Origin of the sequence: Streptomyces sp. NPDC050703 (genome assembly GCF_040654435.1) — a bacterium.
Taxonomy (GTDB): domain Bacteria; phylum Actinomycetota; class Actinomycetes; order Streptomycetales; family Streptomycetaceae; genus Streptomyces.
Map to the genome: position 1 here is coordinate 1 of NZ_JBFAHX010000002.1, position 115,343 is coordinate 115,343.

A 115,343-nucleotide genomic window follows, 5' to 3' on the forward strand; every position below is an offset into this window, starting at 1 on the left:
AAACGCCCGGTTACATTCCGAACCCGGAAGCTAAGCCTCATAGCGCCGATGGTACTGCAGGGGGGACCCTGTGGGAGAGTAGGACGCCGCCGAACTCCTTTTGATGAAGAGCTGGTCCCTGAACTTCGGTTCAGGGACCAGCTCTTTTTTGTTTTGCGTCACTTGCCGTTCACGTTGCGCAGCCAACATTCGGAGGCATGAGGACTGTGGGGATGTTGCGCGCCGCCGGCATCGGTGCCGGTGACGAGGTGGTCGTGTCCGCGTACGGCGACGCCGAGACCGCCGAAGACGTGGTCCTCGCGGGAGCGGTGCCGGTCTTCGCCGACATAGATCCGGCGTCATACTGCATCGCTCCGGGCGCCGTTGCCGAGGCCGTCGGCCCGCGTACGGCCGCCGTCATCGTCGAGCACCGCTTCGGGAACCAGGCCGACGTACGACGACTGCGTGACGTAGGAGAACGGCACGGGCTGCTGGTGCTGGAGCGGAACGAGTCGGAGGCCGCGAACGACGGGCTCGCCCGGCGGCGCGCGCATGCCGCGTACCTCAGCGGACGGCTCAGCGGGGTCATGACGCCCGAGGGCGGCGCGGACCACACCTATCAGCAGTACGTCGTGCGGGTGCCGGGGAACGGACGGCCCGACCGTGACGCCTTCGCGCGTGCCGTGCGTGCCCGCGGCGTCAACTGCTGGGTGCCGGTGAAGACTCCGGTGCACCGGCTGCCGCGGTTCCGGCGGGACGTGCGCCTGCCGCAGACCGAGCGGGCCGCGGACGAGACACTGGCACTGCCGGTCGACGCCTCGATGTCGCGCAGGGACCTGCAGCGTGTCGTCTCCGCGTGCAACGCCCTCGGCGGCCTCCTGCAGCCCGCCTTCTGAGACGCCCGGACCCGCACCCCTATGACGATGGGTCAAGGGTGTGCTTCTCGAAGAACCGCCACATCATGTCAGTGGCGTTGATGCCGGCCTCCGGGTCGGACATGCTGCCGCCCGCCCCGTCCGGCCACGAGTGGCCCATCCTCGGCAGCCGGTGGACGACCACTTCAGAGCCGTCCCGGCATGTGGCCGCAGTCCTCTTGATGCCGTTCTTGAGCTGCCGCCGGTCGTCCGGCTCGCAGGACAGGCGCCTCTGCCAGGTGTTGATGCCCGCGTCCATTGCGGCGTAGTGCTCGTCCAGGCCGCCGATGAAGGTCATCACCGATACCGGTGTCCTCGGCACGTAGGTCTTCTTCTCCGCGTCCGTGCCCAGATAGCCGCCGCTCACCGGGGCGATGGCCGCGAAGGTGCCGGGGAGTTCCACCGCCAGCCTGTACGCCATGTCGCCGCCGTTGGAGATGCCCGTGGCGTAGACGCGCTCGGGGTCGGCCTTCCAGCTACGGGTCAGCGTCTTGGTGATCGTACGGATGAAGCCGACGTCGTCCTCGGTGCCGCAGCAGATCAAGGCGTTGAAGCCGCCGTTGAGGCCGTCGGGGTAGGCGACGAGGAAGTTCTCCTCGTCGGCCTTGGCGTTCAGGCCGCTGATCTCCGCCATGGCTTCGCCGTCGGCGGGATAGGGATGCAGGGCGATCACGAGGGGGAGTTCGCCGGCGCGGGTGTAGCCGGGCGGGGTGTGGACCCGGTAGACGCGTTTCTCGCCTTTCCAGAGGAGCGTGACCTTCTGGTCGCCGGGGCGGGGTGTGACGGTGGCCGTCGGTTTCTTCGTGGGCCTCGGTCCGTTGTCCGTGGTCTCCTTCGACGAGCCGCAGGCCGCCAGGGGCAGAAGCAGGACCGCTGCCGTGGCGAGAAGGGGCGCGCGGCGCGTGTGGCGTAGGGACGGCATGGGCGCAGGGTGGCAGCGAAGCAGGGGGCGGTCCAGAGGAATGGGCGGTTCGAACGGGCGTGGAATTCAGGTATGATCTATTCCGTTGCCGCGGGGAAAACCCCCGGAGCGCAGCAGGCCCCTATAGCTCAGTCGGTAGAGCGTCTCCATGGTAAGGAGAAGGTCAGCGGTTCGATTCCGCTTGGGGGCTCATCTGGTGAAGGCCCCCGTCCTGTCGGACGGGGGCCTTCAGTGCGTTCAGGGGTGGCGCGGCCGGGGCCGGGGCACCCGGCGGTGCCCCGGTGCGGCGGTCAGTCCTTCTGGAGGCCGGGGACGCGCATCGCGAGGATCGCCATGTCGTCGGACGGGGCGTCGGAGGCGAAGCGCTCCACCGCGCGCATGATGCGGGCCGCCACCGCGCCGGCCGTGAGGCCCGTGCAGGTCGTGAGGACGTCCGCGAGGCCGTCGTCGCCGAGCATGCGGGTGCCCTCGCGGCGCTCGGTGACACCGTCGGTGACGCAGAGCAGGACGTCGCCGGGGTCGAGCGTCATCGTCTGCTCGTACAGTTCGAGGTCCTCCATGACGCCGAGCAGCGGCTGCGGTTCCGCGTACGGCTCGACCGTGCCGTCCTGGCGCAGGCGGAGCGGGAGCGGGTGGCCCGCGCAGACGATCTTCAGGACCGCGGAGCCGTCCTCCTGCGGCCACAACTCGCCGTACAGGAGGGTCAGGAAGCGGCTGCGGGCGCCCTCGTCCAGGATCGCCGCGTTCAGGCGTTCGAGGACGGCGGGGCCGCCGAAGCCCTCGCGGGCGAGCAGGCGCAGCGCGTGCCGGGCCAGGCCCGTGACGGCGGCGGCCTCCGGGCCCGTGCCGCAGACGTCGCCGATCGCGAAGCCGTAGGCCCCGTCGCGGATGGGGAAGAGGTCGTAGAAGTCGCCGCCGACTTCGTTGCCCTCGCCGGCCGCGCGGTAGATGACGTCGACCTCGACGCCGGGCACCTGCGGGAGTCCCGGCGGCAGCAGGCTGCGCTGGAGGGACTGGCTGATGGCGGTGCGCTCGGAGTACAGCCGGGCGTTGTCGAGGGCGAGGGCGGCCCGGCGGGAGAGATCTTCGGCCAATTCCAGGATCTCCTGGCGGAAGTGCTCGTCCGAGGGCTTACCGAGCGTGAGCATGCCGATGACGCGGTTGCGGGCCACCAGCGGCAGGACGACCGTCTCGCCGCCCACCGCGGACGCCGTGGAGAGGGTGGTGCCGATGCCCGAGCCCACGCTCATGGGTTCGCCGAGGCCCAGGCTGCGCATGGAGGTGCGGAGCGCCGCCTGGTGCGCGGCCTCGGAGGGGGCCGCCCAGACGCGGGCGCCGGGCGTGGGGACCGGGTCGGGCGGGGCGATCTTGGACAGGAGGGCCTTGAGGCCGTCGATGCGCTCCTCGTCCTCGTGCAGGACGTACGACAGGTAGGGCTCGGCCGACTGGTCGGCGATGGTGTAGACGGCGCACCAGGTGGCGAGCGTCGGGACCGTCATCTGGGCCATGAGGGCCAGGGTCTGGTCGCGGTCCAGGGTGCCCGCGAGGAGGTCGGACGCCTCGACGAGGAAGGAGAGCGAGCCGCGGCGGAGCCGCTCCAGTTCACCGAGGCGCGCGGACTCCACGGCCAGGGCGATGCGGTCGGCGGCGAACTGGAGGCGCAGCGCCTCCTCGTTCGAGTACCGGTCGGGGGACTCGGCGGCGACGCCGAGGGAGCCGGTGAGGCGGCCCTCGACCTTGAGGGGGACGGTGACGACGGAGCGCATGCCCGTGCCGCTGAGGAGCGGGACGGCTCCGGGGACGACGGTGAGGTCCTCGTGGACGGCCGGCATGCGGGCCGAGCCGTACCGTCCCGGGCCCGCTTCGACGGGGACGCGGGCGAAGCGCTGCGTCGCGGACGGCAGGCCCGTGGAGGCACGGACCTCCAGCTCCGTCTCGTCGTCGGTGGCGAGGAGGAGGAAGGCGGCGTCGCCGTCGAGCATGTCGCGGGCTCGCTCGACGGTGCGCTGGAGCAGGCCGTCGAGGTCGTCGGGGGCGGGTGAGCCGATGAAGACCTCGAAGGGGTCCGTGGCGTTCGGCTCGTTGAGGGTGGCCTGTTCGGGGGCCGCGCCGCGCAGCGGCGTCTGCAGTACGGCGCGCTCGTCGTCCCTGACGAGGAGGCAGACCGTGGACGGTTCGCCGTCGGTGTCGCGGACCCGCAGGTGGGAGGCGTAGACGGGGATCACGCGGCCGTGGGAGCCGCGGATGCCGTAGCTGCCTTCCCAGCGTGAGAGCTGGAGGGCCTCGGCGATGCCGGTGCTGGTGCCGGGGGTGTGGGGCCAGGCCGCGAGGTCGTTCAGGGGTTTGCCGAGGATCTTGGCGGCGGCGTATCCGAAGAGCTCCTCGGCGTCCTCGTTCCAGGCGGAGACCGCGCCGGCGCTGTCGATCTGGATGACGGCGACGCGGACCCTGCCGTCGGCGACGGGGAGGAGGTCGGCGGGGAGGGCGGGGCCCGCGGTGCGGGTGCCCACGCGGCGGTGGGGGAGGTCGAGTTGGAACCAGACCTGCTTGTGCGTGGGGGTGTACTCGACGCCCCAGCGGGTGGCGAGCGCGGCGCAGAGCTGGAGGCCGCGGCCGCCCTCGCGGTCGGGGCTGCCCATGCTCAGCGAGGACTGCTGGAGCGGGATCTCGCGCTCCGGGTAGCGGTCGGAGACCTCGATGCGCGCGGCGTCCTCGGTGCGCAGGCACAGGACGTCGGCCGCGGTGCCCGCGTGGACGACGGCGTTGGTGACCAGTTCGCTGGTGAGGACGACGGCGTCGTCGACGATGTCGGTGAAGCCCCAGCCTTGCAGGGTGTCGCGGACGAAGGAGCGCGCCGTCGCGACGGAACGCCCGACGGGGTCGAAAGTCGCAGCCGCACGCGCGGTGATCACAGCACTCCTCGTACGAGTATCGACGCCCAGTTCTCCCGAACTCATGGTGCGGCCGCCCCTCCGATGCCCGCTTGTTCGTGTACCACCGCCCAGGCCGGGCAGGACCGGGGTGGTTGGACAGCCGGATGCAAGGTTACTTACCTTCGCCGTCCATGCTGATGCCGGTCGTCAGTGTTTCCGCCCGGAGGGTGTGCGGACGGTGTGCGAAGCTGCCGAACTGTTATGGCCTGGTTCGGCCATGGTGAAACACTGGGCAGGCTTCATGAAGGCAGCCCGAGCAGCTCAAGCAGTAGGTCGACCCTTGCGGGAGGGACACAGTGGAGTCTGGCGCAGCGACGCGGGGCACTGACACGCGCGCGAAAGACGGACAGTCCCTGAACAAACAGCGCAAACCGCGCAAGGGGGCACAGGCTTCCGTGGACGCGGCGGCCCTGAACAGGCTGCTCGCGGCTCTGGTGGCGATGCGGGACGGCAACTTCCGCAAGCGGCTCACGGTCTCGGGCGACGACGTCATGTCGGAGATCGCCGCGGTCTTCAACGAGGTGGCCGACCGGAATCTGCACCTGACGGGGGAGATCTCGCGGGTGCGGCGCATGGTCGGGCGTGAGGGAAAACTCACGGAACGGCTGGAGAGCGGAGCGAGCGAGGGCTCGTGGGCGACCGCCATCGACGCGTCGAACGCCCTGGTCGACGATCTCGTACGCCCTGTCTCCGAGGTCGGCCGCGTCCTGTCCGCGGTGGCGGACGGCGACCTGGAGCAGCGCATGGAGCTGCGGGCGCAGGGCAACGACGGGAACGGGCATCCGCTGCGGGGTGAGTTCCTGAAGGTCGGGCGTACGGTGAACAACCTCGTCGACCAGCTCTCCACCTTCACCGACGAGGTCACGCGCGTGGCCAGTGAGGTCGGTACGGAGGGCAAGCTCGGCGGGCAGGCCAGGGTGCGTGGCATGTCCGGTTCGTGGAAGGACCTCACGGACTCCGTCAACACGATGGCGTACCGCCTCACCGCACAGGTGCGCGACATCGCGCTCGTGACGACGGCCGTGGCGAAGGGCGACCTGTCGCGGAAGGTCACGGTCCACGTCGCGGGCGAGATGCTCGAACTGAAGAACACCGTCAACACGATGGTGGACCAGCTCTCCTCCTTCTCGTCCGAGGTGACGCGCGTGGCCCGCGAGGTGGGCACGGAGGGCGAGCTCGGCGGCCAGGCGCAGGTGCCGGGTGTGGCGGGCGTGTGGAAGGACCTCACCGATTCGGTGAACCTCATGGCCGGCAATCTCACCGCCCAGGTGCGCGGTATCGCGCAGGTCACGACGGCGGTCGCGAACGGCGACCTGTCGCAGAAGGTGACGGTCTCCGCGCGTGGAGAGGTCGCCCAGCTCGCCGAGACGATCAATCAGATGACCGAGACGCTGCGGACCTTCGCGGACGAGGTCACGCGCGTGGCCAACGAGGTCGGCGCGGAGGGGCAGCTCGGCGGCCAGGCGAACGTGCCGGGCGCGGCGGGCACCTGGAAGGACCTCACCGACTCCGTCAACACGGTCTTCCGCAACCTCACCACGCAGGTCCGTGACATCGCGCAGGTGACGACGGCGGTGGCGAACGGCGACCTGTCGCAGAAGGTCACCGTCGACGTCGCTGGCGAGATGCTCGAACTGAAGAACACCGTGAACACGATGGTGGACCAGCTGTCCGCCTTCGGCTCCGAAGTGACGCGCGTCGCGCGGGAGATCGGCGTCGAGGGCGAGCTCGGCGGCCAGGCGCAGGTGCAGGGCGCGGCCGGTACGTGGAAGGACCTCACCGACTCGGTGAACACCGCCTTCCGGAACCTCACGGGCCAGGTCCGCAACATCGCGCAGGTGACGACCGCGGTGGCCAACGGCGACCTGTCGCAGAAGGTCACCGTCGACGTCTCCGGCGAGATGCTCCAGCTGAAGAACACCGTGAACACGATGGTGGACCAGCTCTCGTCCTTCGCCGACCAGGTCACGCGGATGGCGCGGGACGTGGGCACCGAGGGCCGGCTCGGCGGCCAGGCGCGCGTGGACGGCGTCAGCGGCACCTGGAAGGACCTCACCGACTCCGTCAACTTCATGGCGGGGAACCTGACGTCCCAGGTGCGGCAGATCGCCCAGGTGACCACGGCGGTGGCGCGCGGCGACCTGTCCCAGAAGATCGAGGTCGACGCCCGGGGCGAGATCCTGGAGCTGAAGAACACCATCAACACGATGGTCGACCAGCTGTCCGCCTTCGCCGACCAGGTGACGCGGGTGGCCCGCGAGGTGGGCACGGAGGGCCGCCTCGGCGGTCAGGCGCAGGTGCCGGGCGTGGCGGGCGTCTGGCGCGACCTGACGGACTCCGTGAACGGCATGGCGGGCAACCTCACCGCCCAGGTCCGCAACATCGCGCAGGTCGCGACGGCGGTGGCGCGCGGCGACCTGTCCCAGAAGATCGACGTGGACGCCCGCGGCGAGATCCTGGAGCTGAAGAACACCCTGAACACGATGGTGGACCAGCTGTCCGCCTTCGCCGAGCAGGTCACGCGGGTCTCCCGCGAGGTGGGCACGGACGGCATCCTCGGCGGCCAGGCCGAGGTGCAGGGCGTCTCGGGCACCTGGAAGGACCTCACGCAGTCCGTCAACGGCATGGCGAACAACCTCACCCTCCAGGTGCGGAACATCGCCGAGGTCACGACGGCCGTCGCCATGGGCGACCTCTCCAAGAAGATCACGGTCGACGCCAAGGGCGAGATCCTCGAACTCGTGACGACCGTGAACACGATGGTCGACCAGCTCTCGAACTTCGCCGAGCAGGTGAACCGCGTGGCCCGCGAGGTGGGCACCGAAGGCATCCTGGGCGGTCAGGCCAGGGTGCCGGGCGTGACGGGCACCTGGAAGGACCTCAGTGACAACGTCAACCTGATGGCGAACAACCTGACCGGCCAGGTGCGCAACATCTCCCAGGTCTCGGCGGCGGTCGCCAACGGCGACCTCACCAAGAAGGTCACCGTCGAGGCGCGCGGCGAGGTCGCGCAGCTCGCCGACACCGTCAACACCATGGTGACGACCCTGAGCTCGTTCGCGGACGAGGTCACGCGCGTGGCCCGCGAGGTGGGCACGGACGGCATCCTCGGCGGCCAGGCGCGCGTCCCGGGTGTCTCGGGTACGTGGAAGGACCTGACGGAGTCCGTCAACGGCATGGCCTCCAACCTCACCGGACAGGTCCGCAACATCGCGATGGTCACCACCGCGATCGCCAAGGGTGATCTGACCAAGAAGATCGACATCGACGCCCGCGGCGAGATCCTGGAGCTCAAGACCACCATCAACACGATGGTCGACCAGCTCTCGTCCTTCGCCGAGCAGGTCACCAGGGTCGCCCGCGAGGTGGGCACCGAGGGCCAGCTCGGCGGGCAGGCACGCGTGCGTGACGTCGACGGCACATGGCGCGACCTCACCGAGTCGGTGAACGAGATGGCCGGGAACCTCACGCGTCAGGTGCGGGCCATCGCCAAGGTTGCCACCGCGGTGACCCGCGGCGACCTCAACCTGAAGATCGAGGTCGACGCGGCGGGCGAGATCCAGGTCCTCCAGGACAACATCAACACCATGATCGCGAACCTGCGCGACACCACTCTCGCCAACAAGGAGCAGGACTGGCTCAAGGGCAACCTGGCGCGGATCTCCGGTCTGATGCAGGGCCGCCGCGACCTGGAGGACGTCGCCTCGCTGATCATGAGCGAGCTGACGCCCGTGGTCTCCGCGCAGCACGGCGCGTTCTTCCTGGCGATGCCCACGGACGACGCCAAGGACCTCGGGGCCGACCAGGAGGACGCGTACGAGCTGCGCATGCTGGGCAGCTACGGCTACTCCATGGGGTCCATGCCGACGTCGTTCCGGCCCGGCGAGACCCTGATCGGCACGGCCGCGAAGGAACGGCGCACGATCCTCGTGGAGAACGCGCCCTCAGGGTACCTGCGGATCGCCTCCGGCCTCGGCGAGGCGCCGCCCGCCCAGGTCATCGTGTTGCCCGTGCTCTTCGAAGGAACGGTTCTCGGTGTGATCGAGCTGGCCGCGTTCCAGCCCTTCACGCAGATCCAGAAGGACTTCCTCAGCCAGATCGCCGAGATGATCGCGACGAGCGTCAACACCATCAGCGTCAACACCAAGACCGAGGTGCTGCTCAAGCAGTCGCAGGAGCTGACGGAACAACTGCGCGAGAGGTCGGCGGAGTTGGAGAGCCGGCAGAAGGCGCTCCAGGACTCCAACGCGGAACTGGAGGAGAAGGCCGAACTCCTCGCCCGGCAGAACCGCGACATCGAGGTCAAGAACACCGAGATCGAAGAGGCGCGGCAGGTCCTGGAGGAGCGCGCCGAGCAGCTCGCGGTCTCGATGCGCTACAAGTCCGAGTTCCTCGCGAACATGTCGCACGAGCTGCGCACGCCGCTCAACTCCCTGCTGATCCTCGCCAAGTTGCTCGCCGACAACGCGGACTCGAACCTGACCCCCAAGCAGGTGGAGTTCGCCGAGACCATCCATGGGGCGGGTTCGGACCTGCTGCAGCTCATCAACGACATCCTCGACCTGTCGAAGGTCGAGGCGGGCAAGATGGACGTCTCCCCGACGCGCATCGCCCTGGTCCAGCTCGTCGACTACGTAGAGGCCACTTTCCGGCCGCTGACCGCGGAGAAGGGGCTCGACTTCTCCGTACGGGTGTCCCCGGAGCTGTCGGCGACCCTGCACACCGACGAGCAGCGGCTGCTCCAGGTGCTGCGCAACCTCCTGTCCAACGCGGTGAAGTTCACCGACTCCGGAGGCGTCGAACTGGTCATCAGGCACGCCAACCGCGACGTGCCCGACGCGATCAGGGAGCAGCTCCTGGAGGCGGGCTCGCTGCGGGACGCGGGGGCCGACCTGATCGCCTTCTCGGTGACGGACACCGGCATCGGCATCGCGGCCAGCAAGATGCGCGTGATCTTCGAGGCGTTCAAGCAGGCCGACGGCACGACGAGCCGGAAGTACGGCGGCACGGGGCTCGGCCTCTCCATCAGCCGGGAGATCGCGCGGCTGCTCGGCGGTGAGATCTACGCACAGAGCGAACCGGGCCGCGGCTCGACCTTCACGCTGTATTTGCCCCTGCACCCCAGCGAACTGCCTCCGCAGGGCTACGCCCAGCTGGCTCCCGCGCCCACCACGTCGGAGCTCCCCGCCCTGGAGGAGGGCGCCGGGGCCGAGGCGACCGCCCAGGCCGAGGGGGTCGGGCCGCGGCGCGAGGCGCCCGCACCGCCCGCTTCGCTCTTCCGGCGGCGCAGGCGGCCCGCGCCGGCCGTGGAGCAGCAGCCGGCGGTGCCGGGCCGGACCGGGGGCGCCGCGCCGGAGCAGCGGTCGCAGGAGCCGTGGCCCGCGGTGGCCCAGGAGACGGCCGCGGGACGGCCCGGTTTCCACTTCGGCGGCGAGAAGGTGCTGATCGTCGACGACGACATCCGCAACGTCTTCGCGCTCACCAGCGTCCTGGAGCAGCACGGCCTGTCGGTGCTGTACGCGGAGAACGGCCGCGAGGGCATCGAGGTGCTCGAACAGCACGACGACGTCACGGTCGTCCTGATGGACATCATGATGCCGGAGATGGACGGGTACGCGACGACGACGGCGATCCGCAGGATGCCGCAGTTCGCCGGGCTCCCGATCATCGCGCTCACCGCGAAGGCGATGAAGGGCGACCGGGAGAAGGCGATCGACTCCGGCGCGTCCGACTACGTCACGAAGCCGGTCGATCCCGATCACCTGTTGTCGGTGATGGAACAGTGGATGCACGGGCAATGACCGAGAACCGGCTTCGTCACACGGAGTTGCTGACAGAGTGTGGCCGAGGTCGTGTAGAACGGCGGTATTCGGGGAACCTTCTGGTCTCCCACCGCGTTTCTGCTACGTACACAGTGACATCGCGGTGACAGGGTGTGGCGACAGGCGGGGTGCGGCTACGATGACCGGCACAAGGACGGGCGACGCAAGGGAGTCGTCCTCTGGGGCGGCACCCGGTGTTTCGCCGGGGCGAGGAGGGCGGGCCATGGTGCAGAAGGCCAAGATCCTCCTGGTCGATGACCGGCCGGAGAATCTGCTGGCGCTGGAGGCCATCCTCTCTGCGCTCGATCAGACACTGGTGCGGGCATCGTCCGGGGAGGAAGCGCTCAAAGCACTGCTGACGGATGACTTCGCCGTCATCCTGCTGGACGTGCAGATGCCAGGAATGGACGGTTTCGAAACCGCGGCGCACATCAAGCGGCGGGAGCGGACCCGGGACATCCCGATCATCTTCCTCACCGCCATCAACCACGGACCGCACCACACCTTCCGCGGGTACGCGGCGGGTGCGGTGGACTACATCTCCAAGCCGTTCGACCCGTGGGTGCTGCGCGCGAAGGTCTCGGTCTTCGTCGAGCTGTACATGAAGAACTGTCAACTGCGCGAGCAGGCGGCGCTGCTGCGCCTCCAGCTCGAAGGCGGCGGCAAGCCCGCGGGCGACGCGAAGGAGCCGGCCGGGCTGCTCGCCGAGCTGTCGGCGCGGCTCGCGGCCGTCGAGGAGCAGGCCGAGGCGCTCTCCAAGCAGCTCGACGACGATTCGGCCGACGCGGCGGCGGTGGCCACCGCGGCCCATCTCGAACGCAAACTGACCGGCCTGCGCCGCGCCCTCGACGCCCTGGAGCCGGGCACCGGCAGCGGCGCCCCCTCGGTCCCCTCGCAGAACTGAGGCGGCACGTCGCCCCTCGGGCGCGGTGAGCTCCCGTCAGTTCCGCGCCATCGCAGGGCGACACGGACGGGTGAAGCAGTGGGCACACGTGTCCGCAGAGGTCGACAAAGGTAACCTCACCCCCATGGCCTCACGTCAGCCCGCAGCCAAGAAGACGCCCGCGAAGAAGGCGGCCGCGCCGACGAAGGCTTTGGCGAAGAGGCCCGCCGCCAAACCGCCGGCCAAGAAGGCGCCCGCGAAGAAGGCACCGGCGAAGAAAGCCGTCGCGAAGAAGCCCGCGCCCAAGCCGGCGCCCGGCCCCACGAACGGCGTGTACCGCATGGTGCGCGCCATCTGGCTCGGCATCGCGCACGCGGTCGGGGCGATGTTCCGCGGCATAGGGCGCGGCGCGAAGGGGCTCGACCCCGCCCACCGCAAGGACGGCCTCGCGCTGCTGCTGCTCGGCATCGCGCTGATCGTCGCCGCGGGCACCTGGTCGAATCTGCGGGGCCCGGTCGGTGACCTCGTGGAGATCCTGGTGACCGGCGCCTTCGGCCGCCTCGACCTGCTCGTGCCGCTGCTGGTCGGCGCCATCGCCGTACGGCTCATCCGCCACCCGGAGAAGCCCGAGGCCAACGGCCGCATCGTGATCGGCCTCTCCGCCCTGGTCATCGGCGTCCTCGGCCAGGTCCACATCGCGTGCGGCTCGCCGGCCCGCAGCTCCGGCATGCAGGCGATAAGGGACGCGGGCGGCCTCATCGGCTGGGGCTCCGCCACGCCCCTGATCTTCACCATGGGCGAGATCCTCGCGGTGCCGCTCCTGGTGCTCCTGACCGTCTTCGGCCTGCTCGTCGTCACGGCGACCCCGGTCAACGCCATCCCGCAGCGGCTGCGGGCCCTCGGCGTGCGGCTCGGCGTGATCCAGCCGGAGCCCGAGTTCGATGCGTACGGCGACGACGACGAGCGCTACGAGGAGCAGTGGCGCGAGGCGCTCCCCGCGCGCTCCGTACGGCGCCGCGCCCCGGCGCACGACTCGTACGCCCCCGAGCAGGCCGAGGACGAGGCGCTCACCAAGAAGCGCCGCAGGCCGCGCAGGGCCCCCGTACAGCCCGACATGAACCGGCCGATGGACGCCGTGGACGTGGCCGCCGCCGCGGCCGCCTCGCTGGACGGTGCCGTGCTGCACGGGATGCCGCCCTCGCCGCTGGTCGCGGACCTCACGCAGGGCGTCTCCGGGGAGCGCGAGGACCGGGGGGACGAGCACGCGGGGTCCGGCGAACCGGAGCGCACGGCGCCCGTGCCGAGCGCGCGTGCGACGCAGGCCCCGGCGCGCGACGCGGACGCCCCGGTGCCCGGCAAGCTGAAGAAGAAGCCGCAGGACGCGCCGGAGGCGACCGGGGGCGCCGTCCCCGACCTGACCAAGTCCGCGCCGGAGACCCCCCGCGAGCTCCCGCCGCGCGCCGAGCAGCTCCAGCTCGCCGGGGACATCACGTACGCGCTGCCCTCGCTCGACCTGCTGGAGCGCGGCGGTCCCGGCAAGTCCCGCAGCGCCGCCAACGACGCCGTCGTCGCCTCGCTGTCGAACGTCTTCACGGAATTCAAGGTCGACGCGCGCGTCACCGGCTTCACCCGGGGACCGACGGTCACGCGCTACGAGATCGAGCTCGGCCCCGCCGTGAAGGTCGAGAAGATCACGGCGCTCGCCAAGAACATCGCGTACGCCGTCGCCTCCCCCGACGTGCGGATCATCTCGCCCATCCCCGGCAAGTCCGCCGTCGGCATCGAGATCCCGAACTCCGACCGCGAGATGGTCAACGTGGGCGACGTCCTGCGCCTCGCCGACGCGGCCGAGGACGACCACCCCATGCTGGTCGCGCTCGGCAAGGACGTCGAGGGCGGCTTCGTCATGGCGAACATGGCGAAGATGCCGCACATCCTGGTCGCCGGCGCCACCGGCTCCGGCAAGTCCTCGTGCATCAACTGCCTCATCACCTCGATCATGATGCGGGCGACCCCCGAGGACGTACGGATGGTCCTGGTCGACCCCAAGCGCGTCGAGCTCACCGCGTACGAGGGCATCCCGCACCTGATCACGCCCATCATCACCAACCCGAAGAAGGCCGCGGAGGCGCTCCAGTGGGTCGTGCGCGAGATGGACCTGCGCTACGACGACCTCGCGGCCTTCGGCTACCGCCACATCGACGACTTCAACCAGGCGGTGCGCGAGGGCAAGCTCAAGACGCCGGAGGGCAGCGAGCGCGAGCTGCAGGCGTACCCGTATCTGCTGGTGATCGTCGACGAGCTCGCCGACCTCATGATGGTCGCCCCGCGCGACGTCGAGGACTCCATCGTCCGCATCACCCAGCTCGCGCGCGCGGCCGGCATCCACCTGGTGCTCGCCACGCAGCGGCCCTCGGTCGACGTCGTGACCGGTCTGATCAAGGCCAACGTGCCCTCGCGCCTCGCCTTCGCGACCTCCTCGCTCGCCGACAGCCGGGTCATCCTCGACCAGCCGGGCGCGGAGAAGCTGATCGGGAAGGGCGACGGCCTCTTCCTGCCGATGGGGGCGAACAAGCCCACCCGTATGCAGGGCGCCTTCGTCACCGAGGACGAGATCCACGCGGTGGTGCAGCACTGCAAGGACCAGATGGCGCCCGTCTTCCGCGACGACGTCACCGTCGGCACCAAGCAGAAGAAGGAGATCGACGAGGACATCGGCGACGACCTCGACCTGCTCTGCCAGGCCGCCGAGCTGGTGGTCTCCACGCAGTTCGGGTCGACGTCGATGCTCCAGCGCAAGCTGCGCGTCGGATTCGCCAAGGCCGGGCGGCTGATGGACCTCATGGAGTCGCGCAGCATCGTGGGTCCGAGCGAGGGCTCCAAGGCGCGTGACGTCCTCGTGAAACCGGACGAACTGGACGGCGTGCTCGCAGTGATCCGCGGGGAGGCTCACCCGTAAGGGTGTGGCGGGCAACCGTTTCCCTTCGACACACGTCAAGTCGAGGGAGAGAAGAGCAGGATGTCGCACCATCGGTATGTCAGGCCATTCCGATGGCGTACAAAGTCCGTCCGTCCGGTTGCCCCACCCTTTCCCGGCCCCCGTAAACTGAACCTCCGGCAGGTGGCTACACGCTCGAAAGGCGCCCCCGTGTCCATCGGCAACTCCCCTGAAGACGCCCGACCTTCAGACGACGACCGCCTCGACCGCCCCGACCGCCGGGCCGACGAGCCCTCCATCGGCCACGTCCTGCGCCAGGCCCGCGTCAAGGCCGGGCTGACCGTCGACGCGGTCAGCGCGTCCACCCGGGTGCGCGTCCCGATCGTGCAAGCGATCGAACAGGACGACTTCTCCCGATGCGGCGGCGACGTGTACGCCCGCGGCCACATCAAGTCGCTCGCGCGCGCCGTCGGACTCGACCCCGCCCCGCTGATCGCCCGGTACGACGCCGGGCACGGCGGCCACCCGCCCGCGCCCACGCCGGCGGCGCCCCTCTTCGAGGCCGAGCGCATCCGCTCCGAGCCGCGCAGGCCGAACTGGACCGCGGCCATGGTCGCCGCGATCGTCGCGGTGGTCGGCTTCGTCGGCTTCACCGCGTTCAACGGCGGCGACGACGGGGGCGGCGGCACGCGGTCGATGGCCGAGGGCGCCGCGCCCGCCACGAGCAAGGCCGCCGAGAAGCCCAAGCCGAACAAGCCCGCCGACCCCAAGCCCGACCCCTCGGACAGCGCCATCGCCGGCGTCCCCCGCGACAAGGTCACGGTCAAGGCAACCGCCACGGACGGCCGGAGCTGGATCTCCGCCAAGGACCACAACGGCCGCACCCTCTTCGACGGCGTACTGGAACAGGGCCAGGCCAAGACGTTCCAGGACAAGCAGAGGATCGACCTCATCCTGGGCGACGCGGGCGCGATCGAGCTGTACGTGAACGGCAAGAAGGTCGACAACGAATTCGAGCCCGGCCAGGTGGAGCGCCTCACGTACACGAAGGGCGACCCCGAGGTCGGCTGACCGGCCCCTTCGCGGGCGGTGACCTGGGATGTCGTACGGAGCGCGGTGACGGCCCGGTGAAGTGGCGCCGACCGGGGGCCGACCGCCCGGTAACCCTGGGGGCGGGTGCCGAGGCGGGGACGAAGTAGTCTTGAAGGCATGCCCGAACGCCGCACCGTCGCCCTTGTCACTCTTGGCTGCGCCCGTAACGAGGTGGACTCGGAGGAGCTCGCAGGCCGCTTGGAGGCGGACGGCTGGCAGCTCGTCGAGGACGCCGAGGACGCGGATGTCGCCGTCGTCAACACCTGCGGCTTCGTCGAAGCCGCCAAGAAGGACTCCGTAGACGCCCTGCTCGAAGCCAATGACCTCAAGGGGCACGGCAAGACCCAGGCCGTCGTCGCCGTCGGCTGCATGGCCGAGCGGTACGGCAAGGAGCTCGCCGACGCGCTGCCCGAGGCCGACGGCGTGCTCGGCTTCGACGACTACTCCGACATCTCCAACCGCCTCCAGACCATCCTGAGCGGCGGCAGTGTCGAGGCCCACACCCCGCGTGACCGGCGCAAGCTCCTGCCGATCAGCCCTGCCGAGCGCCAGCTCGCCAAGGCCGACGTCGCGCTTCCCGGCCACGCGGACGCCGCGACGCCGGGCGACCTGCCCGAGGGCGTCGCGCCCGCCTCGGGGCCGCGCGCGCCCCTGCGCCGCAGGCTCGGCGGTGCCCAGCCCGTCGCCTCCGTGAAGCTGGCCTCCGGCTGCGACCGGCGCTGCTCCTTCTGCGCCATCCCGTCCTTCCGCGGTTCCTTCATCTCGCGGCGGCCCTCCGACGTCCTCGGCGAGACGCGCTGGCTCGCCGAGCAGGGCGTCAAGGAGGTCATGCTCGTCTCCGAGAACAACACCTCGTACGGCAAGGACCTCGGCGACATCCGGCTCCTGGAGACGCTGCTGCCCGAGCTGGCGGCCGTCGACGGCATCGAGCGGGTCCGCGTCAGCTACCTCCAGCCCGCCGAGATGCGGCCCGGCCTCATCGACGTGCTCACCTCCACGGAGAAGGTCGCGCCCTACTTCGACCTCTCCTTCCAGCACTCCGCGCCCGGCGTGCTGCGCGCCATGCGGCGCTTCGGGGACACCGACCGCTTCCTGGAGCTCCTGGAGACGATCCGCGCCAAGGCGCCGCAGGCCGGCGTCCGGTCCAACTTCATCGTCGGCTTCCCCGGCGAGAGCGAGGGCGACCTCGCCGAGCTGGAGCGTTTCCTCACCGGTGCGCGGCTGGACGCCATCGGCGTCTTCGGGTACTCCGACGAGGAGGGCACCGAAGCGGCCACGTACACCGAGAAGCTGCCCCAGGACGTCGTCGACGAGCGGCTCGCACGCATCGCGCGGCTGGCCGAGGACCTCACCTCGCAGCGCGCGGAGGAGCGCCTCGGGGAGACCGTGGAGGTCCTGGTCGAATCCCTCGACGAGGAGGAGGGGCCGCTCGGCCGCGCCGCGCACCAGGCCCCGGAGACGGACGGCCAGATCCGGCTGACCGGCGCCGCCGCCGACGGCGGGGCGGGCCTGGAGGTCGGCCGTATGGTCGTGGCGAAGGTCGTCGGCACGGAGGGCGTGGATTTGGTGGCCGAGTGTCTCGGGGAGGCCGGCAGATGACCCGAGTCCCGGCATCCGCGTCAGGCGGCTCCGGCGCCCGGGGCGCCGCGGGCGCCACGCCGGTGCGGGGCGGGAAGCTGGGCGCCGCGGCCGTCAACCAGGCCAGCCTCTGGAACGTGGCCAACCTCCTGACCATGGTCAGGCTGCTGCTCGTGCCCGGCTTCGTGATGCTGCTCCTCGGCAACGGCGGGTACGACCCGGCCTGGCGGTCGTTCGCCTGGGCGGCCTTTGCCGTCGCCATGATCACCGATCTCTTCGACGGACATCTGGCACGCACGTACAACCTGGTCACGGACTTCGGGAAGATCGCCGACCCGATCGCCGACAAGGCGATCATGGGCGCCGCGCTGATCTGCCTGTCCTGGCTCGGCGACCTGCCCTGGTGGGTCACCGGGGTGATCCTCGGCCGCGAGCTGGGCATCACACTGCTGCGCTTCTGGGTGATCCGCTACGGAGTGATCCCGGCCAGCCGCGGCGGCAAGATGAAGACGCTGGCGCAGGGCACGGCCGTCGGGATGTACGTCCTGGCGCTGACCGGTCCGCTCGCGAGCCTGCGGTTCTGGGTCATGGGCGTCGCGGTGGCGCTGACCGTCGTGACCGGCCTCGACTACGTGAAGCAGGCGGTCGTGCTGCGCAGGCAGGGCAAGGCCCAGGAGCGCCTTGCGGCGTCGACGGCGGAGCCCGGCCGGGAGGCCGCGAAGTGACGTCGGGCACCCCTCGGGCCACGGGCACCTCTCCGACCACGGGCATCGCGGATGCGGCGGACCTCGCGGGTGAGCTGGTACGGCTCCTCGCCGCGCGCGGCGAGACACTGGCCGTCGCCGAGTCGCTCACCGGGGGACTGGTCGCGGCCGAGCTGACCGGGGTTCCTGGCGCCTCCCGGGTGTTCCGGGGGTCCGTGACGGCGTACGCCACGGAGCTGAAGCGGGACGTCCTCGGTGTCGACGGCACGCTGCTCGACCGGCGCGGAGCCGTCGACCCGGAGGTCGCGCGGCAGATGGCCGAGGGCGTGCGCGGGGTCCTCGGGGCCGACTGGGGCATCGCCACGACCGGCGTCGCGGGCCCCGATCCGCAGGACGGACAGGCCGTCGGGACCGTCTTCGTGGCGGTCGCCGGCCAGGGAGCCGCCGAGGACGGCGGGCAAACGCGACCGGAATCCGCCGCCGCACGGCCGGATCAAGCCGTAGGCGGACCCGGAAACACGGGTGCGCCGGGTTACGCCCTTGGCGGACCGGACGTGAATGTGGTCGCCCTGCGGTTGAACGGTGACCGGGCGGAAATCCGTAGGGAGAGTGTACGGAGCGTGCTCAAGCTGCTTCTCCAGCGGCTCTCGGGCGAACGAGCCGGGAACGGGCGGGCACAGGATACGGAACAGAACGGGGGGAATTGATGTTTGCAGCCCTGAGTGAACACGACATCGCTCCCCGCACGGCCGCCGCGCAAGGCGGTACGGTGGGGCGTGAAGGATGCGGCTACGCGGTCCGAGGAGGGAGCCACCGATGATTCTGCTCCGTCGCCTGCTTGGTGACGTGCTGCGTCGGCAGCGCCAGCGCCAGGGCCGTACTCTGCGCGAAGTCTCCTCGTCCGCCCGAGTCTCGCTCGGCTATCTCTCCGAGGTGGAGCGGGGGCAGAAGGAGGCTTCCTCCGAGCTGCTTTCCGCGATCTGCGACGCGCTTGACGTACGGATGTCCGAGCTCATGCGTGAAGTGAGCGACGAGCTGTCGCTCGCCGAGCTGGCTGAGTCTGCTGCGGCGGAACCGGTGCGCGCGCCGGTTCGCCCGATGCTCAATTCCGTCTCCGTGGCCGGTGTGCCACCGGAACGGGTGACGATCAAAGCGCCCGCCGAGGCGGTGGACGTCGTCGCGGCATGACGCCGAGCGCACGTGCGTGTGCAGGTCCCGACCGGGTACCCGGTCGGGACCTTTTCTTTTCCCTCGGGCGAGATGGCGAAGGCGAGATGGCGAAGGTGAGATGGCGAAGGTCCTGTGTGGATTTCTTCTGAGCGGATAGGAGATACCTCGATCAGCCGAATTGGCGTACTTGTGCCATGGTTGTGACGGTTTCTCTCGATCGTTGACGCTCTCGATCGCTGATGAGTTGGAGGAGACAGATGTACGTCGCCAAGAGCCCGCTGTCCGACGCCGATCAGAAGACGGTCGCGGAGGCCCTGCAGGGCGCGCTGGTGGACCTGGTCGACCTGTCCCTGGTGGCCAAGCAGGTCCACTGGAACGTGGTCGGCCCCCGCTTCCGCTCGGTGCATCTGCAGCTCGACGAGGTCGTGGACACCGCCCGGCAGCACTCCGACACCGTGGCGGAGCGCGCCTCGACCCTCGGCATCTCGCCCGACGGGCGGGCCGCGACGGTCGCGCAGAGCAGCGGTATCGGCAAGGTCCCCGAGGGCTGGGTCAAGGACTCGGACGCCATCGGGGTGCTCGTGGACGCCCTCGGCGCGGTGATCACCCGCTTCCGCGAGCGGGTCGAGACCACGGACAAGCCCGACCCGGTCACGCAGGACATCTTCATCGCCATCACGGCCGACCTGGAGAAGCACCACTGGATGTTCCAGGCCGAGAACAGCTGAGGCCCGTGTGCGGGGGTGCCGCCGCCGGTACGGGGCGGCACCCCCGGGCCTGTGACGCCGGTGGTGCGCCGTCGTGAACACGGACCCGGCGGCGCGCCCTCGCGAGGGGTGTCCCCGGGGGCTAGCGTCGGTTCCGCGCCGAGCGGGAGGTGGCAGCCGTGATATCCGTGAGCGGGACCGTCACGCGGCGGGCGATACGTTGGGTGCCCGCCCTGGGCCTCGGTGCGCTGTGGTGGTGGGGCGTGCTGCGCCTGGCCTTCGCGCCCGACGCGGGCGCCCTTGAGGGAGTGGTCGCCGCAGGGGGATGGGGGTTGAGCATACTGCCGGTCCACTGTGTGCCGGAGGACCGGGCCGTGGGGGCGCGGGCCTGGCGACGGCGTGACCGGGGTACGGACGTGGGCGGGGTACGGACGTGAGCGGGGGCGCGGACGTGAGCGGGAGGCGCGGGGGGCTGGAATCACCACGGCATTGATCACCACGGCATGGCGACGCCGCCGTTGGGGCGGAGGATCTGGCCGGTCGTGAAGGATGAGGCGTCGGACGCCAGGTACAGGACCGCGTGCGCGATGTCCTCGGGTTCCCCCACACGGCCCAGCGGAGCCCTGCGTTTCATGATCTCTTCGGTACTCGCGCTCTTCGCGGCGCCCGGGCTCTTGGCGACGCCCTCGCTGCCGTGGTGGATGGTCATGGGGGTGCGGACCCAGCCCGGAGCCACGGCGTTGACGCGGATGCCGTACGGGCCGACTTCCGTGGCCAGGGTCCGGGTCAGCTGGACCACCGCGGCCTTGGCCGCCCCCTAGCAGAGCAGGCCGGGGGCGCCGGTGTCGACGGCGCCCGAGGCCATGGTGATGATGCTGCGGCCGACGGGGGCGCGGCCCTCGGGGGCGGCGGCTTCGAGCATGGTGCGGGCCGCTGCCTGGCAGGCGTACAGGGCGCCCTTGAAGTTGATGTCGAGCACCCGGTCGAGATCCTCGACGCGGGTCTCCAGGACCGGGCTGCTGTGCATGACGCCGGCGATGGCCGCCATGACGTCGAGCCCGCCGTGGGGTGAGGCCGCCGCGGCGCTTCCGACGGCCCGGTCGACCTGGGCCTTGTCGGAGACGTCGAGCTGGTGGGTGGGGGCGGAGCCGCCCGCGGCCTTGATGAGCGTGGCGGTCTCATGGAGTCCGTGCGGGTCGAGATCGGCGCAGTGCACCGTGGCGCCCGCCTCCGCGAGGAGCAGGGCCGAGGCCCGGCCGATGCCGCTGGCGGCGCCGGTGACGAATGCGGTGCGTCCGGTGAGGTCGTACGCCTTGACGGGCATGACGGGACGGTACGACCGGATCTGACGAGGCGTCAACTGCCGGGGCGGGCGCTCCTCCCCGGAGCCGGTCCCCGCTGGCAGGTGGGGCACCAGTACGTGGGGCGGCTGCGGGAGCCGTCGCCCTGCTCGGCCAGGCGGATGGGGGTCCCGCACCGCAGGCAGGGGCGGCGGGCGCGGCCGTAGACGTAGAGGCGGTGCCCGGGGCGCGCGCGGCCGGTGGTGGTGCGGTTCGGCTGGTTGCGGTTCGCTTCGAGGAGCTTCTTCGACAGGGCCGGGACGTGCCGCGCGGTCTCCTCCGCCAGCTCGCCCACCGTGGTCCACGGGGTGACGCCCAGGAGGAAGCAGAGCTCGCACTTGAACACATTGCCCACGCCCGCGAGGATGCGCTGGTCGAGAACCGCTTCGCCGAGGGCGCGGCCGGGGTCCGCCAGGAGGTTGGCCAGCGCCAGGTCGGGGTCCCAGTCGGGGCCGAGGAGGTCGGGCCCCAGGTGGCCCACGGCCTTCTCCTCGTCGGCGGTGCGGAGCAGTTCGAGTACGGGCAGGCGGTAGCCGACGGCCGTGTGCTCGGCGGTGCCCAGGATGGCCCGGATCTGGTACGCCGGACCCCCGTTCCACCGCTCACCCGCCGCGAAGATCCGCCAGGAGCCGTCCATGCGGAGGTGGGAGTGCAGGGTCAGCCCGCCCTCGATACGGGTCAGCAGGTGCTTGCCGCGCGGCGTCACGTCCAGGACGGCGCGCCCGGTGAGATCGACGGTCGCGAGCTTGGGCACGCGGAGGTCGGACCGCGTGATGACATGCCCGGCGAGGGCGGCGTGCAGCCGCTGGGCCGCCATGTGGACCGTATCTCCTTCGGGCATGGTCCAAGGGTGGCATGACGGGGGATGGAGAGTCTTCGGGGCCGGGCGTCCGGGGGCACCGCCTAGGGTGGCGGGCTTACGGCGCGGTGCCCCCCTTCCCCCGGGCGGGCCCCCTTACGCCCGCAGCCGCAGGCCCCGGGGCGTCGCGTGGAAACCGGCTCCTTCCAGGAGGGAGGCGAAGGGGGACGTCAGGGCGGCCTCGGCGTTGATCCGCTCCACCGTGACCGTGCCGAGGGCGCCCGCTCGGGCCGCCGATGCCAGAGCCTCCGCGGCGGCCCGCAGGCGGGGGTCCTCGGGGACCGGGTCGTCGGGGGCGGCGGGCCAGGCCAGCAGGGTCTTGCCGCCACGCTCCATGTACAGGGTCAGGTCGCCGTCGACCAGGACCACGAGGGACCCCGCCTTGCGGCCGGGCTTGTGGCTCGAACCCGTCGGGGGCTCGGGCCAGGGAAGAGCGGCCCCGTACGCGTTGGCGGGGTCGGCGGCGGCGAGGACCACGGCCGAACGGGCGTCGGAGGGGCGTGTCCCGTCCGCGCTCTCCCGGGAGTTCGCCGTGGCGCGCAGGCGGTCGACCGCGCCGTCCATCGCGAACTGGGCGGCACCGAGTCCCTCCACCACATAGCCCCGCCGGGCCTGCCCGCTGTCCTCGAACGCGGACAGGACGCGGTACGTGGCGGAGAAACCACCCTCGACGCCCTCGGCCGCCACCGCACCCCGGGTGACCACGCCGTGCCGGTCCAGAAGGGTGCGCGCCAGGGCGTGCGCGCGCAGCGTCGGGTCCGGTTCGCGCGGGGGCAGCAGCGACCAGCGGCCCGCCACGGTCGGGGGCCCGGAGCGGGAGACCGCGCGGGTGGCTCCGACGCCCCCGGAGCGGGCCGCGGCGGTGAGGCTGCCGTAGCGCCCGCGGGGGACGCTGCGCTTGGCGCGGTGAGCGGTGGCGCCCGCGGTGCGGCCCGAACCGAGCAGGGAGCGCATCGGCGTGAGCGTGTCGTTCGTGAGCCGCCCCGACCAGGCCAGCTCCCAGATCGCGTCGGCCAGGTGCGGGTCGGATGCCTCCGGATGCGTGGTGGCGCGGACCTGGTCGGCGATCTGGCGGAAGAAGAGGCCGTACCCCCCGGAGAGGGTGTCGAGGACCGACTGGTGCAGGGCGGTGAGCTCCAGCGGGTGCGGCGGCGGCAGGAGCAGCGGCGCCGCGTCGGCGAGGTAGAGCGAGACCCACCCGTCCTTGCCCGGCAGCGACCCCGCGCCGGCCCAGACGACCTCGCCGGCCGTGGTCAGTTCGTCGAGCATGGCCGCGTGGTACCCCGAGACGCGCGACGGCAGCACCAGCTTCTCGAGCGCTGACGCGGGCACGGTCGCGCCCTGCAGCTGCTCGATGGCACGGACCAGACCGTCGATGCCGCGCAGGCCGTGCCCGCCCAGGTGCTGCCACTGGGGCAGGAACTGGGCGAGCGCGGGAGGCGGCACCGGCTCCAGCTCGTGCCGCAGGGCCGCCAGGGAACGGCGGCGCAGCCGGCGCAGGACCGTGGCGTCGCACCACTCCTGGCCGATGCCCGCAGGGTGGAACTCTCCCTGGACGACACGGCCGTTCGCCGCGAGGCGTTGCAGCGCGCCCTCCGTGACCGCGGCCCCGAGGCCGAACCGGGCGGCGGCGGTCGCGGTCGTGAACGGGCCGTGCGTCCGCGCGAAACGGGCGAGCAGGTCCCCGAGCGGGTCCTTGACCGGCTCGGTGAACGCTTCGGGGACGCCCACGGGCAGGGCGGTGCCGAGGGCGTCACGCAGCCGGCCCGCGTCCTCGATCGCCGCCCAGTGGTCGGCCCCGGCGATCCGGACCCGGATGGCCCGGCGGGCGGAGGCCAGCTCCTGCGCCCACTCCGGCTCGGCGCCGCGCTCCGCCAGTTCGGCCGAGGTGAGGGGGCCGAGGAGCCGCAGCAGGTCGGCCACGCCCTCGGAGTCCTTGATCCGGCGGTCCTCCGTGCGCCACTGCAGCTCCTGCTCCAGCTCCGCGAGGACGTCCGCGTCGAGGAGCTCGCGCAGCTCCGCCTGGCCGAGGAGCTCGGCCAGGAGGTGGGAGTCGAGGGAGAGGGCCGCCGCGCGCCGCTCGGCGAGGGGGGAGTCGCCCTCGTACAGGAACTGCGCCACGTACCCGAAGAGGAGCGAGCGGGCGAAGGGGGAGGGCTCTGGCGTGGTGACCTCGACGAGGCGGACACTGCGGGACTCGATGTCGCCCATCAGCTCCGTGAGACCCGGTACGTCGAAGACGTCCTGGAGGCATTCCCTGACCGCTTCGAGGACGATCGGGAAGGACCCGAACTCGCTCGCCACCTCAAGCAACTGCGCGGCACGCTGCCGCTGCTGCCACAGCGGTGTGCGCTTGCCCGGGCTGCGGCGCGGCAGCAGCAGCGCGCGGGCGGCGCACTCACGGAAGCGCGAGGCGAACAGGGCGGAGCCGCCGACCTGGTCGGTGACGATCTGGTTGACCTCGCCCTTGTCGAAGACGACGTCGCCCGCGCCGACCGGTGCCTTCTCCGCGTCGTACTCGACGAGGGGCGCGGAGGGGTCCTGGTCGAGCAGGTCGAGGCTCATCAGGTCGGCGTCGGGCAGCCGCAGCACGATGCCGTCGTCGGCGTGCATGACCTGCGCGTCCATGCCGTACCGCTCGGTGAGGCGGGCGGCCAGGGCGAGGGCCCACGGGGCGTGCACCTGGGCGCCGAACGGGGAGTGCACGACGACCCGCCAGTCGCCCAGCTCGTCCCGGAACCGCTCGACGACGATCGTGCGGTCGTCCGGGACGTGCCCGCAGGCCTCGCGCTGCTCGGCGAGGTAGGTCAACACGTTGTCCGCGGCCCAGTCGTCCAGTCCCGCGGCGAGCAGCCGCACGCGCGCGTCCTCCTTGGAGAGGGCGCCGACCTCCCTGAGGAAGGCACCCAGTGCGCGCCCCAGCTCCAGTGGGCGGCCGAGCTGGTCGCCCTTCCAGAAGGGCAGCCGGCCGGGGACGCCGGGCGCGGGGGAGACCAGGACACGGTCCCGGGTGATGTCCTCGATGCGCCAGGAGCTGGTGCCGAGCGTGAAGACGTCGCCCACCCGGGACTCGTACACCATCTCCTCGTCGAGCTCCCCGACGCGGCCGCCGCCCTTCTTCGGGTCGGTGCCGGCGAGGAAGACGCCGAAGAGGCCGCGGTCGGGGATCGTGCCTCCGGAGGTGACCGCGAGGCGCTGCGCGCCCGGCCGCCCGGTGACGGTGCCCGCGACGCGGTCCCACACCACGCGCGGTCGCAGCTCCGCGAAGGCGTCGGAGGGATAGCGGCCCGCGAGCATGTCCAGGACGGCCGTGAACGCGGACTCCGGCAGCGAGGCGAACGACGCCGACCTGCGCACGACGGCGAGGAGGTCGTCCACCTGCCAGGTGTCCAGCGCCACCATCGCCACCAGCTGCTGCGCGAGGACGTCCAGGGGGTTGGCGGGGACGCGCAGCGACTCGATGGAGCCGGTCCGCATCCGCTCCGTGACGACGGCGGCCTGCACCAGGTCGCCCCGGTACTTCGGGAAGACGACGCCGGTGGAGACCGCGCCCACCTGGTGGCCCGCCCGGCCCACGCGCTGCAGCCCGGAGGCGACGGACGGCGGCGACTCCACCTGGACGACCAGGTCGACGGCGCCCATGTCGATGCCGAGCTCCAGACTGGAGGTGGCGACCACGGCTGGCAGCCTGCCCGCCTTCAGGTCCTCCTCGACCTGCGAGCGCTGCTCCTTGGAGACCGAGCCGTGGTGCGCGCGGGCGAGCACGGGCGGGGCCCCCTTGGCCGCGCCCGCCTCGGCCATCAGCTCCGCGGGGGAGTGGTCCTCGGGGAGGGCCTCGCCGGTCGCCCTCTCGTACGCGATCTCGTTGAGTCGGTTGCACAGGCGCTCGGCCAGTCGGCGGGAGTTGGCGAAGACGATCGTCGAACGGTGTGCCTGGACGAGGTCGGTGATGCGCTCCTCGACGTGCGGCCAGATCGACGGGCGCTCCGCCTGTCCGCTCCCTCCCGTGCCGTCGCCCGCGTCGGCGGCCGGGGAGCCGCCCAACTCGCCCAGGTCCTCGACCGGGACGACCACCGAGAGGTCGAACTCCTTGCCCGACGGCGGCTGGACGATCTCCACCTTGCGCTTGGGGGAGAGATAGCGGGCCACCTCGTCCACCGGCCGCACCGTCGCCGACAGACCGATGCGGCGCGCGGGCTTCGGCAGCAGCTCGTCGAGCCGCTCCAGGGACAGCGCCAGATGGGCGCCGCGCTTGGTGCCCGCCACCGCGTGCACCTCGTCGAGGATGATCGTCTCGATGCCGGTGAGCGCGTCCCGCGTGGCCGACGTGAGCATCAGGAAGAGCGACTCGGGCGTCGTGATCAGGATGTCCGGCGGGCGGGTCGACAGGGCCCGGCGCTCGGCGGGCGGGGTGTCGCCCGACCGGATGCCCACCCGCACCTCGGGCTCGGGCAGGCCGAGGCGCACGGACTCCTGGCGGATACCGGTCAGCGGGCTGCGCAGATTGCGCTCGACGTCGACCGCGAGCGCCTTCAGGGGGGAGACGTACAGGACGCGGCAGCGCTTCTTCGGGTCCGCGGGAGGCGGGACGGAGGCGAGCTGGTCGAGTGCGGCCAGGAACGCGGCCAGGGTCTTGCCGGAGCCCGTGGGCGCGACGACCAGCACGTCGGAGCCCTCGCCGATGGCCTTCCACGCGCCGGCCTGGGCGGAGGTGGGTGCGGAGAAGGCCCCCGTGAACCAACCGCGGGTCGCGGGGGAGAAACCGTCGAGGGCACCGCCGGCGCCGGACGCAGAACTGACCATGCCCCCCATCGTGCACCCCGCCACTGACAACGGCGCTGACCAGCGCGATCGGTGTTCCGCGTCGGTCGCCGATGCGTGGCGGCGCGGCGTGGCGGCGCCCGGCTTGCCCGGGTGGCGCGGCGCATCGGGCCTGCCGCCGCTGCCGGGGCGGGCACGGCGCCCGGCAGCGGTGGCAGCCGCCGACGGGTGGTGCGTCAGCCGCGGGCCCTGCTTCCGCCCCTGCGGGGCCCTGCTTCCGTCACCGCCGCAGGGCTCTGCGTCCACACCGCCGCAGGGCTTCGCGTCCGCGCCGCCGCAGGCGGCGGAAGCGCTCCGTCAGCCGATGTCCCGCCCGTAGGCCCGCAGCGTCAGCAGGGCCTCGATGGTCACGATCGGGCGGGACTCCAGAGCCGGGCCCGGCGCCCACTGGCGCCACCGGACGGGCCAGCCGCCGTCCGCCTGCTGCTCCTGTTCCAGGAAGTCCAGCGAGCGCCGCATCTCGGCGTCCGTGAACCATTCGCGCGCCAGCGATTCGGGTGTCCTCGCGAAGTCGTGCGCGAAGTGGTGCTCGTCCGGCGCGTAGCCCGCGGGCACCGGGTACGCGTCCAGGTCCGACGGGTCGAGCGCCGCCAGCCGCTGCTCCCGTACGAGCCGGCCGAGGCGGTCGGCGGCGGCCCGCGCGCGCGGACGGTCGGGTACGCCGTCCAGGAAGGCCACGGCGGCCTGGACCTCGTAGGGATGGGTCTTCTCCAGCGACTCGACGGCCGCCCAGCAGAAGTCCGTGGCCCTGAAGAGCCAGGCGTGCCACACGTCGTTGCGGTGCAGGAGGCCCACCACGGGCCCGGTGGCGAGCAGCTCGCCTGGCGGGTCGTCGACGACGGGCGCGAACGGCGCCGAGGGATAGCCGCGCTGGCTGGGATGGATCGCCGGGAGCGCGCCTTCGGGCGTCGACACCGAGGTGAGGTAGCGGCACACGCGGTCCGCCCGCTGCCCGCCGCAGCGCCGGATCGAGTCCAGGACACGCAGCGCGTGCCCGGCGTGCAGCGGCTGGCCGACGGGCCCGCGCAGATCGGGTTCGAGCCCGTGGCCGTACCCCCCGTCCGCGGTGCCGTACGCGGTCAGAGCCGCTTCGACGGCGTCCGCGGTCCGCCCGCTGTCGCCGCCGGACACCCCCGCGGAGAAGTGGTGCGCGAACCGCCGCTGCTCCAGGACGCGCGCGGTGAGCCAGACGAAGTGCTCGGCTCGGGCGACCGGCGGGAGCGCCGCGTCGGGGTGTGGCACTGCGTCGGGGGATGCTCCGGTTTCAGCCATGGACCGACCGTAGGGCGGAAAGCGTTCTCGGTGAGCCCCCTGCGCCGGGCTGCACTCCCAGAGCGGGATACTGGAGGCATGCGGTTGACGGTCTTCTGGCAGCGGATGGCGGATCACTTCGGAGCGGGATACGCCGATTCCTTCGCGCGCGACCACGTGATGGCGGAGCTCGGCGGCCGTACGGTCCACGAGGCGCTGGACGCGGGGTGGGACGCGAAGGACGTCTGGCGTGCCGTCTGCACGGCCATGGACGTACCGCCCGACAAGCGGTGATCACGGACAGTTCCAGGCCGTGGAGGGGCGCCACGCGCGCGTGAACCCGCACCGAGACGCGGGGGCGGCGTCGGATCGCCCACGACGTGGGCGAGACTGACCCCGTGGCAGCCACAGACGAGACCCCGCAGGTCACCAAGGACAACGCTTCCCCCGGCACGACGCCGCCCGCACAGCCCCCCGCGGCCGAGGCGGGGCCGGGCGCCCGCATGCCGCGCTGGCTGCCGCGTGCCATGGTGCTCGCCCTCGCCCTCGTCGCCTGCTTCCAGCTGGGCAGCTGGGCGTTCCACCAGCTCACCGGGCTGTTGATCAACGTACTGATCGCGTTCTTCCTGGCGCTCGCGGTCGAACCCGCCGTGAGCTGGATGGCGGCCCGCGGACTGCGCAGGGGGTTCGCGACGTTCCTCGTCTTCCTGGGCGTCGTGATCGCGGGCGCGGGCTTCATCACCTTGATGGGTTCCATGCTCGCCAGCCAGATCGTGGACATGGTGGAGGACTTCCCCGACTACCTCGACAAGGTCATCAGCTGGATCAACCAGACGTTCCACACGGACCTCTCCCGCGTCGAGGTCCAGGACAGCCTGGTCCACTCCGACTGGCTGCGTAAGTACGTCCAGAACAGTGCCAGCGGTGTCCTCGACGTCTCCGCGCAGGTCCTCGGCGGGCTCTTCCAGCTCCTGACGATCCTGCTGTTCTCGTTCTACTTCGCGGCCGACGGGCCGCGGCTGCGGCGCGCCCTGTGCTCGGTACTGCCGCCGGCCAAGCAGGCCGAGGTGCTGCGCGCCTGGGAGATCGCGGTCGACAAGACCGGTGGCTACCTCTACTCCCGTGGTCTGATGGCGCTGATCTCCGGGATCGCGCACTACATCCTGCTCCAGGCGCTGGATGTGCCCTACGCGCCCGTGCTCGCCGTGTGGGTGGGGCTCGTCTCCCAGTTCATCCCCACGATCGGCACGTATCTGGCGGGCGCCCTGCCGATGCTGATCGCCTTCACGGTCAACCCCTGGTACGCGCTCTGGGTGCTGATCTTCGTCGTGGTCTACCAGCAGTTCGAGAACTACCTGCTGCAGCCCAAGCTCACCGCCAAGAGCGTGGACATCCATCCTGCGGTCGCCTTCGGCTCGGTCATCGCGGGGACGGCGCTCCTCGGCGCGGTGGGCGCCCTCGTCGCCATCCCGGCCGTCGCGACCTTGCAGGCCTTCCTCGGGGCGTACGTGAAGAGGTACGACGTCACGGACGACCCCCGGGTGCACGGGCACCGGCGCAGGGGCGGGCCGCCCCTCGTCGAGCGCGCGCGGCGCGCCCTGCGCGGGCCGAACCACCCGGGGGCGGCGGCGGAGGCCGAGACGCGGCCGGGACCGGACGAGCGGCGGTAGGACCCTGTGTGCGGGTGGCCGCCCTTCGCGTGAGGGGCGGCGTGCCACGCTTGACACTAAAATCGAACATCCATTCTTATGGGGTGTCCGACGGCGGTTCTCGGCAGGAGCGCAGGGGGGGACCCCGGCAGGCTCCGGAGGATTTCGGTGAAGGATGGCCTTGAGTTATCCACAGGCTGGACGGGCGTCGGGGCGGATTGTCAGTGGCAGGCGTTAGCGTCTTTGACGTGAAGCGATCGACTCAAGCAAATCGGGTGGAACCCATGGCAGGAACCGACCGCGAGAAGGCGCTGGACGCCGCGCTCGCACAGATTGAACGGCAATTCGGCAAGGGCGCAGTGATGCGCATGGGCGAGCGGCCGAACGAGCCCATCGAGGTCATCCCCACCGGGTCGACCGCGCTCGACGTCGCGCTCGGCGTCGGCGGCATCCCGCGCGGCCGAGTGGTGGAGGTGTACGGCCCGGAGTCCTCCGGCAAGACGACCCTGACGCTGCACGCCGTGGCCAACGCCCAGCGGGCGGGCGGCTCGGTGGCGTTCGTGGACGCGGAGCACGCCCTCGACCCCGAGTACGCGAAGAAGCTCGGCGTCGACATCGACAACCTCATCCTGTCCCAGCCGGACAACGGCGAGCAGGCTCTAGAGATCGTCGACATGCTCGTCCGCTCCGGCGCCCTCGACCTCATCGTCATCGACTCCGTCGCCGCCCTGGTGCCGCGCGCGGAGATCGAGGGCGAGATGGGTGACTCGCACGTGGGTCTCCAGGCCCGCCTGATGAGCCAGGCGCTCCGGAAGATCACCAGCGCGCTCAACCAGTCCAAGACCACCGCGATCTTCATCAACCAGCTCCGCGAGAAGATCGGCGTCATGTTCGGCTCCCCGGAGACGACGACCGGTGGCCGGGCGCTGAAGTTCTACGCCTCGGTGCGCATGGACATCCGCCGCATCGAGACCCTGAAGGACGGCACGGACGCGGTGGGCAACCGCACGCGCGTCAAGGTCGTCAAGAACAAGGTCGCGCCGCCCTTCAAGCAGGCCGAGTTCGACATCCTCTACGGCCAGGGCATCAGCCGTGAGGGCGGCCTCATCGACATGGGCGTCGAGCACGGCTTCGTCCGCAAGGCGGGCGCCTGGTACACGTACGAGGGCGACCAGCTCGGCCAGGGCAAGGAGAACGCCCGCAACTTCCTGAAGGACAACCCCGACCTCGCCAACGAGATCGAGAAGAAGATCAAGGAGAAGCTGGGCGTCGGTGTGAAGCCCGAGGCTCCGGGCGACGAGCCGAGCGCGGACGCGGCGGGCGCGACCCCGGCCGACGACGCCAAGACGGTGCCCGCGCCGGCGGCCAAGGCCACCAAGTCCAAGACCGCGGCGGCCAAGAGCTAGGCCGTGACGCGACGAACCGACTGGGCGGACCACACCGCCCCCGAAAGCCGCCCCGGGGCCCCGGGGCGGGGCCACGGGGACGGTGTGGAGCCGGAGCGCGACGGCCGGGACGGCGACGGGACCGGCACCCGGGAGGGCGCCGGGCGCAGCGGCGGGCGCCGGCGGCGGCGCGGCGACTTCGGCGAGCACCAGGACAGCGGCCCCCCTTCCTCGTCGAGGGCCGAGAAGGGGGAGCCGCCGGCGGGGGACCCGGCTGAGCGGGCGAGGGCGATCTGCCTGCGCCTGCTCACCGGGACCCCGCGCACGCGCAAGCAGCTCGCCGACGCCCTGCGCAAGCGGGAGATCCCCGAGGAGGTGGCGGAGGACGTGCTCTCCCGCTTCGAGGAGGTCGGCCTGATCAACGACAGTGCCTTCGCCGACGCCTGGGTGGAGTCGCGGCACCACGGCCGTGGCCTGGCCCGACGGGCACTCGCGCGGGAGCTGCGCACCAAGGGTGTGGAGTCCACGCTCATCGACGAAGCGGTGGGACAGCTCGACTCGGAGCAGGAAGAGGCGACGGCGCGCGAACTCGTCGCCCGCAAGCTCCGCTCCACGCGCGGCCTCGACCGGGACAAGCGCCTGCGACGCCTCGCGGGCATGCTGGCCCGCAAGGGCTATGGCGAAGGCATGGCGCTCAGGGTGGTGCGGCAGGCACTGGAGGAAGAGGGCGAAGAGACGGAAGACCTGGGATACGAGACGTTCTGAGCGTGCCGCCCCGACGGGGGTGGGGCGGCACGCCCGGCGACTCACGTATCCCGGCCCGCGCTCCGCGGGGTGGGGTTAACCCCCCTGCGGAGACGCGGGACCACCGCAATGCACACGGCCCTGTGCACAGGCGACTGTGTACGCATGGCACAGGAACCCGGCACTTCCGTGGAGGCGCGGACCTCCGATGCCGCGGTCGAGCGGACCGCGGACGCGGCTTCTGCCCCGCCGCCGGCCCAGTCCCCGCCCATGGCCCCGACACCTCCTCCGGCTTCTCCGGCTGCGGCCCCCGAGGAGCTGAGCGACCTGCGCGTCCTGCGGGCTCTCGCGCAGCCGCGGCGGCAGCAGATGTTGCAGCACCTCACCGTGCACGGCCCGGCGACCTCGGCGACGCTCGCCAGAGCCCTCGGACTCAACACCGGAGCCACCAGCTACCACCTGCGTGAACTCGCCCGCTACGGCTTCGTCGAGGAGACCCGCGACGGCGGCCCCGCACGAAAGAGCCCCGGGCCGGGCCACGGCCGCGAGCGCTGGTGGCGGGCCGTCCCCGGCGACCGGCGCTTTCCGCCGCGCAGCCGGCAGAGCCCTGAGGCGCGGCTCGTCATCGATGAACTCAACCGCCAGTCGTACGCGGCCGACCTGGACCTCTTCGAGCAGGCCCGGCGGGACAGCGCGGCCGATCCCGATGAGTGGGCCGACGCGTTCCCCTTCTCGCGGGGCACCATCCGGCTGAGCCTCACCGAACTCCACGAGTTCTTCGAGGAGTACATCGCGCTGCTCAACCGCTACAAGCGGCCCGACCGCGACACCCCGGCCGACGCGCGCACCGTGTTCACGCGTTTCCTGGCCTTCCCCGCGCCCCGCGACGACCTCGAAGAGACGGACACCCCATGATGTTGCGCTACGCACTGCGGACGGTCCGGGACCGGAAGGGCGGTTTCCTGGGCGCCTTCCTCGCGTTGATGTGCGCCGCCGCGCTGATCACCGCCTGCGGAACACTTCTGGAGACCGGGCTGTGCGGCACCGTGAGGACCGAGCGCTACGCCGCGGCGCCGGTGATCGTCTCCGCCGACCAGAACGTCCACCAGACCACGGTCAAGCACAAGAAGGGCAAGACCAAGGTCAAGCACAAGGCGAAGCCGATCGCCGAACGTGCCTGGCTGCCGGCACACGACATCGAGAGCCGCCTCAAGGAGGCGCCCGGCGTCGGCGCGGTGGTGCCCGAACTGACCTTCCTCGCTCAGCCCTTGAGCCGGCGCGAGACCTCCGGCGGCGGAAGCGCCACCGAGCGGCCCTCGTACGGGCACGCCTGGGGGTCCGCCTCGCTCACGCCGTTCCGGCTCGTCGAGGGACGGGAGCCGCGCCATGCCGATGATCTCGTCATCGACCGGCACCTCGCCGAACGCGCCGGACTGACACCCGGCGACCGTCTCACGGTCCAGTCGACACAGAGCCCCAGCGACTACCGCATCACCGGTATCGCCGCCCCCGAGCACGGAGCCCTCGCCCACCAGACCTCGCTCTTCTTCTCCTCCGCGGAGGCCGAGCGGCTCGCGGCGCACCCGGGCAAGGTCACCGCCTTCGGCGTCGTACCGGACGAGGGCACCAGCGTCGCCGACCTCCAAAGGTCCGTCGAGGAGGCGCTCGCCGGGACGACCGCGCGGGTCAGCGCGGGCGATGACCGCGGGCCGGTCGAATTCCTCGACGCGGCGGGCGCCCGCGTGAAGCTCGTCAGCATGGGCGGCGCCATGGGAGGCACGTCCTTGCTCGTCGCCGTCCTCGTGGTGGTCGGCACCTTCTCGCTCTCCGTCCAGCAGCGCCACCGCGAACTGGCCCTGCTGCGTGCCGTCGCCGCGACACCGAAGCAGATCCGCAGGCTCCTCGGGCGCGAGGCGCTGCTCATCGGCGCCGTGGCGGGTGGCATCGGCGCGCTCGCCGGAATGCCGCTCGGCGGCTGGCTGCACGGACGGTTCGTGGACACGGGTGCGGTGCCCGCCACCCTCGAACGCGCCCTCAGCGCGTTCCCGCCCCTCGTCGCCGTCGGCGTCACCCTGCTCGGCGCCCTGGCCGCCGCCCACATCGCCGGGCGCAGGATCGCCCGCATCCGCCCGGCCGAGGCCCTGGCCGAAGCGCGCGTCGAGCGCACCCGGCTCGGCCGGAGCCGTCTCGTCGCCGGGCTCCTCCTGCTCATCGGCGGCGTCGTCCTGACCGCCGTGCTGAGCAAGCTGCGCACCGAAGCCGCGTCGACACCCGTGACCTTCTTGGCCGTCGTGGTCCTCGCCTGCGCGATCGCCGCCCTCGGCCCGCTCGTCGTCTGCGCGGCGGCCGCCCTCCTGCGCGGCCCGCTCCGGCTGACCGGTCCCGGTGGCAAGCTCGCCCACGCCAACCTGCGCGGCAACGCCGCACGGATGGCCGCCGCTGTCACTCCTCTCGCCCTCCTCACCGGCATGACCTGCACCGTCCTCTTCGTCCAGCCCACTCTCGGCGAGGCTGCCCGGGCCCAGGCCCGCGAGGGCATCCGCGCGGACTGGGTGGTCGCCGCGCAGGGGCCCGGTGTCCCGGCCCAGGCCGCGCGGCGGCTGCGTACGGCCGAGGGCGTCGAGGCCGTCACCGAGGTGGTCCGCACCACCGTCCGCGTCGGGCTCGACAAATACCCCGCGCAGGGCGTCACTCCGGCAGGGCTCACCCGCACCTGGGACCCGGACGTCACCGCCGGATCCCTGAAGGGCTTCGACGGCGACAGCGTGGCCGTCAGCGAACTCGCCGCCGACCAGCTCGGACTGCGGCCGGGCAGTACGCTCAAGCTCACCCTCGGGGACGGGACGAAGGCGGCACTGACCGTCCGCGCCGTGTACGCGCGCGGGCTTGGGTTCGGGGATGTGACCATGGCGCACCGGCGAGTCGCCCGCCACGTCGACAACCCGCTCGCCGCCACGGTCCTCGTCAAGAGCGACCGTACGCAGGAACAACTCGCGGCCGTGGCCGGGAAGTTCCCGGGACCGGGACTGAAGGTTCTCGCGCCCGAGGCGTTCGACGGCCTGGAGGCCAAGCGTCAGCAGGCCAATGCCGAGGTGAACCACCTGGCCAGGGGGCTCGTGCTCGCCTTCACCGCGATCGCGGTGGTCAACACCCTCGCGATGTCCGTCTCCGAGCGCGTCAGGGAGTTCGCGATGCTGCGGCTCGCGGGCGCCACGCGGCGGCAGGTGCTGCGCATGCTGCGCACCGAGGCGCTCGCCGTCCTGTTCATCGGCACGGCGCTCGGCAGCGGGGTGGCGCTCGCCGTCCTGACCGCGTTCAGCGTGGGCATGACGGGCAGCGCGGCACCGACAATGACCCCGCTGGTCTACGTCTCCGTGGTCGCCGTCGCCGGGCTCCTTTCCCTGACCGCCACCGCGCTGCCGGGCCGTGCCGCTCTCAGGCCCCTCCCGGTCAGCGTGGCAACGGCCAAGGAGTAAGAGGGCGCAGGTAAGGAGGGCGCAGGTAAGGGGCGGTACGCAATGGTGGGCGCCCCTTACCGAGGGGCGCCCACTCATGTGGTCACGCCGTGACCGGAAGCCCTGCCGCACGCCAGGCCTGGAAGCCGCCGACGAGGTCGGTCGCGTACCGCAGACCCAACTGCTGGAGCGAGGCCGCGGCGAGGCTGGACGCGTAGCCCTCGTTGCAGATCACGACGGTACGCAGATCGTGGGAGGTGGCCTCGGGGGCGCGGTGGCTGCCCTGCGGGTCGAGACGCCACTCCAGCTCGTTGCGCTCGACGACCAGCGCCCCGGGGATCAGCCCGTCGCGCTCCCGCAGGGCCGCGTACCGGATGTCGACGAGGAGGCCGCCGGACCCGGCGATCCCGTACGCCTCGTGCGGGGTCACGCGGTCCAGGTCGAGGCGTACGCGTTCGAGCAGCTCGTCGATGCCGGTCGGCCGCTCGCTCACTGCCAGTCCTCCGGACGCTCCACGGACTCCAGGCGGAGGACGTCGCCGGTGCGGCTGTAGCGGCGGATGCGCGGCAGGGGCGGGTAGTAGGCGTGCACGGACACGGCGTGGTCGGACGTGGACTCGTTCAGGACCTCGTGCACGTGGTTGCGGCCGAAGGCGCGGCCCTCGCCGGCCGTGAGCAACCGCTCCCGGTCGACGCCGTCCGAGAGCTCCAGGGTCTTCCAGCCGTCGGTGGGCAGCCGGGCGGCGAGGGAGTTCTCCTTGAGGGTGCCCGCCGCGGCGAGGAAGGCGCCGACCGACTCGGCGTGGTCGTGCCAACCGGTCCCGCTGCCGGGCGGCCAGCCGATCAACCATGCCTCGCTGCCGCCGGGGCCGTCGAGACGCACCCAGGTGCGGCCCTCCGGGTCGAGCGGCAGCGAGGCGATGAGCGCGGCGTCGGCGGCAGTGCGGCGCACGAAGTCGAGGAGTTCGGCGGAGGTGGGGCCCGCGGAGCGCGCGGACGCGGGCGCGGTGAAGAGAGGGGCGGAGGAAGACACGGATACCGTCCTGAGGGTTCGCGAAGGGGCGCGCGAGCCGACCGGAGGGCGGCATCCAGCGCGCGGGAGAAGTGGCGAAGTCAGAGGGACGGAAGACACACGCAGCCCGCATAGCGGACGAGGTCCATATGGACCCTCCGCCACAGGCGCACATCGGTGTCGGTCACGGTGCGGAGTAGACCATGGAGGGGGAGAGCGGTCAACTCTCGCCCAGCATCCGGTCAGCCCGCGCTCCGCCCCTGCCCGCCGGGCTCCCACGCTGTGCGCCGCACCCTTGCACAGCCCGCCGGGCTCGCGCGCTGTGCGCCGCGCCTTTGCACCGCCCGCTGCGCTCTCGCGCTGCCCGCCGGGTTCCCACGCTGTGCGCCGCACCCTTGCACAGCCCGCCGAACTCCGGCACAGACCACCGGGGCGCACCGCGCACCGCGCCATGCTCCCGCGGCGCACTCCCGTACGCCCCGTCACTCGGCCCGACGCACCGCCCCCGCCGCGTTCTCCGGCTCCCCGGAGTCGGACTGCCTCGCCGATCCCGACCGCTCCCCAGTGCCCGACCGCTCCCCGGTGCTGGGCTGCTCCCCAGTGCCTGACCGCTCCCCGGTGCTGGGCTGCTCCCCAGTGCCCGACCGCTCCCCGGTGCTGGGCTGCTCCTCCGCACCGGACGGCTCCACCGCACTCGACCGCACATCCTTGGCCCGCTTGGCCCGCTTGGCCCGCTTGGCCTGCTTGGCCTGCTTGGTCTGCTCGGCCGGGTCGGCCTGCTCGGCCGCCGTGTCCCCGCCGCCGCCCCCGCCCCCGGGCGTCTGCCGACCCGCAGGCGCCGCCCCGCCCACCGCCGCCTGCGCGGCCGTGTACAGCTCGGCCGGGCGTACGCCGGCCAGGGCCGTCACCAGGTGGCCGTCGGGGCGTACGAGCAGGACCGCGTGCGCGGGCGCCCCCGGATAGCTCTCCGCCACGAGCAGCTCGGCGTGGTGCGGCAGTGCCGTGACGGCGGCGGCGAGCCTCGGCATGAGGCCGGCGGACATCCAGTGGCGGCGCTCCCAGACCCCGGTGCCGGGGGCGACGAGGACGACGAGCAGACGGCCGAGCCCGAGCCGGTCCCGCAGCTGGACGAAGGTGCCGTCCGGCGCCGTCACCCGCACGTCGGTCACCGGCGTGCCCGGCTCGGTGGCCACCGCGATCTCGGACTCCGACGGCGGGGGCGCCAGCGGGGAGTCCGCGTACGACGCGGGCGCGCCGAGCGGACCGCGCCCCACGTGACCGTCCGTGAGCAGCGCGTCGTGCCCGCGCGCGGCCCCCGGCACGAGCGAGCGCAGGCCCTTGCCGCCGCGCAGTATCGGCAGCGACTGGTCGGCGGCGCGCAGCCGTGCGGTCACGCGGGCCCGCCGCTCGGCCTGGTAGCTGTCGAGCAGCGCGTCGTGCGCGCCGTGGTGCCAGGCCAGGGCCAGCTTCCACGCGAGGTTGTCGGCGTCCCGCAGCCCTTCGTCGAGCCCCTGGGTGCCGAGCGCGCCGAGCAGATGCGCGGCGTCTCCGGCGAGGAAGGCACGGCCGACCCGCCACCGGCGGGCCAGGCGGTGGTGGACGGTGTGCACGCCCGTGTCCAGGAGCTCGTACGGCGGTGTGGTGCCCTCGCACCAGCCCGCGAGGGTGGCCCGGGTCCGCTGCACGAGGGCCTCGGGGGTCACGAGGTCACCGCGCGGCGGAAGCAGCCAGTCGAGCCGCCACACCCCCTCGGCGAGCGGGCGGCCCGTGACCTCCGGGCCTCCGCCGCGCCACGGAGGCATCCGATGCATCAACGCCTCACCCGGCCACGGAAGTTCCGTGCGCAGCGCGGCGACGGCGTGTCGCTCCACCGCCGTGCGCCCCGGGAAGCGGATGTCGAGCAGTTTGCGCACCGTCGAGCGGGAGCCGTCGCAGCCCGCCAGATAACTGCCGCGCCACCACGTGCCCGTGGGCCCGCGCGTGTGGGCGGTCACTCCGGAGGCGTCCTGCTCCAGGGCGTCGAGCTTGCTGTCCGCCACGACCTTGATGAGCCGCTCATCGGCGATGGCGTCGCGCAGCGCCCCGGTGAGGACGTGCTGGGGCAGGTGCAGGGGGGCAGGGGTCTCGTCGTCGAAGGAGATCTCGCGCATCACCTGCTTGCGCCGCACGGAGCGCCAGCGCGTCCAGCGCGCGCCCAGTTCGAGGCCGCCCAGCGAGTGGCCGGCGAGGCGTTCCGCGAAGGCGGCGGTGTCCTCGCGCAGGACGACCGTGCGTGCGAGGCGCTGCTCGTCCTTGCCGGGCCCTTCGTCCAGGACGACGGTGGGCACCGAGTGGCGGGCGAGCGCCAGGGCGAGCGCGAGCCCGACGGGGCCCGCGCCGACGACGATCACCGGGTCCACGGCGCGCACCCTCCGGCCCGACGGGCTCCGAGGTTCCGGGCTGCCCGGACGCGCTGGACGTACGTACTGGAACTGACAGTTGGAGCCCGGTGCACGATCACAGAACGTATGCAACCCATTGCCGCTGCTTGCGTCAAGTGACGATGGCAATGGTGTGCACCGGGAAGCGCCGGTGCGCCGGGTGCCGACGGGGGCGGTCGGGGCCGGACGGACGAAAGGGGGCGGCCCAAGGGCCGCCCCCCATACTCACCTGCGTCTACGACGCGTCAGTTCGATTTGCCCACCGGTCCGTCGGAGTCACCGCGCGGCTCGCTGGCGTCGCCCTGCGGCCCCTTGGAGCTTTCCGCTCCCTCGGCGCCTTCCGCTCCCTTGGGACCTTCCGTCCCCTTGGCGCCTTCCGTCTCACGCGCAGGCGCCGCCATGGGCGCGTCACCGGTCTCACCCGCGGCGGCGGCGGCCGGAGCGGACACCGCGGCCGGGTCGAGGACGCCGGGGGCCTCGGCGGGCTCGGCGGCGGCAGCCACCGCGATGCCGGTCTTGGTGCGCCGCCCGCGCTTCTCGATCCAGGTGGCGAGGGCGGAGAGCGCCAGACACATGGCCACGTAGATCGTGCCGACGACCATGATCACCGGGACGTAGATGTACTGGCCGTTCACCAGGGTGGTGTTCGCCAGCTGCCGGCCCGCGTACAGCAGCTCCGAGTACGTGATGATGTAGCCGAGCGAGGTGTCCTTGAGCGTGACCACCAGCTGGCTGATGATCGTCGGCAGCATCGACCTGATGGCCTGCGGCAGCAGCAGCATCGTCATCACCTGGGACTTGCGCAGCCCCAGGGCGTAGGCGGCCTCGACCTGTCCGCGCGGGACGGCGTTGAAGCCCGCGCGCAGCACCTCGGCCTGCACCGCGCCGTTGTAGACGGCGAGGCCGAGGACGAGGGCCCAGAAGCCGTTGTTCTCGCCGATGGCGCCCAGGTCGCCCTTGTAGGTCAGGAAGAGCACCCAGAGGGCGTAGATCGTGATCAGCAGCGGAATGGCGCGGAACAGCTCGATGAACCCGGTGGCCAGCCAGCGGACCGGGCGGTGGTCCGACGCGCGGGCGACCGCGAGCAGCACGCCGAGCACCAGGGACAGCACGCCGGCGAACGCGAAGACCTTCAGCGTCGTCAGGATGCCGTCGCGGATGGTCTCGCGGACGCTGGAGTAGTTGAAGGTGTTCCAGACCTCGGACTCGAAGTGGCCCCGGTCGGCGAGCCGCATGACCACGACGACGGCGAGGCCGATGATGGCGGCCGTGCCGACGACGGAGTAGATGCGGTTGCGCATCCGGGCCTTGGGGCCCGGGGCGTCGTAGAGAACGCTGGAGCTCATCGTGCGACCTCCAGGCTCCGCTCGAGCAGCCGGAAGAGGCCGCTGATGGTGAAGGTGATCACGAGGTAGCCGAGCGCCACCCACAGGAACAGCCAGGCGATGGCGAAGCCCTGGTCACTGAGGACCTTCTGCCACCCGAAGAGTTCCGTCACGCTGAACGCGCCCGCGATGGCGGAGTTCTTCGTCAGCGCGATGAAGATGCTGCTCAGCGGCGGCAGTACGGTGCGCACCGCCTGGGGCAGCACGATCGAGCCGAGGGTCTGGAAGAACGTCATGCCGATCGAACGGGCGGCCTCCGCCTGCCCGAGCGGCACGGTGTTGATGCCGGACCGCACGGCCTCGCAGACGAACGACGAGGTGTAGACGCTGAGGACGATCAGCGCCTTGGTCCACGGGTCGAAGCCGAAGTCGAAGACCTGCGGCACCGCGAACCAGATGGTCAGGAAGAGCAGCGTCAGTGGCGTGTTCCGGAACAGGGTGACCCAGGCGGTGCCGAAGAACCGCAGCGGCGGGACCGGCGAGACGCGGAAACCGGCGAGCACGATGCCAAGGATCAGCGCGAGCACGCTGCTGGCCACGGTCAGCCAGACCGTGCCTATGAAACCCTCGCGGAATTCCGCCAGATGGTCGAGCAGTACATTCACGGGGATGTCCTCGTGGGCGGCAGTGGTCGGGCAGGGGGCGCCGGTCCCCGTACGCACCGCGATGCGTACGGGGACCCGGTCGACTCACTGCCGGGGAGTGGAACGGAAGGTCGGTGCTCAGTAGCGCTCAAGGGCCGGCGGCTCGGTGAACTCCGAACCCGAGAGGCCGAGCGTCGCGTCGTACGCCTTCTTGTAGTCACCGTTCTTCTGGTGCGCCTCGACGGCGTCCGCCACGGCGTCCCGCAGAGCCTTGTCGTTCTTGCTCATGCCGATGCCGTACGGCTCCTTGGTGAAGGGCTTGCCGACGACCTTGAGGGCCTTCGGCTGCTGCGCGGCGTAGCCCTTGAGGATGGCGTCGTCCGTGGTGACGGCGTCGACCTCCTTGTTGATGAGCTGCTGCACGCACTCGGAGTACTTGGCGAGCTCGACGGTGTCGGCGCCGTACTTCGGCTTCTTGATCTCCTGGAGCGGAGTGGAGCCGACGATCGAGCAGACCTTCTTGCCCTTGACGGAGTCGGGACCGGTGATGTCCTTCTCATCCTTGCGGACGAGGAGGTCGGCGCCCGCGACGAGGTACGGACCGGCGAAACCGACCTGCTTCTTGCGCTCGTCGTTGATCGTGTAAGTACCGACGTACAGGTCGACGTCGCCCTTGGAGATGGTGGTCTCGCGGACGCCGGAGTCGATCGTCTTGAACTCGATCTGGTCGGGCTTGAAGCCGAGGTCGGCCGCGACCATCTTGGCGATCTCGATGTCGAAGCCGGAGCGCTTGCCGGCACTGTCCTTGAGGCCCAGGTACGGCTGGTCGTCCTTGGCGCCGATGACGATCTTGCCCGCCTTCTGCGCCTTCTTCAGCACCGCCGAGTCCACCTTGACGCCCGTCTTCACGTCGTACGTGGGGAGCTTGGGCGCGTTCTTGCCGCCGGTCGGGTCCTTCGGCTTGTCACCGGCCGTGCCCTCCTCGCCACCGCAGGCCGTGGCGGTCAGCGAAAGAGCGGCGACAACGGCAGCGGCGGCTGCGGTCTTGCGGAACTTCATGGTGAACATCCTTTGCTTCGGCTGGTGGTGAAGTGGACGCGGTGGCGATGGGGTGCCGTAAGCGTCAGTGCTTGAGGATCTTCGACAGGAAGTCCTTCGCCCGGTCGCTGCGCGGGTTGCTGAAGAACTGGTCCGGCACGGCCTCTTCGACGATCCGCCCGTCCGCCATGAAGACGACGCGGTTCGCGGCGGAGCGGGCGAAGCCCATCTCGTGGGTCACGACGATCATCGTCATGCCGTCACGGGCGAGCTGCTGCATGACCTCAAGGACCTCATTGATCATCTCGGGGTCGAGCGCCGACGTGGGCTCGTCGAAGAGCATCACCTTGGGGTCCATCGCCAGCGCGCGGGCGATGGCCACGCGCTGCTGCTGGCCGCCGGAGAGCTGCGCGGGGTACTTGTCGGCCTGGGTGGCGACGCCCACGCGGTCCAGCAGGCGGCGCGCCTTCTCCTCGGCCTCCGCCTTGCCGATCTTGCGCACCTTGGTCTGGCCCAGCGTCACGTTCTCCAGCACGGTCTTGTGCGCGAAGAGGTTGAACGACTGGAAGACCATGCCCACGTCCGCACGGAGACGGGCCAGCTCCTTGCCCTCCTGGGGCAGCGGCTTGCCGTCGATCGAGATGTCTCCCGAGTCGATCGTCTCCAGCCGGTTGATGGCGCGGCACAGCGTCGACTTCCCGGAGCCGGAGGGGCCGATCACCACGACGACCTCGCCACGGGCGATGGTCAGGTCGATGTCCTGGAGGACGTGCAAAGCGCCGAAGTGCTTGTTGACGTTCTTCAGCACGACCAGGTCGTCCGCCCCGGGCGGTATGGCGTCCTTGGTCACCGATACTTCGGTCACGGCTTGTTGCTCCATCCTCCTCGGTTGGGAGGACAGTAATAACCCAGTGCGACCAGCGTCATTACATCTGAGGGGAAATTGAGCATAACGATCCGGCCGCAACCGGACACACCGTGTGAAGAGGGTTCCCGGGGTGCGTACCGGCTCGATAACGGAACGTGTCCGTGACCCGATCCCCCTTGACGCGGTCCTTGTGGATCGGCGTGGATGCCTTGGTGCGCACGCGCGATTACCGGCCACGGCGGAACGACGGATGAACTGGAGGGGGCCCGTATGCGACTGCTTCTCGTGGAGGACGACGACCACGTGGCCGCCGCCCTGTCCGCGGTCCTGGCCCGCCACGGCTTCGACGTGGTGCACGCCCGCAGCGGCGAGGAGGCCCTGCAGGCCCTGCTGCCCGCGGAAACGCCCCCCTTCGGAGTGGTGCTCCTCGACCTGGGGCTGCCCGACCAGGACGGCTACGAGGTCTGCGGAAAGATCCGCAAGCGCGGCTCGACACCGGTGATCATGGTGACGGCCCGTTCGGACGTGCGCTCGCGCATACACGGCCTCAACCTCGGGGCCGACGACTACGTGGTGAAGCCGTACGACACGGGGGAACTCATCGCCCGTATCCACGCGGTCATCCGGCGGCCCGCCCCCGGCGGCACCACGGAGACCGGCGGCGACAGCGAGCTGCGGCTCGGCCCCGTGCACATCGAACTGCCCACCCGGCAGGTCAGCGTGGACGGCTCGGTCATCCAGCTGACCCGCAAGGAGTTCGACCTGCTCGCCCTCCTCGCCCAGCGCCCCGGAGTGGTGTTCCGCCGCGAGCAGATCATCAGCGAGGTCTGGCGCACCACTTGGGAGGGGACCGGTCGCACGCTGGAGGTGCACGTGGCCTCCCTGCGCTCCAAACTGCACCTGCCGGCCCTGATCGAGACGGTGCGCGGCGTCGGCTACCGGCTCGTCGCCCCGGCCACGTAGCCGGAGCGGGCCCAGGTGCGTTCCCGTCTCCTTCCGCTGCTGATCGTTCTGATGGCGGGTGTGCTGCTCGCGCTCGGCTTCCCCCTCGCGGTCAGTGTCGCCGCGGCGCAGCAGCAGAAGGTGGTCGTCGACCGCATCGACGACACGGCACGCTTCGCCTCCCTCGCCCAGTTCGTCACCGAGCGTCCCTCGGGCGGCTCACGCGTGCGTGAAGCCACCGACGAGCGCCGCGAGACGCTGCAGAAGGAACTCGACGACTACTACGAGGTCTACGGGATCAGGGCGGGCGTCTTCTACCGCGACGACGGCCCCATGGCCAGCGCCCCGGCCTCCTGGTACCTGCCCGCCGACGGCGATGTCCGCGAGGCCTTCCAGGAGGCGCTGCGCTCCCGCGGCAGCCACGACCCCGAACAGGTGTGGCCCTGGCAGCGCGGTCGCCTCGCCATCGCGTCCCCGGTGATCAGGGACGGGGACGTCGTCGCCGTCGTCGTCACGGACTCCCCGACGGGGCGCATGCGCTCCAGGACGCTGTACGGCTGGCTGCTCATCGGCGCGGGCGAGTCGGCGGCCATGCTCCTGGCGGTCGGCGCGGCCCTGCGGCTCACCGGCTGGGTGCTGCGGCCGGTGCGCGTCCTCGACGCCACCACGCACGACATCGCGACGGGGCGGCTCAAGTCACGCGTCGCCGCCACGGGCGGACCGCCGGAACTCAGACGCCTCGCCCGCTCGTTCAACGAGATGGCGGACAACGTCCAGGACGTGCTCGAACAGCAGCGCGCCTTCGTCGCCGACGCCTCGCACCAACTGCGCAACCCGCTCTCCGCCCTGCTGCTGCGCATCGAACTGCTCGCCCTCGAACTGCCCGAGGGCAATGAGGAGATCGCCTCGGTCCGCACCGAGGGCAAGCGCCTGGCCCAGGTCCTCGACGACCTGCTCGACCTGGCGCTCGCCGAGCACGCCGCGCCCGACCTGTGCCTCACCGATGTCGGCGCCCTGGCGGCCGAGCGGGTCGCGTCCTGGCGGCCGCTCGCCGACGAGCGGGGCGTACGGCTCAGCGGCGCGTGCCCCGCCACCACCGGCTGGGCCGACCCGGTGGCCCTCTCCAGCGCACTGGACGCCGTGATCGACAACGCCCTGAAGTTCACACCCGAGGGCGGTTCGGTGCGGGTGGCGGTCGCGTCGGGCAACGGGACGACGACCGTGGTGGTCAGCGACGAGGGACCCGGCCTGACCGACGACGAACTCGCGCGCGTGGGCGACCGCTTCTGGCGCAGCAACCGCCACCAGAACGTCAAGGGCTCCGGTCTCGGTCTGTCCATCTCCCGGGCCCTGCTCGCGGCGGGCGGCGGCTCCCTCGCGTACGAGCGCAATGAACCGCACGGTTTGAAGGTGACCGTCGGCCTGCCCCGCAGCGAGCCCGTCACGGGCTCCTGAGGGCCCTCTCGGCGCCTCAGGGCTTGACGGAGCGGTAGTAGCTGCGGGCGCCGTCGTGGAGCGGCAGGGGGTCCGTGAAGAGCGCCGTGCGCAGATCCACCAGTTGCGCCGCGTGCACCTGGTCGCCGATGTGGTCGCGGCTGTCGATGACGGCGCGGGTCAGGCCGGAGGTGAGGTCGTCGTCGGCCCGGTCCGTGGTCACCAGGAGGTTCGCCACCGCCAGGGTGGGCACGGCGGAGCCCTGCTGGGCGAAGGGATAGGCGTCGGCGGGCATGGTGGCGGCGCGGTAGTAGCGGGAGGCGCCGCCCTGCTTGTGCAGCTTGTCGACGAGGTGACCGAGTTCGATCAGCCGGATGCCCGTCCTCTCCGAGAGCCGGCCCACGGAGACCGTCGGCAGTCCGCCGGACCAGAAGAAGGCGTCGATCTTGTTCCGCTCCAGCAGCTGGGGCATGGTGTCGATGCCCGCGGACACCGGCTCGATGTCCGCGGCCGGGTCGAGCCCGGCGGCGTCGAGCACCCTGTCCGCTATCAGCCGCACGCCCGAGCGGTCCTGGCCCACCGCCACGCGCTTGCCGCGCAGGTCCGCCACGGAGTCGATGCCGGAGGAGCGGGCCACCACGAGCTGAACGTAGTCGTCGTAGAGGCGCGCGCAGCCCCGCAGGCGCTGGGCGCCCGGGGCTTCGTCGAGGCGGTACTTCTCGACGGCGTCGGCGGCCGCGATGGTGTAGTCGGCCCTGCCCGTCGCCACCCGCTCGATGTTCTGCTGCGAACCCTGGCTGTTGCGGAGGTCGACGTCCACATCGGGCATGTCCTGGGCGACCGCGGTGCGCAACAGCTTCCCGTACTTCTCGTACACGCCGTTCTGCACGCCCGTACTGAACCGCATCCGACCGCCCGGCGAGTCCTCGCGCACGGGGAGCAGCCACCACAGGAGCAGCCCGAACACCGCCAGCACCGCGGCCGAGGCCTGCAGCGCGCGTCGTCTGCCGATGTGGGGGAGCGCCGGGAGCATGCGGGCGATCCTGCCAGTCCGCTCACCCCGGTGACCAGGGGCGGGGTCACACCGGGCCCCTTCTCGCGGGCACCCTCGGCCGCTCCCGTCGCGATCCCCGGCCACGCGCGCGTGGCGACCCCGTACCCTGGGGGGCGAGATGAGCGCGAAGACTTACGAGGTGCGCACCTACGGGTGCCAGATGAACGTCCATGACTCCGAGCGGCTCTCCGGCCTCCTTGAGGACGCCGGTTACGAGCGTGCGCCGGAAGGGGCCGACGGCGACGCCGACGTCGTCGTCTTCAACACGTGCGCCGTGCGCGAGAACGCCGACAACCGCCTGTACGGCAATCTCGGCCGCCTGGCCCCGATGAAGACCAAGCGTCCGGGCATGCAGATCGCCGTCGGCGGCTGCCTCGCCCAGAAGGACCGCGACACCATCGTCAAGAGGGCGCCCTGGGTCGACGTCGTCTTCGGCACGCACAACATCGGCAAGCTGCCGGTGCTCCTGGAGCGCGCCCGCGTCCAGGAAGAGGCGCAGGTCGAGATCGCCGAGTCCCTCGAAGCCTTCCCGTCGACGCTGCCGACGCGCCGCGAGAGCGCGTACGCCGCGTGGGTCTCCATCTCCGTCGGCTGCAACAACACCTGCACCTTCTGCATCGTGCCCGCCCTGCGTGGCAAGGAGAAGGACCGCAGGACCGGTGACATCCTCGCGGAGATCGAGGCACTCGTCGGCGAGGGCGTCTCCGAGATCACCCTCCTCGGGCAGAACGTGAACGCGTACGGCTCCGACATCGGCGACCGTGAGGCCTTCAGCAAGCTCCTGCGGGCCTGCGGCAAGATCGACGGCCTGGAGCGCGTCCGCTTCACCTCACCGCACCCGCGCGACTTCACCGACGACGTCATCGCCGCCATGGCCGAGACGCCGAACGTGATGCCGCAGCTCCACATGCCCCTGCAGTCGGGCTCCGACCCCGTCCTGAAGGCGATGCGCCGCTCCTACCGCCAGGAGCGCTTCCTCGGGATCATCGAGAAGGTCCGCGCCGCCATGCCGGACGCGGCGATCTCCACCGACATCATCGTGGGCTTCCCCGGTGAGACCGAGGAGGACTTCGAGCAGACCATGCACGTGGTCCGCGAGGCCCGCTTCGCCAACGCCTTCACCTTCCAGTACTCCAAGCGCCCCGGGACCCCGGCGGCCACCATGAAGGGGCAGATCCCCAAGGAGGTCGTCCAGTCGCGCTACGAGCGCCTGGTGGCCCTCCAGGAGGAGATCTCCTGGGAGGAGAACAAGAAGCAGGTCGGACGCACCCTGGAGCTGATGGTCGCCGAGGGCGAGGGCCGCAAGGACGGTGCCACACACCGCCTTTCGGGACGCGCCCCCGACAACCGCCTGGTGCACTTCACCAAGCCGGACACCGAGGTCCGCCCCGGTGACGTGGTCACGGTCGAGATCACCTACGCCGCCCCGCACCACCTGCTCGCCGAGGGCGCCGTGCTGGACGTCCGCCCCACGCGCGCGGGCGACGCCTGGCAGAAGCGCAACACGGAGGCCGCAGCGAAGCCCGCCGGCGTCATGCTGGGCCTGCCGAAGATCGGCGCCCCGGCGCCGCTGCCGGCCGCCACGGGGAGCGGCTGCGGCTGCGACTGATCCGGTGCGGTGACCCGGGACCGGTGCCCCGGGAGCGGTGACCCAGCCGGTGTCCCGGGGCGGGCCGGTCGCCGGTGGACCCGTGCGTTCCGGCCATGGGCCGGTCTCCACGCGCGCGTGCGGGGTGGGGCGTTACGCTGCGGATCATGCTTGTCGCCGCAGCCGTCTGTCCCTGCCCGCCGTTGCTCGTCCCCGAGGTCGCGTCGGGCGCCGCCCACGAACTGGACACGGCGCGCGCGGCGTGCACGGACGCCATCGGGGTGCTCGCCGCCGCCAGGCCCGACCTCCTGGTCGTCATCGGCCCCGCGGGGCCGGAGGGCCGCGGCCCGTATCCGCAGGGCGCGCGCGGCTCGTTCCGCGGCTTCGGCGTGGACCTGGACGTCCGCCTGGGCCGCCCGCTCCCCGACGCCCCCGCCCAGGAGCGCGGGCTGCCCCCGTCCCTCGCCGTGGCCGGCTGGCTGCTCGGGCGTACGGAATGGTCGGCCGCCCCGGTGGAGGCCCTCGGCGTGGAGGAGCCGCTCGCGGCCGAGCGGTGCCTCACGACCGGGCGGCAGCTCGCCGCACGGGCGGACCGCGTGGCCCTCCTGGTGATGGGCGACGCCAGCGCGAGCCGCACCCTGAAGGCCCCCGGCTACCTCGACGAGCGGGCGGCAGGCTTCGACGCGGAGATCGCACGGGCCCTCGCCACGGCCGACGTGGCGGCCCTGCGGGCCCTGGACGAGAACCTGGCGCACGAACTGAAGGCGGCGGGGCGTGCCCCGTGGCAGGTCCTCGCGGGCGCCGCCGAGAGCGCGACGCTCAGCGGAGAGCTGCTCTACGAAGACGCGCCTTACGGGGTGGGGTACCTGGTGGCCGCCTGGTCGTAGGAGGGCCCCAGAGCCGTCCCGGGGCGCGCCTTCGTGGCGAGGCCCCGGGCCCGCGCCGAAGAACGACGACGGCCGCGAAGCGAGACGCTTCGCGGCCGTTCGCCGATGGTGCAGCTTGGCCGGCCGGCGAGGAAGCCCTGGGGGGACGAGTGGCGATGCCTCACGGGCGGCCGCGAGTTCCGTAGGCGGCGCTACTTGCGGGCGCTCTCGTCGGCCTCGTTGTCGGCCGCCTCGTCCGCCGACTGCTGCTTCGGGATCTCCACGCCGTCCGCGGAGTCCTCCACCTCGGTGCCGGCGGACTCCGTAGCCCCGGTAACCTCCGCGGCCTTGTCGTCGTCGGCGGCGCTCCCGGAGCCCTCCGCCGGCCTCTCGGCGGCCTTGTCCTCCGCGGAGGGGGCCGCGGCGGAGGCGGTCTCCGCGCCCTCAGGCTCGGTCGTGGGCGTGGCAGCGGCCGCCCCCGTGTCCGACTTCTCGTCGCCGCCCTGACCCTTCCGACGGAAACGTGCAAAAACGCCCATATCTACTCCATACGTTACTCGTGTGGGCGAAATCCCGTGCCGCCCGGAGCGTCCCATTGCTTCGCCCGGGCCATCGGTCCTCGAAACCGGCGGCTGGAACCTCGCAACAGGCAACGACCCCGAAGCCGTGCCGTCACGCCACTCGTTCGGGAAGTGGCCACACGGTTTGCGAGACTGGGGCCGTGAGTAGTGCAGCTCCCGCCCCGCGGGTCATCGCCGTCGTCGGTCCCACCGCGGCAGGAAAGTCCGATCTGGGCGTGTTCCTCGCCCAACGTCTCGGCGGGGAAGTGGTCAACGCCGACTCCATGCAGCTCTACCGGGGGATGGACATCGGCACCGCCAAGCTGACGCCCGGAGAGCGCGACGGGGTTCCCCACCACCTCCTCGACATCTGGGACGTGACGGAGGCGGCGAGCGTCGCCGAGTACCAGAAGCTGGCCCGCGCGGAGATCGACCGCCTCCTGGCCGCCGGACGCTGGCCGATCCTGGTCGGCGGATCGGGGCTCTACGTACGGGGCGCCGTCGACCACCTGGAGTTCCCCGGTACGGACCCCGAGGTGCGGGCCAGGCTGGAGGAGGAGCTGGCCCTGCGCGGCCCCGGCGCGCTGCACGCCCGCTTGGCGGCCGCCGACCCGGGAGCCGGCCGGGCGATCCTGCCCAGCAACGGCCGCCGGATCGTGCGCGCCCTGGAGGTCATCGAGATCACGGGCAAGCCCTTCACCGCCAACCTCCCGGGCCACGAGTCGGTGTACGACACGGTGCAGATCGGCGTGGACGTGGCCCGCCCCGAACTCGACGAACGCATCGCCACGCGCGTGGACCGCATGTGGGAGGCCGGCCTGGTCGACGAGGTGCGCACCCTGGCCGGACAGGGCCTGCGCGAGGGACGTACGGCGTCGCGGGCGCTCGGCTACCAGCAGGTGCTCGCGGCGCTCGCCGGAGAGTGCACCGAGGACGAGGCGCGCGCCGAGACCGTGCGCGCCACCAAACGCTTCGCACGGCGCCAGGACTCGTGGTTCCGCAGGGACCCGCGGGTGCACTGGTTGAGCGGTGCCGCGGCCGATCGCGGCGAACTTCCCGGACACGCGATGGCGCTGATCGAACGACCGGTCACAGCCTGATCACGTGATGGCATCGGGACGCTCCGGCGGTCATCCGGCCCCCTGACGGCGTGCCATCATCGACCATCGATCGACCGGTGGAGTCCGAAGTGGGAGGGCGCGTGGCGATGGAGGCCGGCCCTCGTGACACCGCACATGACGGCGGAGAGCAGCTGAGCCCCGACGGGCCCGACGAGGTGCCCGGCGGCGTGACGGACGACGGCCCCGGCGCGGACGAGCTGTCCGCGGAGGCCGAGGTCGAGGTCGAGCTGCGTCCGCAGCGGCGGCTGCGCATCTGGCAGCTCGCGCCCATCGTGATCCTCGCCGCGGTCGGCTCCCTGATGTTCGCCTTCCCGCTGGCCTTCGAGTTCGGCGACGGCGGTGCCGTGGTCGCCATGCTCGGGCTGCTCCTGAGCTGCTGCGCGGCCGGCTGGGGCATGATGGCCGCCCGCCGGGTGGGCCACACCTTGCCGGGGCTGCCCGAGCGCGGCTCGGGCCGCCGCCCGGACTGGCGTGTCGTCTCCGCGTACGCCCTGCTCTTCGCCGGCGTGACGGTCCTGGCCGTCTGGCGCGTGGCCCGCCTCCGCTGAGCCGGAGACCCGCGGCGGCGAGCAGTCGGCGCACCGCCCCGCCGCGGTGTCGTACCCACCCCGTACGATCGAGGAATGAGCACGCGGATCGCCTTCCTCAAGGGGCACGGGACCGAGAACGACTTCGTGATCATCCCGGACCCCGACAACGCCGTCGAGCTGCCCCCGGCCGCCGTCGCCGCCCTGTGCGACCGGCGCGCGGGCATCGGCGGTGACGGCCTCCTGCACGTCGTCCGGTCCGCCGCCCACCCGGAGGCACGCCACCTCGCGGACCGGGCCGAGTGGTTCATGGACTACCGCAACGGCGACGGCTCGGTGGCCGAGATGTGCGGCAACGGAGTGCGGGTCTTCGCGCGGTACCTCCAGCACGCGGGCCACGTCGGCGAGGGCGACCTGGCGGTGGCCACGCGCGGCGGCGTCAAGACCGTGCACATCGCCAAGGCGGAGTCCGGCGGCGAGATCACCGTCGGCATGGGCAAGGCCCTGCTCCCCGAGGGAGACGTCACGGTCTCGGTCGCGGACCACCAGTGGCCCGCGCGGAACGTGAACATGGGCAATCCGCACGCCGTCGCCTTCGTCGACGACCTCGCCGACGCGGGCACCCTCTACGACCCGCCGCCCTTCAGCCCCGCCTCCGCCTACCCGGACGGGGTGAACGTGGAGTTCGCCGTGGACCGCGCCCCGCGCCACGTCGCCATGCGCGTGCACGAGCGCGGAGTGGGGGAGACCCGCTCGTGCGGCACGGGCGCGTGCGCCGTGGCCGTGGCCGCCGCCCGCAGGGACGGCGCCGACCCGGCCGTGACGGGCGCCCCGGTCACGTACACGGTCGATCTGCCCGGCGGACGCGTGGTGATCACCGAGCGGCCCGACGGCGAGATCGAGATGACCGGGCCCGCCGTGATCCTGGCGGAAGGCGAGATCCTGTCCGAATGGTTCGAAACAGCAACCGCGTGAACTGTCGCTCGAATGGGTGATCCGTTTCACGCTCGGCGAGAGGCGGTCGGCGCCGCGTGATGGGCTCGGTAGCATCAAGCACCGGCCCGGACGGAGTACGCCAGCATCCGTCGACCGCCGGTCGACGCAGCCGGAGGTGCCCATGAGTGCGGAGGCCACGAACCCAGCCACGCCCGGCCCCGTGACGCCCGGGGCCCAGCGCAGGCGCGGCCGGGCCCGTCTCGACCTGCGCAGGCTGGGCAGGGCGGCCCTCCTGGGCTCCGCCACCCGGGACCGTCTGCCCGACGCCATCGGCCATGTGGCGGAGGCCCACCGCGCCCACTATCCGGACGCGGACCTTGAGCCGCTGCGCCGCGCCTACGTCCTCGCGGAGTCCTCGCACCGGGGCCAGATGCGCAAGAGCGGCGAGCCGTACATCACGCACCCCCTCGCCGTCACGCTGATCCTGGCCCAGCTCGGCGCCGAGATCACGACCCTGACCGCGTCCCTGCTGCACGACACCGTCGAGGACACGGAGGTGACGCTCGACCAGGTGCGCGCCGAGTTCGGCGACGACGTGTGCTACCTGGTGGACGGCGTCACAAAGCTGGAGAAGGTGGACTACGGAGCCGCCGCCGAGCCGGAGACCTTCCGCAAGATGCTCGTCGCCACCGGCAACGACGTACGCGTCATGTCGATCAAGCTGGCCGACCGGCTGCACAACATGCGCACGCTCGGCGTCATGCGCCCCGAGAAGCAGGCCCGCATCGCCAAGGTGACCAGGGACGTGCTCATTCCGCTCGCCGAGCGCCTGGGGGTCCAGGCGCTCAAGACCGAGCTGGAGGACCTGGTCTTCGCGATCCTCCACCCCGAGGAGTACGCCGAGGTGAAGGCCATGATCACGGCCAACGCCGAGGCGGAGGCCGACTCCCTCGGGGACATCGCGGGCGAGGTGCGCGGCGTACTGCGCGAGGCGGGCATCGCGGCCGAGATCCTCATCAGGCCGCGGCACTTCCTCTCCGTCCACCGGGTGCACCGAAAACGCGGCGAGCTGCGCCCGTCGGACTACGGCCGCCTCCTCGTCCTCGTGAACGAGGACGCCGACTGCTACGGAGTCCTGGGGGAGCTGCACACCTGCTTCACGCCGGTCGTGTCGGAGTTCAAGGACTTCATCGCCGTACCGAAGTTCAACCTCTACCAATCGCTGCACACCGCCGTGGCCCGCCCGGACGGCGAGGTCGCCGAAGTCCTCATCCGGACGCACCAGATGCACCAGGTCGCCGAGGCGGGCGTCGTCGCCCTGCGCCACCCCTACGCCCCGCCCGCGGAGGAGTCGGCCGAAGGCGCCGACGACGAGCGCGTGGACCCGACCAGGCCCGGCTGGCTCTCCCGGCTCCTCGACTGGCAGCAGGCGGCACCCGACCCCGACACCTTCTGGTCGACGCTGCGCGAGGACCTCGCCCAGGACCGCGAGATCGCCGTGTTCCGGCCCGACGGCGGCACACTCGGCCTGCCGGCGGGCGCCAGCTGCGTGGACGCCGCCTACGCCCAGTACGGCGAGGACGCGCACGCCTGCATCGGCGCGCGGGTCAACGGCCGCCTCGCGACGCTCAGCACGGTCCTGCGCGACGGTGACACCGTGCAGCTGCTCATGGGGCAGGACACGGCCTCGGGGCCGTCCCGCGACTGGCTCGACCACGCCCGCACGCCCGCCGCGCGGATCGCCATCCGGCGCTGGCTGAGCACGCACCCGGTGCCCGCCCCCGCGCCCTCCGGGCAGACCAGGAAGGCGCCGGTCGCCGCCCCCCGCCCCGAAGCCGCCGGGATCACGCGCCCCGCGGCCAACGCCGTGGTGGACCGCGAAGGCGCCAGCGTCCGGCTCGCCGGATGCTGTACGCCGGTGCCGCCCGACGCCATCACCGCCTTCGCCGTACGCGGGGGAGCCGTGACCGTCCACCGCGTGGAGTGCCCCTCGGTGGAGCGCATGAAAGAAGTGGGGCGCGCGGAGGTCGGCGTGCGCTGGGGGGACACCGCCGAGTGCCGTGTCACGCTGACTGCCGAATCGTTCGGCCGTGCGCATCTGCTCGCCGACCTCACCGAAGCGATCGCTCTGGAGGGGGTGGCGATCATCTCCGCCACCGTGGAGCCGCCGGCCCAGCAGCGCGTGCGCCACACGTACACGCTGCAACTCCCGGACGCCGGGCACCTCCCGGGGCTGATGCGGGCGATGCGCGCGGTGCCAGGGGTGTACGACGTGAGCCGCGCCCAGCATCCGGCGGCAGCGGCCCACTGACGCGGCCGACGCCTCCGTGGCGCGGCCCGGAGGCGGACGCACGCGCGGCCGGTCGATGACTCGTTCGGGTGGCGGGGCGCGCGCCACCACCCACCGGGGGCGCGCACGCTGATAGCGGTAAGTCCATGCTGCTCACCGCCCGGACCACGGCCGCACGGCCGAAGGCCCTCCGCACGCCCCGCATCGCCGCCGTCCTCGTCACCGCGACCGCCTCCGCCGCCCTCGTCGCGGCCGGCGCCCCCTCGCCGATCGCCCCGCTCGGCATCGGCGACCCGCTCTTCCCGCACCTGGGCAACCCCGGGTACGACGTGACGTCGTACGACATCGCCTTCACCTACCGCGGTGACAACCGCAAGCCGCTGGAAGCCGTCACCAAGATCGACGCCCGTGTCACGCAGCCCCTCCAGCGCGTGAACCTGGACTTCGCGCACGGCAAGGTCCGCTCCGCCGAGGTCAACGGCGAGTCCGTCCGCTCCGCGAGCAGCGGCGAGGACCTGGTCCTCACGCCGGCCGAACCGGTCGGACCCGGTGAGCGGCTGCGGATCACCGTTCGGCACACCAGCGACCCGGCCACCGGCAAGAAGAGCGGCTGGCTCCGCACCACGGACGGCCTCGCCATGGCCAACCAGGCCGACGCCGCCCACCTGGTCTTCCCGTGCAACGACCACCCCGCCGACAAGGCGATGTTCACCTTCCGCGTCACCGCCCCCAAGGGACTCACCGCCGTCGCCAACGGCCTCCCGGCCGGCGGGCCCCGCCACCACGGCTCCACCACGACCCGGGCCTACCGCACCCACCACCCCATGGCCACCGAACTGGCCCAGGTGTCGATCGGACGCTCCACCGTGCTGCACCGCGAGGGCCCGCACGGCCTGCCCCTACGCGATGTGGTGCCCACCAAGGACCGCAAGGCCCTGGAGCGCTGGCTGAAGAAGACGCCCGGCCAGATGGAGTGGATGGAGAGGAAGGTCGGCCGGTACCCCTTCGAGACCTACGGGCTCCTCATCGCCCCGGTGAAGACCGGCTTCGAGCTGGAGACGCAGACGCTGTCCCTCTTCGAGGAGCGGCTCTTCACCCTTCCCCACATCCCCGAGTGGAACGTCGACGCGCTCATGGTGCACGAGCTGGCGCACCAGTGGTTCGGCGACAGTGTGAGCCCGCAGACCTGGTCGGACCTCTGGCTCAGCGAGGGCCACGCCACCTGGTACGAGGCCCTCTACACAGAGGAGAGGACGCAGCGGTCCCTGGAGGACCGCATGCGCGAGGCTTACCGCGACTCCGACGGCTGGCGGGCCGACGGCGGGCCGCCAGCGAGGCCGAAGCGGCCCGCCCCCGGCCAGAAGATCAGCCCGTTCCGGCCCGTGGTCTACGACGGCAGCGCCCTGGTGCTCTACGCGCTGCGCCAGGAGATGGGGCACGGGGCCTTCGCGCGCCTGGAGCGCCAGTGGGTCCGCGCCCACCGCGACGGCAACGCGACGACCGCCGACTTCGTGCGGCTCGCCTCCCGGAACGCGGGACGTGACCTGGGCGGATTCTTCGACGCCTGGCTGTACGGGGAGAAGACGCCGCCCATGCCGGGGCACCCGGACTGGCGTAAGGGGCCCGTGCGCGGGAAGTAGCCCCGGGAACTCGCCGGACGGGCCGGACGATAATCCGGATGACGAGACGGGCCGTGCCGTGCAACCATCGTCAGGTCGACGGCGCGGCGGCCGATCCGGACTCCGGGACATCCCCTCGGGGGCATCTCCGGGCCCGCCGGGCCCGGCCTCGGGAATGTCCGGGTCACCTCGGGCGTTGTCGACTGTGACGGGTCCCGGGATCCGTCCGCACCTCCACCGGCGAATCGACGAATCGACGTAAGGATCCAATGACCTCCTCTTCTTCCCCTTCCCAGGACGTACAGAGCTTCGCGCAGAACTACCCCGAAGGTCTTCGGGCCGATGCCCTGATGGAAGAGGACGTCGCCTGGAGCCACGAGATCGACGGAGAGCGTGACGGCGATCAGCTCGACCGCTCCGAGCGCGCGGCCCTGCGCCGCGTCGCCGGCCTCTCCACCGAGCTTGAGGACGTCACCGAGGTCGAGTACCGCCAGCTCCGCCTGGAGCGCGTGGTCCTCGTCGGAGTGTGGACCTCCGGAACCGTGGACGACGCGGAGAACTCCCTCGCGGAGCTGGCCGCTCTCGCGGAGACCGCGGGCGCGCTCGTGCTCGACGGCGTGGTGCAGCGCCGCGACAAGCCGGACCCGGCGACGTACATCGGCTCCGGCAAGGCCCTCGAACTGCGCGACATCGTGCTCGAAACCGGTGCCGACACCGTCGTCTGCGACGGTGAGCTGAGCCCCGGCCAGCTCATCCACCTCGAAGACGTCGTCAAGGTCAAGGTGGTCGACAGGACCGCCCTGATCCTCGACATCTTCGCCCAGCACGCCAAGTCCCGAGAGGGCAAGGCGCAGGTCGCCCTGGCACAGATGCAGTACATGCTGCCGAGGCTCCGCGGCTGGGGCCAGTCGCTCTCCCGGCAGATGGGTGGCGGCGGCGGTGGCGGCATGGCCACGCGTGGTCCCGGTGAGACCAAGATCGAGACGGACCGGCGGCGCATCCGCGAGAAGATGGCGAAGATGCGCCGGGAGATCGCGGAGATGAAGACGGGCCGCGACATCAAGCGCCAGGAGCGCCGGCGCAACAAGGTGCCCTCGGTCGCCATCGCCGGTTACACCAACGCGGGCAAGTCCTCGCTCCTCAACCGCCTCACGGGCGCGGGCGTACTGGTGGAGAACGCACTGTTCGCCACCCTCGACCCGACCGTGCGCCGGGCCGAGACCCCGGGCGGCAGGCTGTACACCCTGGCCGACACCGTCGGGTTCGTGCGGCACCTGCCGCACCACCTCGTCGAGGCGTTCCGCTCCACGATGGAGGAGGTCGCCGACTCCGACCTGATCCTGCACGTGGTGGACGGTTCGCACCCCGTTCCGGAGGAGCAGCTCGCCGCCGTGCGCGAGGTCATCCGCGACGTGGGCGCGACCGATGTGCCCGAGATCGTGGTGATCAACAAGGCGGACGCGGCGGACCCGCTGGTCCTGCAGCGTCTCCTGCGCAACGAGAAGCACGCGATCGCGGTCTCCGCGCGCACCGGTGCCGGCATCGACGAGCTGCTCGCGCTCATCGACGTCGAGCTGCCGCGGCCCGAGGTCGAGATCGAGGCCCTCGTTCCGTACACCCAGGGCCAGCTCGTCTCGCGGGCGCACGCCGAGGGCGAGGTGCTCTCCGAGGAGCACACCGCCGACGGCACACTGCTCAAGGCGCGGGTGCACGAGGAGCTCGCCGCGGAACTCAATCCGTACGTTCCGGCCGCGCACTGAGCGCACGAGGCCGGACATGACGAAGGCCCGCCCCCCTCGCTGGGGGCGGGCCTTCGCCGTATCAGGTGTGCCGGGCGGCTGCCGCGTACCAGGAAGCGCGTACGGCTACCGGAAACTGTCGAGTGCGGCTACCGGGAGCCGTACTTCTCGCTCATCATGTCGTAGACCTGCTCGGCGCCCTTGCCGAGCTGCGGGCCCGCGAGCCAGGTGTTCTCGGTCGGGCCGATCGAGGTGTTCGACACGAGCTGCGTCTTGCCGTTCACCATGCGGAACCAGCCGCCGCCGGAGGAGCCGCCGGTCATCGTGCAGCCGATGCGGTACATCGTCGGCAGGGACGGCGACAGCGAGAGGCGGCCGGGCCTGTCCACGCACTTGTGCATCATGAGGCCGTTGTACGGCGGAGCGGCGGGGTAGCCCCAGGCGCCCATCGAGCCGACGCTCCGCGTGGCCGGGGCCGAGAAGTCGACGTCGAGCGCGTTGCCGACGGTCTCCTCCAGGGACTTGCCGCCCTGCTCCGGCTTCACGTGCATGACGGCGTAGTCGTAGGTCGCTCCCGCGCCGCCCGTGGGGCCGCCCTCGTCGATCCACTCGTTGGAGGTCGAGACCCAGTCGGCCCAGTACTGGCCGTAGGGGGCGATCTCCTGCGGGGCCGCGTTGCCCAGTTCGGCCTCGGACTTGCCCAGGTCGTTGTACGAGGGCACGAAGGCGATGTTGCGGTACCAACCACCGTTCCTGCCCGCGTGCACGCAGTGGCCCGCGGTCCACACCAGGTTGGACTTGCCGGGGTTGCGCGGGTCCTTCACGACGGTGCCGGAGCAGACCATCGAGCCTTCGGGAGAGTCGAAGAAGATCTTGCCGACGGGTGCGGCGTGCTCGTGGTACGGCGTCTTCTCGGGCTTCGCCCGGACCGGAGTCGGCGCGGGATCGGTGGCACCCTGGTCGGCGGCCGCGTCCTTCGACGCGATCGTCTTGTTCGGGTCCTTCGCGTCCTTCATCCGCTCGGGCTTCCACAGGTCCTTGATGACCGGGTTGACGAAGTCACTCGCCTCGCGCAGCCACTTGTCCTTGTCGAAGTTCTTCCAGCCGCCGTTCTCCCACTTGTCCGGGTCGATGCCGTGCTCCTTGAGCTTGTCGGCGAGCCTGCCCGGCAGCCGGGAGTCGGAGCCGGACCCGTCGGAGTCGGCGGACTCGGCGGCGCTCGACGAGCCGCCGGCCTCGTCCTCGCTCGGGCCGCAGGCCGTGGCGGTGAGCGCCAGGGTCGCGGCGAGCCCGGTGGCGGCGAGCGCGACGCGCCGCCCACGGCTGCGCGCGAACGGCGCACGAGTGGAACGCATGGTGCAGGTACCCCCGTTGTGGAACGTGTGATTGCCTGTGATTTGCCATGTACGTGTCATATGCCGCCCCGGAGTGCCCCGGGTCGACGCGACACCTCACTATGCCTGGGGGATCGGGGACGAACAGCGGTGGGGTCGTGAAGGTTTCCGGCGACCCCGCCGTCGTACGACGGATCGGCGGGAGCGGCTCCCCGGAGCGACCGCCGACCGTTCAAGTGGCGGTCGGCGGTCGGCGGTCGCTCCGCGGTGACTACTGGTCGGCGAACTTCTTGCTGACCGCGTCGTAGATGCCCTCGGCCTCCTTGCCGAGGCGCGGCCCGGCCAGCCAGCCCGCCGTCACCGGACCGATGGAGGTGTTCGACACCAGGGCCGGCTTACCGTCCTGACCAGGGGCGACCCAGCCGCCACCGGAGGAACCGCCGGTCATGGTGCAGCCGACGCGGTACATCGTCGGATCGGACTTGCTGAGCGAGAGCCGTCCGGGCTTGCCGGCGCACTGGAACAGCTTCTGGCCGTCGAACGGCGGCGCCGCCGGGTAACCGGTCGCCGTCAGGGACTTGACCTGCGGCACGGCCGGGGCGTCGAAGTCCACGGGAAGCGCCGAACCGACGGTCTCCTCCAGCGACTTGCCCTCGCTGCCCTTCTCGGGCTTCACATGCATGACCGCGAAGTCGTAGGGAGCGCCGGCGCCGCCCGTCGGGCCGCCGCGCTCGATCCACTGGTCGGAGGTCTGCGCCCAGTCACCCCACCAGACGCCGTACGGGGCGACCTCTTCCTTGGGCGCGTTCTGCAGCTCCGCGGCGGACTTGCCGCTGTCGTTGTACGAGGGGACGAAGATCATGTTCCGGTACCAGCCGCCCTTGGCGCCCGCGTGCACGCAGTGGCCCGCGGTCCACACCATGTTGGACTTGCCGGGGTTGGCCGGGTCCTTCACCACGGTCGCCGAGCAGACCATCGAACCGTCGGGGCCGTCGAAGAAGAGCTTGCCGGAGGCGGGAGCCTGATCGTGGTACGGCGTCTTCACCGCGGCCGCTTCCACGGGCTCGGGCGTCGGGTCGGTGACGCCCTGGTCACCGGAGATGTCGTTCTCGTCGACGCCCCGGTCCGGGTTCTTGTCGGCGTCCCGCATCCGGTCCGGGTCCCAGAGGTCCTCGATGATCGGGTTGACGAACTCACCGGCCTCGCGCAGCCACTTGTCCTTGTCGAAGTTCTTCCAGCCGCCGTTCTCCCACTTGTCCAGGTCGATCCCGTGCTCTTTGAGCTTGTCCTTGAGGTCGGCCGGAATCTCGAACCTGTCGCCGTTGGCGCCATCGGCCCGGGACGACGACGAGTCGCCGCCGGCGTTGTCCTCGCCGGGCCCACAGGCCGTGGCGGTCAGCACGAGCGCCGCGCCGAGCGCCACAGCGGCCGCCACGGGGGAGGTGCGGTTGCGCGTGCTCCTCCCGTTCCGTGCGGTGAAGAGCGGACGTATGGGTCGCATCGAGAGATTCCCCCTGGGCCTCGTAAATCAGTACAGAAGTGCTGGTCATCGGGGTGTTCGGACACCCGTCGCCTCCGGCGCGAGCGCCCCCTTGGCCGGGAGTCGTCGCGACCCTTTGGCCGATGAACGGCCCCCACACTATGCCGGTGCCATGGGGGACTGCCGACAGGAGGGCAACGGTTCCGCAACGGCAAGATCTTCCGATGGCCCCCGTGCCCCGACCGGGGGCACCGTCGTTGGTACGTACGGGGGAGCCGCAGCCTGCGTTCATCCCCCTGCCAACTCGTCTGCCGGTCCGGCCAGTTGGGCGCTCCCCGGAGCCGCCCGGCCGGAACGCGCTCGTCCCCAGCGGGAGGACCAACAGTCGTGGCCGTGATCGAGCCTGCGCCCGCGGCGGCGTCCGCAGCACCCTCCGGAACACAAGCACCCTCCGGAACACAAGCAGCATCCGGGCCGAGGGCACCTTTCGTGCCGGTGTCCCCATCGGAGGCCCTGCCCATGTCTCCGGCCCATCAAGAAGCCGCCGTCCAGGAGGGCATCCTGCGGCGGCAGTCCACGCGTGAGTCGGCCGCACGGACCTACGCGCGCGCCCTGCCGATCGTGCCGGTGCGAGCGCGCGGCATGACCATCGAAGGCGCCGACGGGCGCCGCTACCTCGACTGCCTCTCGGGTGCCGGGACCCTCGCCCTCGGGCACAACCACCCCGTGGTGCTCGAAGCGATCAGGCAGGTCCTCGACTCCGGGGCACCGCTGCACGTGCTCGACCTGGCGACGCCCGTCAAGGACGACTTCACCAGCGAACTGTTCCGCACGCTGCCGCCCGGCCTCGCCGAGCGCGCCCGCATCCAGTTCTGCGGCCCCGCCGGGACGGACGCGGTGGAGGCGGCGCTGAAGCTGGTGCGCGCGGCCACGGGCCGCGACGGCATGCTGGCCTTCACCGGCGCCTACCACGGGATGACGGCCGGAGCACTGGAGGTGTCCGGCGCCGCGCCGAGCGTCCGCGTCGCCCGCCTGCCCTATCCCCAGGACTACCGCTGCCCGTTCGGTCTCGGCGGGCAGGGCGGCGCGGAACTCTCCGCACGCTGGACCGAGAACCTCATCGACGACACCAAATCCGGCGTCCCCGCGCCCGCCGGCATGATCCTCGAACCGGTCCAGGGCGAGGGCGGTGTCCTGCCCGCCCCGGACGGCTGGCTGCGCCGCATGCGTGAGATCACCGCCGCGCGCGGCATCCCACTGATCGTGGACGAGGTGCAGACGGGGGTCGGACGCACCGGAGCCTTCTGGGCCGTCGAGCACAGCGGCATCGTGCCGGACGTGATGGTGCTCTCGAAGGCGATCGGCGGCAGCCTGCCACTGGCCGTCGTGGTCTACCGCGACGACCTCGACCTCTGGCCGCCCGGCGCCCACGCGGGCACCTTCCGCGGCAACCAGCTCGCCATGGCCGCGGGCGCTGCCACCCTCGCGTACGTACGGGAACACGGCCTCGCCGAACGCGCCGCCACCCTCGGCGCCCGCATGCTGGCCCAGCTCAGGTCACTGGCCGTGGACCACCCCTGTGTGGGTGAGGTCCGCGGCCGGGGGCTGATGATCGGCGTCGAGCTGGTGGACGCGGGGTGCGACCGCGATCGGCTCGAAGACACGATCGAGGCCGAGATCGAGCACGGCCCGCGCGCCGATGCCTCCGACGGACTGCCGCCCACCGCCCGGCCCCGCCCGCCGGCACCGGAACTCGCCGCCACCGTGCAGCGGGAGTGCCTGCGGCGCGGGCTCATCGTCGAGCTGGGTGGCCGGCACTCCAGCGTCGTACGGCTGCTCCCTCCTCTGACCATCACGGACGAACAGGCGTCCGCGGTCCTCGACCGCCTCGCCGACGCGCTGGCCGCCGCGGCGCGCCACGACCACGGATAGCCGAGATGGGCCCGGGCCGTTCCGGCTGCCATGAGCCCGGGTCCTTCTCGGCCCCGTCGCCCCTGGAGACCGACCCACTTCCCAAGGAACCCCTCTTGAATGCCACTCCCGCTTCCGAAGGCCGCTCCCACCCCCAGGTCCCAGGTGCGTGCGGCACTCCGTCCTCGCTGGTGGCGGAGTCCGGTACGGTCCCCCGGCAGATGGGCGGCGGCCAAGCGGCCGAGCACCTGCACGGCGCCTCGACCGACCTGCTGGAGCACCCCTCCCCGTACGTCGCCGCACAGGCCGCGGCCGTGGAGAACCTGCTGCGCTGCTGGGTACGGGAGAACGGCCTCCCCGCTCCCGACCAGGGCACCCTGCGCGTGCCGCTCACCGCGAGCGGCACGGCCCTGCTCGTCCCCGTGCACTACTGGTCGGCCACCGGCTGGCACCGCTTCGGCCTGCCGCACCTGGAGGACGGCCCGGCCGGCGCCCCTCCCGTCGACGCGGTCACCGTCGCCGCGCTGCTGGGCCGGGAGACGGCTCGCCGGGAAGCGGCCGCGGCGGCCGCGGGGGCGGAGGATGCCACACCGCCGGCCCACACGGCCGATCCCGCAGCCGCGGTCGCCTCTGCCCCGACGGCCCTCCCGACAGCCGCCGAGGCCGACCCCGCCGCCACCGCGCACGCGCCCTCCGCGACCACGGAGACCGACGGCGGCGACCTGGTCGGCCGGGTCGCCGACTCCGTGCGGCGTACCGCCCAGTTCATCGCCGACCGCCGCGGCAACCCGGGCGACGAACCCGACCTCTTCCTCTCCGCGGAACAGTCACTGCTCCTCGGGCACCCCCTGCATCCGACCCCCAAGAGCCGCGAGGGTCTGTCCGACACCGAGAACCGCCTGTACTCGCCGGAGTCACGCGGCGCCTTCGCCCTCCACTGGCTCGCCGTCGACCGGTCCGTGCTCGCCTCGGACTCGGCCTGGACGGAGCGGGGCCGCACCGTCCCCGCCGACCGGCTCACCGCACGGCTCGCCGGTCCGGGGCTGCCCCTGCCGGACGGCCGCGCGGCCCTGCCCGTGCACCCCTGGCAGATCCGCGAGCTGCGCCACCGCCCCGCCGCCGCGGACCTCCTCGACGCCGGGCTGCTCCAGGACCTCGGCCCGCACGGCACCCCCTGGCACCCCACCTCCTCCGTACGCACTCTCTACCGCTCCGACGCGGCCGCCATGCTCAAGCTCTCCCTGGGCCTGCGCATCACCAACTCCCGTCGCGAGAACCTCCGCAAGGAACTCCACCGCGGCGTCGAGGTCCACCGTCTGCTCCGCACCGGTCTGGCCGAGCAGTGGCAGGCGGCCCACCCCGGCTTCGACGTGATCCGCGACCCCGCGTGGCTCGCCGCCACCGGACCGGACGGCGCGCCCGTCCCCGGGCTCGACGTCATGATCCGGCACAACCCCTTCGGCCCCGGCGACGACGCCACCTGCGTGGCCGGGCTCGTCTCGCCCCGGCCATCCGGCCGGGCCGCGGACCACGAGCAGCAGCCCATGCGCTCGCGGCTCGCCGAGATCGTCACCAGGCTCGCCGGGCAGACCGGTCACCCGCGCGGCGCCGTCGCCGCCGAGTGGTTCCTGCGCTACCTCAAGACCGTCGTGCGCCCCGTGCTCTGGCTGGACAGCGAGGCGGGCGTCGCCCTGGAGGCGCATCAGCAGAACACGATCATCCTGCTCGACCCCGACGGCTGGCCCGTGGGCGGCCGTTACCGCGACAACCAGGGCTACTACTTCCGCGAGTCCCGGCGCGCCGAACTGGAGAAGAGGCTTCCCGGCATCGGCCGGCACAGCGACACCTTCGTCTCCGACGAGGTGACGGACGAGCGGTTCGCCTACTACCTCGGCATCAACAACGTCCTCGGTCTCATCGGAGCCTTCGGCGCCGAACGCCTCGCCGACGAGCGCCTGTTGCTCGCCGCCTTCCGCCGCTTCCTCGGCGACGTCGCCTCCGGGCCCGACAGGCTGCGCACCTCCTTGCCCGCGACGCTGCTCGACTCACCCGTACTGCGGTGCAAGGCCAACCTGCTGACCCGGCTGCACGGGCTCGACGAGCTCGTCGGCCCCGTCGACACGCAGTCCGTCTACGTCACCATCGCCAACCCCCTTCACCCCCTCCATTCCTGAGAGCCATGCCGTACCTCTTCTGACAGGAGCGATGCCGTGTCCCCTCCCGATGCGCGCGCCGACGCGGGAGCCGGTTCCGCAGCGTCCGCAGCCACTCACGCGGACACCCTCGACCTGCGCCTGCCCGAAGAGGTGGCCTCCCTGCCCGCCGACACCGGCGCCGGCACCCTCGCGGCGGACGACCTCCTCGACCGGGTCGCCGACTGGGGCCCGACGACCACCACCGCCGGTGTCCTCCAGCTCGTACCCGTCCGCCTCGGACGCGACCTCCCACTGATCAGCCGGTGGATGAACGACCCCGCCGTCTCGGCCTTCTGGGAACTCGCGGGCCCCGAGGCCGTGACCGAGGCCCATCTGCGACCCCAGCTCGACGGAGACGGGCGCAGCGTCCCCTGCCTCGGCGTCCTCGACGGCACGCCGATGAGCTACTGGGAGATCTACCGGGCAGACCTCGACCCGCTGGCGCGTCACTACCCCGCACGCCCGCACGACACCGGGATCCACCTCCTCATCGGCGGTGTCGCCAACCGTGGCCAGGGCCTCGGTACGTCACTGCTCAGAGCCGTCGCGGACCTGGTGTTCGCACACCGTCCCGCCTGCACACGCGTCGTGGCCGAACCCGACCTGCGCAACACCCCCTCCGTCTCCGCCTTTCTCAGCGCCGGCTTCCGCTTCTCCGTCGAAGTGGACCTCCCCGACAAGCGGGCGGCACTGATGATCTCCGACCGGGCCCTGCGCGCAGTGCTACGACCCGATCACGCTTAGTACAACTCCGCTCGACCCGATCCGGTTCCCTCCCTGAGGAGTTCCCGTGCCGAATCCCTCCGACAGCCCGAGCCCCCGCCCGGCCGCGACGCTGTACGACCCACCCGAGCTGACCCGGGACAGATGGCAGAGAGCCGGCCGCCGCCTGCTGGCGAAGATGATCGGCGAGTTCGCGTACGAGGAGATCATCCGGCCCGAGCCGGTCGAGGAACGCGAGGCGGTGCCCGGGGTGAGCCGCGGTGCCTCCTCCTACCGCCTCCGCATCGACCCCGCCGAGACGGACGTGCCCGCCGTCGCGGCCAAGACGGACACGTGGGCCGAGACCACCGCCGCGCCAGAGGCCCTCGCCGCGGCCGGCCGGGACCGCGGCAGCCGGCTCTCCTTCCGGGCCCGCCGTGGCTCGTACGGCAGCTGGTACGTGGACCCGGACAGCCTCACCCTGGCCGAGGGGGACGGCGAGGCCCGCCCCTTCCACGACCCGATCCGGTTCCTCGTGCTGGCCCGCCGCACGCTGGGGCTCGACGGCGCCACCCTCGGCCACCTCGTCCGCGAGCTGAGCTTCACGCTCTGCTCCGACACCCGGATAGAACGCACCGCGCTCTCCGCGGCGCGGCTCGCCGACCTCGGGTACGCGGAACTCGAAGGGCACCAGACCGGCCACCCCTGGCTGATCCTCAACAAGGGGCGCATCGGATTCTCGGCGAGTGACACCGACCGCTGGGCCCCCGAGGCGCGCCGCCCCACCGCGCTTCCCTGGATAGCGGTCCACACCGACATCGCCGTCTACCGGGGCGTCACCGGCCTGGACACCGCCCAGCAGCTCTACGCCCGCGAACTCACCAGAGCCACCCGGGAGTCATTCGAGGGCTTACTCCGCGCGCGTGGACTCGATCCCGGTGACTACCTCTACTTGCCGGTGCACCCCTGGCAGTGGGACGAGACCGTGCTGCCGCTCTTCGCCCCCTCGGTCGCCGCCGACGCCATCGTCCCGCTGGGCAGCGACGGTGACCTGCGCCTTCCCCAGCAGTCCATCCGCACCTTCCTGAACACCTCCCGCCCGGACCGGCACTCCGTGAAGCTGCCGCTGTCGGTCCTGAACACGCTGGTGTGGCGCGGCCTCCCCACCGAGCGCACCATCGCGGCGCCCGCCGTCACGGCGTGGATGCACTCCCTGCGCGACGCCGACCCGTTCCTGCGCGACGAGTGCGGGGTGATCCTGCTCGGCGAGGTGGCGTCCGTCGCCGTCGAGCACCCCGTCTACGACGGGCTGCCAGAGGTCCCGTACCAGTACAGAGAGCTTCTCGGAGCCATCTGGCGCGAACCGATCACGCGGTACCTCGCCCCCGACGAACGCGCGCGTACGCTCGCCTCCCTCCTGCACACCGACCCCGAGGGCCGGGCCTTCGTGGCGGAACTCGTCGAACGCTCCGGGCTGACCCCCGAGGTGTGGCTGCGCCGGCTCTTCGCCGCCCTGCTGCCCCCGCTGCTGCACTTCCTCTACCGCTACGGCACCGTCTTCTCGCCCCACGGAGAGAACGCCATCGTCGTCTTCGACGACAAGGACGTGCCCGTCCGGCTCGCGGTGAAGGACTTCGTGGACGACGTCAACGTGAGTTCCGTGCCGCTGCCCGAGCAGGACTCGATGCCCGCCGACGTGCGTGAGGTCCTGCTGACCGAGCCGCCCGAGTTCCTCACCCAGTTCATCCACTCCGGTCTCTTCGTGGGGGTCTTCCGCTATCTCGCGCCGCTGTGCGAGGAGCAACTGGGCGTCAGCGAGGCCGCGTTCTGGCATGCCGTGCGCGCCGAGATCCTGCGGCACCAGGCGCACGCCCCGGAGCTGAAGGAGCGGTACGCGATGTTCGACCTGCTCACACCCCGCATCGAGCGGCTGTGCCTCAACCGGAACCGCCTCCATCTCGACGGCTACCGCGACCGTCCGCAGCGCCCGCACGCCGCCGTCCACGGCACGGTGCCCAACCCCCTGCACCAGCCGTGATCGCGGGATTGTCAGTGGGGCACCGTAGGGTGGTCGCGCTATGACGAAGCCCTCCCTCCCCGAGCTCCTGCACGCCGCCGTCGCCGCTGTCGGCGGCACGGAGCGGCCTGGCCAGGTGGCCATGGCCGAGACCGTGGCCGCCGCGATCGACGACGGCTCCCATCTGCTGGTCCAGGCCGGCACCGGCACGGGCAAGTCCCTCGGCTATCTGGTGCCCGCCCTGGCGCATGGGGAGCGCGTGGTCGTCGCCACGGCCACGCTCGCCCTGCAGCGCCAGCTCGTGGAGCGGGACCTGCCGCGCACGGTGGACGCGCTGCACCCGCTGCTGCGCCGCCGCCCGCAGTTCGCGATGCTCAAGGGCCGCTCGAACTACCTGTGCCTGCACCGCCTGCACGAAGGCATGCCGCAGGACGAGGAGGAGGGCCTCTTCGACCAGTTCGAGGCGGCCGCCCCCACCAGCAAGCTGGGCCAGGATTTGCTGAGGATGCGGGACTGGGCCGACGAGACCGAGACCGGCGACCGCGACGACCTCACCCCCGGTGTGTCCGACCGGGCCTGGGCCCAGGTCTCGGTCTCCTCGCGGGAGTGCCTGGGCGCCTCGAAGTGCGCCTACGGAGCGGAGTGCTTCGCGGAGGCGGCCCGCGAGCGCGCCAAGCTCTCCGACGTCGTCGTCACGAACCACGCGCTGCTCGCGATCGACGCCATCGAGGGTGCCCCCGTCCTGCCGCAGCACGAGGTGCTGATCGTGGACGAGGCCCATGAGCTGGTCTCGCGGGTCACCGGCGTCGCCACGGGCGAGCTCACGCCGGGGCAGGTCAACCGGGCGGTGCGGCGCGCGGCCAAGCTCGTCAACGAAAAGGCGGCCGACCAGCTCCAGACCGCCGCCGAGGGCTTCGAGCGCCTGATGGAGCTCGCCCTCCCCGGCCGCCTGGAGGAGATCCCCGAGGATCTCGGCTATGCCCTGATGGCCCTGCGGGACGCCGCGCGCACGGTGATCACGGCGCTCGGTTCCACCAGGGACAAGTCCGTCCAGGACGAGGACGCCGTACGCAAGCAGGCGCTCGCCTCGGTGGAGTCGATCCACGACGTGGCGGAGCGGATCACCAACGGCTCCGAGTGGGACGTCGTCTGGTACGAGCGGCACGACCGCTTCGGCGCCTCGCTGCGGGTCGCCCCGATGTCCGTGTCCGGCCTCCTGCGGGAGAAGCTGTTCAGCGACCGCTCGGTCACCCTGACGTCGGCCACGCTCAAGCTCGGCGGTGACTTCAACGGCGTGGGTGCTTCGCTGGGCCTGGCCCCGGAGGGCACCGAGGCCGAGGACGCGCCCGTCTGGAAGGGCCTGGACGTCGGCTCTCCTTTCGACTACGGCAAGCAGGGCATCCTCTACGTGGCGAAGCACCTGGCGCGTCCGGGGCGCGAGGGGACCCGTGACGACATGCTCGACGAGCTGACGGAGCTGATCGAGGCGTCCGGCGGGCGCACGCTCGGCCTGTTCTCCTCCATGCGGGCCGCCCAGAGCGCCGCCGAGGAGCTGCGGGGCCGCCTGGACATGCCCATCCTGCTGCAGGGCGAGGAGACGCTCGGCGAGCTGATCAAGGGCTTCGCCGCGGACGCGCGGACCTGCCTCTTCGGGACGCTCTCGCTCTGGCAGGGCGTGGACGTGCCGGGCCCGAGCTGCCAGCTCGTGGTCATGGACAAGATCCCGTTCCCGCGGCCGGACGATCCGCTGATGAGCGCCCGCCAGAAGGCGGTCGACGAGGCCGGCGGCAATGGCTTCATGGCGGTCGCGGCCACGCACGCGGCACTGCTGATGGCGCAGGGCGCCGGCCGCCTCGTACGGGCGACGGGGGACCGCGGTGTGGTCGCCGTCCTGGACCCCCGTCTGGCGACCGCGCGGTACGGCAGCTATCTGCGGGCCTCGCTGCCCGACTTCTGGTACACGACCGACCGCAATCAGGTGCGCCGCTCCCTGGCCGCGATCGACGCCGCGGCGAAGGCGGACGAGGCGTAGCGCCCGGGGCCCGCGCGGCGGGGGCCCGCTGGGGGTCCGTCCCCGGACACAGCAGGACCCCGGAACCGGCGCAGTTGGTTCCGGGGCCCGGTCAGGGGCGGGAGGGTCACACCCGCCGCAGCACCGCCACGACCTTGCCGAGGATGGTGGCCTCGTCGCCGGGGATCGGCTGGTACGCGGAGTTGTGCGGAAGCAGCCAGACGTGGCCGTCCTCGCGCTTGAAGCGCTTGACCGTGGCTTCGCCGTCGAGCATGGCCGCCACGATGTCGCCGTTCTCCGCGACGGGCTGGCGGCGGACGGTGACCCAGTCGCCGTCACAGATCGCGGCCTCGATCATCGAGTCACCGACGACCTTCAGCACGAAGAGCTCGCCGTCGCCGACCAGCTGCCGGGGGAGGGGGAAGACGTCCTCCACCGACTCCTCGGCGAGGATCGGGCCACCGGCGGCGATGCGGCCGACCAGCGGGACGTACGAGGCGGCGGGCTTGCCCGTGGTGTCGGTGGGCTGGCTGCTCGGCTGGTCCGAGCCGCGCACCTCGTACGCCCGGGGGCGGTGGGGGTCGCGGCGCAGGAAGCCCTTGCGCTCCAGGGCCATCAGCTGGTGGGCGACCGAGGAGGTGCTGGAGAGGCCGACGGCCTGTCCGATCTCCCGCATCGACGGTGGGTAGCCCCGCCGCTGCACGGAGTCCCTGATCACCTCGATGACCCTGCGCTGCCTGTCCGTGAGGCCCGAGCTGTCCGCGCGGATGCCTGGAGGTCGGCCCGGCAGGGAGCGAGCGGGCGTGTGCCCCTCCTGGTTCGTCACTGCGTCATTCATGGCATGCACCGGCTCGAGTCGGCTCTGGGCAGTGATGGTGGCGCTGTCTGCGGTGGTGGTCACTTCGGTCGGCCCCTCTCGAGATGTTCTCTCCCTAGCTAGCCAACGGTAGTAGCTTTCGAAAGGTTGCGCCAAACACACGTTCGAGTGAAAAATCGGCGATTACCTGCCGTGATCATGTGTCCGGGTGTATGGCCTACGTTCGGGCCGAAGGGCAATTCGGTTCATTACGGTACGCTTCACCGCTGTGGTCGCGAGCCCTCCCGCAGGGCTCCCATACTGCCATCCAGTGCCCCGTCAACCCCGCACCGGGCCCCCGCCGCGAGTGCCGCGTCCGGGGCTCGCCGCTGTCCGCCGACCGTCCGGCCGGTACGACACGCTCGGGGCGGAAGTTGTAGCCGAACCCCACATGTAGTGGCTACTTTGCATCCGCAGCCCAGAAGTAGTGGTCCCCGGTCTTTCGGGACTCCTGGGATCGCCTATGCTGGGGGCTGCTTCGAGGGGCTCAAGAGCCCTCCGAGGCGTTCGAGTCGTGCCGTGAAGGAGGGTTGGAAGTTCCATGCACTGCCCCTTCTGCAGGCACCCCGACAGCCGTGTCGTCGACAGTCGCACCACCGACGACGGCACGTCGATCCGCAGACGCCGTCAGTGCCCCGACTGCTCCCGTCGTTTCACGACCGTGGAGACATGCTCACTGATGGTGGTCAAGCGCAGCGGAGTGACCGAGCCCTTCAGCCGTACGAAGGTCATCAACGGCGTTCGCAAGGCGTGCCAGGGACGGCCCGTGACCGAGGACGCGCTCGCCCTGCTCGGCCAGCGGGTCGAAGAGGCGGTGCGTGCCACCGGCAGCGCGGAGCTCACCACTCACGATGTCGGCCTCGCCATACTGGGCCCGCTGCAGGAGCTCGACCTCGTCGCCTACCTGCGCTTCGCGTCCGTGTACCGCGCCTTCGACTCGCTTGAGGACTTCGAAGCCGCCATCGCGGAGCTGAGGGAACAGCGGCTCGACGCGGAGCCGTGCGACGCGGGCGGAGAGCGCGTCGTGAACGACCACGGGCCCGGAGGGACTGTCGAAGTCCCCGTGCCCGCCACCGCCGCCGACTGAATCGGCCGAACGGCGGCAACACAGACCTGCCGAGGGCGTCCTTCGTGATGCCCGCGGCATCAGACACACATCCGTGCCATGGGAAGAACGTGGCACTTCAGGGCGTTTTAGCCTGAAACAGGGAGGCGGCATGACCGAGACGACGAGCGGCCCGGCACGAGGTTCCCGCGCCAAGGGGTCCAAGGCCAGCAAGGGTCTGCGCATCGAGCGCGTCCACACGACCCCCGGCGTGCACCCGTATGACGAGGTGGCCTGGGAGAGCCGTGACGTCGTCATGACCAACTGGCGCGACGGCTCGATCAACTTCGAGCAGCGTGGCGTCGAGTTCCCCGACTTCTGGTCGGTGAACGCGGTCAACATCGTCACCAGCAAGTACTTCCGCGGGGCCGTCGGCACCCCGCAGCGCGAGACCGGCCTCAAGCAGCTGATCGACCGCATCGTGAAGACCTACCGCAAGGCCGGCGAGGACCACGGCTACTTCTCCTCGCCCGCCGACGCCGAGATCTTCGAGCACGAGCTGGCCTACGCCCTCCTGCACCAGATCTTCAGCTTCAACTCCCCGGTCTGGTTCAACGTCGGCACGCCCCAGCCGCAGCAGGTCTCCGCCTGCTTCATCCTGTCCGTCGACGACTCCATGGAGTCGATCCTCGACTGGTACAAGGAAGAGGGCATGATCTTCAAGGGCGGCTCCGGCGCCGGCCTGAACCTCTCCCGCATCCGCTCCTCCAAGGAGCTGCTGTCCTCCGGCGGCAACGCCTCGGGCCCCGTCTCCTTCATGCGCGGCGCCGACGCCTCCGCGGGAACCATCAAGTCCGGCGGCGCCACGCGCCGCGCGGCCAAGATGGTCATCCTCGACGTCGACCACCCCGACATCGAGGGCTTCATCGAGACCAAGGTGAAGGAAGAGGAGAAGATCCGCGCCCTGCGCGACGCGGGCTTCGACATGGACCTGGGCGGCGACGACATCACGTCCGTCCAGTACCAGAACGCCAACAACTCGGTCCGCGTGAACGACACGTTCATGAAGGCGGTCGAGGAGGGCGGCAAGTTCGGCCTCACCTCCCGCATGACGGGCGAGGTCATCGAGGAGGTCGACGCCAAGTCGCTCTTCCGCAAGATGGCCGAGGCCGCCTGGGCCTGCGCCGACCCCGGCATCCAGTACGACGACACCATCAACGCCTGGCACACCTGCCCGGAGTCCGGCCGCATCAACGGCTCGAACCCGTGCAGTGAGTACATGCACCTGGACAACACGTCCTGCAACCTCGCCTCGCTGAACCTGATGAAGTTCCTGAAGGACGACGGCAAGGGCAACCAGTCGTTCGACTCCGAGCGCTTCTCCAAGGTCGTCGAGCTGGTCATCACCGCGATGGACATCTCGATCTGCTTCGCGGACTTCCCGACGCAGAAGATCGGCGAGAACACCCGCGCCTTCCGCCAGCTGGGCATCGGCTACGCCAACCTCGGCGCCCTCCTGATGGCCACCGGCCACGCCTACGACTCCGACGGCGGCCGTGCCCTCGCCGGCGCCATCACCTCGCTGATGACGGGTACGTCGTACAAGCGCTCCGCCGAGCTCGCCGCGGTCGTCGGTCCCTACGACGGCTACGCCAAGAACGCCACGCCGCACCAGCGCGTCATGAAGCAGCACGCCGACGCCAACGCCTCGGCCGTCCGCATGGACGACCTCGACTCGCCGATCTGGGCCGCCGCCACGGAGGCCTGGCAGGACGTGATCCGCCTCGGCGAGAAGAACGGCTTCCGCAACTCCCAGGCGTCCGTCATCGCCCCGACCGGCACCATCGGTCTCGCGATGTCCTGCGACACCACCGGCCTGGAGCCCGACCTCGCCCTGGTGAAGTTCAAGAAGCTCGTCGGCGGCGGCTCGATGCAGATCGTCAACGGCACCGTGCCGCAGGCCCTGCGCCGCCTGGGCTACCAGGAGGAGCAGATCGAGGCGATCGTCGCCCACATCGCCGAGAACGGCAACGTGATCGACGCCCCCGGCCTGAAGACCGAGCACTACGAGGTCTTCGACTGCGCCATGGGCGAGCGCTCCATCTCCGCGATGGGCCACGTCCGCATGATGGCCGCGATCCAGCCGTGGATCTCGGGCGCCCTCTCCAAGACGGTCAACCTCCCCGAGACCGCCACGGTCGAGGACGTCGAAGAGGTCTACTTCGAGGCGTGGAAGATGGGCGTCAAGGCGCTCGCCATCTACCGCGACAACTGCAAGGTCGGCCAGCCCCTCTCCGCCAAGAAGAAGGAGGAGGAGAAGGCCGAGATCACCGAGAAGGCCGAGGACACGATCCGCGCCGCGGTCGAGAAGGTGGTCGAGTACCGCCCCGTCCGCAAGCGCCTCCCCAAGGGCCGCCCGGGGATCACCACCTCCTTCACCGTGGGTGGCGCCGAGGGCTACATGACCGCCAACTCCTACCCGGACGACGGTCTCGGCGAGGTCTTCCTGAAGATGTCCAAGCAGGGCTCGACCCTCGCGGGCATGATGGACGCCTTCTCCATCGCCGTCTCGGTCGGCCTGCAGTACGGCGTGCCGCTGGAGACGTACGTCTCGAAGTTCACGAACATGCGCTTCGAGCCGGCCGGCATGACGGACGACCCGGACGTGCGGATGGCGCAGTCGATCGTCGACTACATCTTCCGCCGCCTCGCGCTGGACTTCCTGCCCTTCGAGACGCGCTCCGCGCTCGGCATCCACTCCGCCGAGGAGCGCCAGCGCCACCTGGAGACCGGTTCGTACGAGCCGTCCCTCGACGAGTCCGAGGTCGAGGTCGAGACGCTGGCGCAGTCGGCTCCGCGGCAGACCGAGTCGCTGAAGGCGGTCGCCACGCCGAAGGCCGAGGCCGAGTCCGCCAAGGCCGCCCCGCAGCAGGCGCACACCAGCGCCGAGCTGGTCGAGATGCAGCTGGGCATCCAGGCCGACGCCCCGCTGTGCTTCTCCTGCGGCACGAAGATGCAGCGGGCGGGCTCCTGCTACATCTGCGAGGGCTGCGGGTCCACCAGCGGCTGCAGCTGATGACGTGGGCCGCCGCTGAGTGAGCGGCGGCCGGGGCGGCGGAACCGAGGTCTCGGTTCCGCCGCCTCGTCAGTGCTCGGCCCCGTCAGTGCTCGGCCCTGTCAGCGCTTGGCTCCGTCAGTGCTCGGCACCCATCACGGACGCGAAGGACGCCGGGTCGGCGTCGAAGCCGCGGATGGTCTCGCGGAACGACCAGGCGCCGGCGTCGTCCCTGACGAACTCGGCGACGGTCGCCGCCGTGCTGCCCGAGACGGGGGCCAGGTCGCTGTCCGCGAGGGCCGTGTGGCCCTCGCGGATCCGGACCGCGGCGTTGGGGATGTCGCCGAGGACCTTCTGCCGCTCCTGCTGCTGTATGGTCACGCCGACCACGACGCGGACGTACCGGGCCGCGAGGCGGTCCAGTTCGAGCACCATGACCTCGTCGTAGCCGAAGCCCTGGCCCGTGCGGCTGTCGCGGTTGAGGTGGATCGTGCCGTCGGGCGAGCGGCTGTCGAAGTGCACCAGGTACGCGGGGGTCCCGTACGGAGCGTCCGCCTCGTACGTCGCCGCGATGATGTCCAGGTCGTGGGGCGGCTCGCCCGCCGGGCTCGGGTCCCACTTGAGACCGACCTCGACCTTCTTGATCCCCTTGCTGATACCGCTCACGTGACCCGCCCCTCTTCGTGACCCGGACGCTGCCGTCCCGCCAGGATGTGACCGTGACACACGCTACGGCGTACGACTGACAACGTCGTAGCGCCGCTGGTCAGAAGCGTGCAACTGGGCCACAGAGGGCGGAGGTTGGCGTTCCGCGCGGCGGCGGAGATCATGGACGTATGACATGGAACGGGGAAGAGCTCGACATCGACGCCTATCTGGCGAGACTCGGGCACACGGGAGGGACGAAGCCGGATCTCGACACCCTGCGCGCGCTGCACCGCGCGCACGTGGCGGCGATCCCCTTCGAGAACCTGGAGATGATGCTCGGCCGTCCGGTCCCCCTCGACCTGGCCGCGCTGCAGGACAAGCTGGTCCGCCGCCGGCGCGGCGGCTACTGCTACGAACAGAACCTCCTCTTCGCGGCGGCACTCGAACGCATCGGCTTCGACGTCACCGGACTCGGGGCACGCGTGCGTGTCGGGGCGTCGGCCACGCGCGCAGTGACGCACATGCTGCTCTCCGTGCGGGTCGACGGCGAAGCCTGGCACTGTGACGTGGGGTTCGGGGGCGAGGGGCTGCTCGAACCGATGCCCCTGCGCGAGGGCGCGGAGGCACGCCAAGGAGAGTGGCGTTTTCGGCTCCACGGCGAGCGGGACGGCGTCCTGGTGCTGCGCACATGGCGGCCCGACGGCTGGTCCGACCTGTACGCGTACACCTCGGAGCCGCGTCTGCCCGTCGACTACGTGGTGATGAACCACTACACGTCCACCCACCCCATGTCGTCGTTCATCCGCCGCCCGGTGGTGCAGCGGGCGGCTCCCGAGGCGCGCCGCAGGCTCGTGGGGGACCAGCTGACGGTGACCCGTGCGGACGGCTCCGTGGCCGAACGAACCGTCCCGGTGAGCGAATTGCCGGACGTCCTCGTGCGGGAGTTCGGCATCGAACTGGACTCCGCCGACGTCGCACGGCTGATCAGCAGGCACTACGCCGGAGCATGACCCCGGTCGCGCTCCGCGCCGTACGATGGCGCGGTGCTGGTCAAGTGGATTCGCTGCACCGTGGTGGACCGTCGAGGGTTCGAGCGCGGGCAGCGGAAGTGGGCGGGGCTTCTGGGGGAGCCGGGGTTCCGGGGACAGGGCGGGGGGTGGAGCAGGGGGCGGCCGGGTGTCGCGCACGTCTTCGCCTTCTGGGAGAGCCGCGCCTTCTACGACTCCTTCATGGCCCGCTCCCACGACCGGCTCGCGGCGGCGCAGCAAGGCACGTACACGAACGCGCGGGCCAAGCTCTTCGACCACCGTTTCGACGTGAAGACCGGGTTCGAGCCGCGCTTCGGGGACGCCGACGTGGTGCGCGTCGCCCACTGCCGCGTCCATGAGGCGCGGGTGGAGCACTTCGCGCTGATGCAGCAGAAGATCTGGAACCCCGCGATGGCCGGCTCGCCGGGCATGCTGCGCGGGCTCTTCGGCGAGGCGCCGGGCCACGAGTTCCTGGTGCTCTCCATGTGGCGGTCCGCCGCCGAGCGCGGGAAGTACCGCGTCGAGCGGGTGGAGCGGCTCTCGCTGCGGGCCCAGACGGAGGCGGACATCGCCGCGCTCGCGGGGGACGTCGTCGACCTCGAACCGTCGTGGACGGTGTGACCCCGGACGCGCGCCGTGCCCGGCAGGGTCCGCCGCGTCCGGGAGGCCCGGAGTACGCCGGATGGAGTCCGTAAGGACACCCGGTCGAGTCACCGGGCACCGGGCCGATCTAGGGTTTCCGCATGGCACGCCCGCGGCGCATCATCCTGGTCCGGCACGGCGAGTCGGCGGGGAACGCCGACGACACCGTGTACGAGCGCGAACCCGATCACGCGCTGGCTCTCACCGACACGGGGTGGTCCCAGGCCGCTGACGCCGGGAAACGCCTCCATGAGGTGATCGGCCGGGAGCGGGTCAGCGTGTACGTCTCGCCGTACCGGCGCACGCACGAGACGCTCCAGGCGTTCCGGCTCGACCCCGAACTCATACGGGTGCGCGAGGAGCCACGGCTGCGCGAGCAGGACTGGGGCAACTGGCAGGACCGCGACGACGTACGCCTGCAGAAGGCCTATCGGGACGCGTACGGGCACTTCTTCTACCGCTTCGCGCAGGGCGAGTCCGGCGCGGACGTGTACGACAGGGTGGGGGCGTTCCTGGAGAGCCTCTACCGGAGCTTCGAGGCCCCCGACCACCCGCCGAACGTCCTCCTCGTCACGCACGGCCTCACCATGCGGCTGTTCTGCATGCGCTGGTTCCACTGGTCGGTCGCCGAGTTCGAGTCGCTGTCGAACCCCGGGAACGGCGAGATGAGGATGCTGGTGCTCGGCGAGGACGGCAAGTACGCGCTCGACCGGCCGTTCGAACGCTGGCGTGAGCCGGAGCCGTACGGCGTCACCGGATGACCCGGTGAACCGTTCGGATGGTGCTGTATCCGTCGACGACGAATTAGAGTGGCTGAGCGATGACCGCTGACTCCTCCTTCGAACGGCGCACGGAGCGTGCTCTCGCCAGCCTGCGCGGACTGGCGGTGGGAGACGCGCTGGGTTCCCAGTTCTTCGTGCCCGCGCACTACCCGCTGCTCAAGGGGCGACGGCTACCGGACGCTCCCTGGCAGTGGACCGACGACACCGAGATGGCCTGCTCCGTCCTCGCCGTCCTCGTCGAGCACCGGCGGATCGACCAGGACGCCCTCGCACTGTCGTTCGCCGAGCACCACGACTTCGACCGCGGCTACGGCCCGGCCGTCAACCGGCTGCTGCGGCTGGTCCGCGAGGGCGGAGACTGGCGGGAGCTGGCCTCCGCGCTCTTCAAGGGGCAGGGCTCCTGGGGGAACGGCGCCGCGATGCGCATCGCGCCCCTCGGAGCCTGGTACGCGGACGACCCCGAGCAGGCGACGCACCAGGCGGAGATCTCCGCCTACCCCACGCACCAGCACCGGGAGGCCGTGGTCGGCGCCATGGCGGTGGCCGCGGCGGCGGCGCTCGTCGCCGCCCCCTCCGGGCCGCCCACGCCGAAGGACCTCCTCGACGGAGTCATCGCCCTGGTGCCGCGCAGCGCCGTGGGGGCGGGGCTGCGCAGGGCGCGGGACATGCTCGACTACGGAGACGCGGTCACGGTCGCGGCGGTCCTCGGGTGCGGGCGCCGCACGACCGCCCATGACACGGTGCCGTTCGCGCTCTGGTCGGCGGCCCGTGGCCTCGGGGCGTACGAGCGCGCCATCTGGGACACCGCCCAGGTGGGCGGCGACATGGACACCACCTGCGCCATCGTGGGCGGCGTGGTCGCTTCCGGCGAGGGCGGGGCGCCGCCGCGGGAGTGGACCGAGCGCACGGAGGAGCTGCCCGACTGGGTTCCCGTGACCGCGCGGGACCGCTCGTAGCCTGTCCTGTCCCTGATCCGTCCGGCCGCTGGTCCGGCTGTCGCCGTGGTTCGGCTGCCACCGGGGTACGGCCGTCGCCGTGGTTCGCTGTCACGGTCATGACACAGGTGGAGGCGGCCAGGGGGCGTGCGGTGGCCGCGCGGCTACTGTGGTGCGCGCCGCCCGTTGATCTTGCCGGCGCGCACTGAACGAGATGCCGGTTCCCGGCAGCCCAGCGGCTCTCCGGCGCCGCCGTGCGCTGCGCCGGGCGCACCGGCCGGGAGGGGGCCCCGTGTCCGACAGCACGCCACCAGCAGACTCCGGAACACCGGCCGCGGACGGCGGGCCGCCGGGCGGTGGCAGGCCGCCGGGGGGCGAGGCGGCCACGGGTGGCGGCACGCCGGCCGGAGACGGTCCGGTGTCCGCGTCCGGGAACGACGCGCCCGCCGACCCCGACGCGCCCGCCGATCCCGACGCGCCCGCCGACCCCGACGGGCTCGTCGACGCCGACACGCCCGCCGCCGACGACCGCACGAACGCCGCGTCGCGCGATACGAAGCCCCAGGAACAGCTTCCCCGGGCCGAGACTCCGGCCGAAGCCGAAGCCGAAGCCGAAGCCGAAGCCGAAGCCGAAGCCGAAGCCGAAGCCGAAGCCGAAGCCGAAGCCGAAGCCGAAGCCGAAGCCGCAGCCGAAGTCACAGGCGAAGTCACAGCCGGAGCCGAGACGCGGGCCCGGGCTCAGGACCAGGCCCGGATCACCCCGGCCCAGGCACCGCCGCGAGGCGGCGCAGCGCGGCAAGCGACTGCCGGCGCCCCCCTCCTCGCCGATCTGCGGTCCGAGCCGCCCCGCTCCGTGCGGGCGGCCACGCTCTGGTCCGTGCTCGCCACCGGCGTGCTGAGCATGCTGCTCCTGGGCGAAGGACTCGCGCTCAATCTGCTGATCGTCGCCGTTCCGGCCACGCTGGCCGCCTTCTACGCCGCTCGGCCGACCGGACGCAGGCCACGCGCGTGGCCACTGGCCTGGGCGGTCGGCGGGCTCGCCCTGCTGATCGTGCCCGCCCTGCGGGACGCGGGATGGCCGTCGTTCCTCGCGGTGGTCTCCGCGGTCGCGCTCGGCTCCTTCGCGCTGCACCGCCCGCGGACCTGGCCCGGCGTGCTCCTCAGCCCCCTGGGCCTGTTCGACGGCGCCGTGAAGGGCCTCGGCTGGGGCTGGCGCGGGGCGCGCGAGCAGTGGGGCAGCGCGCGCGGGGCCGGGCCCGCGCTGCGGGCGCTCGCGGTGACCGCCGTGCTGCTCCTGGTCTTCGGTGCGCTGTTCGCCGGGGCCGACGCCGCCTTCGCCGGTCTGCTGGGCGATCTGATGCCGGACGCCTCCGTGGCCGACGGCCCGTCGCACGTCCTGCTGCTGGCCCTCGGGGTGACCGGCGCGCTCGCCGCCGCGCGCACGGCGGCGTCCCCGGTCCGCTGGGACCGGCTCGTGGTGCGCCCCGGGCGGCCCAGGAGCCGCGTGGAGTGGGCGCTGCCGCTCATCGTGCTCGACGTCCTGTTCGCGGCGTTCAACGCCGTCCAGCTCGCGGTCCTCTTCGGCGGCCACGACGCCGTCCTCGACAGGACCGGACTCTCCTACGCCACCTACGCGCGGCAGGGCTTCTGGCAGCTCCTGCTCGCCACGGTCCTCACCCTGGCCGTCATCGTGTTCGCGCTGCGCTGGGCCCCGCGCGGCGGAGCCAGGGACCGCACGCTGGTGCGCTCGGTGCTCGGTGTGCTCTGCGCGCTGACGCTCGTGGTGGTGGCGTCCGCGGTGCGCAGGATGGACATGTACGTGGAGGCGTACGGGCTGACCAGGCTGCGGATATCGGTCGTCGCCGTGGAGCTGTGGCTCGGCGTGATCATCCTGTTCATCATGGCCGCGGGGGTCTGGGGAGCCCGGTGGCTGCCGCGCGCCGTGGCCGCGAGCGCCGCCGCCGGTGTCCTCGCCTTCGGGCTGCTCTCGCCGGACGCGCTGATCGCGGAGCGCAACGTGCAGCGGTACGAGAAGACGGGCAAGCTCGACCTCGACTACGCGCGGCAGCTCTCGGCCGACGCGGTGCCCGCCCTCGACGCGTTGCCCGAGCCGCAGCGCTCCTGTGCCATCGCGGACATCGCCGACGGCCTCGGGGCCGAGCGCCCGCCCTGGTACGCCATGAGCCTGGGCGAGGCCAGGGCGCGGCGCGTCATCGAGGACCGGCCGCCGTCGGTGGACCCCCTCGTCTGCGGGCGGACGCGGACCGACCCGCCGTCCACCCCGTACGGCTCGGCCCCGTGACGTGGCCGGTGCCGAGCCGCCGAGGTGGCGTGACGGCCCGGCACGCGCGGGGTCCGGCACGCGCGGGGTCCGGTGCGGCGGCGCCGGGAGGCGCCGCCGTGCGGTCAGCCGCCCACCGGTCCCGCCGCGCCCGCGGTGCCGGAGAGCGCGTCCAGGTCGCTCTTGCGCACGCGGATCACGAGCACCGCGGTGACCAGGGCGAGCGCGGCCATCGCGACCGCAGGGATGAAGGCCGTCGAGATGCCCTCGGAGAGCACCTCGTGGCTCCAGGGCGCGGGCAGCTCGTGCGTCTTGGCGAACTCGGCCTTCTGCTCCGGGGACGCGTGGGCCATGAAGTCGGCCACCTGGTCCTCGGCCTCGTTCCTGCTGGCCGTGCCGAACACCGTGGTGAGGATGGAGAGGCCGAGCGAGCCGCCGACCTGCTGCGTGGCGTTGAGCAGCCCGGACGCCGCGCCCGCCTCGTGGGGGGCGACTCCGGAGACCGCGGTCAGTGTCAGGGTCACGAAGTTCAGACCCATGCCGAACCCGAAGAGCAGCATCGGACCGAGCACTCCGCCCGCGTACGAACTGTCGGGGCTGAGCAGGGTCTGCCAGCCGAGCCCGAGGGCGACGATGACCGAGCCGGTCACCATGAACGGCTTCGGGCCGAGCACCGGCAGGAACTTCTGCGACAGACCCGCGCCGAGCGCGATCACGGCCGTGACGGGCAGGAAGGCGAGGCCCGCCTCGATCGGTGTGTAGTTCAGGACGTTCTGCACGAAGAGCACGATGAAGAAGAACATCCCGAACATCGCCGCCGCGAGGCTGAGCATGATCACGTACGTGCCCGAGCGGTTGCGGTCGGCGAACATGCGGAGCGGCGTGATCGGCTCCTTGGCACGGCTCTCGATGAACGCGAACGCCGCGAGGAGGACGACCGCGGCCGCGAACGACCCCACGGTGAGGCCGTCGCGCCAGCCCTCCTCGGCGGACCGGATGAAGCCGTAGACCAGCGAGGCCATGCCGGCCGTCGAGGTGAGCGCGCCCGGGAGGTCGAAGCGGCCGGGGTGGCGCTCGGACTCGTTGATGTAGAGCGGCGTGAGGACGGCGATCAGGATGCCGATGGGCACGTTCACGAACAGGACCCAGCGCCAGTCGAGCCACTCGGTGAGCATGCCGCCCGCGAGGAGCCCGATCGCGCCGCCACCCGCGGACACGGCCGCGAAGACGCCGAACGCGCGGTTCCGCTCCGGTCCTTCGGGGAAGGTCGTCGTGATGAGGGCCAGCGAGGTGGGCGAGGCGATCGCGCCGCCGACGCCCTGCAGGGCCCGCGCGGCGAGCAGTTGCCAGGGCTCCTGCGCGAAACCGCCGAGCAGCGAGGCGGCGGTGAACAGGAGGATGCCGGCCATGAAGACGCGGCGACGCCCCAGGATGTCCCCGGCGCGCCCGCCGAGCAGGAGGAGGCCGCCGAAGGTGAGGGTGTACGCGCTGACGACCCACGTCAGGTCGGTCGTCGAGAAGTTGAGGGCCCCCTGGATGTGGGGCAACGCGATGTTCACAATCGTCGCGTCGAGGACCACCATGAGTTGGCAGGCCGCGATGACGGTGAGGGCGATGCCGGGGTGGCCCTCCCGGCGGGCCTTGTCCGGCTTGTGTGCTTGCGTCAGTTGAGAGGTAGTCACCAAGATCCCCCGCAAGTGCTTTAGTGAACGGTCCCGTTCACTGTCCCGAACGAAGGTAGTGACTCTCCTACAGTGAACGCAAGCGTTCACTGACCCGGTCGTGTCGCCCCGCAGACTTTTTCGTCCGATGGACGTCCGATGGAAAGAAGACACATGGCTACTTCGCGCTGGACCGCCGTCCCCGCTCGGACGGCTTCCCCACGGCGCCGCGGGCCTGTCCTTGAGCAGGCGATCCTGGAGGCTGCCCTGGAGCAGCTCAGTACGGTCGGCTGGAGCGGCCTGACGATGGAGGGCGTGGCCACGGCCGCGCAGACCGGCAAGGCGGCGGTCTACCGCCGCTGGCCGTCCAAGGAGGACCTGGTCGTGCACGCGCTGCGCGCGGGGCTGCCCCGGCTCGACGGCGTCCCCACGCACGGCACTGTCCGCGACGATCTTCTGGAGCTGTGCAAACGGATCAGGGACGCGATGTACTCACGCCCCGGATTCGCGCTGCGTGCCGTGCTTCACGAATGCGACACGGTGACGGCCGAGCGCTTCCACGACGTGATCTCCGAAGGCGTCGTGAATCCGAGCGTGCAGCTGATCAAGGAAGTCATCCGGCGTGGCATCGAGCGCGGAGAGGTGCGTTCCGGCGGCACGGACGCCTTTGTCTGCGACGTCATCCCCGCCATGCTGATGTACCGCTCCAAGGTGTGCGGGAGCGAATGGACGGACGAGGAGTTCGAGGGCCTCATCGATCAGGTGATGGTGCCGCTGCTGCGCCGCTGAGCGGTGGGCGGGACGGGTCTCCCCGGGGCCCCCGGCACCCCCGGGCGGCCTCCGGACGGCCCCAGGCGGCCCCCGAGGGGAACCGGGTGTCGCGGGCGGCCCCCGGGCGGCGTACGCTGTCAGGCGCCATGCCGTACGAAGCACCCACCCACACCGTCGAGCGCTCCCTGCGCGCCACCACCGGAGCGAAGATCGTCGCCGGTGTCGACGAAGTCGGGCGCGGCGCGTGGGCAGGACCGGTCACCGTCTGCGCGGCGGTCACGGGACTGCGCAGGCCCCCCGAGGGCCTCACCGACTCCAAGCTGATCAGCCCCAAGCGGCGCACCGCGCTCGCCGAGGAGCTGGAGGGCTGGGTCACCTCGCACGCCCTGGGGCACGCCTCGCACGAGGAGATCGACGAGATGGGGATGACGGCGGCGCTTCGGCTCGCCGCGGTGCGCGCCCTTGAGGGGCTGCCGGTCCGTCCGGACGCGGTCATCCTCGACGGCAAGCACGACTACCTCGGAACTCCTTGGCGGGTCCGTACGGTGATCAAGGGGGACCAGTCCTGTGTGGCCGTCGCCGCGGCTTCGGTGATCGCCAAGGTCCGGCGCGACAAAATGATGGCCGAACTGGGCATCGACCATGCAGACTTCGGTTTCGCGGCCAATGCCGGCTATCCGTCGCCGGTGCACAGGGCCGCGCTGGCGGAGCGGGGGCCCACCCCGTACCACCGGCTTTCGTGGGCGTATCTTGATGCGCTGCCCCAGTGGCGGCACCTCAAGAAGGCCCGCAGCTGGGCGGACGGAAATGTTCCGGAAATCGAGGGTCAGCTCGGCTTTGAGTTCTGACGCTTTACCGGCGCTTCCGGCCGCACTTTTGTGCCACCCGCCGACGCGATTCGCATCGGCGTTTGATAGACAACACTTCATGCCTCTCCTTCCCGAGGAGCCTCAGATTCACGAGAGTGCCCAGGGTCCCCGCGCCACGCCGGCCAGCGGCCGCACCGCGCCGACCCCCCGCCCCGTACCCGGTCCGCGTCCCGTCGCGCCGCCGCGCCCCGGCCGTCCGGGCCCCGCCCGGCCGGCGCCGCCGGTGCAGCGCGCGCCGCACGCCGCGGCCGCCAAGCCAGGGCCCGCCGCCCCGGCAGTCCCCGCCCCCGCCGCGAGCCGTCCGGCTCCGGCCGTGGCCCCCGCCGACGGTGCCGCCGCTCCGGTCCCGCAGATCCAGCTCATCCCGGCCTCGGCCGAGGGCGCGCTCGACGCGGCCGAAGAGGCGGTCGACCTGCTCCTGGACACCGGGCGCGCGCCCGGTGACGTGCTGGTGGTCACCACCGGCGACCCGCACCCGTGGGCCACGCACGAGCTGTCCTTCGGCGAGGCCGCCTACTGGGCGCAGCACGACGCGGGCGACGACGTCTTCTACGCCGACGCCGCCGCCCTCGACCGTGCCGCGGCCAGGCCCGTGGTCGTCGTCGCCGTCAACGGCGGCGGCGAGGAGAGCGCGCTCGCCGCGCTCCCCAAGGCCGTCACCCGGACAGGCGCCCTGCTGATCGTGTGCGGGGACCCGCAGCGGATCAACTCGATGCTGGGCGCGGGCGTCTGACGCGCGCGCCGGGCCGCCGCCGTCCGCTGCGGAGTCCGCGCTGACCGGTACGTGATCACGTGCCGTTCGGCGCGGCCTTGCCGTGTCCGTGTGCCGGAGCGCGGGTGCGTGCCGGAGCGTGCTCTCAGCGTGCCGCCGCCCGGCGGAGCACCTCCGACGCCGCGCCTCCGGTGCGGTTCGCCGGGGGATCGTCGCCGGTCAGGGAACCGGGGCGGGAACCGGCGCTGGGGCGGCGTCCGCCGCGCCCCTCGCCGAGCACCTGCCAGCCGCCACGGGTCAGCGTGATGTAGGCCCCGCAGCGCAGCCCGTGCAGTGTGCAGGCGTCCCGCAGGCCCCACATCCAGGCCCCGTCCTCCGGGGTCCAACGCGCGTCGCCCTCACGGCAGTAGAGCAGCACGGCCGTGCGCACCGGGGCGCGCCGCCGCAGGTCGTGCGGGATGATCCGGCGCAACTGCGACAGCAGGGCGTTGCGGAAGACCCAGCCGTCGGTCGCCGCCGCGCGCCTGCCGAACGAGGCGCTCGCGCAGAGCCGTTCGTCGGCGTCGAGCACGGCCACGACCGCCGTCGCGGGCCCTGGCCGGTGCCGGAAGTGCAGGCCGGTGACGACCTCGCGCGGGTTGCGCAGCAGCGGGATGCCCGCGGCCGCCCACTCCTCGGGTTCGAGCATCCGGGCCAGCCGGTGCGCGGAGTCGACGGGCATCCCGACCGGGGCGGAGGGCTGCCCGGCGCCGGGCCACTCGGACGCCTCACGCGCCGTGGGCGCCCCGGACATCCCCTCGGCCCCGTGGGTCCCCTCGGACCGGTGGGTCTCCTCGGCCCTGTACGTCTCCTCGAACGAGGCGAATCCGAAGGTCATGGTCCTCCCTTCGGCTGCGCCCGCGCAGGGGGCGGGATGGAACTGCGGGAGCGCGCCGCGCCATGGCCTGGGCAGGTCACACGGGCCGCGCGGGGAGCTGTTCCAATTCTTCCCGCCGCACCGGCTCGCGGCAATGAACAATTGGGGCCGCACGCCGGTATCGGACGATGCGTCGCGTATATCCTTCCCCGCTTCAGGGTCTTCGACGCTTGCCGCGGTTGTGTACAGGGACGGGTGCCCCGTCCGCGAAGGCCCTCCGCATCCCGGTCGGGGCGGGCGCGCGGCGGTGAGGTGGCCGATTGTCAGTGGCATCGGGTTGCATGGGGGCATGGACGATCTGGAGCTCCGCGCCGAAGCCGATGCAATCCTCGCCGACCTCGTCGGCGACCGAAGCGGTGCGGCGCGGCTGCGTGAGGACCAGTGGCAGGCCGTCGCCGCTCTGGTGAAGGAGCGCAGACGCGCCCTGGTGGTGCAGCGCACCGGCTGGGGCAAGTCGGCGGTGTACTTCGTCGCGACCGCCCTGCTGCGCCGCCGCGGCGCGGGCCCCACGGTGATCATCTCGCCCCTGCTCGCGCTCATGCGCAACCAGGTCGAGTCGGCGGCGCGGGCGGGCATCCGGGCCCGCACCATCAACTCCGCCAACCCCGAGGAGTGGGGGACGATCTACGGAGAGGTGGAGCGCGGCGAGACCGACGTGCTCCTCGTCAGCCCCGAGCGGCTCAACTCCGTGGACTTCCGCGAGCAGGTGCTGCCCGAGCTGGCGGCGACGACCGGCCTCCTCGTGGTCGACGAGGCGCACTGCATCTCCGACTGGGGCCATGACTTCCGCCCCGACTACCGCAGGCTGCGCGCGATGCTCGCCGAGCTGTCCGAGGGCGTCCCCGTGCTCGCCACCACCGCGACGGCGAACGCACGGGTGACCGCGGACGTCGCCGAGCAGCTCGGCACCGGCGCGGGCGAGGCCCTGGTGCTGCGCGGCACGCTGGAGAGGGAGAGCCTGCGGCTCGGCGTGGTCGCGCTGCCGGACGCCGCGCACCGCTTGGCCTGGCTCGCGGAGCACCTGCCGGAGCTCCAGGGCTCCGGGATCATCTACGCGCTCACGGTGGCCGCGGCCGAGGAGGCCACCGCTTTCCTGCGGCAGCGCGGCTTCGACGTGGCCTCGTACACGGGACGCACGGAGAACGCCGACCGGCTGCAGGCCGAGACCGACCTCCAGGAGAACCGCGTCAAGGCGCTGGTCGCCACATCCGCGCTCGGCATGGGCTTCGACAAGCCGGACCTGGGCTTCGTGGTCCACCTCGGTTCGCCGTCCTCGCCGATCGCGTACTACCAGCAGGTCGGGCGCGCGGGCCGCGGCGTCGAGCACGCCGACGTCCTGCTCCTGCCCGGCAAGGAGGACGAGGCCATCTGGCGCTATTTCGCCGATACGGCCTTCCCGCCCGAGGCGCAGGTGCGGCAGACCCTCGCCGCCCTCACGGACGCGGGCCGCCCGCTGTCCGTGCCGGCCCTGGAGGCGTCGGTCGACCTGAGGCGCACCCGCCTGGAGACCATGCTGAAGGTCCTCGACGTCGACGGCGCGGTCAAGCGGGTCAAGGGCGGCTGGACGGCCACGGGCGCCGACTGGATGTACGACGCGGAGCGCTATGCCTGGGTGGCGAAGCAGCGGGCGGCCGAGCAGCAGGCCATGCGGGACTACGTGAGCACGGACCAGTGCCGCATGGAGTTCCTGCGCCGGCAGCTCGACGACGAGGGGGCCGCCCCCTGCGGCCGCTGCGACAACTGCGCGGGCGCGTGGGCGGACGCGGCCGTCTCGGCCGAGACGCTGACGGGGGCCACCAAGGAGCTGGACCGTCCGGGCGTGGAGATCGAGCCGCGCCGGATGTGGCCCACGGGCATGGCCGCCCTCGGCGTCGACCTCAAGGGGCGCATCCCGGCGAAGGAGCAGTGCTCCACCGGACGTGCCATCGGACGGCTCTCGGACATCGGCTGGGGCAACCGCCTGCGCCCGCTGCTCGCCGATACCGCGCCCGACGGCCCCGTCCCCGACGACGTCCTGCGCGCCGCGGTGGACGTCCTCGCCGACTGGGCGCGCTCCGCGGGGGGCTGGGCATCGGGGGCCGACGACGCCCCGGCGCGGCCGGTGGGCGTCGTCGCCGTGCCGTCGCTGGCCCGGCCGCAGCTGGTCGGTTCGCTCGCTCAGGGCGTCGCGTCCATCGGCCGCCTGCCGTTCCTCGGCACGCTGACGTACACCGGGGCGCAGGGCGCGCACGCGGCCCGCCGCAGCAACTCCGCGCAGCGGCTCAGAGCGCTGTCCGGTGCCTTCGCCGTCTCCGACGAGCTGGCGGATGCCCTGGCGGCGGCCCCGGGGCCGGTGCTGCTCGTGGACGACAGCACGGACTCCGGCTGGACCCTGGCGGTCGCCGCCCGCCTGCTGCGCAGAGCGGGCGCCGACCGGGTCCTTCCGCTGGTGCTCGCGGCGGCGGGGTGATGCCCGGAGGTCCCGCCGCCGAGGGGTGGCCGGATGCCGGTGCGAACTCTCAGGGGCGGCTGGTCAGGTAGCCGCCCATGGAGGTGAAGTACTCCGTGGCGGGCAGCTCCCGGCCGTCCTCGGTGCGGACGCGCGTGATGGCGAGTCCGTGGTTGCGGCCGGTGCGGGCGTCGGCTCCGGCGACGATCACCACGCCTTCGCCCTCGCGGTAGAAGATGCGGCCCGGCGTGCCGCCGTAGCGGCCCTCGGAGACCACCGCGGTGACGATTTCGAGCCGCTTGCCCTTGTGGAAGGCGAAGGCGCTCGGGTACGGCGCGGACTGGGCGCGGACCAGGCGCTCCAGGTCCTCGGCGGGCCAGGTCCAGTCGATGCGGATGTCCTCCTCGGCCCGCTTGTGGAAGAAGCTGGCCTGGGAGCGGTCCTGCTTGGTGAACTCCGTCTGTCCGGACGCGATGAGGTCGAGCGCGCCGATGGTGACGGGGGCGATCAGGTCGACCGTCTTGTGGAAGAGGTCGGTCGCGGTGTCCGTGGGGCCGACGGGGACGGCCTCCTGCCGGACGATGTCACCGGCGTCCAGCTCGTCGTCCATCATGTGCGCGGTCACGCCGACTTCGGGCTCGCCGTTGATCATCGCCCAGATGATCGGGGAGAAGCCCGCGTACTTCGGCAGGAGCGAGTCGTGGACGTTCAGCGTGCCGTGGCGCGGGAGGCCGAAGATGCGCGGGGGAATCCACGTACGCCAGTTGTTGGCGACGATGATGTCCGGGTCGGCCTCCTTGAGGCGCGCGAACAGCTCCTCGTCGTCGGGGCGGTTGCGGATCACCACCGGGACGCCGTGCTCCTCGGCGAGGTCGGCGACGGAGTCGCTCCAGATCTTCTCGTACGCGTGCTCGCTCTTGGGGTGCGTCACGACGAGGACCACGTCGTGCTCGGACTCCAGCAGGGCTTGCAGGGTGCGGTGGCCCCAGGTCTGGTAACCGAACATGACGACCCGCATCGGGGTTCCTCCTCAGGGCAGGGGTTTGGCCAGTAGCCAGTTAAGCAAGGCTTACCTTAGTTTGCAATAAGCGGATGCCGCGCTCCAGTTGACCGACCGCCAAGTCCGGTTGCCCGCCTTGCCTATCGACAGGCGGATGCGATTAGCTTAGGCTCACCTAAGTTGGTGGGCCGCGCCGTCGGCGTGCCCACCGGACGCACCTTCCCCACGCCTGACAGGCGGCTTCCCCGCACGATTGGGAGAGACATGTCACAGGTTCTTCCTGGCGACGCACCACTGGTCCACGACCTCATCGGCATCGGTTTCGGACCGTCCAATGTGGCCATGGCCATCGCGCTCAACGAGCACAACGCCCGCGTCGGCAGGCAGGAGGCGGTCACCGCTCACTTCTTCGAGCAGCAGTCGAGCTTCGGCTGGCACCGCGGCATGCTCATCGACGACGCGACCATGCAGGTGTCCTTCCTGAAGGACCTCGTGACGCAGCGGAACCCCACGAGCGAGTTCAGCTTCCTCTGCTACCTGAAGGCCAAGGGGCGGCTGACCGACTTCATCAACCACAAGAACCTCTTCCCGCTGCGGGTGGAGTTCCACGACTACCTCGAATGGGCCGCCGCCAAGGTCGACGACATGGTCTCCTACGGCCACGAGGTCGTCGGCGTCACGCCGCACGTCCGCGACGGAGCCGTGGAGTTCCTCGACGTGACGGTCAGGTCGGGGGAGGGGCTCGCGGTCCACCGCGCCCGCAACCTCGTCATCGGCACCGGCCTGCGCCCCCTCGTACCCGAGGGCGTCGAGCGCGGCGAGCGCGTCTGGCACAACTCCGAACTGCTCACGAAGGTCGACCGGATCGAGGGCACGAACCCGCGGCGGTTCGTCGTCGTGGGCGCCGGGCAGAGCGCCGCGGAGAACGTGGCCTACCTGCACCGCCGCTTCCCCGAGGCCGAGGTCTGCGCCGTCTTCTCGCGCTACGGCTACAGCCCCGCCGACGACAGCAGCTTCGCCAACCGGATCTTCGACCCGGGGGCGGTCGACGAGTACTACGCCGCTCCGGAGGGCGTCAAGAGCCGCCTGATGGACTACCACGGGAACACCAACTACTCCGTGGTGGACATCGACCTGATCGACGACCTGTACCGGCAGATGTACCAGGAGAAGGTCCTCGGCACCGAGCGGCTGCGCTTCCTCAACGTCTCCCGGCTCTCCGGGGTCAAGGAGACGGACGACGCGGTCCGCGCCACCGTGACGTCGCTCGTCACCGGCGAGGAGACCCACCTCGACGCCGACGTCGTGGTGTGCGCCACCGGCTACAGCCCCGCCGACCCGCTCGGCCTGCTCGGCGAGGTGGCCGACCACTGCCTGCGCGACGAGGCGGGCCGCGTCCGCGTCGAGCGCGACTACCGCGTGGCGACCGACCCCGAGCTGGCCTGCGGCATCTACCTCCAGGGCGGCACCGAACACACGCACGGCATCACCTCGTCCCTGCTGTCCAACATCGCGATCCGGGTCGGCGAGATACTGGACTCCGTGCTCGACCGGCGCGCCGCGCCCGCCTCGGACGGGGCGGCGGCGGTCGCCGACGGCACCGGCAGCACCACCCGATAACGTACGTCGTCATGAGCACGACTGCGGTGGAGCGTCCCGCGGCCCCGGCCGCGGTCACAACAGGGGCCCGACGGCGGCGGGTTGCGGGGCTCGGCGTGCTCGCCGTGCTCCTCCTCGTCGCGGCGGCGGCCTCGCTGGCCGTCGGCGCGCGTGCGCTGACCCCCGGCGAGGTGTGGCACGGACTCTTCGCCGCACCGGAGGCCGACCAGCGGCTCACCGAGATCAGGCTCATCGTGGAGACCGTGCGCGTGCCCCGGACGGTGCTCGCGATCGTGGCGGGCATCGCCCTCGGGGTCGGCGGCGCGCTGATCCAGGGCTACACGCGCAACCCCATCGCGGACACGGGACTGCTCGGGGTGAACGCGGGCGCGTCGTTCGCCGTCGTCTTCGTGACGGCGGTGTTCGGGTTCTCCAGCCCCTTCCAGTACGTGTGGTTCGCCTTCCTGGGGGCGGCGGTCGCCGGGGTCGTCGTGTTCGGCCTCGCGAGCATCGGGCGCGGGGCGGGCAACCCGCTCACGCTCGCGCTCGCCGGGCAGGGCATCACGGTGTTCCTCGCGGCGATGACCACCGCGGTCTCCCTCTCGGACCAGAAGTCGCTCAACGCGCTGCGGTTCTGGAACGCCGGCTCCGTGGCAGGCGTCAAGTTCGACGTCATCTGGCCGGTGACCGGGTTCATCGCCGTGGGGCTCGTCCTCGCCCTCACCACGCTGCCCTCCCTCAACCTGCTGAACCTGGGCGAGGACGTGGCGCGCGGGCTCGGCGTGAACATCGCCCTGAGCAGGACCGTCGGCATCCTCGCCATCACCCTGCTCGCGGGGGCGGCCACCGCGGCGTGCGGCCCGATCGCCTTCGTCGGACTCATGGTGGCCCACGTCGCCCGCCATCTGACGGGGCCCGACTACCGCTGGCTCGTGCCGTACGCGGGTCTGCTCGGCGCCCTCGTACTGCTGGTCTGCGACATCGTGGGGCGCCTGGTGGTGCGCCCCGGCGAACTGGACGCCGGAGTCGTCGTCGCCCTCATCGGCGCCCCGTTCTTCGCGGTCCTGGTCTGGCGCGGAAAGTTCAAGGGCGCATGAGCGGAACACAGGAACGCGTGAACGGGTCGGACGTGAGCGGTACGGGCGTGGGCGGGACGAATAAGAGCGGCACGGGCGGTACCGACGTCGACGGTACGGAGGTGAAGGCGTCAGTGACGCCGGGCGTGCGGCTCGGCCCGGTCTCGTTCGTCTGGCGCCCCTACGTCGTCCTCGTCACGCTGCTCCTCGCGGCGGCCACCTTCCTGGTGTTCTGCCTCTCCATCAGCATCGGCGACTTCCCCATCGGCCTCTCCCGGGTGATGGCGACGATCGCCGGCAGGGGCGAACAGGTCGACGAGTTCGTGGTCATGGACCTGCGGATGCCGCGGGCGATGGCCGGGCTCGTCGTCGGCGTCGCGCTCGGCGTCTCGGGAGCGCTCACGCAGTCCGTCGCCCGAAACCCCCTGGCCAGCCCCGACATCCTCGGCATCACCGGCGGCGCGAGCGCGGTCGCGGTCTGCCTCGTGACGGTGTCGGGCGGGACCGCCGCGGCGGTCGTCAGCTCCGTCGGGCTCTCCGCGGCGGCGCTCGCCGGCGGGCTCGGCACGGGGCTGCTGGTGTACTTCATGGCCTGGCGGCGCGGGATCGACGGCTTCCGGCTCATCCTCATCGGCATCTCGGTGAGCGCCGTGATGGAGGCGGTCACGACCTGGCTCCTCGTCACGGCCGACATCCGCGACGTGGCCCGCGCGCAGGCCTGGCTGGTCGGCTCGCTGGACAACCGGTCGTGGGACGAGGTGTGGGTGGCGCTCTGGTGCTCGCTCGCCCTGCTGGCGGTCGTGACGGCCGTCGCGTTCCAGTTCAAGCCCCTGCACCTGGGCGACGACGTCGCCGCGGGCCTCGGCGTACGGTACTCGCGGGTGCGGGCGGTCCTGCTGCTCTGCGCGGTGCTCCTCGCCGCCGTCGCGGTGAGCGCGGCGGGCCCCGTGCCCTTCGTGGCGCTGGTCGCACCGCAGGTGGCGATGCGTCTGGCACGCTGCCCCACACCGCCGTTGGCGGCGTCGGGCCTGGTCGGGGCGCTGCTCCTGATCGGTGCCGACCTGACCGCGCGCACGGCGCTGCCGATGACGCTGCCGGTCGGCGTGGTGACCGCCGCGATCGGCGGTCCGTTCCTCGTCTACCTGTTGGTGCGGGCGAACCTCCGATAGATAATGCGAAGGTTAGCCATACCTAATACAGCCATACCTAATGCAGGGGGGCTCGTGGCCGCTCAGTACATCATCGAAGCCGAACCCGCAGCCGCCGCCGGGGCCGTCGGCGCCGCGCGGCTCGCGGCCGAGGACGTCACGGTCGGATACGGCGGCCGGACCGTCATCGACGGCCTCGACGTGACGATCCCGCCCGGCGTGATCACCACGATCATCGGCCCCAACGGCTGCGGCAAGTCCACCCTGTTGCGCACGCTGACGAGGCTGCTCAAGCCGACCGCAGGCACGGTCGTCCTGGACGGCGAGGACATCGGCAGGCTCAAGACCCGCACCGTCGCGAAGAAGCTCGGGCTGCTGCCGCAGGCCCCGGTGGCGCCGGACGGGCTCACGGTGGCCGACCTGGTCGCCAGGGGTCGCCACCCGCACCAGAGCTGGCTGCGCCAGTGGTCGTCGGACGACGCGGACGTGGTGCAGAAGGCCCTGGCCATGACCGGGGTCGCCGATCTCGCGGACCGCCCCGTCGACTCGCTCTCCGGCGGCCAGCGCCAGCGCGTCTGGATCTCGATGACCCTGGCCCAGGGCACCGACCTGCTGCTCCTCGACGAGCCGACGACCTATCTGGACCTGGCGCACGCCATCGACGTGCTCGACCTGGTCGACGACCTGCACGAGTCGGGCCGCACGGTCGTCATGGTGCTGCACGACCTCAACCTGGCCACCCGCTACAGCGACAACCTCGTCGTGATGCGCGACGGATCGATCCTGGCGCAGGGGCACCCGCGTGACGTCATCACCGCGGAGCTGCTCGAAGAGGCGTTCGGCCTGCGCGCCAGGGTGGTCGACGACCCGGTGGGCGACCGGCCGCTCATCGTGCCGATCGGCCGTACGCACGTACGGCTCGACTGATCCGCGACGCCGGCCGCGACGGCCCCGAGGCTCGGCACGGGGCGGTTCGCGGAGTCGCACGGCGTACAACTCGACTGGCCCGCCCATGAGGTGAGAGGGTAAGGCTAGGCTAACCTCATCAGGACGGGTTAAGGTTGGCTGCCCTTATGACAGGGGCGCAGCGGCCAGCGTGAAAGCAAGGGATTCCGGATGCTCCTCGATCGAACGACGCTCACGAAGCCGTGGCGGCGACTGGCGGCGACCGTGACCGCCACCGCCCTCGGCGTCGGACTCCTCGCCGGGTGCGGCTCCGGCTCCGGGGACAAGGAGAGCGACGACGCGCCGGCCGCCGCCGCGGGCGGCTCGTTCCCCGTCAGCGTGGAGCACGCGTTCGGGACCACGAAGGTCACCGAGGCGCCCAAGCGGGTCGTCACCGTCGGCTACACGGACGACCAGGCCGTCCTCGCGCTCGGCACCAAGCCGGTCGGCATGACCGACCAGTACCCGAACCCCGCGGGCAAGTCCCCCGACATCAACACCCAGTGGCCCTGGGTGAAGGACAAGTGGGGCGACACCAAGCCCGAGGTCGTCATGGCGAACGGCGACTCGGGGCCCAACTACGAGAAGATCGCCGCCCTGCGGCCCGATCTGATCGTCGCGGTCTACTCCGAGATCGACAAGGCCGCCTACGACAAGCTCTCCAAGATCGCTCCGACGGTCGGCCGCACCAAGGGCGAGAAGGAGCTGTTCAGCGCCCCCTGGCAGGACAACACCGTCCACATCGCCAAGGCGCTCGGCAAGGAGGACGAGGGCAAGGAACTCGTCAAGGGCATCGAGGACAAGCTCGCCGCGGCCAAGAAGTCGCACCCGAAGTTCGCGGGCCAGACCGCCGTGGCGCTGTCCTGGTACAAGGACTCCGTGAACCCGTTCACCTCCACCGACGTGCGCGGACGGCTCCTGACGGGCATGGGCTTCACGTACCAGACGAAGATCGACAAGGTCGCCGGCGGCAAGTTCTCCACCGAACTCTCGCCCGAGCGCATGGACCTGATCGACGTCGACCGCGTCATCGTCATCAACGACGCCGCCGACACGAAGGCCATCAAGAAGGACAAGCTCTTCGCCAACCTCGACGCGGTGAAGAAGGACAAGGTCTCCTACCTGCTCGACAGTGAGGGCCCGGCCGTCGGCGCCGCGATGTCCCAGGGCACCGCGCTCTCCCTGCCGTACGCCATCGACGAGCTCGTGAAGTCGGTCGACTGAGTGTGAGCGGCACGGACACACGCCCCGCCCCGGCGACCCTGCGCACGGCGGGCGGGGGCGAGGCGGCCCGCTGGGTCGGCGCGCACTGCCGCCGGATGCCGTGGCTGACGTCGGCCACCGTGCTCACCACGGTGGCCGGGGCGGCGCTCCAAGTGCTCCCCGTGCTGCTGCTCGGCCGGGTGGTCGACGCGGTGGTCGAGGGCGAGTCACGCTCGGTCCTGGTCACGATCGCCGTCCTGCTCGGCTCCGCCGCGCTGCTCGGCGCGGCGGCCACCGCCATGTCGACGTATCTGATCGGACGCCTCGGCGCGGACCTGCTCGCGCGGCTGCGCGAAGGCGCGGTCCGCGCGGTGCTCGGAATGCCGAGCGAGCGGATCGAGCAGGTCGGCCGGGGGGACGTGCTCTCCCGGGTCGGCGACGACGTGGCCGTCCTGTCCAAGGGCATCCGTACGGCCATCCCCACGGTGTTCTCCGCCGGGGTGCTCGTCGCCATCGCCACCGTCGGCATGTTCGGCCTCGACTGGCGGCTCGGCCTCGCGGGCGCCGCCGCGCTGCCCGCGTACGGCCTCGCCCTGCGCTGGTACCTGCCGCGCTCCGCCCCGCTCTACCGCAAGCAGCGGGTGGCCCAGGCCGACCGGGCGCAGGCGCTGATCAGCGGCTTGGACGGCATCGACACCGTACGGGCCTACCGCCTTGAGGGCGCCTTCCGCGAGAAGGTCACCCAGGAGTCGTGGTGGGTGCGGGACCTCGGCGTCGAGGTGTTCCGGTTCTTCGGGCGGTTCGTCGGCCGCGAGAACCGCGCCGAGTTCATCGGCCTCGTCCTCATCCTCGTGGCGGGATACGCCCTGCTGGAGGCGGACGCGGCCACGCTGGGCGAGGTGTCGGCGGCGCCGCTGATGTTCCACCGGCTCTTCACGCCGCTGGGCGCCATCATGTTCACCTTCGACGAGGCGCAGAAGTCGGGCGCCAGCCTGACCCGGCTCGTCGGCGTGCTCGGGGAGTCCGCCGACGGCCGCCTCGTGGGCGACGCGTCCGTGGAGCCCGCGAAGGCCCTGGCGTACCCGGTGACGGTTGAGGGGCTGACGTTCAGTTACCCCGACACCGACGAGCCGGTGCTCAAGGACGTCGACCTGACGATCCCCGCGGGCGGTTCGCTCGCCCTGGTGGGCGCGACGGGCGCCGGGAAGTCGACCCTCGCCGCGCTGATCGCGGGCATCGGCACCCCGCGGTCCGGTTCCGTGCGCATCGGGTCGCAGGACCTGGCGGAGCTGGACGAGGCCGGGGCGCGGAGCCTGGTGAGCATCCTCACCCAGGAGACGCATGTGTTCTCGGGGCCGCTCGCGGACGACCTGCGCCTCGCCGCGCCGGACGCGACCGACGTCGAACTGATGGACGCCCTGCGCACGGTCGGCGCCGCGGACTGGGTGGAGGCGCTGCCCGAGGGCCTGCACACCATGGTCGGCGAGGGCGGCGAACGCCTGGACGTCACCAAGGTCGCCCAGATCGCCCTGGCTAGGCTGGTGCTCGGCCGGGCGCCGGTGGTGGTGCTCGACGAGTCGACCGCCGAGGCGGGCAGCGAGGGCGCCGCCGAGCTCGAACGGGCGGTGCTCGCCGCGTGCGTGGGGCGGACCACGCTGTTCGTGGCCCACCGGCTGACGCAGGCGATGGCCGCGGACCGGATCGCCGTCCTCGACGCCGGCCGCGTGGTGGAGCAGGGCACGCACGACGATCTCGTGGCCCTGGGCGGCCGGTACGCCCGGCTGTGGCGGGCCTGGCGCGAGGGCAGCTAGGCCGCGGTGCGTCCGGTGGGGGCGTGCCTGCCCCGGGCCGGTACGTCCGGTGGGGGCGCGCCCGGCGCCTGGCCGGTGCGCCCGGTTGTGGCGTCCTGGTGAAGTGTGGTCGAACACGTCCTCACCAGGGGTGTTAGGTGATCCTAAGTTAGGCTAGCCTAACTTCTATGCTGTGGAAGGACGCTGAGTCTTCGATGACCGAACCGAGTGCTCGCCTCGTACTGCTGGCCCCCGAGCGTCTGGCGGCGGTGCGCCGGCGGACCGGTGACCACTCCGACCGGGCCGTCGCCGAGGCGTGCGCCATCGGTCTGTCGTACTGGGCGACGGGCCTGTCCCCCGAGGGCATCGACCTGGCCCCGAGCACGCTCTTCACCGACGTCCTCGCCTGGGCCTACAACGGCGGTGCAGCGAGCGCCGACTGGCCGGTCGGGCCGATCACGGCGGACGGGGCGGTCGCGGCGGACGGGGCGGACGGGGCGGTCACGGCGGCCGGTCTGGGCATCGGCGTCCCCGAAGGCGTCGACCTCGCCGACGCGCAACTCGCCCTCGACGACCTGACCGACTTCCCCGACAGGCCCCTCGGCACCATCGGCCCCTCCGGCCCCGCCGACCGGCTCGCGGCCCTCGCCGCGTGGAACGACACCGACGCCGAGCGGGCCCGCCCGACCATCGTGGAGATGTTCCGCGAGCAGGCGAGGACCAGGCCCGACGCCATCGCGATCGTCGACGAGCACCGGACCCTGACGTACCGCCAGGCCGCGGAGCACTCGGCCCAGCTCGCCCACCACCTCATCGCGCGCGGCCTCACCGCCGAACAGGTCGTCGGCATCTCCCTCGGCCGCTCGGCCGACATGGTGATCGGGCTCCTCGGCGTCCTCCAGGCAGGCTGCGCCTTCGTACCGCTCGACCCGCAGTGGCCCGCCGTCCGCCGCGCCGTCGTCATCGAGGACGCCCGCGTCGTCCTCCAGCTCAACGCCTCGGGCGAGCACGACGGCGACGAGCCGGAAGCCGTGGCCGTCGACCTCGGCGCCTGGCGCTTCGGCGACCGGCCCACCGAGGCGACCGGGATCACCACCCCCGGCGACTCCCTCGCCTACGTCATCTTCACCTCGGGCTCGACCGGACGCCCCAAGGGCGCCATGATCCGCCACAAGGCGATCAGCGAGCGCCTGCTCTGGCAGGTCGACGAGATCCTCGGCTTCGGCCCCGACGACGCCTCCCTGTTCAAGGCGCCCCTCTCCTTCGACATCTCCATCAACGAGATCTTCCTGCCCCTGGTCAGCGGCGGCAGACTCGTGGTCCTGCGGCCCGGTGGCGAGCGCGACCCGCACCACCTGCTGAGCGTCATCGCCGAGCGGCGCGTCACCTTCACCTACCTCGTGTCGTCGATGCTCGACGTACTCCTGGAGATGGCCGGCGAATCCGGGGCGCTCGACAGCCTGCGGCACGTGTGGTGCGGCGGCGAGGTGCTGACCTCGGAGCTGTACGACCGCTTCCGCTCCCGCCTCGACATACCGATGTACCACGGCTACGGCCCGGCCGAGACGACCATCGGCGTCTCCCACGTCATCTACCGGGGCGCCGCGGAACGCCTGTCGACCTCGATCGGCAGGGCCAACCCCAACACGCAGCTGTACGTGCTCGACGACGAGCTGCGCCCGGTCCCGGTCGGCGTCGGCGGCGAACTGTACGTGGGCGGCCTCCTCCTCGGCCGCGGATACGTCAACGCGCCCGGCCTGACCGCCTCCCGCTTCGTGGCCAACCCCTTCGCCGACGACGGCTCCCGGCTCTACCGCACCGGTGACCTCGCCCGGTTCGCCCCCGACGGCTCCCTGGACTTCCTCGGCAGGGCGGACAACCAGATCAAGATCCGCGGCATGCGCCTGGAGATCGAGGACGTCGAGGTCGGCCTCGCCGAACACCCCGAAGTGCGGCACACCTGCGTCGTCGCCAGGAAGAACACGGCCGGCGGCACCTACCTCGTCGGCTACGTGATCCCCGCCGCCGGCAGCGAGGACCTGCGGGCGGACGCGGTCAAGGCATGGGCCGCCGAGCACATGGTCGAGTACATGGTGCCCGCCCACGTCGTCGTGGTCCCGGAGTTCCCGCTCACCGCGAACGGCAAGGTCGACCGCCGCGCACTGCCCGAGCCGGTCGCCGGGACGGCCGCGCTCAAGCCCCCGGCCACCGACGACGAACGCGTGGTCTGCGCCGTGGTCGCGGACCTCCTTCAGCTCGACGAAGTCGGCGTCGACCAGGACTTCTTCGCCCTCGGCGGCGACAGCATCCTGGCGATCTCGCTGCTCAGCGCGTTGCGCGAGGCCGGGCTCCACGTCACCGCACGGCAGATCTTCACCCACGGCGTCATCGGCGCCCTCGCGGCGGTGGCGAGCCGCGAGGACGTCACCACCATCGACCACGGCGACGTCGCGACGGGTCCCGTCAGCGGATCGCCCATCGTGCAGTGGCTCGGCGAGACCACCGACGCGATCGACGGCTTCGTGCAGTCGGTGGTCCTGAACACCCCGGCGGACCTCACCGCGGACACCCTCGACGCCATCCTCGCCGCGGTGGTCCGCCGCCACGACATGCTCCGCGCCGAGCTGGTCCGCGGCGACCGCTGGAGCTTCGTCATCCCCTCCGCGGAACGGGCCACGGCGAGCTGGCTGGAGAGCGACCTGCCGCTGGACGAGTGCGTCGCACTCGCCACCGGGGGACTCGACCCGGAGGGTGGCGTGATGCTGCGCGCCGTCTGGCGCCCAGCGGCCCGCGAACTGGTCGTGGTCGTCCACCACGTGGTGATCGACGGTGTCTCCTGGCGGGTCCTGATGGACGACCTGGCCACGGCGTGGCGGCAGGTCACCGCGGGTGAACCGATCGAACTGCCGGCGGTGTCCACGTCGTTCAGGCGCTGGACGCAACTCCTGGAACGCGCCGCGTTCGACGCCGACCGCGACCACTGGCTGCGCCCCCTGCCGGGCACGGACGAGCCGCTGGGCAGGCGGCCGCTGACCGGGGCGGACACCGTGGCCGGGGAGCGGCTGCGTACCGTGTCCGTCGGCCCCGAGGTCACCGCGGCGCTCCTCGGCGAAGTGCCCGCGAAGTTCCACGCGGGCGTCAACGACGTCCTCCTGACGGCACTGGCCGTCACCCTCGCCCGGTGGCGCCGCGACCTCGGCCAGGACCAGACGTTCGCACACATCGAGCTGGAGGGACACGGCCGCGAAGGGCGGTTCGTGGCCGACGCGGCGGGCTTCGAACCGGAGCTCTCACGCACCGTGGGCTGGTTCACCACACTGTTCCCCGTGACCGTGGACCCGGGCGCGACGGACGACTTCCGCGCCCCCGGCTACCTGGCCGCCGCCCTCAAGGCGGTCAAGGAAGACCTCGCCCGCGTGCCCGCCAACGGCCTCTCCTACGGCGCCCTGCGCTACCTCCACGGCACCGGGACCGACACGCCCGCGCCCCAGGTGCTCTTCAACTACCTGGGCCGATTCGACGCCGGCGCCTCGGGGGAGTGGCAGCTCACGGGACCCACCGGCCAGCTGGGCGAGAAGCGCGACCCGCGGATGCGGCTGCCGCGCGCCCTGGAGTTCAACGCCATCGCCGAACCCGGCGCCGACGGCGGCGAGTACGAGCTGGTCACCACCGTCTCCTGGCCCGACGGCATGTTCACCGACGAGGACATCACGGTCCTCGGCGGCTACTTCCGCGAGACCCTCGCCGCCCTCGCCGCCCTCGACCAGGGCGGCCACACCCCGAGCGACTTCCCCCTCGTCCCCCTCACCCAGGCCGACGTCGACGCCCTCGACGGACCCGCCCTGCGGGACGTCCTGCCGCTGACCCCGCTCCAGGAAGGCCTGTACTTCCACTCCGTCTTCGACGACGAGTCGGCGGGCGCCTACGTCGAACAGCAGCTCCTCACGCTCGACGCGCCCGGCGGCGAGGTGGACGCCGGCCGGCTCGCCGCCGCGGCTACCCGGCTGCTCACGCTCTACCCCAACCTGGCCGCCCGCTTCGTGGCCCTGGCCGACGGCCGCGTCGTCTCCGTGCTCGACAGCGGCGTCCAGGCACCCTTCACCACGCTGGACCGCCCCGGCATCGCCGACGACGAGATACGCGCGTACGCCGAGAGGGACCGCCGCGCCGGGTTCGACCTGGCCACCGGGCCCCTGATGCGGTACACGCTGATCCGCGCGGGAGCCGGCAGGAACGTCCTGGTGCAGACCGTGCACCACATCATCGCCGACGGCTGGTCGGTGCCGCCGATGCTCCGCGCGCTCCTCGCCGAGTACCACGCGCCGGGCAGTGTGTACGCGCTCCGCGGCTTCCCCGACTACGTGACGTGGCTCGCCGGACGCGACGACGAGGAGAGCGACCGGGTCTGGGCCGAGGAACTGGCCGGGCTGCCGGGCCCGTCCCTGGTCGCCGAGGGCCACACGCCCTCCGACCGGTTCGCCGACACCGCCGTGGCGCCCGCCGACGACATCGACACGGCCGTACGCGCGGCCGGTGTGCCCCTCAGCGTCGCCGTGCACAGCGCCTGGGCGGTGACCCTCGGCGGCATCCTGCACGGCACGGACGTGGTCTTCGGCTCCACCGTGTCCGGCCGCGACGCGGACGTCCCCGGCATCGGGGACATGGTCGGCCTGTTCATCAACACCGTCCCCGTGCGCGCCCGCTGGAGCGCCGGCACCACCGCACGCGACCTGCTCGCCTCGGTGCGCGCGCACCAGAGCGCGGTCCTCCCGCACCAGCACGTCTCCCTCGCGCGCATCGGCAGGCAGGCCGGCGCGGGCAGCCTCTTCGACACCCTCGTCGTGTTCGACGTCGCCACCGACGTGGCCGACCTGCGCACCCCCGACGCCGAACTGGCCGTCACCGACATCGTCAACGAAGGCGCCCCGCACTACCCCCTGACCCTGGTCGTCGAGCGGACCGCCGAAGGCCGACCGCGCTTCAACCTCATCTACGACGGTGAACTGCTCGGGGAGGCGAGCGCCCAGGAGATCCTGCGGACGTTCGCCGCGACCCTCACCGGCCTGCTCACCCGGCAGGACGCCCTGGTCACCGAGGTGGTGCCCGAGAGCGCCCGGCGCCCCGAGCCCGTGACCCGCACGACCCTGGGCGCGCTGTTCGCCGCCGCCGCGCGCCGCGACCCGGCCGCCACGGCCGTCACGCAGTGCGCTCTCGACGGGACCACGCGGTCGTTGACGTACGGCGAACTGGCGGCCGAAGCCTCCGCCTCGGCGTCGGCGCTGCGTGCCGCCGGGGTGGGCCCCGGCAAGCGGGTCGCCGTCGCCGTGCCGCGCTCGCTCGAACAGGTCGTCGCCCTGGTCGCGATCGTCACGGCGGGCGGCGCGTACGTACCGCTGGACCTCGCCTACCCGGACGAGCGCCTGGAGTACATCCTCGCCGACGCCGCCCCCCAGGTCGTGCTCGTCGACCGGGAGCAGCGGGACCGCTTCACCGGGCTCCTGGCGAAGGCGGGCGTCGCAGCGCGCGTGCTCGTACAGGGCGAGGAACCGTCCGAGGCGGACGGCGAGGCGGCCGGACCCGACGCGGCCTGGCACGACCCCGCCTACGTGATCTACACCTCCGGGTCGACCGGGCGCCCCAAGGGCGTCGCCGTGCCGCACTCCAGCGTCGTCACCCTGCTCGCCAACACGCGGCCCGACATGGGCTTCGGGCCCTCCGACGTATGGGTGCAGTTCCACTCCTTCTCCTTCGACTTCGCGGTCTGGGAGCTGTGGGGCGCGCTGGTCCACGGCGGTGAACTGCTCGTGCCGGAGTACGGGCTGACCCGCTCGCCCGTGGACTTCCACCGCCTCGTCCGGGAGCGCGGGGTGACGGTGCTCAACCAGACCCCGTCGGCGTTCTACCGGTTCATCGAGGCCGACCGGCACGCGGGCGAGCCCGTCACCTCCCTGCGCCGCATCATCTTCGGCGGCGAGGCGCTCGACCTCGGGCGGCTGCGCGGCTGGGTCGAGCGGCACGGCACCGCGTCGCCCGAGCTGGTCAACATGTACGGCATCACCGAGACCACCGTCCACGTCACCCACCGGGTGCTCACGGACGACGACTTCGCGCACGGCGCCGACGTCAGCCCGATCGGCGGCCCGATCCCCGGCCTCACCACCTACCTGCTCGACGACCGGCTGCGCCCGGTGCCCCCGGGGCGGGTCGGCGCCATCTACGTCGCGGGCGACCAGGTGGCCCTCGGCTACCTGGGCAGGCCGGGCCTCACGGCGGGCCGGTTCGTGGCGGACCCCTTCACGGGTGACGGATCGCGGATGTACCACACGGGCGACCTGGCCCGCCGCACGCTCGACGGCGAGCTGGAGTTCGCGGGGCGCGCCGACGACCAGGTGCAGCTCAAGGGCTTCCGCATCGAACTCGGCGAGGTGGAGTCGGCGGTCAGGGAACTCGACGGCGTGGTCGACGTGGCCGTCACCGTGGCGGACAGCGGCGACCACCTGGTCGCCCATGTCGTGGGCCGGGCGCCCGGCGACCTCACCGCCGCGCTGGCCGCGAAGCTGCCGGCGCACATGGTGCCGGGCCGGGTCCTGCCCATCGACGCGCTGCCGTTGACGGTCAACGGCAAGTTGGACCGCAAGGCGCTGGCCGCGCGGGCGGCGGAGCACGACATTCCGCAAGGCGTTGCCTCGCCGGCCGGCGCTTCGGCCGCCGTCGGCGACTCGGCGCTCGCCGCGGGGGAGTCCGCGCTCGCGGCGCTCGTCGGCGTCTTCGCCGAGGCCCTGCCCGGCGCCCCGGTCGACGAGGACACCGACTTCTTCGCGGCAGGCGGCGACAGCATCGTCGCCATCACCGTGATCAACCGGGCCAGGGCCCTCGGCCTGCCGATCGCGCCACGGGACGTGTTCCTGTGCCGGACGCCGCGCGCCCTCGCCGAGCGGCTGGCGACGAGCGCGCCCGCGCCCGTGAGGCCCGTCGCCGCCCGCCACCGCGAGGACGGCCCCCTGACGCCCACGCCCATCATGCTGCGCCAGCGTGAACTCGGCGGCTCGCTCGACCGGTTCGCCCAGGCCAGGGCGGTGCGGGCCCCCGAAGGCGCCGGGTACGCCGACGCCGTGCGCGCCGCGAACGCCGTCGTGGCCGCCCACCCGGCGCTGCGGCTGCGGCTGCGCGTCGAGCACGGCGTGTGGTCCGCCCGTACGGAACCCGCCGGCGAGGTCACGGTCGTACGGGTGGCAGCCGCCGGAGGGACGACGGCCGCCGACGCCGACGTGGCGTCCGGGACCGTCGATGTGGCGCCTGTGACCGCTGATGTGACGGCCGTCGCGAACGAGGCGGCCGGGCGGCTCGACCCTGCGGCCGGGGACGTCGTCGCGTTCTCGTGGCTGGAGGAGAGCGGGACCCTGGTGGTCACCGCGCACCACCTCGCCGTCGACGCGGTCTCCTGGCTGATCCTGCTCGACGACCTCGCCACCGCCCTGCGCGGCGCCGACCTGGCACCGCCCACCACCTCGTACGCCGAATACGCCGAGGCACTGGCGGTGCGCTCCACACAGGTCACCGAGGGGCTCGGGGAGTGGATCAGCACGCTCGGGGCGCCCGCGCCGCTGCCCTCGCCGTCACCGGGGGCGCTGCGCGAGACCACGGCCGTCCTCCCGCCCGAGGCCAGCGACCGCGTGACGCGCACCGCGCCCGCCGCGCTCGGCGTCGAACTCACCGAACTGCTGTGCGGCGCCCTGCGGACCGCGCTGACCCGCGTCCAGGACACCCCGACCGATCTCGCGGTCGATCTGGAGCGGCACGGCCGCGTCCCCGCCCTCGACCACCACGACTACACCCGCACGGTCGGCTGGTTCACCGCCATCGCGCCCGTGCGGCTCACCCCGCACACCGACCCCGTCGCGGCGGCCCACGAGGTCGCCGAACGCCAGCCGGACGAGCGCGGCCACGTGACGTACGGCCAGCTCAGGTACCTCAACCCGCAGACGGCCCCCCTGCTCACCGCCCAGCCGCAGGTCCTGTTCAACTACCTCGGCCGCGGCGGCGAGTCCGACGCGCCCCGCATCACCGGCGGCGACCAGCACACCCCGTACGCCGTCGAGGTCAACGCCTGGACCGACGAGGCGACCGGCAGCCTGCACGCCGAGTTCACGCTCGCCGACGGCGTGCCCGACGAGATCGTCGACCACTGGCTGAGCGCGCTCGCGCACATCGCGGACGCCGCGGGAACGGCCGAGCGCACGGCACCGGTGACCCCGCTCCAGCGCGGCCTGTTCTTCCAGGCCCAGCTCGCGGGCACGGCCGGGCACTACGTCGCGCAGAGCTGGTTCACCTTCGACCGCCGCCTCGACACCGACGCGCTCGCCGCAGCGATGGCACACGTCATCGCCCGCCACCCCGTCGTGGGCGCGGGCTTCGCGACGGACGACAACGGCGACCCCGTACAGCTCCTCAAGGCCGGCCGGCGCGTCGACGTCCGTACGCTCACGCTGTCCACCGAGGCGGAGATCGACGCCCTGCGCGCCAGGGACCGCGACACGGGCTTCGACCCGGCCGAGCCGCCGCTGATCCGGCTGACCGTGGTGCGCCTGCCCGAAGGACGCGACGGCCTGCTCCTCAGCTACCACCTGCTGCTCTGGGACGGCTGGTCCCGCGAGATCGTGCTGCGGGACCTCTTCGACGCCTACGAGGCCGCCCTCGCGGGCGAACCGCTCGACGCCTCCCCGGCCACGCCCGGCTTCGAGGAGTACGCCCGCACGCTGGCGGCCAGGGACTCCGCCGCGTCGGAGCGCTTCTGGGCCGAGCACCTGGCGGGGCTCCCCGGCCCGACGCTGCTCGCCGGACCCGCGCCGGCCCTCTCTGACGAGCTGCCCGACGCGCTCGTCCACACGCTCTCCGCCGAGCAGTCGGACCTGCTGCGGGACGCGGCGAGGACACACGGCGTCACACTGAACTCCGTGCTGACCGGCGCCTTCGGGCTGCTGCTCGGCGCCCGCACCGGACGCGCTGACGCCGTGTTCGGCGTGACGGTCTCCGGCCGCGAGGGCGAGGGGCTCTCCGACGTCGTCGGCGTCCTCCTCAACACCGTGCCCCTGTGGACCCGGGCCAGGCCCGACGACACGGTCGGCGCGTATCTGTCGGCCGTGCAGAACGCCAGGGTCGAGGCGATGGAGCACGAGCACCTCGGCCTCGGTGAGATCCAGCGGGCCAGCGGACACGACACGCTCTTCGACAACCTGTTCGTCCTCCAGAACTTCCTGGACATGGACGCGTTCGCCGCGATGAACGCCCGGCACGGCATCACGTCCGTCAAGGCCGACGACTCCACGCACTACCCGTACACCTGGGTCGTCACCCCCGGCGAGCGGCTCACGGTCAAGCTGGAGCACCGCCACGGCGACACCGCGAGCGCCCGGCGGCTCCTCGACGACTACCTGCGCGTACTCGACGACCTCGCCTCGGCAACCGGCCCCGTCGGCGCGCTGCGGGGGCTCGCCCCCCGGCCGGAGCCCGGCGAGCGCACGGACGTCGGCACCGACACCGTGGTCGACCGGTTCGACCTGGCGGCGGACCGCGACCCCGGACGCACCGCGCTCGTCGCGCACGGCTCGACCATGACCTTCGCCGAGCTGCGGGACCGCAGCAGGGCGGTGGCGGGCGCCCTCGCCGGGCGCGGCATCGGTCCCGAGACGACCGTGGGCCTCGCGGTCCCGCGCTCGCTCGACTCGATCGTGGCGCTCTTCGCCGTGCTGCGGGTCGGCGCCGCGTACGTACCGCTGGAGCTCGACCACCCGGACGAGCGGATCGCGGCCATCGTCGCGGACGCCCGGCCGGAGGTGATCCTCACGGTGAGCGGGGTCGCGCCCCGGCTCGCGGGCAGGGCTTCCGGCACGTACGAACTGATCGAGCTGGACCGGCCGCTGCCTGACGCCGAGCCGTACGTGACGTTCTCGCCGGACGACCCCGACCGGCTGCGGCACCCCGCGTACACGATCTACACCTCGGGATCGACCGGGAAGCCCAAGGGCGTGGTGACCGAGTACGCGGGCCTCACGAACATGCTGGTCAACCACCAGCGGCGGATCTTCGAACCGGTCCTCGCCGAGCACCAGAACCGGGTCTTCCGGATCGCCCACACCGTGTCGTTCGCCTTCGACATGTCGTGGGAGGAGCTGCTCTGGCTCGCCGACGGCCACGAGGTGCACATCTGCGACGAGGAACTGCGCCGCGACGCACCCCGCCTGGTCGCGTACTGCCTCGAACACGGCATCGACGTCATTAACGTGACCCCGACCTACGCCCAGCAACTGGTCGCCGAGGGCCTGCTCGACAACCCCGCGCGGCGGCCCGCGCTCGTCCTGCTCGGCGGCGAGGCCGTCACCCCGACACTGTGGCGGCGCCTCGCCGAGACCGAGGGAACGGTCGGCTACAACCTCTACGGACCCACCGAGTACACCATCAACACCCTCGGCGTCGGCACCTTCGAGTGCCAGGACCCGGTGGTGGGCGTGGCCATCGACAACACCGACGCGTACGTGCTCGACCCCTGGCTGCGCCCCCTGCCGGACGGTGTGCCCGGTGAGCTGTACGTGGCGGGCATCGGCATCGCGCGCGGCTACCTCGGGCAGCCCGCCCAGACCGCGCACCGCTTCGTCGCCTGCCCGTTCGGCGCACCCGGCGAGCGCATGTACCGCACCGGCGACCTCGTGGTCCGGCGGCCCGACGGCAACCTGATGTACCTGGGCCGCACCGACCAGCAGGTCAAGATCCGGGGCCACCGGGTCGAACTGGGCGAGGTCGAGGCCGCGTTCGCGGCGCACCCGGCCGTACGGTTCGTCGCGGCCGTCGCGCAGCCCGATCCGCAGGTCGACGGCGCCCACCGGCTCGCCGCCTATCTCGTACTGTCGGGCGGCTCCGATGGCTCTGGCGGCTCTGGCGGTTCTGGCGGCTCTGGTGGCGCCGGTGGCTCCGACCTCGCGGCTGTCGCCGCCGAGGTGGGCGCGGGGCTCCCCGACTTCCTGCGCCCGACGCACTACGCCCAGGTCGACGGCATCCCGCTGACCGTGAACGGAAAGGCCGACACGAAGGCCCTGCCCGAGGCCAAGCCGCTCGGCGCACTGACCACGGCCGCCGAACGCGGCCCGGAGACCGAGACGGAAGAGCTGGTCTGCGAGTTCTTCGCCGAAGCCCTGGACCTGGACGACGACGAGGTCAGCGCGGTGAGCGACTTCGTGGCCCTCGGCGGCCACTCGATGCTCGCCGTTCGGCTGATCGGGTTGCTCCGACGCGAGTACGGTCCTGTGGTCACCATCCGAGACCTGTTCACCCTGCGAACCCCGGAAGCGATTGCCCGCCATCTCGATGACCACGCAGACACCCGTCACCCCGATGACGAAGACAACTGACACGCCGCGGCCCCGCGCCGGGTCCGGCATCCTGCGCACCGCCCTGCGCCGGAACCGTGCCGCCATGCTCTGGGGCACCGTCCTCATGGGCCTCTACCAGGCCGGCGAGACCGCCTTCCCGATCGCGCTCGGGATGATCGTCGAGCACACGATGCAGGGCGAGCGGAGCCTCGGCGCACTCGCCGTGTCGATCGGCGCGCTCGCCGTGATCATCACGACGGTCTCGCTGTCGTGGCGGTTCGGCATGCGCATCCTGCAGAAGGCCAACACGACCGAGGCGCACCGCTGGCGCGTACAGGTCGCGGCCTGCGGCCTCCAGCCGGTCGCCAGGGACGTCGACCTCAAGTCCGGCGAAATCCTCACCATCGCCACCGAGGACGCCGACCAGACCGCCGACATCATCGAAGTCGTGCCGCTGCTGGTCAGCTCGCTCGTCGCGGTGGTGGTCGCGGCGGTCGCGCTCGGCCTCGCCGACCTCAGGCTCGGCGCGCTGGTGATCGCGGGAACCGTCGCCATCCTGTCCATCCTCAGCGTCATGTCCCGGCGGATAGGCGCGAGCACGAAGGAGCAGCAGGCCCGCGTGGCGCGGGCCGGCGCCAAGGTCGCCGACCTCATCACCGGCCTGCGCCCGCTGCACGGCTTCGGCGGCAACCACGCGGCCTTCCGCTCGTATCGCGAGGTCAGCGCCGAGGCGAAGCACCAGTCGATCACCGTCGCCAAGGTCAACGGCGTCTACGCAGGCACCGCCCTCGCCCTCAACGCGGTGCTCGCCGCCGCGGTGACCCTGACGGCGGGCTGGCTCGCCTTCGAGGGCCGGATCACCATCGGCGAACTGGTCATGGCCGTGGGCCTCGCGCAGTTCATCATCGAGCCGCTCAAGATGTTCTCCGAGATGCCCAAGTACGTGATGATCGCGCGCGCCTCTGCCGAACGGATGGCACTGGTCCTCTCCGCGCCCCCGGTGGCGACACCGGGGGAGGAGCGCCCGGCCGCGGGCGGGGGCCTCGACGTCGACGGCGTCGGATACGGGACCCTGCGCAAGCTGCGGTTCAAGGTGGCAGCGGGCGAGTTCGTGGCCATCGCCGTCTACCAGCCGCGGGCGGCGGCCGACCTCGCATCGGTCCTCGCCCTGCGCGTACCACCGGAGTCGTACGAGGGCGTCGTACGGGTCAGCGGCCGGGAACTCACGGCCCTCTCGGTCGAGGCGGTCCGCGAACACCTGCTCGTGAACCCCTACGACGGAGAGATCTTCGCGGGCACGCTCCGCACGAACATCGACCCCTCCGGCACCAGCGGCATGGTCCCCGAGGCCGTCGAGGCGTCCATGCTGACCGACGTCGTCGCACTGCACCGCGAGGGCTTGGACCACGGTGTCCGCGACCGCGGCGCGAACCTCTCCGGCGGCCAGCGCCAACGGCTCTCCCTGGCCCGCGCCCTCGCCGCCGACACCGACATCCTCGTCCTGCACGACCCGACCACGGCCGTCGACGCCGTCACCGAGCAGCTCATCGCGCGCAACGTCGCGAAGCTGCGGAGGGGGCGCACGACCGTGGTGCTCACCAGCAGCCCCGCGCTGCTCGACGCCGCGGACCGGGTACTCGTCCTGGACGACGGCGTCATCACCGCAGAGGACACCCACCGCAACCTCCTCGCCTCGGACGAGGAGTACTGCGCGGCGGTGGCTCGCTGAAGGGGCTGGCGGCGGTGGCTCGCTGAGGGAGTTCGTTGAGAGGGCTCGCTGAGAGGGCTCGGCGGGGGCCTTGCTGAGGGCCCCGCCGGAGGCCCCCCGGCCGGTGGTCGCTGGGGAGGGGGCCACTGGAGAGGAGCCGCTTGGGAGGGGCCGCGTCAGTCGAGGACCCAGGCGACGTCCCTCAGCAAGGCGTGGCGCCAGCCGGCGCGGTCGTGGCCGGAGGCCGACCGCGAGACGCGCACGGCGGCGCCGGCCCGCCGCACCAGGTCCTCGGCCGCTTCACAGTGGGAGAGCATGCGGCTCTCGTGCTCCCCCAGGTCGAAGGCGACGCGCAGGCCCGAAAGGTCGTGGTCCGCCGAAGCCAGCCGCGCGGCGATGGCACCACCGGTCCGGCCACCCAGGGGGTCGGCCAGCCCCATGGCCTCCGGGGACCACCAGAACGACCCGGACTGGCAGGCGACGCGGGAGACCAGGTCCGGGAACTCCAACGCCGCGTACATCGCGCTCAGCCCACCGAGGCTCTGCCCGGCGACCACGAGCCGGCTCGGGTCGGCGGGTATGCCGGACTCCGCCACCAGCGGCAGCAGTTCGTCCCGCACCGCCTCCCACAGCTCGGGCCGGCAGCCGAACTCGGCCTCCCGGTCCTTGCTCGGCAGGAACACCAGCGTGACCGGCGGCATCTCACCGGCCGCGAAGGCCGCGTCGAACGCGGTCATGGCCGGGTGCAGATACAGCCAGTCGTCCCCGTCGAGCAGCAGCACCACGGGCCCGCCGCCGCCCACCGGATGCACGCGTACGGTGCGCCGGCCGCCGAGCCGCTCACTCGCCCAGCGGATCCGGGCGCGCGGCACGGGCAGGATGTCGTCGGGACCGACGGCGGGCCAGTGCGGCTGGGCCGGGGCGTCCGGCGTGGCGGCGATGGACCGGTCACCACCGGCGCCGACCGGGTTGAACGGATCGGCGTACGCCTCCCCGCCGACCAGGAACCGATAGCTCACGCGAAGCCGCGCGGGCATGCGCACTTCGGCGTACCAGCAGTCCGTCGTACCCCACTGACGCAGCGCGGTGGCATCCGCCCAGCTCTCGAAGTCGATCAGGGGCGGGGACGCGGGGGTGCCGGCGTCGGTGGGCGCGGCTGCGGGGGTGGACATGGCGGTGGCGGTGGACATGGCGGTGGCGGTGGCGGTTCCTGACATTGACGTGGGTTGTTGACGCCACAGGAAGAGGGTCCGCCAACCGCCGTGATCGTCACTGCCGCTGTGGCCGTCACTGTCGGACGCAGCGACCGAGGCGGGTGTACGCACGGCCGCCCAGAACTCCTCGCTTCCGGGGGCACCGGGCAACCCGAAGTCGGCGAAGGCGGGCTCCGAGGCGGGGCACATGAACGTCTCCTTGTGAGAGGGGAAGGGGAGAGGCTAAGCTCGCCGTAATTAGGCGAGCCTAACCTAATACGTAAGCCGTACGCCGACGACGCCGTGAGCATGTCGACGACCAACGGCACGCCTCTGCGGGCGAGTTCGGCCATGGTCGCCCTTCAGGGGAAGCTGAGCACGCACACGCACAGCAGACGCACAAGCGCAAGCACAAGCCCGGCGCGGCCGCAGCGCCCGTCGAGCCGAGGAGGAACCGACACATGAGCACCAACCCCTTCGATGACCCCGAAGGCCGTTTCCTGGTCCTGGTGAACGACGAGGGGCAGCACTCGATCTGGCCGTCCTTCGCCGAAGTGCCCGGAGGCTGGACGGTCGCCTTCGAGGAGAACACGAGGGACGCCTGCCTCGAATACGTCGAGACCCACTGGACGGACCTGCGCCCGCGCTCCCTCGCGGCATCCATGGACGCCTGAGCTCCGCCCTGGAGCTCCGACTCCCTCCCGGCTCCCCGGCTACCCACGCCGTGGGTTTCTGGCTCCCTGGCTCCCTGGCTCCCTGGTCTTCTGGTTCTCCGGCTCCCCGGTTCTCCGGCTCCCCGGCTTCCCGGTGAGCAGGCTGGCCGGGGGGCGAGGGCTGGCTGTGGGGAGTGGCTGTCGTGGGCGGGTTGCCGTGGGCCGGGTTGCCGTGGGCAGGCACTGCTCGGGGGTGGTGGCCGACGCGGGTCGGCAGCGGGCCGTCGCGGACGGTGCCGGGCCCGGCCCGATCTGAGTCTGACCCGATGGTGAGCCGATGGTGAGCCGAACGCGGCCCGGCGCATGCGGCTGGGCGGACGCCATCACTGACACACCGGCCCGCGGGTCGGCCGAGTAGACGTCGGGAGGCACCCCGTTGGCAACCCCGTTGACGATGACGCTCTGCACCAGACTGACGAACGCGCGCTTCCTCACCATGGATCCGGACCACCCCGTAGCGCATGACCTGGGCATCTGGCGGGGCCGCATCGCGGGGCTCGACGAGGCCGTGACCTCGCTGCCCGCGCGCGAGGTGATCGACCTGCAGGGCGCGACCGTGCTGCCCGGGTTCATCGACGCCCACGTGCATCTGGCCTGGACCGGCCTCAAGGAGAACACCTTGAGCATCGCGGGCCTCACACGCGTGGAGGACGTGCTCGCCGTGGTGGCGGAGGCCGCCGCCGCGCAGGCGTCGGCCGACGCCTGGCTGGACCTCGCCGGCTACGACCAACGGGCCCTCGGCCGCCACCTGACCGCCGCCGAACTGGACCAGGTCAGCCACGGGCACAAGGTCTACATCCTGCACGACTCCGGCCACGGCTGCGTCGTCAACTCCGCCGTACTCGACCTCCTCCCCGCCGACCTCCCGCACGAGAACGGCTTCCTCGCCGAGGGCGCCATGGGCGCCGCCCGCGCGCTGCGGCTGCCGTACAGCCAGCAGGAGTTGGCGGAAGCGATCGGGCGCGCTGCCCGCACGTGTCTCTCCGAGGGCATCACCGCCTGCGCCGAGGCGGGCATCGGCGGCACCCTCTTCGGCCACAGCCCGGTCGAACTGGGCGCCTACCAGCTCGCCCGCGAGCAGGGCCTCCTCCCGCTGCGCACGCAGCTCATGATCTCGGCGGACCGTCTGCGCCCGGTCGCCGCGCACGAGGCCGACGGCATCCCGCGCGCCCTGGACCTCGGCCTTCGCTCCGGCTTCGGCGACGACCACCTCTCCGTGGGCGCCCTGAAGATCTATACCGACGGCGGCATGATGGCCAGGACCGCGGCGCTCAGCGGCCCGTACGAAGGCCTCGGCCACACGGGCCAGTTGCAGGACGATCCGGAAGCGCTCACGGAGACGATCGTGGGCGGACACCTCGCCGGGTGGCAGCTCGCCGTCCACGCGATCGGCGACCGCGCGGCCGACATCGCCCTGGACGCCCTGGAACGCGCCCAGCGCCTCCGGCCGCGCCCCGGCGCCCGGCATCGCATCGAACACGCGGGCCTGATCCGCCCCGACCAGCTGCCCCGCTTCGCGCAGCTCGGCCTCAGCGCGGTCGTGCAGCCCAACTTCCTGCGCTACTTCGGCGACGACTATGCGGCGATCATGGGCGAGGCGCGAGCGCCATGGCTCTACCGGGGAAGGGCTTTCCTCGACCACGGCGTCCCACTCATCGGCAGTTCCGACCGCCCGGTCGCGGACGGATCTCCCCTGCGCGCCATCCAGTTCATGGTCGAGCGCACTTCGGAATCCGGCCAGGTCATCGGCACGGCGGAGGCGGTCACGGTGGACGAGGCGCTGTACGCCTACACGGCCGCCGGTGCCCACGCCTGCAACTGGGAGCACAGCCTCGGCACGCTCACCCCCGGCAAACGAGCCGACCTGACCGTTCTCGGCGACGACCCCAGGTCCGTGGACGTCTCCCGCATCGGAGACATCGAAGTCGCGGCCACGTACGTGGAGGGCCAGGAGATGCCTGAAGAACGTCAGAAGGCGCAGGAAATGAAGAAGACGCACCCTCACTCAACTCCTCTCCGCAGTCAGATGTGAACCCGCATTTGAACTCTGAAATTAGGTAAGGCTAACCTTCCTTCGAGTCCACTCGTGGAACCGAGGAAGGAACGCCTTGATCACGGCTACGCCGCGCCCCGCCCCACCGTCCTTCGTACGTTCGGCCCGCGAGGGGGACGCCCCCGCACTCACCGCCCTGTCCGAGCCCTTCGCTCGCTCGGGAGCACTGCGAGCCCGCCCCGCCTCGCTCTACGCCACCCGGGCCGCCGACTTCCTCGTACTGCAAACCCCCGACGGCGAGATCGAAGGCTGCGTAGGCCTAAGCGTCCACGACTGCGCCCCTGCGCCAGACCTTGCGTCGGGCCCCGCGCTCGCCTCCCCGCCCGGCCCCGCATCCGGTAGCTCCGCATCCGACCTCACGCCCGGTGGCTCCGCATCCGGTCTCGTCGGGAACCGCCGGCAGGTCGGCGTCCTGTACAACTTCTGCGTGGCCGACCACCGGCAGGGCCGCGGTGCGGGCGCCCAACTCCTGCGCGCCGCACTGCACGAGGCGCGCGCCCAGTTCCTCGATGCCCTCTTCACGGCCACGACAGGCGACGGAAACGTCTTCATCCGCCACGGTTTCACCCCTGCATCCGAGCGGCTGGCCCCACCGTCCTGGGCCAAGTCACTCGACCCCCGTCGCAACGCCCAGGTCTTCGTACGGGCGTTGTGACGCCACGGAGCCATGACGGCGCTCAGTGCTGCGCCGGGACACGGTACGCGCGATCACGCTAATTGCGCGGTGATTGCGGTGTCTGAGTAGTCTGCGGTTCTGCGGTTCTGCGGTTCTGCGGTTCTGCGGTTCTGCGGTGCCTGCGACGAACCGTCAGGCGCTGGCGGCGACGTCGTGGGCACCGGCAGGGGCGTTGCCTATGAGTGTTGCGGGGTCGACCGGGGGACCGGCGACCACGGTGGTACCCGGGCTCCTCTCGTCGAGCACGCCCCGCAGTACCGCGTGAGGCACGCGCCCGTCCAGTACGTGCGCCTTGCGTACGCCCCCGCGGACCGCCCGCAGGCACCCCTCCATCTTCGGCAGCATTCCGCTGGCCAACTCCGGCAGCATCGCGTCCAGCGCATCGGCAGTCAGGTGCTCGATGACGTCGGTGCTGTGCGGCCAGTTCGCGTACAACCCCTCGACATCGGTGAGCATGACGAGCCGCTCCGCACCGAGAGCTACGGCCAGGGCCGACGCGGCGAGATCGGCGTTGACGTTGTAGACCTGTCCGTCCTCACCGCGAGCCACGGGGGAGACCACCGGTATGTGCCCCTGGTCCAGGAGCGTGCGCACCATCCCGGGATTCACGTCCACGATGTCGCCGACGAGGCCGATGTCGACCGGCCTGCCGTCCACCCAGGCGGCTCTCCGCACCGCCGTCATCGTGTGCGCGTCCTCCCCGGTCATGCCTACGGCGAAGGGCCCATGAGCGTTGATGTGTCCGACCAGGTCCCTCTGCACTCGCCCGGTCAGGACCATCCTCACGACCTGCATGGCCTCGGGCGTGGTCACCCGCAGGCCGGCTTCGAAACGGGTCTCCATGTCGAGCCGGTCGAGCATCGCGTTGATCTGCGGCCCGCCGCCGTGCACGACGACCGGACGCAGGCCCGCGTGCCAGAGGTCCACGATGTCCTGGGCGAACAATCGCTGCAACGCCTCGTCCACCATGGCGTGGCCGCCGAACTTCACGACGACCGCGCTGCCTTGCAGTTCCTCCGGCCGGAAAGACGCACCTTCCTGTCGGGAGGGCGACCCCGCGGAAAGGGGCGAGTCAGGGTGCGACACCAGCAGGCGGAAGCTCTCTCCGTCGGCATCCGTGTTCGCGTCGGCACCGGCGTCGACATGGTCACGTAGTTCGGCTGTCGCGGCCCGTTCGGTCATAGTCTCCGTCTTCTCTCGTGATGTCTGGTGGTGCCGTGCATTGCCTGCGAGACGGGTGAGGTCCCCGCGGGAAACGTGCCGAACGCACCGCTGACCCCAACTGCCTACTGATTAGCTAAGCCTAACCTAATTAGTGGTTGTCCAAGGGTGGATCACCTCTCTCGTGATGTGTGTGGGTATGGCGTGCCGGCTAGTGCGGGACGAGGCGCGGCATGCCCCCATGCAACACGACGGGTCTGACATCCGGGTGAGGCTGTGGATAACCCTTGGCGTGCCCCTGCCCAGGG

The 115,343-nt window shown here is 71.8% G+C and carries 77 protein-coding genes, 1 tRNA gene, 1 rRNA gene and 2 pseudogenes; 56 read left to right on the top strand and 25 right to left on the bottom strand.

The window, feature by feature from the left end:
• Positions 1 to 95 (top strand): 5S ribosomal RNA (gene rrf / locus AB0I16_RS01780); the annotation flags it as partial.
• Between the two features lie 117 nt (positions 96 to 212).
• A complete protein-coding gene (locus AB0I16_RS01785; protein ID WP_363247551.1) occupies positions 213 to 875 on the top strand; it encodes a DegT/DnrJ/EryC1/StrS family aminotransferase in 663 nt (220 codons plus the stop codon).
• Positions 876 to 894: 19 nt separating this feature from the next.
• Here AB0I16_RS01785 and AB0I16_RS01790 read toward each other — a convergent pair whose 3' ends face one another.
• A complete protein-coding gene (locus AB0I16_RS01790) occupies positions 895 to 1,815 on the bottom strand; it encodes a PHB depolymerase family esterase (protein ID WP_363247317.1) in 921 nt (306 codons plus the stop codon).
• A gap of 117 nt (positions 1,816 to 1,932) precedes the next feature.
• On the opposite strand from AB0I16_RS01790, the gene AB0I16_RS01795 reads away from it, so the two are divergent.
• Positions 1,933 to 2,005, top strand: a tRNA-Thr gene (locus AB0I16_RS01795).
• A gap of 100 nt (positions 2,006 to 2,105) precedes the next feature.
• Here AB0I16_RS01795 and AB0I16_RS01800 read toward each other — a convergent pair.
• Positions 2,106 to 4,772: a SpoIIE family protein phosphatase gene (locus AB0I16_RS01800; protein WP_363247318.1), complete on the bottom strand. Its 2,667-nt coding sequence runs from the start codon at positions 4,770 to 4,772 to the stop codon at positions 2,106 to 2,108.
• Positions 4,773 to 5,044: 272 nt separating this feature from the next.
• Between AB0I16_RS01800 and AB0I16_RS01805 the strand changes: the two genes are divergently transcribed.
• From AB0I16_RS01805 to AB0I16_RS01850, 10 genes are all read left to right on the top strand, one after another.
• Complete coding sequence (locus AB0I16_RS01805; RefSeq protein WP_363247319.1) at positions 5,045 to 10,549, top strand: HAMP domain-containing protein; 5,505 nt, start codon at positions 5,045 to 5,047, stop codon at positions 10,547 to 10,549.
• Positions 10,550 to 10,793: 244 nt separating this feature from the next.
• Positions 10,794 to 11,474, top strand: coding sequence for a response regulator (locus tag AB0I16_RS01810; protein WP_363247320.1), 681 nt, complete (start codon positions 10,794 to 10,796; stop codon positions 11,472 to 11,474).
• 124 nt (positions 11,475 to 11,598) lie between these two features.
• Positions 11,599 to 14,412 (top strand): DNA translocase FtsK, encoded by a 2,814-nt coding sequence (locus AB0I16_RS01815; protein ID WP_363247321.1) that lies wholly within the window; start codon positions 11,599 to 11,601, stop codon positions 14,410 to 14,412.
• Between the two features lie 189 nt (positions 14,413 to 14,601).
• Positions 14,602 to 15,462, top strand: coding sequence for a helix-turn-helix domain-containing protein (locus AB0I16_RS01820; protein ID WP_363247322.1), 861 nt, complete (start codon positions 14,602 to 14,604; stop codon positions 15,460 to 15,462).
• 138 nt (positions 15,463 to 15,600) lie between these two features.
• Complete coding sequence (gene rimO / locus AB0I16_RS01825) at positions 15,601 to 17,082, top strand: 30S ribosomal protein S12 methylthiotransferase RimO (RefSeq protein WP_363247323.1); 1,482 nt, start codon at positions 15,601 to 15,603, stop codon at positions 17,080 to 17,082.
• Positions 17,079 to 17,786, top strand: a complete 708-nt coding sequence (gene pgsA / locus AB0I16_RS01830) for a CDP-diacylglycerol--glycerol-3-phosphate 3-phosphatidyltransferase (protein ID WP_363247324.1) — start codon at positions 17,079 to 17,081, stop codon at positions 17,784 to 17,786. Before rimO ends, pgsA begins: the two co-directional genes overlap by 4 nt.
• Before the next feature lie 74 nt (positions 17,787 to 17,860).
• Entirely contained in the window at positions 17,861 to 18,472 is a 612-nt protein-coding gene (locus tag AB0I16_RS01835) for a CinA family protein (protein ID WP_363247552.1), read from the top strand.
• 109 nt (positions 18,473 to 18,581) lie between these two features.
• The gene (locus AB0I16_RS01840; protein WP_062782970.1) at positions 18,582 to 18,953 is read left to right on the top strand and encodes a helix-turn-helix transcriptional regulator; all 372 of its coding nucleotides are present in this window, start codon (positions 18,582 to 18,584) and stop codon (positions 18,951 to 18,953) included.
• A gap of 239 nt (positions 18,954 to 19,192) precedes the next feature.
• Positions 19,193 to 19,663 (top strand): DNA starvation/stationary phase protection protein, encoded by a 471-nt coding sequence (locus AB0I16_RS01845; protein WP_363247325.1) that lies wholly within the window; start codon positions 19,193 to 19,195, stop codon positions 19,661 to 19,663.
• A 203-nt stretch (positions 19,664 to 19,866) separates the two neighbouring features.
• On the top strand, positions 19,867 to 20,079 hold the full coding sequence (locus tag AB0I16_RS01850) for a hypothetical protein (protein ID WP_363247553.1): 213 nt from the start codon (positions 19,867 to 19,869) through the stop codon (positions 20,077 to 20,079).
• 56 nt (positions 20,080 to 20,135) lie between these two features.
• On the opposite strand, the pseudogene AB0I16_RS01855 reads toward AB0I16_RS01850, so the two are convergent.
• The 4 genes and pseudogenes from AB0I16_RS01855 to AB0I16_RS01870 all read right to left on the bottom strand — a co-directional run bounded on the left by AB0I16_RS01855 (position 20,136) and on the right by AB0I16_RS01870 (position 27,934).
• A pseudogene (locus AB0I16_RS01855) lies at positions 20,136 to 20,966 on the bottom strand (SDR family NAD(P)-dependent oxidoreductase).
• Between the two features lie 32 nt (positions 20,967 to 20,998).
• The gene (locus AB0I16_RS01860; RefSeq protein ID WP_363247326.1) at positions 20,999 to 21,823 is read right to left on the bottom strand and encodes a DNA-formamidopyrimidine glycosylase family protein; all 825 of its coding nucleotides are present in this window, start codon (positions 21,821 to 21,823) and stop codon (positions 20,999 to 21,001) included.
• 114 nt (positions 21,824 to 21,937) lie between these two features.
• Positions 21,938 to 26,644 carry an ATP-dependent helicase gene (locus AB0I16_RS01865; RefSeq protein ID WP_363247327.1) on the bottom strand — a complete coding sequence of 1,569 codons (4,707 nt, stop codon included), beginning with the start codon at positions 26,642 to 26,644 and terminating at the stop codon, positions 21,938 to 21,940.
• A 315-nt stretch (positions 26,645 to 26,959) separates the two neighbouring features.
• On the bottom strand, positions 26,960 to 27,934 hold the full coding sequence (locus AB0I16_RS01870) for a hypothetical protein (protein WP_363247328.1): 975 nt from the start codon (positions 27,932 to 27,934) through the stop codon (positions 26,960 to 26,962).
• A gap of 78 nt (positions 27,935 to 28,012) precedes the next feature.
• On the opposite strand from AB0I16_RS01870, the gene AB0I16_RS01875 reads away from it, so the two are divergent.
• The 6 genes from AB0I16_RS01875 (at position 28,013) to AB0I16_RS01900 (ending at position 35,167) form a co-directional block, all read left to right on the top strand.
• Entirely contained in the window at positions 28,013 to 28,207 is a 195-nt protein-coding gene (locus tag AB0I16_RS01875) for a DUF3046 domain-containing protein (RefSeq protein ID WP_363247329.1), read from the top strand.
• A gap of 104 nt (positions 28,208 to 28,311) precedes the next feature.
• Positions 28,312 to 29,583 (top strand): AI-2E family transporter, encoded by a 1,272-nt coding sequence (locus AB0I16_RS01880; RefSeq protein WP_363247330.1) that lies wholly within the window; start codon positions 28,312 to 28,314, stop codon positions 29,581 to 29,583.
• Positions 29,584 to 29,846: 263 nt separating this feature from the next.
• Complete coding sequence (recA, locus tag AB0I16_RS01885; RefSeq protein WP_363247331.1) at positions 29,847 to 30,968, top strand: recombinase RecA; 1,122 nt, start codon at positions 29,847 to 29,849, stop codon at positions 30,966 to 30,968.
• Between the two features lie 3 nt (positions 30,969 to 30,971).
• Entirely contained in the window at positions 30,972 to 31,712 is a 741-nt protein-coding gene (gene recX, locus AB0I16_RS01890) for a recombination regulator RecX (protein WP_363247332.1), read from the top strand.
• 144 nt (positions 31,713 to 31,856) lie between these two features.
• Positions 31,857 to 32,606: a helix-turn-helix domain-containing protein gene (locus tag AB0I16_RS01895; RefSeq protein WP_363247333.1), complete on the top strand. Its 750-nt coding sequence runs from the start codon at positions 31,857 to 31,859 to the stop codon at positions 32,604 to 32,606.
• Positions 32,603 to 35,167: an ABC transporter permease gene (locus tag AB0I16_RS01900; protein ID WP_363247334.1), complete on the top strand. Its 2,565-nt coding sequence runs from the start codon at positions 32,603 to 32,605 to the stop codon at positions 35,165 to 35,167. The genes AB0I16_RS01895 and AB0I16_RS01900 overlap by 4 nt, the downstream gene beginning before the upstream one ends.
• An 82-nt stretch (positions 35,168 to 35,249) precedes the next feature.
• Here the strand turns inward: AB0I16_RS01900 and AB0I16_RS01905 are convergent, their stop codons facing one another.
• The 8 genes and pseudogenes from AB0I16_RS01905 to AB0I16_RS01940 all read right to left on the bottom strand — a co-directional run bounded on the left by AB0I16_RS01905 (position 35,250) and on the right by AB0I16_RS01940 (position 42,449).
• A complete protein-coding gene (locus tag AB0I16_RS01905; RefSeq protein ID WP_363247554.1) occupies positions 35,250 to 35,645 on the bottom strand; it encodes a rhodanese-like domain-containing protein in 396 nt (131 codons plus the stop codon).
• The gene (locus AB0I16_RS01910) at positions 35,636 to 36,178 is read right to left on the bottom strand and encodes a cysteine dioxygenase (RefSeq protein WP_363247335.1); all 543 of its coding nucleotides are present in this window, start codon (positions 36,176 to 36,178) and stop codon (positions 35,636 to 35,638) included. The genes AB0I16_RS01905 and AB0I16_RS01910 overlap by 10 nt, the downstream gene beginning before the upstream one ends.
• An 80-nt stretch (positions 36,179 to 36,258) precedes the next feature.
• A complete protein-coding gene (locus tag AB0I16_RS01915) occupies positions 36,259 to 36,345 on the bottom strand; it encodes a putative leader peptide (protein ID WP_363247555.1) in 87 nt (28 codons plus the stop codon).
• 654 nt (positions 36,346 to 36,999) lie between these two features.
• Positions 37,000 to 38,556: pseudogene (locus tag AB0I16_RS01920) on the bottom strand (FAD-dependent monooxygenase); the annotation flags it as partial.
• Positions 38,557 to 38,822: 266 nt separating this feature from the next.
• Positions 38,823 to 39,923, bottom strand: a complete 1,101-nt coding sequence (locus AB0I16_RS01925) for an amino acid ABC transporter permease (RefSeq protein WP_363247336.1) — start codon at positions 39,921 to 39,923, stop codon at positions 38,823 to 38,825.
• Complete coding sequence (locus tag AB0I16_RS01930; RefSeq protein WP_363247337.1) at positions 39,920 to 40,567, bottom strand: amino acid ABC transporter permease; 648 nt, start codon at positions 40,565 to 40,567, stop codon at positions 39,920 to 39,922. The genes AB0I16_RS01925 and AB0I16_RS01930 overlap by 4 nt, the downstream gene beginning before the upstream one ends.
• 117 nt (positions 40,568 to 40,684) lie before the next feature.
• The gene (locus AB0I16_RS01935) at positions 40,685 to 41,605 is read right to left on the bottom strand and encodes a glutamate ABC transporter substrate-binding protein (RefSeq protein ID WP_363247338.1); all 921 of its coding nucleotides are present in this window, start codon (positions 41,603 to 41,605) and stop codon (positions 40,685 to 40,687) included.
• A gap of 64 nt (positions 41,606 to 41,669) precedes the next feature.
• Positions 41,670 to 42,449: an amino acid ABC transporter ATP-binding protein gene (locus tag AB0I16_RS01940; protein ID WP_363247339.1), complete on the bottom strand. Its 780-nt coding sequence runs from the start codon at positions 42,447 to 42,449 to the stop codon at positions 41,670 to 41,672.
• 273 nt (positions 42,450 to 42,722) lie between these two features.
• On the opposite strand from AB0I16_RS01940, the gene AB0I16_RS01945 reads away from it, so the two are divergent.
• Together AB0I16_RS01945 and AB0I16_RS01950 are read left to right on the top strand one after the other, a co-directional pair.
• Positions 42,723 to 43,415: a response regulator transcription factor gene (locus AB0I16_RS01945; RefSeq protein ID WP_363247340.1), complete on the top strand. Its 693-nt coding sequence runs from the start codon at positions 42,723 to 42,725 to the stop codon at positions 43,413 to 43,415.
• A 15-nt stretch (positions 43,416 to 43,430) separates the two neighbouring features.
• Positions 43,431 to 44,849: a HAMP domain-containing sensor histidine kinase gene (locus AB0I16_RS01950; protein ID WP_363247341.1), complete on the top strand. Its 1,419-nt coding sequence runs from the start codon at positions 43,431 to 43,433 to the stop codon at positions 44,847 to 44,849.
• Between the two features lie 16 nt (positions 44,850 to 44,865).
• On the opposite strand, the gene AB0I16_RS01955 is transcribed toward AB0I16_RS01950, so the two are convergent.
• On the bottom strand, positions 44,866 to 45,861 hold the full coding sequence (locus AB0I16_RS01955) for a TAXI family TRAP transporter solute-binding subunit (protein WP_363247342.1): 996 nt from the start codon (positions 45,859 to 45,861) through the stop codon (positions 44,866 to 44,868).
• Between the two features lie 139 nt (positions 45,862 to 46,000).
• Here AB0I16_RS01955 and miaB point away from each other — a divergent pair, with 139 nt between their 5' ends.
• A complete protein-coding gene (gene miaB, locus AB0I16_RS01960) occupies positions 46,001 to 47,491 on the top strand; it encodes a tRNA (N6-isopentenyl adenosine(37)-C2)-methylthiotransferase MiaB (RefSeq protein ID WP_363247343.1) in 1,491 nt (496 codons plus the stop codon).
• Positions 47,492 to 47,637: 146 nt separating this feature from the next.
• Positions 47,638 to 48,357, top strand: coding sequence for a class III extradiol dioxygenase subunit B-like domain-containing protein (locus AB0I16_RS01965; protein ID WP_363247344.1), 720 nt, complete (start codon positions 47,638 to 47,640; stop codon positions 48,355 to 48,357).
• A 191-nt stretch (positions 48,358 to 48,548) separates the two neighbouring features.
• Here the strand turns inward: AB0I16_RS01965 and AB0I16_RS01970 are convergent, their stop codons facing one another.
• On the bottom strand, positions 48,549 to 48,875 hold the full coding sequence (locus AB0I16_RS01970) for a hypothetical protein (RefSeq protein WP_363247345.1): 327 nt from the start codon (positions 48,873 to 48,875) through the stop codon (positions 48,549 to 48,551).
• 182 nt (positions 48,876 to 49,057) lie between these two features.
• On the opposite strand from AB0I16_RS01970, the gene miaA reads away from it, so the two are divergent.
• The 6 genes from miaA to hflX all read left to right on the top strand — a co-directional run bounded on the left by miaA (position 49,058) and on the right by hflX (position 57,149).
• Positions 49,058 to 49,996, top strand: coding sequence for a tRNA (adenosine(37)-N6)-dimethylallyltransferase MiaA (gene miaA / locus AB0I16_RS01975; protein WP_363247346.1), 939 nt, complete (start codon positions 49,058 to 49,060; stop codon positions 49,994 to 49,996).
• Between the two features lie 107 nt (positions 49,997 to 50,103).
• Positions 50,104 to 50,565, top strand: coding sequence for a hypothetical protein (locus AB0I16_RS01980; protein WP_363247556.1), 462 nt, complete (start codon positions 50,104 to 50,106; stop codon positions 50,563 to 50,565).
• Between the two features lie 75 nt (positions 50,566 to 50,640).
• The gene (dapF, locus tag AB0I16_RS01985; RefSeq protein ID WP_363247347.1) at positions 50,641 to 51,519 is read left to right on the top strand and encodes a diaminopimelate epimerase; all 879 of its coding nucleotides are present in this window, start codon (positions 50,641 to 50,643) and stop codon (positions 51,517 to 51,519) included.
• 142 nt (positions 51,520 to 51,661) lie between these two features.
• Positions 51,662 to 53,791 carry an HD domain-containing protein gene (locus AB0I16_RS01990; RefSeq protein WP_363247348.1) on the top strand — a complete coding sequence of 710 codons (2,130 nt, stop codon included), beginning with the start codon at positions 51,662 to 51,664 and terminating at the stop codon, positions 53,789 to 53,791.
• Between the two features lie 125 nt (positions 53,792 to 53,916).
• On the top strand, positions 53,917 to 55,410 hold the full coding sequence (locus AB0I16_RS01995) for a M1 family metallopeptidase (protein ID WP_363247349.1): 1,494 nt from the start codon (positions 53,917 to 53,919) through the stop codon (positions 55,408 to 55,410).
• 248 nt (positions 55,411 to 55,658) lie between these two features.
• Complete coding sequence (hflX, locus tag AB0I16_RS02000) at positions 55,659 to 57,149, top strand: GTPase HflX (RefSeq protein ID WP_363247350.1); 1,491 nt, start codon at positions 55,659 to 55,661, stop codon at positions 57,147 to 57,149.
• A 128-nt stretch (positions 57,150 to 57,277) separates the two neighbouring features.
• On the opposite strand, the gene AB0I16_RS02005 is transcribed toward hflX, so the two are convergent.
• Together AB0I16_RS02005 and AB0I16_RS02010 are read right to left on the bottom strand one after the other, a co-directional pair.
• Complete coding sequence (locus AB0I16_RS02005; RefSeq protein WP_363247351.1) at positions 57,278 to 58,483, bottom strand: hypothetical protein; 1,206 nt, start codon at positions 58,481 to 58,483, stop codon at positions 57,278 to 57,280.
• A gap of 250 nt (positions 58,484 to 58,733) precedes the next feature.
• Complete coding sequence (locus AB0I16_RS02010; protein ID WP_363247352.1) at positions 58,734 to 59,963, bottom strand: hypothetical protein; 1,230 nt, start codon at positions 59,961 to 59,963, stop codon at positions 58,734 to 58,736.
• A 498-nt stretch (positions 59,964 to 60,461) separates the two neighbouring features.
• Here AB0I16_RS02010 and AB0I16_RS02015 point away from each other — a divergent pair, with 498 nt between their 5' ends.
• The 5 genes from AB0I16_RS02015 (at position 60,462) to AB0I16_RS02035 (ending at position 68,799) form a co-directional block, all read left to right on the top strand.
• A complete protein-coding gene (locus AB0I16_RS02015) occupies positions 60,462 to 61,874 on the top strand; it encodes a diaminobutyrate--2-oxoglutarate transaminase family protein (protein ID WP_363247353.1) in 1,413 nt (470 codons plus the stop codon).
• A 200-nt stretch (positions 61,875 to 62,074) separates the two neighbouring features.
• Positions 62,075 to 64,027, top strand: a complete 1,953-nt coding sequence (locus AB0I16_RS02020) for an IucA/IucC family protein (RefSeq protein ID WP_363247354.1) — start codon at positions 62,075 to 62,077, stop codon at positions 64,025 to 64,027.
• Positions 64,028 to 64,063: 36 nt separating this feature from the next.
• Positions 64,064 to 64,792, top strand: a complete 729-nt coding sequence (locus tag AB0I16_RS02025; RefSeq protein WP_363247355.1) for a GNAT family N-acetyltransferase — start codon at positions 64,064 to 64,066, stop codon at positions 64,790 to 64,792.
• Positions 64,793 to 64,949: 157 nt separating this feature from the next.
• Positions 64,950 to 66,788 (top strand): IucA/IucC family siderophore biosynthesis protein, encoded by a 1,839-nt coding sequence (locus tag AB0I16_RS02030; protein ID WP_363247557.1) that lies wholly within the window; start codon positions 64,950 to 64,952, stop codon positions 66,786 to 66,788.
• Positions 66,789 to 66,828: 40 nt separating this feature from the next.
• On the top strand, positions 66,829 to 68,799 hold the full coding sequence (locus AB0I16_RS02035) for an ATP-dependent DNA helicase (protein WP_363247356.1): 1,971 nt from the start codon (positions 66,829 to 66,831) through the stop codon (positions 68,797 to 68,799).
• Positions 68,800 to 68,905: 106 nt separating this feature from the next.
• On the opposite strand, the gene lexA is transcribed toward AB0I16_RS02035, so the two are convergent.
• Positions 68,906 to 69,679, bottom strand: a complete 774-nt coding sequence (lexA, locus tag AB0I16_RS02040) for a transcriptional repressor LexA (RefSeq protein ID WP_363247357.1) — start codon at positions 69,677 to 69,679, stop codon at positions 68,906 to 68,908.
• A gap of 496 nt (positions 69,680 to 70,175) precedes the next feature.
• On the opposite strand from lexA, the gene nrdR reads away from it, so the two are divergent.
• A complete protein-coding gene (gene nrdR, locus AB0I16_RS02045; RefSeq protein WP_363247358.1) occupies positions 70,176 to 70,721 on the top strand; it encodes a transcriptional regulator NrdR in 546 nt (181 codons plus the stop codon).
• A gap of 130 nt (positions 70,722 to 70,851) precedes the next feature.
• Positions 70,852 to 73,755 (top strand): vitamin B12-dependent ribonucleotide reductase, encoded by a 2,904-nt coding sequence (locus tag AB0I16_RS02050; RefSeq protein WP_363247359.1) that lies wholly within the window; start codon positions 70,852 to 70,854, stop codon positions 73,753 to 73,755.
• A gap of 117 nt (positions 73,756 to 73,872) precedes the next feature.
• On the opposite strand, the gene AB0I16_RS02055 is transcribed toward AB0I16_RS02050, so the two are convergent.
• Complete coding sequence (locus AB0I16_RS02055) at positions 73,873 to 74,400, bottom strand: TerD family protein (RefSeq protein ID WP_363247360.1); 528 nt, start codon at positions 74,398 to 74,400, stop codon at positions 73,873 to 73,875.
• Between the two features lie 170 nt (positions 74,401 to 74,570).
• Here AB0I16_RS02055 and AB0I16_RS02060 point away from each other — a divergent pair, with 170 nt between their 5' ends.
• From AB0I16_RS02060 to AB0I16_RS02080, 5 genes are all read left to right on the top strand, one after another.
• A complete protein-coding gene (locus AB0I16_RS02060; RefSeq protein WP_363247361.1) occupies positions 74,571 to 75,392 on the top strand; it encodes an arylamine N-acetyltransferase in 822 nt (273 codons plus the stop codon).
• 33 nt (positions 75,393 to 75,425) lie between these two features.
• Positions 75,426 to 76,031, top strand: coding sequence for a YdbC family protein (locus AB0I16_RS02065; RefSeq protein WP_363247362.1), 606 nt, complete (start codon positions 75,426 to 75,428; stop codon positions 76,029 to 76,031).
• Between the two features lie 122 nt (positions 76,032 to 76,153).
• A complete protein-coding gene (locus AB0I16_RS02070; protein WP_363247363.1) occupies positions 76,154 to 76,813 on the top strand; it encodes a histidine phosphatase family protein in 660 nt (219 codons plus the stop codon).
• A 59-nt stretch (positions 76,814 to 76,872) separates the two neighbouring features.
• On the top strand, positions 76,873 to 77,790 hold the full coding sequence (locus AB0I16_RS02075) for an ADP-ribosylglycohydrolase family protein (RefSeq protein ID WP_363247364.1): 918 nt from the start codon (positions 76,873 to 76,875) through the stop codon (positions 77,788 to 77,790).
• Positions 77,791 to 78,598: 808 nt separating this feature from the next.
• Positions 78,599 to 80,071 carry a DUF4173 domain-containing protein gene (locus AB0I16_RS02080; protein ID WP_363247558.1) on the top strand — a complete coding sequence of 491 codons (1,473 nt, stop codon included), beginning with the start codon at positions 78,599 to 78,601 and terminating at the stop codon, positions 80,069 to 80,071.
• 104 nt (positions 80,072 to 80,175) lie between these two features.
• Here the strand turns inward: AB0I16_RS02080 and AB0I16_RS02085 are convergent, their stop codons facing one another.
• Positions 80,176 to 81,732, bottom strand: a complete 1,557-nt coding sequence (locus AB0I16_RS02085; RefSeq protein WP_363247365.1) for an MFS transporter — start codon at positions 81,730 to 81,732, stop codon at positions 80,176 to 80,178.
• Positions 81,733 to 81,885: 153 nt separating this feature from the next.
• On the opposite strand from AB0I16_RS02085, the gene AB0I16_RS02090 reads away from it, so the two are divergent.
• The 3 genes from AB0I16_RS02090 to AB0I16_RS02100 all read left to right on the top strand — a co-directional run bounded on the left by AB0I16_RS02090 (position 81,886) and on the right by AB0I16_RS02100 (position 84,084).
• Positions 81,886 to 82,500 carry a TetR/AcrR family transcriptional regulator gene (locus tag AB0I16_RS02090; RefSeq protein WP_363247366.1) on the top strand — a complete coding sequence of 205 codons (615 nt, stop codon included), beginning with the start codon at positions 81,886 to 81,888 and terminating at the stop codon, positions 82,498 to 82,500.
• A gap of 128 nt (positions 82,501 to 82,628) precedes the next feature.
• Positions 82,629 to 83,330, top strand: a complete 702-nt coding sequence (locus AB0I16_RS02095) for a ribonuclease HII (protein ID WP_363247367.1) — start codon at positions 82,629 to 82,631, stop codon at positions 83,328 to 83,330.
• Between the two features lie 79 nt (positions 83,331 to 83,409).
• Positions 83,410 to 84,084 carry a hypothetical protein gene (locus AB0I16_RS02100; protein WP_363247368.1) on the top strand — a complete coding sequence of 225 codons (675 nt, stop codon included), beginning with the start codon at positions 83,410 to 83,412 and terminating at the stop codon, positions 84,082 to 84,084.
• 124 nt (positions 84,085 to 84,208) lie between these two features.
• Here AB0I16_RS02100 and AB0I16_RS02105 read toward each other — a convergent pair whose 3' ends face one another.
• Positions 84,209 to 84,784 (bottom strand): hypothetical protein, encoded by a 576-nt coding sequence (locus AB0I16_RS02105; RefSeq protein ID WP_363247559.1) that lies wholly within the window; start codon positions 84,782 to 84,784, stop codon positions 84,209 to 84,211.
• Between the two features lie 484 nt (positions 84,785 to 85,268).
• On the opposite strand from AB0I16_RS02105, the gene AB0I16_RS02110 reads away from it, so the two are divergent.
• Positions 85,269 to 87,428, top strand: a complete 2,160-nt coding sequence (locus AB0I16_RS02110) for a DEAD/DEAH box helicase (protein WP_363247369.1) — start codon at positions 85,269 to 85,271, stop codon at positions 87,426 to 87,428.
• Between the two features lie 49 nt (positions 87,429 to 87,477).
• On the opposite strand, the gene AB0I16_RS02115 is transcribed toward AB0I16_RS02110, so the two are convergent.
• Positions 87,478 to 88,425 carry a methionyl-tRNA formyltransferase gene (locus AB0I16_RS02115; RefSeq protein ID WP_363247370.1) on the bottom strand — a complete coding sequence of 316 codons (948 nt, stop codon included), beginning with the start codon at positions 88,423 to 88,425 and terminating at the stop codon, positions 87,478 to 87,480.
• Positions 88,426 to 88,671: 246 nt separating this feature from the next.
• Here AB0I16_RS02115 and AB0I16_RS02120 point away from each other — a divergent pair, with 246 nt between their 5' ends.
• From AB0I16_RS02120 to AB0I16_RS02155, 8 genes are all read left to right on the top strand, one after another.
• Complete coding sequence (locus tag AB0I16_RS02120) at positions 88,672 to 90,027, top strand: lysine N(6)-hydroxylase/L-ornithine N(5)-oxygenase family protein (RefSeq protein WP_363247371.1); 1,356 nt, start codon at positions 88,672 to 88,674, stop codon at positions 90,025 to 90,027.
• Between the two features lie 11 nt (positions 90,028 to 90,038).
• The gene (locus tag AB0I16_RS02125; protein ID WP_363247372.1) at positions 90,039 to 91,103 is read left to right on the top strand and encodes an iron ABC transporter permease; all 1,065 of its coding nucleotides are present in this window, start codon (positions 90,039 to 90,041) and stop codon (positions 91,101 to 91,103) included.
• Complete coding sequence (locus AB0I16_RS02130) at positions 91,100 to 92,251, top strand: iron chelate uptake ABC transporter family permease subunit (RefSeq protein WP_363247373.1); 1,152 nt, start codon at positions 91,100 to 91,102, stop codon at positions 92,249 to 92,251. Before AB0I16_RS02125 ends, AB0I16_RS02130 begins: the two co-directional genes overlap by 4 nt.
• 69 nt (positions 92,252 to 92,320) lie before the next feature.
• Positions 92,321 to 93,157, top strand: a complete 837-nt coding sequence (locus tag AB0I16_RS02135; protein WP_363247560.1) for an ABC transporter ATP-binding protein — start codon at positions 92,321 to 92,323, stop codon at positions 93,155 to 93,157.
• Positions 93,158 to 93,346: 189 nt separating this feature from the next.
• On the top strand, positions 93,347 to 94,399 hold the full coding sequence (locus tag AB0I16_RS02140) for an iron-siderophore ABC transporter substrate-binding protein (protein WP_363247374.1): 1,053 nt from the start codon (positions 93,347 to 93,349) through the stop codon (positions 94,397 to 94,399).
• A 2-nt stretch (positions 94,400 to 94,401) separates the two neighbouring features.
• Entirely contained in the window at positions 94,402 to 96,189 is a 1,788-nt protein-coding gene (locus AB0I16_RS02145; protein WP_363247375.1) for an ABC transporter ATP-binding protein, read from the top strand.
• 194 nt (positions 96,190 to 96,383) lie between these two features.
• Positions 96,384 to 107,570 (top strand): amino acid adenylation domain-containing protein, encoded by an 11,187-nt coding sequence (locus AB0I16_RS02150; protein WP_363247376.1) that lies wholly within the window; start codon positions 96,384 to 96,386, stop codon positions 107,568 to 107,570.
• The gene (locus tag AB0I16_RS02155; RefSeq protein ID WP_363247377.1) at positions 107,554 to 109,260 is read left to right on the top strand and encodes an ABC transporter ATP-binding protein; all 1,707 of its coding nucleotides are present in this window, start codon (positions 107,554 to 107,556) and stop codon (positions 109,258 to 109,260) included. Before AB0I16_RS02150 ends, AB0I16_RS02155 begins: the two co-directional genes overlap by 17 nt.
• Before the next feature lie 155 nt (positions 109,261 to 109,415).
• On the opposite strand, the gene AB0I16_RS02160 is transcribed toward AB0I16_RS02155, so the two are convergent.
• On the bottom strand, positions 109,416 to 110,642 hold the full coding sequence (locus tag AB0I16_RS02160) for an alpha/beta hydrolase-fold protein (RefSeq protein ID WP_363247378.1): 1,227 nt from the start codon (positions 110,640 to 110,642) through the stop codon (positions 109,416 to 109,418).
• A 251-nt stretch (positions 110,643 to 110,893) separates the two neighbouring features.
• Here AB0I16_RS02160 and AB0I16_RS02165 point away from each other — a divergent pair, with 251 nt between their 5' ends.
• The 3 genes from AB0I16_RS02165 to AB0I16_RS02175 all read left to right on the top strand — a co-directional run bounded on the left by AB0I16_RS02165 (position 110,894) and on the right by AB0I16_RS02175 (position 113,853).
• Positions 110,894 to 111,106: an MbtH family protein gene (locus AB0I16_RS02165; protein WP_363247379.1), complete on the top strand. Its 213-nt coding sequence runs from the start codon at positions 110,894 to 110,896 to the stop codon at positions 111,104 to 111,106.
• Between the two features lie 433 nt (positions 111,107 to 111,539).
• The gene (locus tag AB0I16_RS02170) at positions 111,540 to 113,177 is read left to right on the top strand and encodes an amidohydrolase (RefSeq protein ID WP_363247380.1); all 1,638 of its coding nucleotides are present in this window, start codon (positions 111,540 to 111,542) and stop codon (positions 113,175 to 113,177) included.
• 76 nt (positions 113,178 to 113,253) lie between these two features.
• Positions 113,254 to 113,853 carry a GNAT family N-acetyltransferase gene (locus tag AB0I16_RS02175; RefSeq protein WP_363247381.1) on the top strand — a complete coding sequence of 200 codons (600 nt, stop codon included), beginning with the start codon at positions 113,254 to 113,256 and terminating at the stop codon, positions 113,851 to 113,853.
• 153 nt (positions 113,854 to 114,006) lie between these two features.
• Here the strand turns inward: AB0I16_RS02175 and argB are convergent, their stop codons facing one another.
• Entirely contained in the window at positions 114,007 to 114,885 is an 879-nt protein-coding gene (gene argB / locus AB0I16_RS02180; RefSeq protein WP_363247561.1) for an acetylglutamate kinase, read from the bottom strand.
• Positions 114,886 to 115,343: the final 458 nt, after the last annotated feature.

Bases quoted from the DNA above. Each gene is read 5' to 3' on its own strand.
- AB0I16_RS02165 (WP_363247379.1), top strand. From the start codon at position 110,894: ATGAGCACCAACCCCTTCGATGACCCCGAAGGCCGTTTCCTGGTCCTG.
- AB0I16_RS02125 (WP_363247372.1), top strand. From the start codon at position 90,039: ATGAGCACGACTGCGGTGGAGCGTCCCGCGGCCCCGGCCGCGGTCACA.
- AB0I16_RS01790 (WP_363247317.1), bottom strand. From the start codon at position 1,815: ATGCCGTCCCTACGCCACACGCGCCGCGCGCCCCTTCTCGCCACGGCA.
- AB0I16_RS01810 (WP_363247320.1), top strand. From the start codon at position 10,794: ATGGTGCAGAAGGCCAAGATCCTCCTGGTCGATGACCGGCCGGAGAAT.
- AB0I16_RS02015 (WP_363247353.1), top strand. From the start codon at position 60,462: ATGTCTCCGGCCCATCAAGAAGCCGCCGTCCAGGAGGGCATCCTGCGG.
- AB0I16_RS02140 (WP_363247374.1), top strand. From the start codon at position 93,347: ATGCTCCTCGATCGAACGACGCTCACGAAGCCGTGGCGGCGACTGGCG.
- AB0I16_RS02030 (WP_363247557.1), top strand. From the start codon at position 64,950: ATGATCGGCGAGTTCGCGTACGAGGAGATCATCCGGCCCGAGCCGGTC.
- AB0I16_RS01875 (WP_363247329.1), top strand. From the start codon at position 28,013: ATGCGGTTGACGGTCTTCTGGCAGCGGATGGCGGATCACTTCGGAGCG.
- AB0I16_RS01965 (WP_363247344.1), top strand. From the start codon at position 47,638: ATGCTTGTCGCCGCAGCCGTCTGTCCCTGCCCGCCGTTGCTCGTCCCC.
- AB0I16_RS01935 (WP_363247338.1), bottom strand. From the start codon at position 41,605: ATGAAGTTCCGCAAGACCGCAGCCGCCGCTGCCGTTGTCGCCGCTCTT.
- AB0I16_RS02150 (WP_363247376.1), top strand. From the start codon at position 96,384: ATGACCGAACCGAGTGCTCGCCTCGTACTGCTGGCCCCCGAGCGTCTG.
- AB0I16_RS02100 (WP_363247368.1), top strand. From the start codon at position 83,410: ATGCCTCTCCTTCCCGAGGAGCCTCAGATTCACGAGAGTGCCCAGGGT.
- AB0I16_RS01840 (WP_062782970.1), top strand. From the start codon at position 18,582: ATGATTCTGCTCCGTCGCCTGCTTGGTGACGTGCTGCGTCGGCAGCGC.
- AB0I16_RS01955 (WP_363247342.1), bottom strand. From the start codon at position 45,861: ATGCTCCCGGCGCTCCCCCACATCGGCAGACGACGCGCGCTGCAGGCC.
- dapF (WP_363247347.1), top strand. From the start codon at position 50,641: ATGAGCACGCGGATCGCCTTCCTCAAGGGGCACGGGACCGAGAACGAC.
- nrdR (WP_363247358.1), top strand. From the start codon at position 70,176: ATGCACTGCCCCTTCTGCAGGCACCCCGACAGCCGTGTCGTCGACAGT.
- AB0I16_RS02130 (WP_363247373.1), top strand. From the start codon at position 91,100: ATGAGCGGAACACAGGAACGCGTGAACGGGTCGGACGTGAGCGGTACG.
- AB0I16_RS02060 (WP_363247361.1), top strand. From the start codon at position 74,571: ATGACATGGAACGGGGAAGAGCTCGACATCGACGCCTATCTGGCGAGA.
- AB0I16_RS02075 (WP_363247364.1), top strand. From the start codon at position 76,873: ATGACCGCTGACTCCTCCTTCGAACGGCGCACGGAGCGTGCTCTCGCC.
- AB0I16_RS01785 (WP_363247551.1), top strand. From the start codon at position 213: ATGTTGCGCGCCGCCGGCATCGGTGCCGGTGACGAGGTGGTCGTGTCC.
- recA (WP_363247331.1), top strand. From the start codon at position 29,847: ATGGCAGGAACCGACCGCGAGAAGGCGCTGGACGCCGCGCTCGCACAG.
- AB0I16_RS02005 (WP_363247351.1), bottom strand. From the start codon at position 58,483: ATGCGTTCCACTCGTGCGCCGTTCGCGCGCAGCCGTGGGCGGCGCGTC.
- AB0I16_RS02020 (WP_363247354.1), top strand. From the start codon at position 62,075: ATGGGCGGCGGCCAAGCGGCCGAGCACCTGCACGGCGCCTCGACCGAC.
- AB0I16_RS02035 (WP_363247356.1), top strand. From the start codon at position 66,829: ATGACGAAGCCCTCCCTCCCCGAGCTCCTGCACGCCGCCGTCGCCGCT.
- AB0I16_RS02110 (WP_363247369.1), top strand. From the start codon at position 85,269: ATGGACGATCTGGAGCTCCGCGCCGAAGCCGATGCAATCCTCGCCGAC.
- AB0I16_RS01995 (WP_363247349.1), top strand. From the start codon at position 53,917: ATGCTGCTCACCGCCCGGACCACGGCCGCACGGCCGAAGGCCCTCCGC.
- AB0I16_RS01900 (WP_363247334.1), top strand. From the start codon at position 32,603: ATGATGTTGCGCTACGCACTGCGGACGGTCCGGGACCGGAAGGGCGGT.
- AB0I16_RS01895 (WP_363247333.1), top strand. From the start codon at position 31,857: ATGGCACAGGAACCCGGCACTTCCGTGGAGGCGCGGACCTCCGATGCC.
- AB0I16_RS01860 (WP_363247326.1), bottom strand. From the start codon at position 21,823: ATGCCCGAAGGAGATACGGTCCACATGGCGGCCCAGCGGCTGCACGCC.
- AB0I16_RS02105 (WP_363247559.1), bottom strand. From the start codon at position 84,784: ATGCCCGTCGACTCCGCGCACCGGCTGGCCCGGATGCTCGAACCCGAG.
- AB0I16_RS02155 (WP_363247377.1), top strand. From the start codon at position 107,554: ATGACGAAGACAACTGACACGCCGCGGCCCCGCGCCGGGTCCGGCATC.
- AB0I16_RS02160 (WP_363247378.1), bottom strand. From the start codon at position 110,642: ATGTGCCCCGCCTCGGAGCCCGCCTTCGCCGACTTCGGGTTGCCCGGT.
- AB0I16_RS02090 (WP_363247366.1), top strand. From the start codon at position 81,886: ATGGCTACTTCGCGCTGGACCGCCGTCCCCGCTCGGACGGCTTCCCCA.
- AB0I16_RS02170 (WP_363247380.1), top strand. From the start codon at position 111,540: ATGACGCTCTGCACCAGACTGACGAACGCGCGCTTCCTCACCATGGAT.
- AB0I16_RS01815 (WP_363247321.1), top strand. From the start codon at position 11,599: ATGGCCTCACGTCAGCCCGCAGCCAAGAAGACGCCCGCGAAGAAGGCG.
- AB0I16_RS01945 (WP_363247340.1), top strand. From the start codon at position 42,723: ATGCGACTGCTTCTCGTGGAGGACGACGACCACGTGGCCGCCGCCCTG.
- miaB (WP_363247343.1), top strand. From the start codon at position 46,001: ATGAGCGCGAAGACTTACGAGGTGCGCACCTACGGGTGCCAGATGAAC.
- AB0I16_RS01870 (WP_363247328.1), bottom strand. From the start codon at position 27,934: ATGGCTGAAACCGGAGCATCCCCCGACGCAGTGCCACACCCCGACGCG.
- AB0I16_RS02010 (WP_363247352.1), bottom strand. From the start codon at position 59,963: ATGCGACCCATACGTCCGCTCTTCACCGCACGGAACGGGAGGAGCACG.
- AB0I16_RS01865 (WP_363247327.1), bottom strand. From the start codon at position 26,644: ATGGTCAGTTCTGCGTCCGGCGCCGGCGGTGCCCTCGACGGTTTCTCC.
- AB0I16_RS02115 (WP_363247370.1), bottom strand. From the start codon at position 88,425: ATGCGGGTCGTCATGTTCGGTTACCAGACCTGGGGCCACCGCACCCTG.
- AB0I16_RS02095 (WP_363247367.1), top strand. From the start codon at position 82,629: ATGCCGTACGAAGCACCCACCCACACCGTCGAGCGCTCCCTGCGCGCC.
- AB0I16_RS01800 (WP_363247318.1), bottom strand. From the start codon at position 4,772: ATGAGTTCGGGAGAACTGGGCGTCGATACTCGTACGAGGAGTGCTGTG.
- AB0I16_RS01980 (WP_363247556.1), top strand. From the start codon at position 50,104: ATGGAGGCCGGCCCTCGTGACACCGCACATGACGGCGGAGAGCAGCTG.
- AB0I16_RS02050 (WP_363247359.1), top strand. From the start codon at position 70,852: ATGACCGAGACGACGAGCGGCCCGGCACGAGGTTCCCGCGCCAAGGGG.
- AB0I16_RS01925 (WP_363247336.1), bottom strand. From the start codon at position 39,923: ATGAGCTCCAGCGTTCTCTACGACGCCCCGGGCCCCAAGGCCCGGATG.
- AB0I16_RS02120 (WP_363247371.1), top strand. From the start codon at position 88,672: ATGTCACAGGTTCTTCCTGGCGACGCACCACTGGTCCACGACCTCATC.
- AB0I16_RS01970 (WP_363247345.1), bottom strand. From the start codon at position 48,875: ATGGGCGTTTTTGCACGTTTCCGTCGGAAGGGTCAGGGCGGCGACGAG.
- AB0I16_RS01990 (WP_363247348.1), top strand. From the start codon at position 51,662: ATGAGTGCGGAGGCCACGAACCCAGCCACGCCCGGCCCCGTGACGCCC.
- AB0I16_RS01845 (WP_363247325.1), top strand. From the start codon at position 19,193: ATGTACGTCGCCAAGAGCCCGCTGTCCGACGCCGATCAGAAGACGGTC.
- pgsA (WP_363247324.1), top strand. From the start codon at position 17,079: ATGACCCGAGTCCCGGCATCCGCGTCAGGCGGCTCCGGCGCCCGGGGC.
- AB0I16_RS02070 (WP_363247363.1), top strand. From the start codon at position 76,154: ATGGCACGCCCGCGGCGCATCATCCTGGTCCGGCACGGCGAGTCGGCG.
- rimO (WP_363247323.1), top strand. From the start codon at position 15,601: ATGCCCGAACGCCGCACCGTCGCCCTTGTCACTCTTGGCTGCGCCCGT.
- hflX (WP_363247350.1), top strand. From the start codon at position 55,659: ATGACCTCCTCTTCTTCCCCTTCCCAGGACGTACAGAGCTTCGCGCAG.